Annotated in this window: 89 protein-coding genes and 1 pseudogene (2 of these 90 only partly in view); 47 read left to right on the forward strand and 43 right to left on the reverse strand. The window is 65.5% G+C overall.

The genetic code is table 11. The features are described from left to right. From ARADN35_RS0116385 to ARADN35_RS0116410, 6 genes are all read right to left on the reverse strand, one after another. On the reverse strand, positions 1 to 374 hold the start of the coding sequence (locus tag ARADN35_RS0116385; protein WP_010464013.1) for an MBL fold metallo-hydrolase. It extends 409 nt beyond the left edge of the window; only the first 374 of its 783 coding nucleotides appear in the window; it begins with the start codon at positions 372 to 374; its stop codon lies off the left edge, out of view. Between the two features lie 88 nt (positions 375 to 462). Continuing rightward, on the reverse strand, positions 463 to 1,554 hold the full coding sequence (gene bamC / locus ARADN35_RS0116390) for an outer membrane protein assembly factor BamC (RefSeq protein ID WP_010464014.1): 1,092 nt from the start codon (positions 1,552 to 1,554) through the stop codon (positions 463 to 465). A 45-nt stretch (positions 1,555 to 1,599) separates the two neighbouring features. Continuing rightward, entirely contained in the window at positions 1,600 to 2,496 is an 897-nt protein-coding gene (gene dapA / locus ARADN35_RS0116395; RefSeq protein ID WP_010464015.1) for a 4-hydroxy-tetrahydrodipicolinate synthase, read from the reverse strand. Between the two features lie 30 nt (positions 2,497 to 2,526). After that, positions 2,527 to 3,081, reverse strand: a complete 555-nt coding sequence (locus tag ARADN35_RS0116400) for a class I SAM-dependent methyltransferase (RefSeq protein ID WP_029414092.1) — start codon at positions 3,079 to 3,081, stop codon at positions 2,527 to 2,529. An 86-nt stretch (positions 3,082 to 3,167) separates the two neighbouring features. After that, positions 3,168 to 3,335, reverse strand: a complete 168-nt coding sequence (locus tag ARADN35_RS28285) for a hypothetical protein (protein ID WP_010464017.1) — start codon at positions 3,333 to 3,335, stop codon at positions 3,168 to 3,170. A gap of 27 nt (positions 3,336 to 3,362) precedes the next feature. Next, positions 3,363 to 4,580, reverse strand: coding sequence for an MFS transporter (locus tag ARADN35_RS0116410; protein ID WP_010464018.1), 1,218 nt, complete (start codon positions 4,578 to 4,580; stop codon positions 3,363 to 3,365). Between the two features lie 144 nt (positions 4,581 to 4,724). Between ARADN35_RS0116410 and ARADN35_RS0116415 the strand changes: the two genes are divergently transcribed. From ARADN35_RS0116415 to ARADN35_RS0116430, 4 genes and pseudogenes are all read left to right on the forward strand, one after another. Beyond that, positions 4,725 to 6,707, forward strand: a complete 1,983-nt coding sequence (locus ARADN35_RS0116415; protein WP_010464019.1) for a DNA topoisomerase IV subunit B — start codon at positions 4,725 to 4,727, stop codon at positions 6,705 to 6,707. Positions 6,708 to 6,738: 31 nt separating this feature from the next. Continuing rightward, positions 6,739 to 7,587: a lytic transglycosylase domain-containing protein gene (locus ARADN35_RS0116420; RefSeq protein ID WP_035198204.1), complete on the forward strand. Its 849-nt coding sequence runs from the start codon at positions 6,739 to 6,741 to the stop codon at positions 7,585 to 7,587. Continuing rightward, positions 7,584 to 9,942: pseudogene (gene parC, locus ARADN35_RS26495) on the forward strand (DNA topoisomerase IV subunit A). Before ARADN35_RS0116420 ends, parC begins: the two are co-directional and overlap by 4 nt. 4 nt (positions 9,943 to 9,946) lie before the next feature. Next, complete coding sequence (locus ARADN35_RS0116430; protein WP_010464021.1) at positions 9,947 to 11,053, forward strand: DNA glycosylase AlkZ-like family protein; 1,107 nt, start codon at positions 9,947 to 9,949, stop codon at positions 11,051 to 11,053. 29 nt (positions 11,054 to 11,082) lie between these two features. Here ARADN35_RS0116430 and ARADN35_RS0116435 read toward each other — a convergent pair whose 3' ends face one another. After that, positions 11,083 to 11,463: a hypothetical protein gene (locus ARADN35_RS0116435; protein ID WP_010464022.1), complete on the reverse strand. Its 381-nt coding sequence runs from the start codon at positions 11,461 to 11,463 to the stop codon at positions 11,083 to 11,085. Positions 11,464 to 11,817: 354 nt separating this feature from the next. Between ARADN35_RS0116435 and ARADN35_RS0116440 the strand changes: the two genes are divergently transcribed. Continuing rightward, positions 11,818 to 13,638: a methyl-accepting chemotaxis protein gene (locus tag ARADN35_RS0116440; protein WP_010464023.1), complete on the forward strand. Its 1,821-nt coding sequence runs from the start codon at positions 11,818 to 11,820 to the stop codon at positions 13,636 to 13,638. Positions 13,639 to 13,754: 116 nt separating this feature from the next. Here ARADN35_RS0116440 and ARADN35_RS0116445 read toward each other — a convergent pair whose 3' ends face one another. Continuing rightward, positions 13,755 to 14,213, reverse strand: coding sequence for a RidA family protein (locus ARADN35_RS0116445; RefSeq protein WP_010464024.1), 459 nt, complete (start codon positions 14,211 to 14,213; stop codon positions 13,755 to 13,757). Between the two features lie 185 nt (positions 14,214 to 14,398). Here ARADN35_RS0116445 and ARADN35_RS0116450 point away from each other — a divergent pair, with 185 nt between their 5' ends. The 4 genes from ARADN35_RS0116450 (at position 14,399) to ARADN35_RS0116460 (ending at position 19,701) form a co-directional block, all read left to right on the forward strand. Further along, positions 14,399 to 16,969 carry a DNA internalization-related competence protein ComEC/Rec2 gene (locus tag ARADN35_RS0116450; protein ID WP_029414094.1) on the forward strand — a complete coding sequence of 857 codons (2,571 nt, stop codon included), beginning with the start codon at positions 14,399 to 14,401 and terminating at the stop codon, positions 16,967 to 16,969. A gap of 85 nt (positions 16,970 to 17,054) precedes the next feature. Continuing rightward, positions 17,055 to 18,590, forward strand: coding sequence for a circularly permuted type 2 ATP-grasp protein (locus tag ARADN35_RS0116455; protein WP_010464026.1), 1,536 nt, complete (start codon positions 17,055 to 17,057; stop codon positions 18,588 to 18,590). Positions 18,591 to 18,592: 2 nt separating this feature from the next. Further along, a complete protein-coding gene (locus tag ARADN35_RS28810; protein ID WP_010464027.1) occupies positions 18,593 to 18,748 on the forward strand; it encodes an alpha-E domain-containing protein in 156 nt (51 codons plus the stop codon). After that, positions 18,742 to 19,701, forward strand: a complete 960-nt coding sequence (locus ARADN35_RS0116460; RefSeq protein WP_010464028.1) for an alpha-E domain-containing protein — start codon at positions 18,742 to 18,744, stop codon at positions 19,699 to 19,701. The genes ARADN35_RS28810 and ARADN35_RS0116460 overlap by 7 nt, the downstream gene beginning before the upstream one ends. Before the next feature lie 43 nt (positions 19,702 to 19,744). Here the strand turns inward: ARADN35_RS0116460 and ARADN35_RS28385 are convergent, their stop codons facing one another. Beyond that, complete coding sequence (locus tag ARADN35_RS28385; RefSeq protein ID WP_010464029.1) at positions 19,745 to 20,083, reverse strand: VF530 family protein; 339 nt, start codon at positions 20,081 to 20,083, stop codon at positions 19,745 to 19,747. Positions 20,084 to 20,117: 34 nt separating this feature from the next. After that, complete coding sequence (locus ARADN35_RS0116470) at positions 20,118 to 21,035, reverse strand: LysR family transcriptional regulator (protein WP_010464030.1); 918 nt, start codon at positions 21,033 to 21,035, stop codon at positions 20,118 to 20,120. A 176-nt stretch (positions 21,036 to 21,211) separates the two neighbouring features. On the opposite strand from ARADN35_RS0116470, the gene ARADN35_RS0116475 reads away from it, so the two are divergent. From ARADN35_RS0116475 to ARADN35_RS0116490, 4 genes are all read left to right on the forward strand, one after another. After that, positions 21,212 to 22,090: an alpha/beta hydrolase gene (locus ARADN35_RS0116475; RefSeq protein ID WP_010464031.1), complete on the forward strand. Its 879-nt coding sequence runs from the start codon at positions 21,212 to 21,214 to the stop codon at positions 22,088 to 22,090. Positions 22,091 to 22,580: 490 nt separating this feature from the next. Continuing rightward, entirely contained in the window at positions 22,581 to 23,834 is a 1,254-nt protein-coding gene (locus ARADN35_RS0116480) for an efflux RND transporter periplasmic adaptor subunit (protein ID WP_010464032.1), read from the forward strand. Between the two features lie 28 nt (positions 23,835 to 23,862). Then, on the forward strand, positions 23,863 to 27,096 hold the full coding sequence (locus ARADN35_RS0116485) for an efflux RND transporter permease subunit (protein ID WP_010464033.1): 3,234 nt from the start codon (positions 23,863 to 23,865) through the stop codon (positions 27,094 to 27,096). A gap of 109 nt (positions 27,097 to 27,205) precedes the next feature. Further along, a complete protein-coding gene (locus ARADN35_RS0116490; RefSeq protein ID WP_010464034.1) occupies positions 27,206 to 28,702 on the forward strand; it encodes an efflux transporter outer membrane subunit in 1,497 nt (498 codons plus the stop codon). Positions 28,703 to 29,702: 1,000 nt separating this feature from the next. Here ARADN35_RS0116490 and ARADN35_RS0116495 read toward each other — a convergent pair. Beyond that, positions 29,703 to 30,875, reverse strand: coding sequence for a pyridoxal phosphate-dependent aminotransferase (locus ARADN35_RS0116495; protein WP_010464035.1), 1,173 nt, complete (start codon positions 30,873 to 30,875; stop codon positions 29,703 to 29,705). A 77-nt stretch (positions 30,876 to 30,952) separates the two neighbouring features. Here ARADN35_RS0116495 and ARADN35_RS0116500 point away from each other — a divergent pair, with 77 nt between their 5' ends. The 3 genes from ARADN35_RS0116500 to ARADN35_RS0116510 all read left to right on the forward strand — a co-directional run bounded on the left by ARADN35_RS0116500 (position 30,953) and on the right by ARADN35_RS0116510 (position 33,848). Beyond that, on the forward strand, positions 30,953 to 32,389 hold the full coding sequence (locus ARADN35_RS0116500; protein ID WP_010464036.1) for an NAD-dependent succinate-semialdehyde dehydrogenase: 1,437 nt from the start codon (positions 30,953 to 30,955) through the stop codon (positions 32,387 to 32,389). A gap of 227 nt (positions 32,390 to 32,616) precedes the next feature. After that, positions 32,617 to 33,171, forward strand: coding sequence for a MarR family winged helix-turn-helix transcriptional regulator (locus ARADN35_RS0116505; RefSeq protein ID WP_010464037.1), 555 nt, complete (start codon positions 32,617 to 32,619; stop codon positions 33,169 to 33,171). Then, on the forward strand, positions 33,168 to 33,848 hold the full coding sequence (locus tag ARADN35_RS0116510) for a GNAT family N-acetyltransferase (RefSeq protein WP_010464038.1): 681 nt from the start codon (positions 33,168 to 33,170) through the stop codon (positions 33,846 to 33,848). The genes ARADN35_RS0116505 and ARADN35_RS0116510 overlap by 4 nt, the downstream gene beginning before the upstream one ends. A gap of 309 nt (positions 33,849 to 34,157) precedes the next feature. Here ARADN35_RS0116510 and ARADN35_RS0116515 read toward each other — a convergent pair whose 3' ends face one another. The 4 genes from ARADN35_RS0116515 to ARADN35_RS28000 form a co-directional block, all read right to left on the reverse strand. Further along, positions 34,158 to 35,126: a porin gene (locus ARADN35_RS0116515; RefSeq protein ID WP_010464039.1), complete on the reverse strand. Its 969-nt coding sequence runs from the start codon at positions 35,124 to 35,126 to the stop codon at positions 34,158 to 34,160. Between the two features lie 283 nt (positions 35,127 to 35,409). Continuing rightward, the gene (locus ARADN35_RS0116520) at positions 35,410 to 36,117 is read right to left on the reverse strand and encodes an IPTL-CTERM sorting domain-containing protein (RefSeq protein WP_010464040.1); all 708 of its coding nucleotides are present in this window, start codon (positions 36,115 to 36,117) and stop codon (positions 35,410 to 35,412) included. A gap of 186 nt (positions 36,118 to 36,303) precedes the next feature. Beyond that, a complete protein-coding gene (locus tag ARADN35_RS27015; RefSeq protein ID WP_010464041.1) occupies positions 36,304 to 37,578 on the reverse strand; it encodes a helix-turn-helix transcriptional regulator in 1,275 nt (424 codons plus the stop codon). 108 nt (positions 37,579 to 37,686) lie between these two features. Then, the gene (locus ARADN35_RS28000; RefSeq protein ID WP_139019203.1) at positions 37,687 to 38,130 is read right to left on the reverse strand and encodes a hypothetical protein; all 444 of its coding nucleotides are present in this window, start codon (positions 38,128 to 38,130) and stop codon (positions 37,687 to 37,689) included. Positions 38,131 to 38,336: 206 nt separating this feature from the next. On the opposite strand from ARADN35_RS28000, the gene ARADN35_RS0116535 reads away from it, so the two are divergent. Further along, positions 38,337 to 42,260, forward strand: a complete 3,924-nt coding sequence (locus ARADN35_RS0116535) for an IPTL-CTERM sorting domain-containing protein (RefSeq protein WP_029414098.1) — start codon at positions 38,337 to 38,339, stop codon at positions 42,258 to 42,260. Positions 42,261 to 42,472: 212 nt separating this feature from the next. Here ARADN35_RS0116535 and ARADN35_RS27425 read toward each other — a convergent pair whose 3' ends face one another. From ARADN35_RS27425 to ARADN35_RS0116570, 9 genes are all read right to left on the reverse strand, one after another. Further along, positions 42,473 to 43,681 (reverse strand): FAD-dependent oxidoreductase, encoded by a 1,209-nt coding sequence (locus ARADN35_RS27425; protein WP_081474653.1) that lies wholly within the window; start codon positions 43,679 to 43,681, stop codon positions 42,473 to 42,475. A gap of 5 nt (positions 43,682 to 43,686) precedes the next feature. Beyond that, positions 43,687 to 44,100 carry a sugar 3,4-ketoisomerase gene (locus ARADN35_RS27430; protein WP_010464043.1) on the reverse strand — a complete coding sequence of 138 codons (414 nt, stop codon included), beginning with the start codon at positions 44,098 to 44,100 and terminating at the stop codon, positions 43,687 to 43,689. Further along, positions 44,100 to 44,936, reverse strand: coding sequence for a glycosyltransferase family 2 protein (locus ARADN35_RS0116540; RefSeq protein WP_181147569.1), 837 nt, complete (start codon positions 44,934 to 44,936; stop codon positions 44,100 to 44,102). Before ARADN35_RS0116540 ends, ARADN35_RS27430 begins: the two co-directional genes overlap by 1 nt. Before the next feature lie 210 nt (positions 44,937 to 45,146). Then, complete coding sequence (locus ARADN35_RS0116545) at positions 45,147 to 47,324, reverse strand: TonB-dependent siderophore receptor (RefSeq protein ID WP_010464045.1); 2,178 nt, start codon at positions 47,322 to 47,324, stop codon at positions 45,147 to 45,149. A gap of 124 nt (positions 47,325 to 47,448) precedes the next feature. Beyond that, positions 47,449 to 49,590 (reverse strand): TonB-dependent siderophore receptor, encoded by a 2,142-nt coding sequence (locus ARADN35_RS0116550; RefSeq protein WP_010464046.1) that lies wholly within the window; start codon positions 49,588 to 49,590, stop codon positions 47,449 to 47,451. Between the two features lie 163 nt (positions 49,591 to 49,753). Beyond that, positions 49,754 to 50,488 (reverse strand): TonB-dependent receptor, encoded by a 735-nt coding sequence (locus ARADN35_RS0116555; RefSeq protein ID WP_010464047.1) that lies wholly within the window; start codon positions 50,486 to 50,488, stop codon positions 49,754 to 49,756. A gap of 191 nt (positions 50,489 to 50,679) precedes the next feature. Continuing rightward, entirely contained in the window at positions 50,680 to 52,902 is a 2,223-nt protein-coding gene (locus tag ARADN35_RS0116560) for a TonB-dependent receptor (RefSeq protein WP_010464048.1), read from the reverse strand. Between the two features lie 25 nt (positions 52,903 to 52,927). Then, positions 52,928 to 53,182: a hypothetical protein gene (locus tag ARADN35_RS0116565; RefSeq protein WP_010464049.1), complete on the reverse strand. Its 255-nt coding sequence runs from the start codon at positions 53,180 to 53,182 to the stop codon at positions 52,928 to 52,930. Then, the gene (locus tag ARADN35_RS0116570; protein WP_010464050.1) at positions 53,179 to 54,408 is read right to left on the reverse strand and encodes a PepSY-associated TM helix domain-containing protein; all 1,230 of its coding nucleotides are present in this window, start codon (positions 54,406 to 54,408) and stop codon (positions 53,179 to 53,181) included. The genes ARADN35_RS0116565 and ARADN35_RS0116570 overlap by 4 nt, the downstream gene beginning before the upstream one ends. Positions 54,409 to 55,043: 635 nt before the next feature. On the opposite strand from ARADN35_RS0116570, the gene ARADN35_RS0116575 reads away from it, so the two are divergent. The 4 genes from ARADN35_RS0116575 (at position 55,044) to ARADN35_RS0116595 (ending at position 58,739) form a co-directional block, all read left to right on the forward strand. Next, positions 55,044 to 55,814 carry a hypothetical protein gene (locus tag ARADN35_RS0116575; protein ID WP_139019204.1) on the forward strand — a complete coding sequence of 257 codons (771 nt, stop codon included), beginning with the start codon at positions 55,044 to 55,046 and terminating at the stop codon, positions 55,812 to 55,814. A gap of 828 nt (positions 55,815 to 56,642) precedes the next feature. Then, complete coding sequence (locus ARADN35_RS0116585; RefSeq protein WP_010464053.1) at positions 56,643 to 57,176, forward strand: GNAT family N-acetyltransferase; 534 nt, start codon at positions 56,643 to 56,645, stop codon at positions 57,174 to 57,176. A gap of 66 nt (positions 57,177 to 57,242) precedes the next feature. Then, positions 57,243 to 57,809, forward strand: a complete 567-nt coding sequence (locus tag ARADN35_RS26505) for a GNAT family N-acetyltransferase (RefSeq protein WP_081474656.1) — start codon at positions 57,243 to 57,245, stop codon at positions 57,807 to 57,809. A 450-nt stretch (positions 57,810 to 58,259) separates the two neighbouring features. After that, entirely contained in the window at positions 58,260 to 58,739 is a 480-nt protein-coding gene (locus tag ARADN35_RS0116595; protein ID WP_010464055.1) for a MerR family transcriptional regulator, read from the forward strand. A gap of 234 nt (positions 58,740 to 58,973) precedes the next feature. On the opposite strand, the gene ARADN35_RS0116600 is transcribed toward ARADN35_RS0116595, so the two are convergent. The 9 genes from ARADN35_RS0116600 to ARADN35_RS0116640 all read right to left on the reverse strand — a co-directional run bounded on the left by ARADN35_RS0116600 (position 58,974) and on the right by ARADN35_RS0116640 (position 69,181). Further along, positions 58,974 to 61,133 carry a TonB-dependent receptor gene (locus tag ARADN35_RS0116600; protein WP_010464056.1) on the reverse strand — a complete coding sequence of 720 codons (2,160 nt, stop codon included), beginning with the start codon at positions 61,131 to 61,133 and terminating at the stop codon, positions 58,974 to 58,976. Between the two features lie 221 nt (positions 61,134 to 61,354). Next, positions 61,355 to 61,687, reverse strand: a complete 333-nt coding sequence (locus tag ARADN35_RS0116605) for a DUF3325 domain-containing protein (RefSeq protein WP_010464057.1) — start codon at positions 61,685 to 61,687, stop codon at positions 61,355 to 61,357. A 3-nt stretch (positions 61,688 to 61,690) separates the two neighbouring features. Further along, a complete protein-coding gene (locus tag ARADN35_RS0116610; RefSeq protein ID WP_010464058.1) occupies positions 61,691 to 63,457 on the reverse strand; it encodes a PepSY-associated TM helix domain-containing protein in 1,767 nt (588 codons plus the stop codon). After that, positions 63,454 to 63,762 (reverse strand): hypothetical protein, encoded by a 309-nt coding sequence (locus ARADN35_RS0116615; protein ID WP_029414101.1) that lies wholly within the window; start codon positions 63,760 to 63,762, stop codon positions 63,454 to 63,456. Before ARADN35_RS0116615 ends, ARADN35_RS0116610 begins: the two co-directional genes overlap by 4 nt. Before the next feature lie 425 nt (positions 63,763 to 64,187). Further along, entirely contained in the window at positions 64,188 to 64,721 is a 534-nt protein-coding gene (locus ARADN35_RS0116620) for an arsinothricin resistance N-acetyltransferase ArsN1 family B (protein WP_010464060.1), read from the reverse strand. After that, on the reverse strand, positions 64,718 to 65,176 hold the full coding sequence (locus ARADN35_RS0116625; RefSeq protein ID WP_010464061.1) for a MarR family winged helix-turn-helix transcriptional regulator: 459 nt from the start codon (positions 65,174 to 65,176) through the stop codon (positions 64,718 to 64,720). Before ARADN35_RS0116625 ends, ARADN35_RS0116620 begins: the two co-directional genes overlap by 4 nt. A gap of 217 nt (positions 65,177 to 65,393) precedes the next feature. Further along, positions 65,394 to 65,870, reverse strand: a complete 477-nt coding sequence (gene bfr, locus ARADN35_RS0116630; RefSeq protein ID WP_010464062.1) for a bacterioferritin — start codon at positions 65,868 to 65,870, stop codon at positions 65,394 to 65,396. A 190-nt stretch (positions 65,871 to 66,060) separates the two neighbouring features. Further along, entirely contained in the window at positions 66,061 to 68,109 is a 2,049-nt protein-coding gene (locus tag ARADN35_RS27020) for a carbohydrate-binding domain-containing protein (protein ID WP_159103199.1), read from the reverse strand. A 271-nt stretch (positions 68,110 to 68,380) separates the two neighbouring features. Then, on the reverse strand, positions 68,381 to 69,181 hold the full coding sequence (locus tag ARADN35_RS0116640) for an FTR1 family iron permease (RefSeq protein WP_010464064.1): 801 nt from the start codon (positions 69,179 to 69,181) through the stop codon (positions 68,381 to 68,383). Between the two features lie 414 nt (positions 69,182 to 69,595). On the opposite strand from ARADN35_RS0116640, the gene ahpC reads away from it, so the two are divergent. Together ahpC and ahpF are read left to right on the forward strand one after the other, a co-directional pair. Beyond that, a complete protein-coding gene (ahpC, locus tag ARADN35_RS0116645; protein ID WP_010464065.1) occupies positions 69,596 to 70,171 on the forward strand; it encodes an alkyl hydroperoxide reductase subunit C in 576 nt (191 codons plus the stop codon). Positions 70,172 to 70,329: 158 nt separating this feature from the next. Then, the gene (ahpF, locus tag ARADN35_RS0116650) at positions 70,330 to 71,946 is read left to right on the forward strand and encodes an alkyl hydroperoxide reductase subunit F (protein ID WP_010464066.1); all 1,617 of its coding nucleotides are present in this window, start codon (positions 70,330 to 70,332) and stop codon (positions 71,944 to 71,946) included. A gap of 319 nt (positions 71,947 to 72,265) precedes the next feature. Here the strand turns inward: ahpF and ARADN35_RS0116655 are convergent, their stop codons facing one another. Next, complete coding sequence (locus tag ARADN35_RS0116655) at positions 72,266 to 73,213, reverse strand: GlxA family transcriptional regulator (RefSeq protein WP_029414102.1); 948 nt, start codon at positions 73,211 to 73,213, stop codon at positions 72,266 to 72,268. A 106-nt stretch (positions 73,214 to 73,319) separates the two neighbouring features. On the opposite strand from ARADN35_RS0116655, the gene ARADN35_RS0116660 reads away from it, so the two are divergent. The 16 genes from ARADN35_RS0116660 to ARADN35_RS0116735 all read left to right on the forward strand — a co-directional run bounded on the left by ARADN35_RS0116660 (position 73,320) and on the right by ARADN35_RS0116735 (position 94,030). Further along, entirely contained in the window at positions 73,320 to 74,120 is an 801-nt protein-coding gene (locus ARADN35_RS0116660; RefSeq protein ID WP_010464068.1) for an SDR family NAD(P)-dependent oxidoreductase, read from the forward strand. 80 nt (positions 74,121 to 74,200) lie between these two features. After that, complete coding sequence (locus tag ARADN35_RS0116665; protein ID WP_010464069.1) at positions 74,201 to 75,115, forward strand: alpha/beta fold hydrolase; 915 nt, start codon at positions 74,201 to 74,203, stop codon at positions 75,113 to 75,115. A gap of 61 nt (positions 75,116 to 75,176) precedes the next feature. After that, entirely contained in the window at positions 75,177 to 76,361 is a 1,185-nt protein-coding gene (locus tag ARADN35_RS0116670; protein WP_010464070.1) for an acetyl-CoA C-acetyltransferase, read from the forward strand. Positions 76,362 to 76,593: 232 nt separating this feature from the next. After that, on the forward strand, positions 76,594 to 78,828 hold the full coding sequence (locus tag ARADN35_RS0116675; RefSeq protein WP_029414103.1) for a TonB-dependent hemoglobin/transferrin/lactoferrin family receptor: 2,235 nt from the start codon (positions 76,594 to 76,596) through the stop codon (positions 78,826 to 78,828). A 41-nt stretch (positions 78,829 to 78,869) separates the two neighbouring features. Continuing rightward, positions 78,870 to 79,217 carry a hypothetical protein gene (locus ARADN35_RS0116680; protein ID WP_010464072.1) on the forward strand — a complete coding sequence of 116 codons (348 nt, stop codon included), beginning with the start codon at positions 78,870 to 78,872 and terminating at the stop codon, positions 79,215 to 79,217. Then, complete coding sequence (locus ARADN35_RS0116685) at positions 79,214 to 80,350, forward strand: hemin-degrading factor (protein WP_010464073.1); 1,137 nt, start codon at positions 79,214 to 79,216, stop codon at positions 80,348 to 80,350. The genes ARADN35_RS0116680 and ARADN35_RS0116685 overlap by 4 nt, the downstream gene beginning before the upstream one ends. Continuing rightward, positions 80,340 to 81,224, forward strand: coding sequence for a heme/hemin ABC transporter substrate-binding protein (locus ARADN35_RS0116690; protein WP_010464074.1), 885 nt, complete (start codon positions 80,340 to 80,342; stop codon positions 81,222 to 81,224). The genes ARADN35_RS0116685 and ARADN35_RS0116690 overlap by 11 nt, the downstream gene beginning before the upstream one ends. Beyond that, positions 81,221 to 82,303, forward strand: a complete 1,083-nt coding sequence (locus ARADN35_RS0116695) for a FecCD family ABC transporter permease (protein ID WP_010464075.1) — start codon at positions 81,221 to 81,223, stop codon at positions 82,301 to 82,303. Before ARADN35_RS0116690 ends, ARADN35_RS0116695 begins: the two co-directional genes overlap by 4 nt. Beyond that, positions 82,300 to 83,112: a heme ABC transporter ATP-binding protein gene (locus ARADN35_RS0116700; protein WP_010464076.1), complete on the forward strand. Its 813-nt coding sequence runs from the start codon at positions 82,300 to 82,302 to the stop codon at positions 83,110 to 83,112. Before ARADN35_RS0116695 ends, ARADN35_RS0116700 begins: the two co-directional genes overlap by 4 nt. A gap of 112 nt (positions 83,113 to 83,224) precedes the next feature. Then, positions 83,225 to 83,605 (forward strand): hypothetical protein, encoded by a 381-nt coding sequence (locus ARADN35_RS0116705; RefSeq protein WP_035198253.1) that lies wholly within the window; start codon positions 83,225 to 83,227, stop codon positions 83,603 to 83,605. A gap of 186 nt (positions 83,606 to 83,791) precedes the next feature. Beyond that, positions 83,792 to 85,006: a TolC family protein gene (locus ARADN35_RS0116710; protein WP_010464078.1), complete on the forward strand. Its 1,215-nt coding sequence runs from the start codon at positions 83,792 to 83,794 to the stop codon at positions 85,004 to 85,006. Between the two features lie 43 nt (positions 85,007 to 85,049). Continuing rightward, positions 85,050 to 85,607 (forward strand): hypothetical protein, encoded by a 558-nt coding sequence (locus tag ARADN35_RS0116715; protein WP_029414106.1) that lies wholly within the window; start codon positions 85,050 to 85,052, stop codon positions 85,605 to 85,607. Continuing rightward, positions 85,604 to 86,725, forward strand: coding sequence for an efflux RND transporter periplasmic adaptor subunit (locus ARADN35_RS0116720; protein WP_010464080.1), 1,122 nt, complete (start codon positions 85,604 to 85,606; stop codon positions 86,723 to 86,725). Before ARADN35_RS0116715 ends, ARADN35_RS0116720 begins: the two co-directional genes overlap by 4 nt. A gap of 13 nt (positions 86,726 to 86,738) precedes the next feature. Further along, positions 86,739 to 89,858 (forward strand): efflux RND transporter permease subunit, encoded by a 3,120-nt coding sequence (locus ARADN35_RS0116725; protein WP_010464081.1) that lies wholly within the window; start codon positions 86,739 to 86,741, stop codon positions 89,856 to 89,858. Positions 89,859 to 89,905: 47 nt separating this feature from the next. Continuing rightward, positions 89,906 to 90,304: a hypothetical protein gene (locus ARADN35_RS0116730; protein WP_010464082.1), complete on the forward strand. Its 399-nt coding sequence runs from the start codon at positions 89,906 to 89,908 to the stop codon at positions 90,302 to 90,304. 522 nt (positions 90,305 to 90,826) lie between these two features. After that, complete coding sequence (locus ARADN35_RS0116735; RefSeq protein ID WP_035198192.1) at positions 90,827 to 94,030, forward strand: WD40 repeat domain-containing protein; 3,204 nt, start codon at positions 90,827 to 90,829, stop codon at positions 94,028 to 94,030. Positions 94,031 to 94,164: 134 nt separating this feature from the next. Here the strand turns inward: ARADN35_RS0116735 and ARADN35_RS0116740 are convergent, their stop codons facing one another. Together ARADN35_RS0116740 and ppsR are read right to left on the reverse strand one after the other, a co-directional pair. Then, complete coding sequence (locus ARADN35_RS0116740; protein WP_029414107.1) at positions 94,165 to 94,386, reverse strand: hypothetical protein; 222 nt, start codon at positions 94,384 to 94,386, stop codon at positions 94,165 to 94,167. A 582-nt stretch (positions 94,387 to 94,968) separates the two neighbouring features. Continuing rightward, entirely contained in the window at positions 94,969 to 95,790 is an 822-nt protein-coding gene (gene ppsR / locus ARADN35_RS0116745) for a posphoenolpyruvate synthetase regulatory kinase/phosphorylase PpsR (RefSeq protein ID WP_010464085.1), read from the reverse strand. Positions 95,791 to 96,054: 264 nt separating this feature from the next. On the opposite strand from ppsR, the gene ppsA reads away from it, so the two are divergent. The 4 genes from ppsA (at position 96,055) to ARADN35_RS0116765 (ending at position 101,636) form a co-directional block, all read left to right on the forward strand. Next, a complete protein-coding gene (gene ppsA, locus ARADN35_RS0116750; protein ID WP_010464086.1) occupies positions 96,055 to 98,445 on the forward strand; it encodes a phosphoenolpyruvate synthase in 2,391 nt (796 codons plus the stop codon). Between the two features lie 66 nt (positions 98,446 to 98,511). Beyond that, positions 98,512 to 98,865 carry a DUF4212 domain-containing protein gene (locus tag ARADN35_RS26515; protein WP_010464087.1) on the forward strand — a complete coding sequence of 118 codons (354 nt, stop codon included), beginning with the start codon at positions 98,512 to 98,514 and terminating at the stop codon, positions 98,863 to 98,865. After that, positions 98,858 to 100,948, forward strand: coding sequence for a VC_2705 family sodium/solute symporter (locus tag ARADN35_RS0116760; RefSeq protein ID WP_010464090.1), 2,091 nt, complete (start codon positions 98,858 to 98,860; stop codon positions 100,946 to 100,948). Before ARADN35_RS26515 ends, ARADN35_RS0116760 begins: the two co-directional genes overlap by 8 nt. A 175-nt stretch (positions 100,949 to 101,123) precedes the next feature. Continuing rightward, positions 101,124 to 101,636, forward strand: a complete 513-nt coding sequence (locus ARADN35_RS0116765) for a hypothetical protein (protein ID WP_010464092.1) — start codon at positions 101,124 to 101,126, stop codon at positions 101,634 to 101,636. A gap of 119 nt (positions 101,637 to 101,755) precedes the next feature. On the opposite strand, the gene ARADN35_RS0116770 is transcribed toward ARADN35_RS0116765, so the two are convergent. From ARADN35_RS0116770 to ARADN35_RS0116780, 3 genes are all read right to left on the reverse strand, one after another. Then, the gene (locus ARADN35_RS0116770; protein ID WP_010464094.1) at positions 101,756 to 102,115 is read right to left on the reverse strand and encodes an FKBP-type peptidyl-prolyl cis-trans isomerase; all 360 of its coding nucleotides are present in this window, start codon (positions 102,113 to 102,115) and stop codon (positions 101,756 to 101,758) included. 145 nt (positions 102,116 to 102,260) lie between these two features. Beyond that, positions 102,261 to 102,569, reverse strand: coding sequence for a winged helix-turn-helix transcriptional regulator (locus ARADN35_RS0116775; protein ID WP_010464095.1), 309 nt, complete (start codon positions 102,567 to 102,569; stop codon positions 102,261 to 102,263). 202 nt (positions 102,570 to 102,771) lie between these two features. Next, complete coding sequence (locus ARADN35_RS0116780) at positions 102,772 to 103,677, reverse strand: LysR family transcriptional regulator (protein WP_010464098.1); 906 nt, start codon at positions 103,675 to 103,677, stop codon at positions 102,772 to 102,774. A 127-nt stretch (positions 103,678 to 103,804) separates the two neighbouring features. Here ARADN35_RS0116780 and ARADN35_RS0116785 point away from each other — a divergent pair, with 127 nt between their 5' ends. From ARADN35_RS0116785 to ARADN35_RS0116795, 3 genes are all read left to right on the forward strand, one after another. Further along, positions 103,805 to 104,794, forward strand: a complete 990-nt coding sequence (locus ARADN35_RS0116785) for a hydroxymethylglutaryl-CoA lyase (protein WP_050812534.1) — start codon at positions 103,805 to 103,807, stop codon at positions 104,792 to 104,794. 22 nt (positions 104,795 to 104,816) lie between these two features. Beyond that, entirely contained in the window at positions 104,817 to 106,031 is a 1,215-nt protein-coding gene (locus ARADN35_RS0116790; RefSeq protein WP_010464101.1) for a CaiB/BaiF CoA transferase family protein, read from the forward strand. Positions 106,032 to 106,113: 82 nt separating this feature from the next. Continuing rightward, a complete protein-coding gene (locus ARADN35_RS0116795; RefSeq protein ID WP_010464102.1) occupies positions 106,114 to 107,148 on the forward strand; it encodes a tripartite tricarboxylate transporter substrate binding protein in 1,035 nt (344 codons plus the stop codon). Between the two features lie 244 nt (positions 107,149 to 107,392). Here ARADN35_RS0116795 and ARADN35_RS0116800 read toward each other — a convergent pair whose 3' ends face one another. From ARADN35_RS0116800 to dnaG, 4 genes are all read right to left on the reverse strand, one after another. Further along, positions 107,393 to 108,973, reverse strand: a complete 1,581-nt coding sequence (locus ARADN35_RS0116800) for a methyl-accepting chemotaxis protein (RefSeq protein ID WP_010464103.1) — start codon at positions 108,971 to 108,973, stop codon at positions 107,393 to 107,395. Between the two features lie 72 nt (positions 108,974 to 109,045). Further along, positions 109,046 to 110,065: a Bug family tripartite tricarboxylate transporter substrate binding protein gene (locus ARADN35_RS0116805; RefSeq protein ID WP_010464105.1), complete on the reverse strand. Its 1,020-nt coding sequence runs from the start codon at positions 110,063 to 110,065 to the stop codon at positions 109,046 to 109,048. Positions 110,066 to 110,557: 492 nt separating this feature from the next. Beyond that, positions 110,558 to 112,933, reverse strand: coding sequence for an RNA polymerase sigma factor RpoD (gene rpoD, locus ARADN35_RS0116810; protein ID WP_029414108.1), 2,376 nt, complete (start codon positions 112,931 to 112,933; stop codon positions 110,558 to 110,560). A 258-nt stretch (positions 112,934 to 113,191) separates the two neighbouring features. After that, the gene (dnaG, locus tag ARADN35_RS0116815; RefSeq protein ID WP_010464116.1) at positions 113,192 to 115,237 is read right to left on the reverse strand and encodes a DNA primase; all 2,046 of its coding nucleotides are present in this window, start codon (positions 115,235 to 115,237) and stop codon (positions 113,192 to 113,194) included. A gap of 60 nt (positions 115,238 to 115,297) precedes the next feature. Between dnaG and ARADN35_RS0116820 the strand changes: the two genes are divergently transcribed. After that, a protein-coding gene (locus ARADN35_RS0116820; protein WP_010464118.1) for an ABC transporter substrate-binding protein crosses the window boundary here: on the forward strand, positions 115,298 to 115,343 show its 5' portion. 1,058 nt of this gene lie beyond the right edge of the window; only the first 46 of its 1,104 coding nucleotides appear in the window; it begins with the start codon at positions 115,298 to 115,300; its stop codon lies beyond the right edge, outside the window.

Genomic DNA, 115,343 nt, shown 5'->3' on the forward strand with positions numbered 1-115,343 from the left:
GCATCGTGTGGCACGGTGAAGGGCAGGGCGCTGAAGGTGCCCAGGTCCAGGGCCTGCATGTCGTGCGCGATGCGCAGCATGCCATCAAAGTTGGGCGCGCCCAGGGCAGCGTAGGTGCCTTGGCTCATCCACACCGGAATACGGTGGCGCACCGCCACGGCCAGCGCACAGCCGATGTGGTCCGAGTGTTCGTGGGTGATGAATACGGCATCCAGGTCTTCCAGCTGCAGTTGCGCTTGCGCCAGGCGGGCCTGCAGTTGCCGGATGCCGAATCCACAATCAATGAGCAGGCGGCGGACCTGCGGGCCGCTGCTGCCTTCCACCACTGTGGCGTTGCCCGTGCTACCGCTGCCCAGGTTTTTGAAGCGCAGCATGTCGTGGTCGAAAGCGCTTCCCGTGCAGCGTACCCCCGCTCCACGGGCAGGCGGCCGGGGCAATGGAGGTGGCGCGCGCCGGGGGTGCTTATTTCAGATCGTCGGCAATCACGCGCACGATGCGCTCGGCATTGGCTGACGACTCGGGGACGCCAGCCTCATTGAGCACCGACACCGTGGTGGACTCGCCCTGGCTGCGCACCACGATGCGGTATTTCAGTGGAGGCGTGGCGTTGGACGAGCTGAAGAGTTTGCCGAAGAATCCTGGGTCCTTCTTTTCGGCATTGGGGGCCACATAGCGCACAAAGTAGGTACCTTCATTGCGATTGCGGTCTTCCACCGTGAAGCCTGTGCGGTCCAGGGCCAGGCCGATGCGGCGCCATGCGCGGTCAAAACCCTCGTCGAGCTGGACCACGGGCTTGTTGTCCACCGTGGCCATGCGGGCAGATTGAGCACGTGGTGCGGGAGCTGCGGCCACCGCCTTCGACTGCTCCTGGCTCACACCCAGCTTGACCATCAGGCGGCGCAGGAATTCGGTTTCCAGCTCGGGGTCGGAGGGGCGGGGCTGCCACACCGTGTTGTCCTTGGTGGTTGTGCCGTAGACCTCGATCATCCCGCGATGGGTGATGTAGACCTCGGTGCCGCCATTGGCGTTGCGCTCCAGGCGGGTGCGGAACTTGTCGCGCTCACCGGTGGAGTACAGCGAGTCCAGCAGCTTGCCCAGGGTTGAGCGGATGAAGTCCTGTGGCAGTTTGGCGCGATTTTCAGCCCAATCGGTTTCCATGATGCCCACGTTGGGCTCTGCCTGGGCCAGGTTGAAACCGCTTTCTTGCCAGAAGTCGCGCACGGGCTCCCAGAGCTTGTCGGCCGGGCGATTGACCACCAGCCAGCGCTGGTTGCCATCGCGCTCAATGCGGACGTCGCCCAGTTGCAGGGCGGCGGCGTTGGCAGTGCCCGATGGCTGCGCGGCCTGGCCGGCCTGCATGGCGGCAGCCGAGACAGCGCCGCCAGGGACGTTGTAGCGCGAATCGCGCGACAGCTGGGTCAGGTCTGGTGGGACTTCCAGGGTCGAGCCTTTGGTGGCGCTCTTGTAGTCGATCTTGTCGCCCTCCAGGGCGGCACAGGCGGACAGGGCCATGGCAAGGGTCAGCAGGCTCAGGCGGGTGGTAGCAGCTTTCACGCGGAAATCCTTGGAGAGTGTCTCGGGGAGCGGGCGCAGCCCGGATTAGATCAGGCCGCTGTTGCGCAGCGCAGATTCGACCACAGCCTCGTTGCTGGTGGTCAGCGGCGTCATGGGCAGGCGCATGGTGCCACCACACAGGCCCATGCGGGCCACGGCCCATTTGACCGGGATGGGGTTGGCTTCGACAAACAGGTTCTTGTGCACGGGCATGAGCTGGAACTGGATCTGCATGGCACGCTGGACATTGCCAGCCAATGCGGCCACGCACAGCTCGTGCATGAGGCGGGGCGCCACATTGGCCGTCACGCTGATGTTGCCATGGCCGCCGCACAGCATGAGCGCCACGGCGGTCGGGTCGTCGCCCGAGTACACACCAAAGCCTTTGGGCACATCGCGGATGAGCCACTGGGCGCGCTCGATGTTGCCGGTGGCTTCCTTGATGCCTATGATGCCGGGCACCTGGGCCAAGCGCAGCACGGTGTCGTGCTGCATATCGGCCACCGAGCGGCCGGGCACGTTGTACAGCACGACAGGCAGGTCGCCCGTGGCTTCGGCAATCGCCTTGAAATGCTGGAACTGGCCCTCTTGCGTGGGCTTGTTGTAGTACGGCACCACTTGCAACTGGCTGTCGGCCCCCACGCCACGCGCGAACTTGGCCAGCTCGATGGCTTCAGCGGTGGAGTTGGCTCCGCAGCCGGCCATGATGGGCACACGCTTGGCAGACTGCTCCACGGCCACGCGGATGATTTCGCAATGCTCTTCGACGTTGACGGTCGGCGATTCGCCCGTGGTGCCCACCACGCCGATGCAGTCGGTGCCTTCGGCAATGTGCCAGTCGATCAGTTTGCGCAGGGCCGGGTAGTCCACGCTGCCGTCCTCGTGCATGGGAGTGACGAGGGCGACGATGCTGCCGGTGAGGGCGACGGAAGAAGAGGTCATGTCCGCAGTGGTAAACGGTAAAAGGGCATTCTAACTAGCCCACATGGGCAAAAGATGTCGTGAGGGTCCACCAGACTGTGGGAGTTCCCGCACGGCCGTGATGCGTTGCACGAAACGGTCGGGGTTTTGTTGGAAGCCGTCTTCATAGGCCACGGTGCGCAGTCCGGTGCAGGCGGTTAGCAGTTCCCCGGGCTGCAGAAGAAATTCGGGCCGGGCCGGGCGGCCCACGGTGTCGTTGCCGTGGGCGAAGGTTTCGTAGATCAGCACGCCGCCCGGTGCCACGCTCTCCACCATGGTGGCCAGCAGGGGCCGCCACAGGTAGTTGGTGACCACCACTGCACCAAACTGACGGCCTGCAAAGGGCCATGGGCCCTTCTCGATGTCGGCCAGCACCAGCTCCCCCAGCCCCTCGCAGGCGGCCAGGGCCTCGGCAGAACGGTCGACCCCGACCACGGGGTGGCCCAAGCCGCGCAACCAACGCAGGTGGCGCCCTGCGCCGCAGGCCACGTCGAGCGCAGTGCTGCCCGGCGCGATCAAATGGGACCATCGGCGAACCCAGTCGGAAGCGGCTTCGTTACCGTGCATTGTGTTTTGCTACAAAAAATATAGCTAATAGCGCTTTATGGATAAGCGCTGGAGGCCAAAAATAGTTGAAATTTTGAGGTGCAGGCTCAGAAGCAAGCCCACATCTGGTCGGCCAGCATCACCATGAAGTCCGGCACCGTGTACATGCCAAACACCGCGAGGCACAGCAGCACGGCAACCGTCCAGGCCAGCCAGCGCCAAGCCCACGGCACGCTCCGGCCGAGCGGCGTGGGAGATGTGCTGGCGGTCGGCATGGTGGTGTCTGGATGGCGTTGCCGGGTTCAGGCGGGTTGGGCCGCGCCGCGCTGGATGGGGCTCTCCCGGACCGGCAGGTTCACCAGGCCGGCGAACACCCCAAGCCCAATGGCGATGTACCAGACGATATCGTAGCTGCCCGTAACGTCATACAGGTAGCCGCCCAGCCACACGCCCAGGAAGCTGCCGATCTGGTGGCTGAAGAACACAAAGCCGCCCAGCATCGACAGATGCTGCACGCCAAAGATCTGCGCAATGGTGGCGTTGGTGGGTGGAATGGTGGACAACCACAGCGTGCCCATGACCGCCGAGAACACATACACCGACAGCGGCGACAGCGGCACGAGCAGGAACACAGTGATCACCGCCGCGCGCGCGAAGTAAATGAAGGCCAGGATGAACCGCTTGGGCATGCGCTGGCCCAGGGTGCCGGCCACGTAGGTGCCCAGCACATTGAAGAGGCCGATCAGCGCCAGCGCATAGCTGGCCACCTGGGGCGACAGGCCGTGGTCCTTGAGGTAGCTGGGCATGTGGACCCCAATGAAGACCACCTGGAAGCCGCAGACGAAGTAGCCCGCCATCAGCAGGTTGAAGCTGGGATAGCGGAAGGCCTCGCCCAGCGCCTGCACGATGGTCTGCTCGCGTTTGACCGGGGCGGCTCCGGCAAAGCTGGGCTCGCGCAGGCCAAAAGCCAGGGGCACGATCAGCAGCACCATCAGCGACAGCGCCAGCAGCGCCTGTTGCCAGCCCAGGCCTGCGATCAGCCAGCCTTCCACCGGCACCATGAGGAACTGCCCGAACGAGCCTGCCGCAGCGGCCACGCCCATGGCCCATGAGCGGCGCTCTGGCGCAATCTGCCGCCCCAGCACGCCATAGATCACCGCATAGGTCGTGCCAGCCTGCGCTGCGCCGATGAGCACGCCAGCAGTCAGTGCAAACAGGGTGGGCGTGGGCGACAGCGCCATGCCCGCCAAGCCCAGGCCGTACAGCACGGCACCGCCCATGAGCACACGGAAGGCGCCAAACCGGTCGGCCACCATGCCGGCAAAAATCCCGATCAGGCCCCAGGACAGGTTCTGGATCGCAATCGCCAGCGCGAATGACTGGCGCGTCCAGCCCATTTCCTGGGTGATGGGCAAGAGCCACAGCCCGAACCCGTGGCGGATGCCCATCGACAGTGTCACGATGGCCGCGCCACAGGCGAGCACCTGGAACATGGACAGTTTGGGAGGATTCATATGCATGCGCAGGAATGTAGCGAGATTGGGCGAAACGCGCTGATACACCGGTGACCAATACAGTTGCAAGCAGGGTCAGGCTTTGCGAGCCTGCTGGAAGACTGGTTTTATATCCAGCTATTGCTGCGCTGCCGCACTACAATCCGCCCCATGTCTGCCAAACCGTCCCCCGTGTCCGCCAGTGAATATTCCGAAGGCTCGATCCGTGTGCTCAAGGGCCTGGAGCCCGTCAAGCAACGCCCGGGCATGTACACCCGCACCGACAACCCGCTGCACATCATTCAGGAAGTGCTGGACAACGCCGCCGATGAGGCGCTGGCTGGCCACGGCAAAAAGATCCGCGTCACGCTGCATGCCGATGGCTCGGTGAGTGTCGAAGACGATGGGCGGGGTATTCCCTTCGGCATGCACCCCGAGGAAAACGCCCCGGTGATCGAACTGGTGTTCACCCGCCTGCACGCGGGCGGCAAGTTCGATAAGGGCAAGGGCGGCGCCTACAGCTTCTCAGGCGGCCTGCACGGCGTGGGCGTGAGTGTGACCAACGCCCTGGCGACGCGGCTGGAGGCGACGAGCTACCGCGAAGGCAAGGCGGCGCGCCTGGTGTTTTCGGCCGGGGATGTGATTGAACCCCTGGTGGCCCGGCCGCTGGAGGCGGGCGAGCGCAAGCAGGGCACGTCGGTGCGCGTATGGCCTGATGCCAAGTATTTCGAGTCGAGCGCGTTGCCCATGGGCGAGCTCACCCACCTGTTGCGCAGCAAGGCCGTGCTGATGCCCGGCGTGACGGTGCAGCTCGTCAACGAGAAAACCCGCGACACGCAAACCTGGCAGTACAAAGGCGGCCTGCGCGACTACCTGATGCAGACGCTCAACGGCGACCCGGTGATCCCGCTGTTTGAAGGCGAGGGTTTTGCCGACCGCAACAACGAAAGTTTTGCCGAAGGCGAGGGCGCATCCTGGTGTGTGGCCTTCACCGAAGACGGCCAGCCCGTGCGCGAGAGCTACGTCAATTTGATTCCCACCAGCGCGGGCGGCACCCACGAAAGTGGCCTGCGCGACGGCCTGTTCAATGCCGTCAAGAGCTTCATCGAGCTGCACAGCCTGTTGCCCAAGGGCGTGAAGCTGCTGCCCGAGGACGTGTTTGCGCGCGCCAGCTATGTGCTCAGTGCCAAGGTGCTCGACCCGCAGTTCCAGGGCCAGATCAAGGAGCGCCTGAACTCGCGCGACGCGGTGCGCCTGGTCAGCGGCTTTGTGCGCCCCGCGCTCGAACTCTGGCTCAACCAGCATGTCGAATACGGTAAGAAGCTCGCCGAGCTGGCCATCAAGGCCGCGCAAACCCGCCAGAAGGCGGGCCAGAAGGTTGAAAAACGCAAGGGCTCGGGCGTGGCCGTGTTGCCCGGCAAGCTCACCGACTGCGAAAGCAAGGACATCGCCCACAACGAAGTTTTCCTGGTCGAGGGCGACTCGGCTGGCGGCAGCGCCAAGATGGGCCGCGACAAGGAAAGCCAGGCCATCCTGCCGCTGCGCGGCAAGGTGCTCAACACCTGGGAGGTCGAGCGCGACCGCCTGTTTGCCAACAACGAAATCCACGACATTTCGGTGGCGATTGGCGTGGACCCGCACGGCCCCAACGACACGCCGGATTTGAGCGGCCTGCGCTACGGCAAGGTCTGCATCCTGTCGGATGCCGACGTGGACGGCTCGCACATCCAGGTGCTGCTGCTCACGCTGTTCTTCCGCCACTTCCCCAAGCTCATCGAAACCGGTCACATCTACGTGGCGCGCCCGCCGCTGTTCCGCGTGGATGTACCCGCGCGCGGCAAGAAGCCCGCCGCCAAGATGTATGCGCTGGACGATGGCGAACTGACTGCCATCCTCGACAAGTGCGCCAAGGACGGCGTGCCGAAAGAGAAGTGCCAGATCAGCCGCTTCAAAGGCCTGGGCGAGATGAACGCCGAGCAGCTGTGGGAAACCACGCTCAACCCCGACACCCGCCGCCTGCTGCCCGTGCAACTGGGCGACATGGACTTTGCCGCCACCGAAGGCCTCATCACCAAGCTCATGGGCAAGGGCGAAGCCGCCGCGCGCCGCGAGCTGATGGAGCTGCATGGCGATGCGGTCGAGATCGATATCTGACCGCATCGACACGCTCCACCCGGTGTTTGTGATGAAAAATCCCCTTAAAAACAGTGCCCTGCGCTTGTCTGTATTGGGTATGTTGCTATGTTTTGTGCAGCAAGTGGCCCATGCGGACCTGTGGGCGCACGTGGACGAGCGCGGCGTGACGCACTTTGCCGCCGAGCAGATCGATGCGCGCTACCAGCTGTTTTTTCGTGGCAATGACTTTGACTCGACCCGGGATGTGCCCGCCAATGCGTCGCCCATGCCCTACGCGCTGCCTGCAGCGGGTGCGCGCCTGCTGGCTTTTTTTGACATCGCGCCCGACTACAAGCGGGTCAAACACCACCTGCGTGCTGCGTCCAGCAAACATGGCGTGGACTACGAATTGCTGCAGGCTGTGATCGCGACCGAGTCCGGTTTTGACGCCACCGCCGTGTCGCCCAAGGGCGCTGTGGGCCTGATGCAGGTGATGCCCGCCACGGCCAACCGGTTTGGCGTGAGCACGGACGCAAAACGCACGGTGGAGCAAAAGCTGGCCGACCCGGCCGTGAACGTGCCCACCGGCACGCGCTACCTGCGCCACCTGCTGGACCTGTTTCCAGGCCGCATGGACCTGGCTGTTGCCGCCTACAACGCTGGCGAAGGCGCCGTGCAGCGCGCGGGCAACCAGATTCCGGCCTTCAAGGAAACGCAGAACTATGTGCGCACGGTGCTGGGCCTGTATGCCCAGCTCAAGCCCCCAGCCCCGGTGCTGGCGCAACGCGCCGTGCCGGGCCGCGTGCGCATGGAGCTTTCGGGTGGCGCGCAGAACCGGGGCAACCTGCCGCCCACCCGCGTGGCGCAGACCCGCAGCGCCCCCCAGAACGTGAACCCAGAAACTGTATCCAACGAATGAGCGACCAACCCACTCTCGATTTCACCACCGCAGGCGACGACGGGGGCGACTCCCTGGGCCTGGCCGGCTACGCCCAGCGCGCCTACCTGGAGTACGCGCTGTCGGTCGTCAAGGGCCGTGCGCTGCCCGATGTGTGCGACGGCCTCAAGCCTGTGCAGCGGCGCATTCTGTATTCGATGGACCGCATGGGCCTGGGCTACAGCGGCCCCACGCGCAGCGCGGCGGCCAAGCCGGTCAAGAGCGCCCGTGTGGTGGGTGATGTGCTGGGCCGCTTCCACCCGCACGGCGACCAGTCGGCCTACGACGCGCTGGTGCGCATGGCGCAGGACTTTGCCCAGCGCTACCCGCTGATCGACGGCCAAGGCAACTTCGGCAGCCGCGACGGCGACGGCGCAGCGGCCATGCGCTACACCGAGGCCCGCCTGTCACGCATCACCAGCCTGCTGCTGGATGAGATCGACGAAGGCACAGTGGATTTCATGCCCAACTACGACGGCAGCACCGAGGAGCCGCGCCAGCTGCCCGCACGCCTGCCGTTCGCGCTGCTCAATGGCGCCAGCGGCATTGCCGTGGGCCTGGCCACCGAAATCCCGAGCCACAACCTGCGCGAAATTGCCGACGCCTGCGTTGCGCTCATCAAGACGCCGTCGCTCAGCCAGGAAGAACTGCTGGCCATCGTGCCCGGACCGGACTACCCCGGTGGCGGCCAGATCATCAGTGCTGCCTCCGACATTGCCGATGCCTACCGCACGGGCCGGGGCAGCCTTAAGGTGCGCGCGCGCTGGAAGATCGAAGACATGGCGCGTGGCCAGTGGCAGCTGGTGGTCAACGAGTTGCCACCCGGCGTGAGCACGCAAAAGGTGCTCGAAGAGATCGAGGAAATCACCAACCCCAAGGTGAAGGCGGGCAAGAAGACCCTGAGCCAGGACCAGACGCAACTGAAGGCCAGCATGCTGGCCGTGCTGGACGTGGTGCGTGACGAGTCGAGCAAAGACGCCCCCGTGCGTTTGGTGTTCGAGCCCAAGACGGGCAAGACCCCGCAGCAGGAACTGATCACCGCGCTGCTGGCCCACACCAGCCTCGAATCCTCTGCCCCCATCAACCTCACGATGGTGGGGCTCGATGGCCGACCCACCCAAAAAATCCCTGCGGCAGATGCTGGAGGAGTGGATTGCCTTCCGCCAGACCACCATCACCCGCCGCACGCAGCACCGTTTGAACAAGGTGCTGGAGCGCATTCACATCCTCGAAGGGCGGCAGATTGTCCTGCTCAACATCGATGAGGTGATTGCCATCATCCGCCAGGCCGACGAGCCCAAGGCGGCGCTGATCGCGCGCTTCAACCTCAGCGACCGGCAGGCCGAGGACATCCTTGAAATCCGCCTGCGCCAGCTCGCGCGGCTTGAAGCGATCAAGATCGAGCAGGAGCTGAAAGAACTGCGCGAAAGCCAGGGCAAGCTCGAAGACATCCTGAACAACCCCGGCTCGCTGCGCCGCACCATGGTCAAGGAGATCGAGCAGGATGCCAAGACCTTTGCCGACGCGCGCCGCACACTCATCCAGGCCGAGAAGAAGGCCGTGGCCGAAGTGAAGGTGGTGGACGAGCCCGTCACGGTGGTTGTTTCGGAAAAAGGCTGGGTGCGTGCACGCACCGGCCACGGGCACGAGGCCTCCAGTTTTGCCTTCAAGGCGGGCGACGGGCTGTATGGCACGTTCGAGTGCCGCACGGTCGATACCCTGCTGGCCTTTGGCAGCAACGGCCGCGTGTATTCGGTGGCCGTGTCGCTGCTGCCCGGCGCGCGTGGCGATGGCCAGCCCGTGACCACGCTCATCGAACTGGAAGCGGGCACGCAGCTGCTGCACTACTTTGCGGGGCCCGCCAACGCCACGCTGCTGTTATCCAACTCGGGCGGCTACGGCTTTCTGGCGGCGGTCGAGAACATGGTCTCGCGCCAGAAGGGCGGCAAGGCCTTCCTCACGCTGGGCGAGGGTGAAGCCGTGTGTGTGCCTTCGCACGCGGCGGGCACCACGGGCAGCAAGCCGGTGCTGCCTGCTACGCACGTGGCCTGTGCCTCCACGGGCGGGCGCATCCTCACGTTCGAGATCACCGAGCTGAAAACCATGGCCAACGGCGGCCGGGGCCTGATGCTGATCGACCTGGAAGACAAAGACCAGCTCGCAGGCGCTGCAGCCTACACGCGCAGCATTCGCCTCGATGGCATTGGCCGGGGCGGCAAGGTGCGCGATGAGACGCTGGAGATTCGCAGCCTGAACAACGCCCGTGCCGCGCGCGGCCGCAAGGGCAAGGCGGCAGACCTGGGCTTCAAACCCAACGCGGTGACGCGGGTGGAGTAAGGGTGTGGCGCGCAACTCACCCACGCTGGATGAGCTGCGCCGCTACGCGATTGCGCGCAGCCTGTTCAAACCACTGACGCTGCCCGGCGCGATTCGCAAGCTTGGTTTTGTGCAGGCCGACCCGATGCGGGCGCCCGCACGGGCACAGGATCTGATTTTGCGCATGCGGGTGCGCGGATACCGCGCAGGGGACCTGGAGCGCCGCTATGAGCGGTTGGGCATCGAGGAAGACGCTTTCGTCAACTATGGCTTCGTCTCGCGCGAGATGCTGGCGCTGCTGCATCCACGCACGCCGCGCCGGCCCTGGGATGCCGTGACCACCGAGCGTGCGCGCGAGGTGCTGGCGTTTGTGCAGGAGCGGGGCGTGGTGCACCCACGTGAGGTCAGCGAGGCGTTTGCACACCACGGCCGCGTGGCGGGCTACTGGGGCGGAGAGCTCAACGCGAGCACCCGCCTGCTGGATGCCATGCACCACCATGGCTGGCTGCGGGTGTGCCGCCGCGAATCGGGCACCCGGGTGTATGCGCCGATGGAGCACCCCGCGCAGGATGCCAGCCCCGCCGCGCGCCTGGCGCGCGCCGAAGCCCTGGTCGATCGCATCGTGGCACTGTACGCCCCGTTGCCCGCCTCCAGCCTGGGTTACCTGGTCACGCTGCTGCGCTACGGCGCGCCGCAACTGGCGGCCGAGGCGCGCGCGGTGGCCAAGGCCGCGCATTTGCGCTACGGTCATGCGGTGGTGGGCGGAACGACCTGGTTCTGGCCCGCCAACGAAAACCCGGTCTCACGCCGCCATCGGCCAGACCCGGGAGTGCGGCTGCTGGCACCGTTCGATCCCGTGGTCTGGGACCGCCGCCGTTTCGAGATGCTGTGGGGCTGGGTGTACCGGTTCGAAGCGTATGTGCCGGCCCCCAGGCGCACCATGGGCCACTATGCGTTGCCCGTGCTGTGGGGGGAACAGATGGTGGGTTGGGCGAACCTGCGCGTGGAGCGCGGGCAACTGCGGCACGAGTTGGGATTTGTGGCTGGCCGGCCTCCACGCGATGCGGGTTTTTGGCGCGCGCTGGACGAGGAGCTGGCGCTTTTCGAGGCCTTTCTGGGAACCGCGGCCTGACGGCCGGTTGCCCTGTCCGGATCAAGGCTTCAGCATTTGCCGGCGGCTTTGCTGAGCGCGTTGCAGGAGGCCGAGGCGGCCGCAGGTGCTGCCGCCTTGCCGGCCATCGGCGTGCAGATGGCATCCGAATTCGGAGTCTGCCCGAACGACATGGCTTTCTGGAACCCCGTGGCCGAGTACATGTAGCACTGGTAGGTGGCCCCGTCGGTGGTCTTGGCGGTGTAGTTGATGCGCCCGCCGGTTTCTTCGCTCTTGTGGGTGATGGTGAAGGCGCCCACCTGGCGGCCAATCGCCACGGAGGTGCGCTGCTCCAGGCCCTCCTGGCTGATGGTGGCGGCACATCCAGACAGGCCCAATGCGATCAGGAGGGTGGCGCCGAGGCACGTGCGGTGGAGCTTGCAGGAAGTCATGGAGTCATTGGCCTTTGAAAATGGATCAGGCCAGTTTGATGGCTTCGCCGCTGCACGGGAACCCGACCACGGTAGGGTGTTGTCGGCGCGCGAAATGTGGGCCAATGGGGGCCGTCGTGGACATCGACGCCCTGATCGGCACAGATTTTTTCGTGAGGCACTGCGCTGGTGATGGGGCTGGGTGCATTCGCCCCAGCCCAATGGTGGATGGATGTTGCCGCTGGCATGGCTCCACGCGTGGCCCCTGATGGGGCAGTGCAGGCAGGGCAGACCCTGATGTGTTGTGACAGAGTTTGTGCAATCGTGCAAAAGCGCGCAACATCTGTACGCAAACACACGCTTCAGGAGACAACCATGCCCACGAACTTTCGGATGGCTCACAAGCTCTGGCTGGCGGTGATTCTGATTGTGGTTCTGCTCGTCGCCGTGGTGGGGTTCTCAGGCTACCGGTCTGTCAAAGTGCAAGCCCAGGCCGATGCGGTAGCCCGGGACAGCGAGGCGCGCGTGCAGGCGGCGATCCGATGGTCGGGCCTCACCGAAACCAACGCCGCACGGACCCAGGCGCTCATCGTCAGCAGCGATGCGGCGGTGGAGGCCGAATTCAAGGACGTGATTGCCGCCACCAGCGCGCAGATCAGCGAGGTGCAGAAGTCGCTGGAGGCCATGGCGCTGTCCGATGCCGACAAGGCGCAGATGGCCAAGATCGCCGAAGCCCGCAAGGCCATGATCGACCTGCGCGGCCAGGCCCGCAAGCTCAAGGCGGACGGGCAACAGGACCAGGCCGTGGCCCTGGTCAAGCAGTCCTACAACCCGGCCGTGGCCACTTACCTGCAAACCCTGCGCGACTTTGTGCAGCAGCAGCAGCAGGGTGCGGTCGCCAAGCAGCAGGAGATGGCGGCATCGCGCATGCTTACCGTCAAGATTGCGGCTGTTGCCGTGGGCCTGCTGCTGCTGGCCATCATCGTGGGGGCCTACTACCTGATTGGCAGCATCCAGCGGCCGCTTGCGCAGGCGAACGGGCTGGCCGAACGTATTGCGGGCGGTGATCTGAGCATGCAGGAGTCTGTGACCCGGGGCGATGAATTTGGCGACCTGCTGCGCTCGCTCTACACCATGAGCAGCGCGCTGGGGCGCATGGTGCACCAGGTGCGCCAGAGCACGGACAGCATTGCCATCGCCAGCGCCGAGATCGCCACCGGCAACCATGACCTTTCGGCCCGCACCGAGCAGACCTCCAGCAACCTGCAGGAGACGGCTGCCGCCATGGAGCAGTTCACCAGCACCATCCAGCAAAGCGCAGGCAGTGCCCAGCAGGCCAGCAGCCTGGCGGCGGGGGCCACCGGCGTGGCGCGCCGGGGCGGCGAGGTGGTGACCCAGGTGGTGGCCACGATGGAGGACATCAACCACAGCAGCAAGAAGATTGCGGACATCATTGGCGTGATTGATGGCATTGCATTCCAGACCAACATCCTTGCGCTCAACGCCGCCGTGGAGGCCGCGCGTGCAGGCGAGCAGGGCCGGGGGTTCGCCGTGGTGGCCAGCGAGGTGCGCAGCCTCGCCCAGCGCAGCGCCGAGGCTGCCAAGGAGATCAAGCAGCTCATCAGCGCGTCAGTGGAAAAGGTGGAAACGGGGTCGAGGCTGGTGTCGGACGCTGGCACCACCATGACCGACATCGTTCAGTCGGTGCAGCGCGTGACCGACATGATTGGCGAGATCACGGCGGCATCGTCCGAGCAGAGTGCTGGCGTCTCCCAGGTCAACAAGGCGATCAGCAACCTCGACCAGATGACGCAGCAGAATGCGGCGCTGGTGGAAGAGAGCGCCGCCGCTGCCCAGAGCCTGCGCGAGCAGGCGGACCACCTTGCGCGCGAGGTGTCGATGTTCAAGGTGAATGCCGCCAGCTATGGGCCTGCGCAGGCGGCCATTGGTGCGGCGCGCGCCACGGCTGCCCAGCGGCCGCAGGTACCTGTCGCCGCCGCTCCAGCTGCCCCAGCTGCGTCCGCACGGCCCGCAACGGGTTCAGGCGCGAAGACGGCGGGGCACGGTGCCCGCCCCGCCGTGGCCAGGGCGCCCGTTTCCGCCACGGCGGTGGCCAAGGTATCTGCCGCACCTGTACCCGCCGGCCGCAAGCCGGTGGTGGCCCAGGGGGCGGAAGAGGATTGGGAATCCTTCTGACTTTTTGACGCGCGGTCTGCCAGGGGGCGGGAGGCTCCATCCACCGCCGCCTTGCGCGGAAAACAAAAACCCCATGGCAACCATGCCCTGGGGTTTTTTGTGGAGCGCGTGGTTTGTCAGGCCAGTTCGGCGATCAGCTCGATTTCCACGCAGGCGCCCATGGGGATCTGCGCCACGCCAAAAGCGCTGCGGGCGTGCACACCCTTTTCGCCAAAGACCTGGCCCAGCAGTTCGCTGGCGCCGTTGGTCACCAGGTGCTGCTCGGTGAAGTCACCCGTGGAGTTCACCAGGCTCATGACCTTGACGATGCGCTTGACGCGGTTCAGGTCGCCGCCACAGGCTGCCTGCAGCGTGCCCATGAGATCAATGGCCACCGCGCGTGCGGCTTCCTTGCCTTCTTCCGTGCCGATATCTCGACCGAACTGGGCGGCCCAGGGCTTGCCGTCCTTGCGTGCGATGTGGCCCGACAGGAACACCAGATTGCCCGTTTGCACATAGGGCACATAGGCGGCAGCGGGCACCGACACCGGCGGCAGGGTGATGTTGAGTTCTTTCAGCTTGTCGTAAACGCTCATGGTCTTCCTTGGTGTGACGTGAAGGTGAAGGGTGGGCACTGACCGATGTCCGCAATGCCGACAAGGCCCGCAGGGGTAGCTGGGTGGCTGGGTCGCCCGGCCGCGCCCGGATGGCCGCGAGTGTTACACAGCCCGGTGTGCAGAATCCAGCGGCCAGCCCCCTGGAGCCGCATTAGCATCAGCCCATGCCCGCCATAAGCGCCTCTAATGCCGTTTCTTCCGTCCACACGGGCCCGGACGGTAGCGTGGTCGATGCAAGCCCTGCGGTGGCCGCCGCCACGCCCTGGCGGTTGCCCGCGTGGCTGCTGGGCGCGGTTTTCGGGGCAGCGCTGCAGCTGCAGCAGCCGGCGTTGTGGCCAGGAGGGGCCTATGGGGTGATCCTGGTGGCCGCCTGTGTGGTGGGCTGGTGCGCGCGGGCAGCCTCCAGAAGCCGCCGTGCGGTAGCGACAGGGGCTGCTGCGCCGGCCGCAGCGCTGGCGCTGGGCGCGGGGGTGCTGGCGATGTTCGCCCTGTGTGGATTGCGCGCAGTGGACTATGCGGGCCACGGGCTCGCGCCCGCGCTGGAAGGCCAGGACATCCGCGTGACCGGGGTGGTGGCGGCCATGCCCCAGACCAACGAGGCTGGCACCCGCATCCGCGTGGACGTGGAGGCCGCGCGCCTGAGCGGTGCCCCGGTGCAGCTGCCGCCGCGCATCGACGTGGCCTGGTACGGTGGCCCGTTCCGCGATGCGGCAGGGGCGCTGGACCTGCAGCGCCCCCCGCCAGCCCTGAAAGCCGGTGACCGCTGGGCCCTGACAGTGCGCCTCAAAGCGCCGCACGGCCTGCGCAACCCGCATGGTTTTGATTACGAGCTGTGGATGTGGGAGCAGGGCGTGCAGGCCACGGGCTACGTGCGCGCGGGGCCCAAAGACGAGCCGCCAGAGCTTTTGGCCGCGACCTGGCGGCATCCGGTGGAGCGGGTGCGGCAGTCGGTGCGCGATGCGATCCTGGAGCGCCTGGCCCGCGATGTGAATGGCGACGACCCGGCCCGCGCGCGTATCGCGGGTGTGGTGGTGGCCCTGGTGACGGGTGACCAGCGCGCCATCGACCGCGCCGACTGGGATGTGTTCCGCGCCACGGGGGTGGCGCATTTGATGAGCATCTCGGGGCTTCACATCACCTTGTTTGCCTGGCTGGCTGCGCTGATGGTGGGGGTGCTGTGGCGGCGCTCCACCCGGCTGTGCCTGGCGGTGCCCGCGCCCTCGGCAGCACTGGCCGCCGGGGTGGTGCTGGCAGCGGCCTACGCGCTGTTCAGCGGCTGGGGTGTACCCGCGCAGCGCACCGTGATCATGCTGGCCGCCATTGCCGTGCTGCAACTCAGCGGCCGCCGCTGGCCGTGGCCGCAGGTGTGGTTGTGGGCATGTGCGGCCGTGGTGGTGGCAGACCCGTGGGCGCTGGCGCAGGCGGGCTTCTGGCTGAGCTTTGTCGCGGTGGGTATTTTGTTTGCTACAAATACGGTAGCTGTTAGCGCTTATCCATCAAGCGCCAGCAACCATTTTTATGCACTAATTCGGGAGCAGTGGGTGGTGACGCTGGCGCTTACGCCCCTGACCCTGTTGCTGTTTGGCCAGGTGTCCGTGGTGGGCTTTGCCGCCAACCTGGTGGCTATTCCCTGGGTCACCCTGGTGGTCACCCCGCTGGCTCTGGGTGGCGTGCTGTGGGCGCCCTTGTGGAATCTGGCCGCCCTCAGCCTGCAGCCGTTGGCAAGCTTGCTGCAATGGCTGGCGCAGTGGCCCTGGGCCGTGGTCTTCCTGCCTGCAGCGCCGTTGTGGGCGGGCATGCTGGCCGTGGCGGGGGGCGCGCTGCTGGCCACACGCCTGCCCTGGCGGTTGCGCCTGCTGGCACTTCCACTGCTGTGGCCCGCCCTGTGGTGGCAGCCGGTGCGCCCGGCGGCAGGGCAGTTTGAATTGCTGGCCGCCGACATCGGCCAAGGCAACGCGGTGCTGGTGCGCACCGCCACCCACACGCTGCTGTACGACGCGGGGCCGCGTTTCAGCCGCGAGAGCGACGCGGGCCACCGCGTGCTCGTGCCGCTGCTGCGGGCACTGGGGGAGCGCGTGGACATACTCATGCTCAGCCACCGCGATGCCGACCACACGGGCGGTGCGGCGGCGGTGCTGGCGCAGCAGCCGCATGCCGAGCTGGTGGGGTCGATCGAGGCCGAGCACACCTTGCAGGCTCTGCGCCCGGTTCGCCCCTGCCTGGTGGGCCAGCGCTGGGAGTGGGATGGTGTCGTTTTCGAGGTGCTGCACCCGCATCCGCAGCCGGACGACGCGGTGGCTGCGCGCACCTTGCGCCCCAATGCGTTGAGCTGTGTGCTGCGCATCGCGGCCAGCGGGGCGGTGGCGTCGGCGCCGGTGGCGTTGCTGGTGGGTGACATCGAAACCCCGCAGGAGCAGGCCCTGCTGGCGCACGGTGCGGCGCTGCGTGCCGACCTGCTGCTGGTGCCCCACCACGGCAGCAAAACATCGTCATCGCCGGCGTTTCTGGATGCTGTCCAGCCACGCACTGCTTTGGTGCAAGCCGGGTACCGCAACCGGTTTGGCCATCCGGCCCCCGAAGTGTTGCAGCGCTACCGTGCGCGCGGCGTTGAGGTGGTGGAGTCTTCACGCTGCGGCGCCGCGACGTGGGCGTCGTCAACGCCTGCAGCGGTGGGGTGCGAGCGCGATACGGGCCGACGGTATTGGCAACATCAGATGGCACCCCGGACGGAGTGATCGGACGGGATGGCGCAGCTCCATGGATGGCTGTTTCGGAAGTGTGGGCGCGCAACTTGCTATCCTGTTACCAGGAGGCCAGTTCATGCAGAAATTTGACGAGATGTACGCCATGCTGCCTTTTGATGGCAGCGATGTGCGGGAACACTACAAGCGCTATGCGCAGTGGTTGAGCAAACAGCCCCCTGATGTGATGCAGGCCCGCCGGGCCGAAGCCGAGATGATCTTCCGGCGTGTGGGCATCACCTTCGCCGTCTATGGCGCGAAGGACGAGGGCGGCGCGGGCAACGAGCGGTTGATTCCGTTTGACCTGATCCCGCGCATCATTCCAGCCCATGAGTGGAGCAGCATGCAGCAAGGGCTGGTGCAGCGGGTCACGGCGCTCAACCGCTTCATCCACGACGTGTACCACGGCCAGGACATCATCCGCGCCGGCATCGTGCCCGCCGACCTCATCCTCAACAACGCGCAGTACCGGCCCGAGATGGCCGGTGTGCAGGTGCCGCAGAACATCTACGCGCACATCGCGGGCATCGACATCGTTCGAGCGCCCAATGAAAAGGGCGAAGGCGAGTACTACGTGCTCGAAGACAACCTGCGCGTGCCCAGCGGCGTGAGCTACATGCTCGAAAACCGCAAGATGATGATGCGGCTGTTCCCCGACCTGTTCAGCTTGCACAAGGTGGCGCCCGTGGCCCACTACCCCGACATGCTGCTCGAGACCCTGCGCGCCAGTGCCCCCGCTGCGGCCGACGAGCCGACGGTAGTAGTGCTCACGCCTGGCATGCACAACAGCGCGTACTTTGAGCACGCCTTTCTTGCGCAGCAGATGGGTGTGGAGTTGGTCGAGGGGCAGGACCTGGTCGTCAAAGACAAGTTCGTCTACATGCGCACCACGCGCGGCCTGCAGCGGGTGGACGTGATCTACCGCCGCGTGGACGATGACTTCCTCGATCCGCAGGTGTTCCGCCGCAATTCCACGCTGGGCTGCCATGGCCTCATGGAGGCCTATCGCGCAGGCAACGTGGGCATCTGCAATGCAGTGGGCACCGGTGTCGCCGACGACAAGTCGGTCTACCCCTATGTGCCCGAGATGATTCGCTTCTACTTGGGGCAGGAACCCATCCTCAAGAACGTGCCCACCTGGATGTGCCGCAAGCAGGACGACCTGCAGCATGTGCTGGCGAACCTGAAGGACCTGGTCGTCAAGGAAGTGCACGGCGCGGGCGGCTACGGCATGCTGATCGGCCCGGCCGCCACGCAGGCCGAGATCGAGGACTTCCGCCGCGCGCTGCTGGCCAACCCGGCGGGCTACATCGCCCAGCCCACGCTCAGCCTGTCGAGCTGCCCCACGTATGTGGAAAGCGGCATCGCCCCGCGCCATATCGACCTGCGCCCCTTCGTGCTCAGCGGCCGCGAGGTGCAGATGGCCGCTGGGGGCCTCACGCGTGTGGCGCTGCAGGAAGGCTCGCTGGTGGTGAATTCGTCGCAGGGCGGGGGCACCAAAGACACCTGGGTGCTGGGCGAGGGTGCGCCTGCCGCGCAACCCAAGGCCGTGCAATCCCAGTCGCAGGGCCAGGGTCAGGGCCAGTCGCAAAGTCAATCGCAAGGGAGCATCTGAACATGCTGAGCCGCACCGCCGACCACTTGTTCTGGATGTCTCGCACCACGGAGCGGGCGGAAAAGCCCCATGCCATGGGGCTTTCGATACAACACCGCGTGCGTGCGCAGCACGTGCGGGGTTCTCTGCCCTGTTCGATGAAGGAGGCCGCATGCTGAGCCGCACTGCCGACCATTTGTTCTGGATGTCCCGCTATACCGAGCGGGCGGAGAACACTGCCAGAATGCTCAATGTGAGCTACGAAACATCGCTGCTGCCGCAGGCTGCCGATGTCGCGCAAAAAGGCTGGGAAGGGCTGCTGTCCATCAGTGAGCTGATCCCCGCCTATACCGCCAAGCACGGCGAGGTAACGCCTGCCCGTGTGCTGGAGTTCATGGTGCGCGACGGGACCAATCCCTCGTCCATCCTGTCCTGTCTGCGCGCAGCGCGCGAGAACGCACGGGCCGTGCGGGGCGCGTTGACCACCGAGGTGTGGGAGACGAAGAACCAGACCTGGCTGGAACTGCACCGGCAGCTTGAAGGCGATGCCTTCGAGCGTGACCCGGGCCAGTTTTTTGAATGGGTGAAGTACCGTTCGCACCTCTCACGGGGCGTGGTGCTGGGCACCATGCTGCAGGATGAGGCCTTTCACTTCCTGCGCATGGGCACGTTCCTGGAGCGCGCCGACAACACCGCGCGCCTGCTGGATGTGAAGTTCCATGCAGTCAAGAATGATTTTTTTGGCCGTGCCAGCGACCGCAACCAGGAGAGCGATTTCTACCATTGGAGCGCCATCCTGCGCAGCGTGTCGGCCTTCGAGGTGTACCGCAAGGTATACCGTGACGTGATCACGCCCGGCCGCGTGGCCGACCTGCTGATCCTGAGCCGCGACATGCCGCGCTCGCTGCACGCGTGCCTGCGCGAGGTGGTGGACAACCTGGCCGTGCTGGCCAACGGGCAGTCCGCCGAAACCAGCCGCAGGGCGGGGCGCCTGCTGGCCGACTTGCAGTACGGCCGCATCGACGAGATCCTGGCCACGGGCCTGCACGCTTTCCTCACGCAGTTCCTGGACCGGGTGAACGACCTCGGGGGCGGCATCAGCCGCGATTTCCTGGTGACCTCGGGCGACTGAGCCGGGGCAAGGTGACCGTGGCGCGGCGCAGGCACGCGGCCGGTCACTCCTGCGCGTTGCGCCTCTGGTCGCGCAGCATGAAGAGATACAGGCTTTCGACCTTCTCGCGCGCCCAGGGGGTCTTGCGCAAAAACTTGAGGCTGGAGCCCACGCTGGGGTCGATTTGAAAGCACCGGATGGGGATCTGCTGCCCCAGTTCGTCCCAGCCAAAGTAGTCTGCCAGTCCCACCACCATGGCTTCCAGCGTCACGCCGTGCAGCGGGTTGCGTGGCTGCTTGGCCGGGGCGCCAGCAGGGCTTGGGGGGGCTGGGGTGCCTGGAGCGGCGGGCGCGCCTTCGGTGACGGGTGAACCAGGTATGGGGGTGGGCTCGTTGGCGTTCATGGCCCCAAGCATAAAGCCGCAGGGCCGCAGCGTCTCACCCGGACCGCTGCAGATGGGCCTCGCTGCGGAACAGTTCAGCGGCCCAATCCACGAATGCCCGCACCTTGGCGCTCAGGTGGCGGTTGGGTGGGTAGACCACGTACACGGGCAGCACGGGCTGCGTCCATTGAGGCAGCAGTTGCACGAGTGCCCCGCTCTTCAGGTGCCGTTCGGCCTGGAAGCTCGTGATCTGGCCAATGCCCAGGCCTGCCACCAGGGAGGTCACGTACGCATTGGCCTCGTTGACGCTCAACTGGTAGGGCCCTGAAATATCGATGGACTCGGTGTCCTTGCGGAACTCCAGTGGGTAGTGCCGGCCCGAATGGGGCGAGAAATACAGCAGGCTGGTGTGCTTTTCCTCAATCTCCAGTGGATGCGCGGGTGTGCCCTTGCGGGCCAGGTAGTCTGGCGATGCGACGGTGATGAATTCCAGATTGCCGATGCGCCGCGCCACCAGCGACTGGTCGCTCAACTCGCCGCCCCGGATCACACAGTCCACGTTGTCGCCAATCAGGTCCACGATGCGGTCGCTCACGCCCAGGTCGAGCTGGATGTCCGGATAGCGCGCGTGGAAATCCGCCAGGTGCGGTATCAGCAGCAATTGCGCCACTGCCGTACCCACATCGATGCGCAGGCGCCCGCGCGGGTTCGCCCGCGCGTTGGTCATGCTGGCCTCGATGTCGTCCAGGTCGGTCAGCAGGCGCACGGTGCGGTCGTAGTAGGCCGCGCCGTCGGGCGTCACCGTCACACGGCGTGTGGTGCGGTTGAGCAGCTTCACGCGCAGGCGCTCCTCCAGCGCTTGCACGTGCTTGGTCACCGTGGCTTTGGGCAGCGAGAGTGAATCGGCCGCCCGGGTGAACGTGCCGGCCTCTACCACCCGCACGAATATGCGCATGGCCTGTATTTGGTCCATGGCTTCTCCTTGAATCTGGAACTACAGCACCCACCAGTGGGTGCTGAGGAATTCTCACATGCCCGCCACCCTGCGATTGTTGAGCTTTTGGAAACAGTGCGGTGGTGTTTGACCTGTTTATCTGAAAGACGCAAGCCACTACATTTCATCCATCGTCAATTTACTGGGTACATGCCATGCAGCCCGACCATCCTTCCTCGCCATCTTTCATTCTGCCGCCCGTTGCCAAGCCCTCCGAAGGGGGTAAGGCTGCTTCCGTGTGCTCCGACTCCACTATTGAAGTGACCAAGGGGCGGGATGTGGCCGTGCGCATGTATGGGCGCAAGAAGAGTGGCCAGGCGTCGCCGGTGGTGGTGCATTTTCATGGTGGCGCATTCACCTCGGGAGGCCTGGACACCGGCTGCACCGTGGCCTCGCTGCTGGAAGGCGTGGGGGCCGTGGTGGTGTCGGTGGCTTACCCGCTCACCCCGTTCCCGCAGCCGGTGGACACGGGCTATGACGTTCTCAAGTGGGTGCACCGCAACCGCACCAAGCTCGGCGGGCAAGGTGCGCTGGTCTACCTCGCCGGTGAGGAAGCTGGTGGCAACCTGGCCGCCGCCGTGGGTCTGATGGCGCGCGACCAGTCGCACCCGCCGCTGGCCGGGCAGATCCTGCTCTCGCCCATGCTGGACCCGTGTGTGGGCACGGCCTCACTGCGCGAAGCCACGGGCAATGCCACCGGCTGCAAATGGGCCGAAGGCTGGCGCAATTTTCTGCGCAGCCCGCGTGATGCAGACCATCCTTACGCCGTGCCCGGGGCTGCACATCGCCTGGCAGGTTTGCCACCCACGCTGGTGCTGGTGGGCGACACCGACCCGATGCACGACGAAGCGCTGGCCTACGCCACCCGGCTGGAGGCCGCAGGCCTGCAGGTCACCCGCCATGTTTTCTCCAAAACGGCGCAGTGGCCCGATGCCTTGTTGCAGACAGGGCAAAACGAATGCCCTTGCGCAGCGGGTGCGCAGGAGCAATTCCGCCTGTTTTTTGAAGCCACCCGATGTCCGGTGCCTTCCTGAGAGTTTGTTCCCAGCAACCCGGGCCGCAGAAAGTCGTTGACCTCAACTTTGGTTGAGGTTTGATACTGCGGCCTTCCCGCCAACCACCTGGTTTTCAACGCTGATTTTTCCGGCCTCACCGTGCCGGAGGGAGAAGCCTTGTCCACGCATTTCTGCAAGCCGTGCCCGCCTGGGCCCAGACGGCAGGCAGGGGCGATTGATGTCAACGATAGATACGGAGGAAATCACAGCATGAAAAAACCATGGGGCCACTCGCCGCTCCGCAACCACGGCTGTCACAACACGCAGTGCAGCCACGTCTTCTGACATCGGTATGGACATGGCCCGGTGGTGCGCTGCCGGGGCCTTGACTTTTCCACCGTGTCATTGCCGAGACTGCCCCTCCATCCACGGCCCTGACACCTGTCGGCACAACGCCCACGTACCGGGGTGTGGCAAAAAACCTCCACCGGCTCGCCCCACAAGGGAAGCCTTAACGATTGAAACGACCATGAACTCCAATCCTTTCTCAAAGAGCCGCCCGCTGGGCCTGGCCACCCTTGCCACCGCAGTGACGGCCACCGTGGCCGCCATCATCCTTGTGTTCCAGGCGCCTGTTGCCCAGGCCGATGGCACCCCTGCTGCGCCACCGGCCATGCCGGTGTCGGTGGCGGCCGTACTGCAAAAAGACATCGCCCTGTGGGACGAGTTCTCCGGCCGCCTCGAAGCCGTGCAGCGTGTGGATGTGCGACCCCGTGTCTCGGGCGCTGTGCAGGCCGTGCACTTTCGCGAAGGCTCGCTGGTCAAGCAGGGCGACCTGCTGGTCACGGTGGACCCCGCTCCTTACGCCGCCGAGGTGGACCGCGCCGAAGCCCAGGTGGTGGCCGCGCAAGCCCGTGTGTCGTACACGCGCAGCGAACTGGAGCGCGCCACACGCCTGCTCGAAGAAAAAGCCATTGCCCAGCGCGAGCACGACGAGCGCCTGAACGCACAGCGTGAGGCCGATGCCAACCTGCGCGCCGCCCAGGCCGCGCTGCAGACCGCCAAGCTCAACCTGGGCTACACCCAGGTGCGCGCCCCTGTCGCGGGCCGCGTAGGCCGCATCGAGGTCACCGTGGGCAACCTGGTAGCCGCTGGCGCGGGCGCACCCGTGCTGACCACGCTGGTGTCCGTGAGCCCTATCTACGCCAGCTTTGATACCGATGAGCAGATCGTGGTGAAGGCCCTGGCCGACCTGCAAAGCGGCCAGCGTGGCAATAGCGCGCGCCAGCTCATCGAGCGCATCCCCGTGCAGATGGGCACCGGCACCACGGGCGGTACGCCGCACGCCGGCCGCTTGCAGCTCATCGACAACCAGGTGGATGCCAAGAGCGGCACGGTGCGTGTGCGCGCCGTGTTCGACAACGAAGACGGTGTCCTGATGCCCGGCCAGTTCGCCCGCATCCGCATGGGCCAGGCCCGCAACACGCAAGCGCTGCTGATCAACGAGCGTGCCGTGGGCACCGACCAGAACAAGAAGTTCGTGATGGTGGTGGGCGAAGGCAACAAGGCCGAGTACCGCGAGGTCACCCTGGGCGCGCCGATTGACGGCCTGCGCGTGGTCACCTCAGGCCTCAAGGCTGGCGAGAACATCGTCGTCAACGGCCTGCAGCGCGTGCGCCCCGGTGCCGTGGTGGCGCCCCAGTCGGTTCCCATGACCGCCAAGGCCGAGATTGCGGGTGATCGCAAGGAAGCCAAGAACGCAGCCAAGTCGCCAGCGGCCTGAGCGCCACGGACCCAAGGAATTTGCATCCATGAATCTATCCCGCTTTTTCATCGACCGCCCCATCTTCGCCGGGGTGCTGTCGGTGCTCATCTTCCTCGGGGGGCTCATCGCATTGCGCGGTCTGCCCATCTCCGAATACCCTGAAGTCGCACCGCCCTCCGTGGTGGTGCGCGCACAGTACCCGGGCGCCAACCCCAAGGTGATCGCCGAGACCGTGGCCACGCCGCTGGAGGAATCCATCAACGGCGTGGAAGGCATGCTCTACATGGGCAGCCAGGCCACCACCGACGGCGTGATGACGCTGACCGTGACCTTTGCCCTGGGCACTGATCCCGACAAGGCCCAGCAGCTGGTGCAAAACCGCGTCTCGCAGGCCGAGCCGCGCCTGCCCGAGGAAGTGCGCCGCCTGGGCGTCACCACCGTCAAGAGCGCGCCCGACCTGACCATGGTGGTCCACCTGGTCTCGCCCAACAACCGCTACGACATCGACTACCTGCGCAACTACGCGGTGCTCAATGTGAAGGACCGCCTCGCCCGCATCGGCGGCGTGGGCCAGGTCCAGATCTTCGGCGGCGGCGACTACTCCATGCGTGTCTGGCTCGACCCGCAAAAGGTCGCGCAGCGCGGCCTCTCGGCCAGCGACGTGGTGACCGCCATCCGCGGCCAGAACGTGCAGGCCGCCGCTGGCGTCGTGGGCGCATCGCCCGGCCTGCCGGGCGTGGACCTGCAACTGTCCATCAACGCCCAGGGCCGTCTGCAGACCGAAGAAGAGTTCGGCGACATCATCGTCAAGACCGGTGCCGACGGTGCGGTGACGCGCCTGCGCGACATCGCCCGCCTGGAGCTGGGCGCGGCCGACTACTCGCTGCGCTCGCTGCTCAACAACGACCCCGCCGTGGGCATGGGCGTGTTCCAGGCGCCGGGCTCCAACGCGCTGGACATCTCGTCCAACGTGCGCAAGACCATGGACGAGATCCAGAAGAACATGCCCGAAGGTGTGGAGTACCGCATTGCGTACGACCCCACGCAGTTCGTGCGTGCGTCCATCAAGTCTGTGATCCACACGCTGCTCGAAGCCATCGCCCTCGTGGTGCTGGTGGTGATTTTGTTCCTGCAGACCTGGCGCGCGTCCATCATCCCGCTGCTGGCCGTGCCGGTGTCGGTGGTGGGCACGTTCGCGGTGCTGCACCTGCTGGGCTTTTCAATCAACGCTCTGAGCCTGTTCGGCTTGGTGCTGGCCATCGGCATCGTGGTGGACGATGCCATCGTGGTGGTGGAGAACGTCGAGCGCAACATCGAGGCGGGCCTGACCCCGCGCGAGGCCACCTACCGCGCCATGCGTGAAGTGTCCGGCCCCATCATCGCGATTGCGCTGGTGCTGGTGGCCGTGTTCGTGCCGCTGGCGTTCATCAGCGGCCTCACGGGGCAGTTTTACAAGCAGTTCGCGGTCACGATTGCGATCTCCACGGTGATCTCGGCGATCAACTCGCTGACCCTGTCGCCTGCGCTCAGCGCACTGCTTCTCAAGGGCCACAACGAGCCCAAGGACGCGCTCACGCGTGGCATGGACAAGGTGTTCGGTGGCCTGTTCCGCGGCTTCAACCGCCTGTTCCACCGCGGCTCCGAGGCCTACAGCGGCGGCGTCAAGCGCGTCATCGGCCGCAAGGCACTGATGTTCGTGATCTACCTCGCGCTGGTGGGGGCCACGGTGGGCCTGTTCAAGATCGTGCCCGGCGGCTTCGTGCCCGCACAGGACAAGCAGTACCTGATCGGCTTTGCCCAGCTGCCCGACGGCGCCACGCTGGACCGCACCGAGAACGTGATCCGCCGCATGGGCGAGATCATGAAGGCGAACCCGAACGTCGAAGACGCGATTGCGTTCCCGGGCCTGTCGATCAACGGCTTTACCAACAGCTCCAACTCCGGCATCGTGTTCGCCACGCTCAAGCCCTTTGCCGAGCGCACCCGCGCGGACCAGAGCGGCGGCGCCGTGGCAGGGCAGCTGAACCAGTCGTTCGGCAGCATCCAGGATGCGTTCATCGCCATGTTCCCGCCGCCACCCGTGGCGGGCCTGGGTACCACTGGCGGCTTCAAGCTGCAGATCGAAGACCGCGCGTCGCTGGGCTTTCAGGCCATGGACGGCGCCGTGAAGGCCTTCATGGCCAAGGCCTACCAGACGCCCGAGCTGGCCGGCATCTTCAGCAGCTGGCAGGTCAACGTCCCGCAGCTGTACGCCAACATCGACCGCACCAAGGCGCGCCAGCTGGGTGTGCCGGTGACGGACATCTTCGACACGCTGCAGATCTACCTGGGCAGCCTGTACGCCAACGACTTCAACCAGTTCGGCCGCACGTACAGCGTGCGTGTGCAGGCCGATGCGGCCTACCGCGCGCGGGCTGAAGACGTGGGCCTGCTCAAGGTGCGCTCTGCCACCGGCGAGATGGTGCCCTTGTCGGCGCTGATGAAGATGGAGCCGAGCTTCGGCCCCGAGCGTGCCATGCGCTACAACGGCTACCTGGCCGCGGACATCAACGGCGGCCCTGCACCCGGCTACTCGTCGGGGCAGGCCCAGGCCGCCATCGAGCGCATTGCCGCAGAGACGCTGCCCCAGGGCATCACCTTCGAGTGGACCGAGCTCACCTACCAGGAAATCCTGGCCGGCAACTCCGCCGTGCTGGTGTTCCCGCTGGCCATCCTGCTGGTGTTCCTGGTGCTGGCCGCGCAGTACGAAAGCCTGACGCTGCCCATTGCCATCATCCTGATCGTGCCCATGGGCATCCTGGCGGCCATGACCGGGGTGTGGCTGAGCAAGGGCGACAACAACGTGTTCACGCAGATCGGGCTCATCGTGCTGGTGGGGCTGTCGGCCAAGAATGCCATCCTGATCGTGGAGTTTGCGCGAGAGCTGGAGTTTGCCGGGCGCACCCCCGTGCAGGCCGCCATCGAAGCCAGCCGCCTGCGGCTGCGCCCCATCCTGATGACCTCGCTGGCCTTCGTGATGGGTGTGCTGCCCCTGGTGCTGTCCACCGGTGCCGGTGCCGAAATGCGCAGCGCCATGGGCGTGGCGGTGTTCTCCGGAATGATCGGGGTGACGGCCTTCGGCCTGTTCCTCACGCCCGTGTTCTACGTGCTGCTGCGCAAGCTGGCCGGCAACCGCCCGCTGGTGGAGCACGGCACACATGTGGCGCCCATCTCGCACGCCCCCGGCAGCGGTGGCACCGCCCACCCTGTGCTGGCCGCGCCGCGCAAGGAGCACGAATGATGCCCCTCACCACGGTGACGACAACGACCTTTGTGGCCTTAGACGCTCGCTCCACGATGTCCACGCCGCTGAATGCGGCGGGTGCATCGGCCGGGGCAGGAGACCAACCATGACCGATTTGCTATTGAAGAAAAACTCCACCGATGGTGCCCGCGCAACGCGCAAGCGCAGCCTGCTGGCGCCCCTGGCCGCCGCCCTGGTGCTGGCTGGTTGCATGACGCAGCCCGTGGCCCCCGCGCCGCATGCGGGTGTGCCCGTGCCCACCAGCTTCACCGCAGGCGGCGACGCATTGCCCACGGCGCCCTGGACAGTCGCTGCCCCCGCCGAAGCGCAGCCGCGCGGCGAGTGGTGGCTCGGTTTTCAAGACCCGGTGCTGGCCGATTTGATCCAGCGCTCGGGCAACGCCAACACCAGCATCCAGCAGGCCGCAGCGCGATTGGCCGAAGCGCGCACGCTGCTGCGCTCGGCAGACGCCGCGCGCTCCGTCCAGGTCGGTGCCTCGGCAGGTGTTTCTCGCCAGGGGGGGGCCAACACCACCGGCAGCGCGGCACCCGCCACGCTGGGTACGGCGGGGCTCAATGCCTCGTACGAGCTGGACCTGTTTGGCCGCCTCTCGCAAACCAGCGACGCCGCACGTCTGGACGCCGACACGCGCGAAGCCTTGCTGCAAAGCACGCGCCTGATGGTGCAGGCCGACGTGGCGCAAACCTATCTGCAGCTGCGCGCCGTGCAGGCCGAGCAGGTGCTGGTGCAAGAGAGCTTGTCTGCCTACGAAGGCACGCTGCGCCTCACGCAGCGCCGCCTGCAGGCGGGCGACGTGGCCGAGCTGGATGTGGCCCGCGTGCAGACGGAAGTGGCGGCCACCGAATCCGAAGCATTGGCCCTGCAACGCCAGCAAGCGTTGTTGACCAACGCGCTGGCCGTGCTGGCGGGCGAGGTGGCCAGCGGCTTTGTGTTGCCAGCCGCGACGGGCGACGCCGCGCTGCCCGTGATCCCGCCGGGCGTGCCTGGCACGGTGCTGGCGCGCCGGCCCGATGTGTCGGCCGCCCAGACGGCCGTGCTGGCTGCGCAGGCTCGTGTGGGCGTGGCGCAGAAAGCGTGGTTCCCGGCCGTCACGCTCACGGGCAACGCGGGGCATGCATCGCCGGAGCTGGGTGATTTGTTCAAGTGGTCGGCCCGCGCCTGGGGTGTGAGTGCGCTGCTGTCGCTGCCGATCTTTGACGGCGGCCAGCGCGATGCGCAGATCGAGGGGGCGAAGGCCCGCATGGAGGCCGCGCTGGCCGACCACCGTGGACAGGTGCTCAATGCGTTTCGTGACGTGGAGGATCAGCTGACCTCGCTGCGTTTGCTGTCCGGCCAGGCCGAGGCGCAAGGGCGTGCGGTGACTGCCGCGCGGCGGGCGACGCAGTTGTCGGATGCGCGGTATCGCAACGGCTTGGTGAGCCAGCTGGAGTTGCTGGACGCGCGGCGCAGCGAGTTGCGCAATCGGCGGCAGGAGTTGCAGGTGCGGACGGCGCAGTATGTGGCGACGGTGGGGTTGATTCGGGCGCTGGGTGGAGGGTGGGGGGATCAGCCTGCTGTGAAGTTGGCGCAGGTGACTCAGTAGTTGTCTTTGGGTAATTTTTCGAGTGTTTTTGGCTGCTAGCGCTTGTGAAATAAGCGCTAGCGGCTATTGTTTTTATAGTGTCTGAGTTTCTCGCGGCCGTTCTGGCTGAGCTTGTCGAAGCCGTGAGCTGAACGTGCCGTGTGCCTTGGTTGAGGGCGGAGGCCGGGAGTCGCCCGGCATGCGAGTAACTTTCTTTTGGGTCGCCAAAAGAAAGTCACCAAAGAAAAGGCGACCCCCAGTCTGCGACCCCTTCGCTTCGCTGCGGGGCAAACCTGCGTCGGGGCGGTTGCGGGGTGCGCCGTGGAACTCGCTTTGCTGCTGCGCAGCGCCGCTCGGACAACCACGGCGAGCTAGAGCACGAAGCATGGGCGCTGCGACGCCCATGCTCACCCCGCAACCGCCCCGCCGCAGGCGCAGCCAGCAGGGGGTGGACAGCCGAACCTCCAACAGCCGAACAGCCACACGGGCCATCGCTTCGCTCGGCCGCGTTTCGCGGGCGCAAGCGCCACGCGCTGCGCAGGTGGGGCCGAGCGCAGCGACGGCCCGAATGGATGTCCGATCCCGGTGGGTTCCCTTCTGGATGCGCCTGGGGCGCGCAGGGCGCGGGGTGGCATGTGTGCCGAAGGACACACATGCGTCGTGAACTGACTCACCGCAGTTGTCCGAGCGGAGCGCCGCAGGCGCGCAGTGAGTTCTGCGGTGCACCCCGTGACCGAGCACCCCAGGTTGCCCCGCAGCGCAGCGAAGGGGTCGCAGACAGCAGGGTCGCCCTTTCTTTGGTGACTTTCTTTCGGCGACGCGAAAGAAAGTTACTCGCATGCCGGGCGACTCCCGGCCTCCGCCCTTTGCAAAGGCACGGGGCCAGATCAGCACACGAGCCCAGGCTTCGACAGGCTCAACCCGAACGGCAGAAGCAAGAACCAATAGCTATAAAAATAATAGCTAATACCGCTCATCCCACAAGCGCTAGCGGCAAAAATCGTTCAAAAATCTCTCTCCATCACCCCTTCAACCACCCCCTCAACCTCCCCACCCCTTCCTCCAACCTCCCCACATCCCGACTCGCAAAACACCACCGCAGCCACCCCGCTGCCTCACCTCCGAACGCACTGCCCGGCGCCAATCCCAACCCCGCCTCCCGCACCAACCGCTTAGCCAGCGTCAAACACTCGTCATGCCCGTCGATGTGAAAGAACGCATACATGCCCCCCAGCGGCTTGGCCAACGACACCCCCGGTACATCGGCCAGCAGCGGCACCAGCGTGTCGCGGCAGGTACGCAAATGCGCGACCAGCGCAGGCGTTACCTCCTCCGCGCGCTGCAGCGCCACCGTGGCTCCGCGCTGCACAAACACCGGCGCGCACGAGGTGTTGAATTCGATCAATTTGCCCACGGCGGGCGTCATTGACGGCGGCAGCACCAGCCAGCCCAGTCGCCAGCCGGTCATCAAGAAGCTCTTGGAAAAACTGTGCGTCACCACCAGGCGGTCCTCGGGTTCGGCCACGTCCAGAAAGCTGGGGGCCGCGCTGTTGGACGTGTCGCCCGCGTAGTACAGCCGTTCGTACACCTCGTCCGCCAGGATCCAGGTGCCTGTGCGGCGGCAGTGCGCCAGGATGGTGGCCTGTTCCTCGCGCGTCAGCGTCCAGCCCGTGGGGTTGTTGGGCGCATTGACGACGAGGAGGCGCGTGCCGGGTGTGATGGCCGCCAGCAGCGCATCCATGTCCAGCCGCCACGCGCCGTCTGCATCCGCCACCAGCGGCACGGTGCGCACCTGTGCGCCCAGAATGCGCGGCTGCGCCACCAGGTTGGGCCACACGGGGGTCACCAGCACCACCTCGTCGCCCGCGTCCACCAGCGCCTGCACGGCCACCATCAGGCCGTTGACGCCGCCCGAGGTGACCGCAATGCGGTCAAACCACGCATCGGTGTGCTGCTGCGGGTGCAGGCCGTGCATGTAGCCCGCAATCGCGTGGCGCAGTTCGGGCAGCCCCAGGTTGTGGGCATAAAAGGTCTCGCCCTTTTGCAGCGACGCAATGGCCGCGTCGCGGATGAAATCGGGCGTCACCTCGTCGCTCTCGCCAAACCAGAACTTCAGCACATCGCTGCGTCCCAGGCCCTCGTTGGCCACCTCGCGGATGCGCGACTCTTCGAGGCTTTGGACTACTTCTCGCATGCAATCTCCTTGAAATACACAGCCATCATCGCAGGCGTATAGTTGTTTTTTTGATTTTTTGGCTGACCCCAACGCTCATGACCTATCCCAACACCCAGCTCTTCATCGCAGGCCAGTGGCAAGACGCCGCCGAAGGCAAAACCATTGCCGTGTTCAACCCCTCCACCGGCAAAGAAATCGGCCGCGTGGCCTATGCCACCAAGGGGGATCTGGACCGCGCATTGGACGCAGCACAAAAGGGCTTTGAAGCCTGGCGCGACATCCCCGCCGCCGAGCGCGCCAAGACCATGCGGCGCGCCGCTGCACTGATGCGCGAACGCGCCGATGCGATTGCCGCCATCATGGTGCAAGAGCAGGGCAAACCCCTGGCCGAGGCCAAGGTCGAAACCATGGCCTCGGCCGACATCATCGAATGGTTCGCCGACGAATCACTGCGGGTTTATGGCCGCATCGTGCCTTCGCGCAACCTCAAGGCCACCCAGATGGTGCTCAAGGACCCCGTGGGCCCCGTCGCCGCGTTCACGCCGTGGAATTTTCCTATCAACCAGGTGGTGCGCAAGCTGGCCGCCGCGCTGGGCGCGGGCTGCTCCATCCTGGTGAAGGCACCCGAAGAAACCCCCGCCAGCCCCGCCGAGTTGATCCGCGCATTTGCCGATGCCGGCGTGCCCGCCGGCACCGTGGGCCTGGTCTATGGCGACCCGGCTGAAATCTCCAGCTACCTGATCCCGCACCCCATCATCCGCAAGGTCACGTTCACCGGCTCCACGCCCGTGGGCAAGCAGCTGGCGGCGCTGGCGGGCAAGCACATGAAGCGCGTGACGATGGAGCTGGGCGGCCACGCGCCGGTGATCGTGGCGGAGGACGCTGACCTCGAGCTGGCCATCAAGATCTCCAGCGGTTCCAAGTTCCGCAACGCAGGCCAGGTCTGCATCTCGCCCACGCGCTACCTGGTGCACGAAAGCATTCGCGCCGACTTCGTGGCCGCGTTTGCCAAGTACGCCCGGGGCCTGAAGGTGGGCGACGGCCTGACCGCAGGCACGCAGATGGGACCGCTGGCCAACCCCCGCCGCATCACCGCCATGGCCGACCTGATGGCCGACGCCGTGCAGCAGGGCGCCACGCTGGTAACGGGTGGCGAGCGCATTGGCAGCGAAGGCAACTTCTTCCAGCCCACCGTGCTGAACGACGTGCCCCTGTCGGCCCGCATCGTCAACGAAGAACCCTTTGGCCCAGTGGCCGCCGTGCGCGGGTTCACCAAGATCGAAGACGCCATTGCCGAGGCCAACCGCCTGCCGTTTGGCCTGGCTGGCTACGCCTTCACCACCTCGCTGAAAAATGCGCACCTGCTGGCCCAGCGTCTGGAAGTGGGCATGTTGTGGATCAACCAGGCCGCGGCACCAGCGGCCGAGCTGCCGTTTGGCGGGCTCAAGGATTCGGGCTATGGATCGGAAGGTGGCCCCGAGGCCATCGAGGCGCACCTGAACACGCGCCTGGTGTCGATCATGAACGTTTAAGGGGCTGGATGCCCGGCACGCCTGGGCTGCGCGGATCCCCGCAGCCTGGGTAATTCAGTCAGGGCCTGCGGGCGATCTTTTAGGAGCATTCCTGTGAGATCGTCTGCAGGCTTTTGTTTTTGTGCGTTGGAAATCATCCTGGCAGGAAGTGCCAAGGCAGCTGTAAAGAAATCCGTTGACGTAGGCTGTCAAATGCATATCATGATATATATCTAAGACAATAAACCATGATCGAAGACGTCGTCAAGGAACTCGGATTCCTCACTCTGGGCACGCGCTTCAAGCGCATAGGCGAGGCGCTTCAGGCGCAAACGCAGTCACTGCTGACTGAACATGGCATCGATATGCCCGCAGCGCATTTCCCGCTCTTGGCGGCACTGGACTGGCATGGCGCACTGGGCGTGGGCGAGCTGAGCCAGGCCGTCGGCGTCAGCCAGCCTGTGGTCACCCGCTCCTTGAAAGGGCTGGAAGACAGCGGGTTGGTGCAGTCGGAGGCGGTGGAAGGCGACCGGCGTGTGCGCCGCGTAGCGCTCAGCCCGCAAGGCCAGGCATTGGTCCAGCGGGCGCAGCGCGATGTCTGGCCCGTGCTGGAGGCCTCGGTCGCCCAGGTGTGTGCATCGCTTGAAGGGCCTTTGCTGGACCAGTTGGCTGCCCTGGAAGCGGGGCTTGCGCGCACGTCGCTCCTGCAGCGCTCGGCGGCCTCCATCGCCACGGAGCAAGCCACCCGCAAGCGCAAAGGCAAAAGCACTCCCCACTACCCAGGAAAGGAAAAAACACGATGACCACGATCAACCCTTTTGACCGCCCCGTCTGGGCATCGCTGACCTTTGCGCCCGATCTGGCCGAAGGCGGCGGACTAGCCAAACGCTACCGGCGCGATGTCAATTTGTTTGCATCGGCCCGAGATGACGATGGCGCCAGCCTAGCGGCGGTAGCCGACCTAGTGACCGAGGGGGAATCGGTCTTCGTGCTGCAAGCGCAACCCATCCCGGTACCCAAGGGGATGCAGGCCCTTCGCCGAGCCCAGGGCGTGCAGATGTTGGCCGGCCGGGCCATTGCTGCAGAGACTGGTGCCGAGGTGGTTGTGGCGCTTGGCGATGCCGACGCTGCCGAGATGCTGGCCTTGGCGCGGCTGACCGAGCCTGGTCCGTTCCTTGCGCGCACCCACACCATGGGCCGCTTCGTGGGTATCCGGTCTGACGGCGTTCTGGTGGCCATGGCGGGGGAACGCATGCGTTTTGAAGGCGGTACGGAGGTCAGCGGTGTGTGTGTCCATCCTGATTTTCGGGGGCGCGGCTTTGCCCGTCGGCTTTCATCGGTGGTCGCCCACGCCATTCAGCAACGCGGGGACCAGCCTTTTCTGCATGCCTGGGCTACCAACGAAGCGGCCATTGCCTTGTACGAAAGCCTGGGGTTTGAGATTCGCACCGAAATGCAGGTGGCCGTGCTGGGGCGGTGATCGCTTGATCCGCGAGGCATGTGGTCCATCGCGGGCGGACTGCGCCAAGTGGGGGCGTTTGGCGGGCATCGAGAGGTTTTTGGCACTTTATCGTGCAAGCTTGGCAGTCTGCCGGTTCCAGCGCAGTTCGCGTTGCACGGTGTGAGAGGGGGTGGGTGCACAAGGCAATCCCCCACATTCCCCGTGGCAACTGTCCGTCCATGCACTTTCGCTGGGCGCAAAAAAACCCCGCACTCCCAAAAGAAGTGCGGGGTAAATAGCTGTGTCTCTGCCCTCCCACCAGTTAGGGCAGCAGCGGGTGTGGGGCCATCAGAAGTTGTGGCGCACGCCCATGGCGAAGGAGCTGAAGTCGTTGCCCGCAGTGGCCACGCCGTAGCTGGCGTTGTGGTTGTTGTTGATGCGGGTGTAGTAGGTGTAGATCTTGGTGCGCTTGCTCAGGTTGTAGTTGTAGCCCACCGTGTATTGGGTGGCAGCGCTGTCGGCCACGTGGGAGTACTTGCCGGCACGGCCCACGTTCAGGTGGAACTCGGACACGCCCATGATGTAGGCGCCCGACAGGCGCACGTTGGTGCGGTTGCCGCCGTTGGCGATGAACACGTTCTTGTCGCGTTGCACGTAGGCGCCGACCACGAAGGGACCGGTCGAGTACGAAGCACGCACTGCGAACTGGTTCTGGTCGTCCAGCTTGGAGTAGCCAGCGCCCAAGCCCAGTTTGCCGATTTCGTAGTTGGCGGCCAGGTCGAGGCTGTTCTTGCCGCCGGTGCCGTTGGCTTGCTCGTGCATGGCCCAGCCGGCTTCTACCGTTGCGCCGCCAAAGCTGGGGGTGCGGTAGGCGATCTTGTTCACGTCGCGTGCAGGGTAGGCGTACAGCGCATCCGACGACGAACCGGTGTCGTGGTTGTGGTTGCTGATGAAGTCAGCGGTGGCGTAGTAGGACTCCGAAGTGAAGTTGCCCAGACGCACCATGCCGAAGCCGCCAGCCAGGTTCACTTCGCTCTGGCGCGCGAAGATGCCGCGGGAGTCCGAAGCGCCGCTGCTGGAGTCAAAGCCGCTTTCCAGCTGGAAGCCTGCCATCAAACCGCCGCCCAGATCTTCCTGGCCCTTGAAGCCGAAGCGGGAGGAGTTGTTGAACAGGCCGGTCTTGGAGACATTGCCTTCTTTTTGGTGCTCGAACGTGGTGTTGATCCGGCCGTACAGGGTGACGCTGCTCTGGGCAAGCGCAGCAGATGTCCCAACCAAGGCCAGCGCGGCCACGGCGCAGCGGTTAATCGTTTTCATTAGCAAGGTTTCCTTTATCAAATTTTGTTTGATGACAAATCATCACGGGCCAAAACACATGGGGTACATGCCTTCGGGCCGTCGCTACAAGCAAGCTTTATGCCTGTGGTGATGTGAGTTGCACATTGCAACGGAGAAGGATGCTACTGGGCGGAAATAGGCGGCGCCACAGGGGTAAACACCTTTTGGCCTGCGGATGTGGGTGGCAAACAACAAGCCGCGCCGGAAACAGGGGCTCCGCGGGCTTCACAACACAGGAGCACGCTGCAAAAGTATGTTCGAGCTAGCCGCGAATTTGCTTCGGATGCCCAGTTCCACCAGTTTGCCGGGAATGGCGGCGCAGGCGGCGAGCGCCGACGACTGCTGTCGCTAAACCCAGCAGCACCATGGTCCACTCGCCCAGGGTGGGAACAGCAGTTGCAGCTTCGGGGCTGGCGAACGCGGAACACGGCCCACTGAACGGCTGGGGGGCGCTCCAGTTGGCGATGTTCATCAGTACGCCGGGTCCTGAGTCTCGGAAGGTGCGATAGCCGCTCGTGCTATCTGCAAAAACGGCGTTGCCGCCATTGGCGAACCAATGCACCGGTGCTGTCAAGGCAACGCCGCTGGCGGTGTAAGCACCGGCGGGAATCATGGTGTCGCGTACCTCGGTAAAGATCGAGGTCAACGCACCCACTGCGTTGGTCGTAGTGGTGCCCACGACCGTGGGTGGCCGAGCCACGAGGTCTTGCGCGAACACCACATTGCCCGTGTTGTTCATGCGCCAGATGGTGCAAGTCAGGTGCGCGCCTATCCAGAGCTGGTTGATGGCCGTGTTGTCGTCGCGGTTGTCGAAAACGAGGGTGACGGTGTAGTTTTGGCCGTTGATGATTTCCGGCATCAAAGAGTCGCTGATGGTGCCGGTGTAGGTGATGGCAAAAGGCGTGGCTCCCGCGCAGGCGCAGGCGCTTGCGAGCGCCACGGCGGTAGCGTATTGGCGGAGGCGGCGCAAGGGAGCTCCGGGAGCGGTGGATGTTCGTGTAAGAGATGGCATGGAGCACGCAAAAAATGCTGGAAGGAATTCCCGTCACACAATGTGCCCGGGGCTCCAGCGATTCTTGGGAACACGCCATGCCGCGTCATGGACGGCAGCGACAATCGTTGTGCCCAATGCGACATGGGCACTGCGTAGAGCTGCTCAGCCCGTCAGTCCGCGCGCCTCGCTCGGTGTCATGCCGAAGTGGCGGCGAAACGCCCGACTGAAGGCGGAGAAGTCGTCAAAACCGCTATCCAGCGCAATCTCCAGCACGCGGCGGTGGCGCTGCGCGGGGTCGCTCAGCATGTCCCGCGCCCGCTGTAGTCGCGCCTGCCGCACGAAATCGGAAAAGCAAGTGTCCTCGCGCGCAAACAGGCGCTGCACCTGGCGCGGCGTGAGATGGTGCTGGCGCGCGATCTGTTCCAGGCTCAGTTCGGGCCGGTCGATGCGGGCCAGGATGTCACGCCGGATCAGCGCCAGGCGCGGCACATCGATCGCATCATGCTGGCGCGGTTGTATGCCTCGGGCCATAGGCACAAGCATGTCCACGATCAGCATGGCACGCGGCGTATCGCCAAAAGCGCCCATTGTTTCCGCAGGCCGCAGCGCCCATGTGCACGCGGGAATCGGGCGACCTTGCACACCCTGCAGTGCAAAGGACCGGCGGTCCACGCGCTCTGGGGTTTGCGGATACTCCCCCTCCGCCAGTTTCAGCCCGTGGAGAGCCCGCAAAAGCGCCTCTTCCGCTTGCGCACTGGGGCAACCGATATAGCCGCTACGCGCAACGATCACCTCAGCTTCACTCAACAACTGCTGCGCGGCAGCATTGGCATGCACCACAAAGCGATCCGATCCCAGAAGCAAAATGGGGCGCTCTGCCTGCTCAATCATCAGCTGGCCAGTGCTCGCTCGGCGCCCGTTGGCTGAGCGCCGGTATTCTGCAAAAGCTTTCTTGATATGCACGAACAGGCTTGCCAGGCTCGCATCTGCCCCGGCGTCGAACCGCCCCTGCGCAGGGCTGCGGAGCAACCCGAAAAAGACGACAAAATCCTCGTCCTCCGCCACCTTTCCGCCCGACATGTAGCGCACACCGTAAACCGACCAGAAGTTTCGGTAGTACGGATGAACCTGCGCCTCTCGGGCTGGAATTAAGTCGTCAGAGTTGAACACGGTGCCCGGAGGTTGCACCGCGACATGGGCCAAGTGTGGATCCAGGCGGTGGTATTCGCACATGTAATCCAGCACGCCCTCCATGGGTGAGCCGGATGAGTGCAGCGTCAACGCCATGCGGCCCGTGCGGCGATCCACTGCCACCAGTTGGCAAAAGCGTCCCTTGAACTGATCGACCAACACTTGCAGCACTTCGTGCCAAGGCCGCGTGCCCGTGGCTGCTTGGTACAGGTTGTGGACCAGTCCCTCATATTGTTCAGATGTCACAAAGCCCCTCTACTCTTTTGCAGTCCGATAGCTCACAAACCCACATCGGCATGCCCTGCGTGTGTGTGCCAAAAAGGGTTCGCGGCCGAAAGGGCGCGGTTCACAGGATTATTCTCCGGCCTTGAATGCAAATTCTTCCGCTTCGTCAGATTGGCTTTGTGCTGCTTCCAGCAGCCGCCGCACCATCCCATGCACTCTCGTCACCTCGGTTGCCAAAGCCGACGCCGGACGAGGCCTGAGCCTCGGGCGGCGGCAGGTGCGAGAAATTCCGCGAAGCGATGGTGTGAAAAGGCCGAGAACCTGTTCAAGGCCTTTCACCGCATCTGCTTTGCAGCAAGTCAGCACGGGAAGACGATTTTGAACAGGCTCTTGAGGCCCGCGCCGAAGAACATCGGCGTTGGGCTTTTTTACTTGTGCTCCCAATATCTCGGAGAGACCAGCGTCTTGATCGGGCAGCTGTTCGCTATTGGTGTGAATCCTGAGCCGACCTCGCAGCGAAACAGCGCACCCGGGTTGGTGGTGCCGCAGCGCGGGAAAAAAAGAGCGGCGCATCGCACCCACTCGCTTTCATTGAAGCGATCAATTAAAAGATAGTTGTTTATTGAAAATCATGATTAACTGCGTGCACTTATAAATATCAGGGAGTGGGCGCAGTGAAGAAACTAACCAGAAAATTCGCCTTTTTGCAGGCGCTTTGTTGCATCGGCCTGGCGTGGATTTTTCTCACTGCGGCTTCCTCGGCCCTCGCTGGGGCTCCCTTGGCACCCGCCTTCCAGCCCCCCGGTATCTTGTTCATCGAGAGCAATGTGGCCGACTACCAGCAGTTGATGGCTGAGGCCGGGGCGGATTTCGAGGTTGTGTTGCTGGATGCCCAGGCTGACGGCTTGCGCCAGATGGCCGATGTGTTGGCCGAGCGAAAGAATCTTGCAGCTGTGCATTTGATTTCGCACGGCACCAAGGGTGCATTGGGTTTGGGCTCCCTGACACTTGACCGCCAGGCGCTGCGGGAGCGGGGAGCGGACTTGGCGCGCATTCGTGCGGCCTTTGGGAGCGGGGCCGATCTGCTGTTGTACGGTTGTGAGGTAGCCCATGGCGCTGAGGGCCAGGAGTTCATAGCCATGTTGGCCGATGCCACCGGTGCGCGGGTGGCGGCGTCTACCAATTTCACTGGGGATGCCGCGCAAGGCGGCGACTGGCTGCTGGAGCGGCGTACTGGTCCGCTGCGCAGTGCGGTGCTGGCCTTTCCCTCCTATCGCCACGTGCTGCCTGCCGTAGCCGGCACCTTGTCGATCAATCCGACCCTCGCGGACAACACCTTCACGGTACCCAAGTTCCTCGACAGCAACCTGTCAGCCCAGATCCATTTCCCCAACATCGAATACGAGATTTACTTTGCTAACGTTGGCAACACACGCACTGGCGATGTCACAAACTACGACCTGACCGGTAGCGGCAGCAATTCCATGCTGGTCTTCGACACGTTCCTCCCAGTCGGAAGCCTGATTGTCAAAAGCCAGTTGCAACGTCTGTTCGGCATTGCGAGTTTCGTCATTCAGGATGCGCAGGTCATGGGAGCTACCTATACCGCGACCGGCTACATCGACGGTGTGGGCACGGGCGCTACGCATCCCTTCATGGCTCATCCCGGCGGAATCAGTAGCACCGTCAATCTGCCGCCGGCATTCAGGAATGTGGACGAAATCCGGATTACAAGCACCGGACACCCCAGTCAGCCTAATAAGTTGTGGCAGGAAGGTTTCAACAACTTCGTGTTCACAGAGCCCACCGGCAATGCCGACTTGAGTGCCCTGTCGGCGTCGTCCGGCGGCTTTTCATTCTTGGCCGCCACAACCAGCTACGGCTTTGCGGTCACCAACGCAGTGACCAGCACCACTGTCACGCCCACCATAGACACGCCCGGCGCGACCATCACGGTGAACGGCGTATCTGTGACCAGCGGCGCTGCTTCGGGTGCGATCGCGTTGAACGTCGGCTCCAACACCATCACCACGGTCGTCACAGCCCTCGACGGAAGCACTACCAAGACCTACACCATCACCGTCACGCGCGCGGCACCGCCCTCGAGCAATGCCAACCTGAGCAACCTAGCGCTCTCGGTAGGTACTTTGAACCCCGTGTTCGCTTCGGGTACCACCTCCTACACGGCCAGCGTGCCCTTCACTACAACGTCGCTCACCGCCACGCCCACCGTGGCCGACGCCACTGCCAGCGTCACCGTCAACGGGGTCGCTGTCACCAGCGGCAATGCGTCGGGGGCCATTGCGTTGGCAGTGGGCTCCAACACGATTACCACCGTCGTGACCGCCCAGGACGGCACCACGACCAGCACCTACACCGCCACGGTCACCCGCAGTGCTGCGTCGGGCAACAACCAGCTGGGCGCGCTGTCGCTTTCAAGCGGCACCCTGGCCCCGGTGTTTGCCTCGGGCACCATCAGCTATACGGCCAGCGTGGGCAATGCCACCACGTCGCTGACCGTCACTCCGACCGTGGCCGACGCCACTGCGAGCGTTACCGTCAATAGCGTGGCCACCACCAGCGGCAACGCCTCGGGCGCGATTGCGCTGAACGTCGGCAGCAACACCATCACCGTCGCCGTCACCGCGCAGAACGGCACGCCGCTGAGCTACACCGTGACCGTGACCCGGGCCGGGTCGTCCAATGCCGACTTGTCTGCGCTGTCGCTGTCCAGCGGCACCTTGGCGCCTGTGTTTGCAGCTGGCACCACCAGCTACACGGCCAGCGTCAGCAACGCCACCACCTCGCTCACCGTGACCCCGACCGTGGCCGCCGGTACCGCTAGCGTCACCGTGAACGGTGTGGCCACGACCAGCGGCAATGCCTCTGGCGCGATTGCGCTCAATGTGGGCAGCAACACCCTGACCACGGTCGTTACGGCCCAGGATGGCACCACGACCAAGACGTATACCGTCACCGTGACCCGTGCCGCGTCGTCCAACGCTGACTTGTCTGCGCTGAGCCTCTCTAACGGCACCCTGAGCCCGGTGTTCGCGTCGGGCACGACGGGCTATGTCGCCTCCATCGCGGCCGGCACCTCCAGCCTTACCGTCACCCCCACCGCGGCCGCGGGCACCTCCAGCATCACCGTCAACGGGGTGGCTGTCACCAGCGGGGCCGCCTCGGGTGCCATCGCGATGAACCCGGGCAGTAACACGGTCACCATCGTCGTCACCGCCCAGAACAGCGCGACCAAAAGCTACACCGTGACCATCACGCGTGCGCTGCCTTCGAGTGACGCTGATCTGTCTGCGCTGTCCCTGTCCAGTGGCACCTTGGCGCCTGCCTTTGCCGCTGGCACCATCAGCTACACGGCCAGTGTCGGCAACGCCACCACCTCACTCACCGTGACGCCCACCGTGGCCGATGCCACTGCCAGCGTCACAGTGAACGGGGTGGCCACCACCAGCGGCAATGCCTCGGGCGCGATTGCGCTGGCGGTGGGTGCCAACACCATTGCCACCGTCGTGACAGCGCAGGATGGCACCACCACCAAGACCTACACCGTGACGGTGACGCGGGCGGGATCGGGCGACGCCAACCTGTCGGCCCTGGCGTTGCTGGGCGGCAGCATCAGCCCGGCGTTTGCGCCGAGCACCACGGGCTACACGATGTCGATCGCGGCCGCGACCACCAGCATCACCGTCACGCCGACGGTCAATGAACCGAACGCCGCGGTGACGGTCAACGGCGTTGCCGTGGCCAGCGGCAATGCCTCCGACGCCATCGCCATGAACACCGGTGCGAACACCGTCACGGTCGTGGTCACCGCGCAGAATGGCACCACCAAGACCTACACGGTCACCGTGACGCGTGCGGTCTCGTCGAATAACGACCTGGGCGCATTGTTGTTGTCGAGCGGCACCCTGAGCCCGGTATTCAGCGCGGCCCAGCAGAACTACACCGCTACCGTGCCCGACAGCTCCATCACCGTCACCCCGACCGTGGCCGATGGCAGTGCGAGTGTCATGGTCAACGGCGTTGCCACGCCCAGCGGCAACGCGTCGGCCCCCATTGCGCTGAACGTCGGCAACAACGTGGTCACTGTGCAAGTGACCGCCCAGAGCGGCTCCACCAAAAACTACACGGTCACCGTGACGCGTTCGCGACCCACCACGGCGACGGGCATCAGCCCCACCGGGGGGGGCACGGTGAATGCCAGCCTGTCGGGGCCGGCGGGCTGCGGGTTTGACCAGGCGAATTTCATCCCTCGCACCGGAGGCGTGGGCTCGCCGCCTTCCGGGGGCACGGCCGGGTATGTGTTTCCCCAGGGCTTGTTCGATGTGATCGTCGGAGGTTGCCCCAATGGTGCCGCCGTGACCATCACGCTGACCTATCCACAGCCGTTCCCATCCGGTGCCGTGTACATGAAATACGGCCCTACGCTGAGCCAGGGCGCTTCCCACTGGTACCCATTCCCCGGAGCGACGATCACCGGCAACACAGTCACGCTGGTACTTACGGATGGCGGCTTGGGGGATGATGATCTAGTGCTGAATGGCGCTATCCCGGATCCGGGCGGTGTGGCATTGGCCGCGGCCTCTACAGGGATTCCAACGCTTTCCCAGTGGGGTGTGCTGTTGTTGTCCTTGATGCTGGCTGCAATTGCCGTTCTGTGGACTGGTGCCCCGTCTCGTAAATAACTGGTACTTATCGCGCGTACCAGTGAGGTATCTTTGAAACGGAGATACCGCGATGAGGGCAGGCAGACCGAAGACTGAACTGGTGCCGTCGGAGGAGGAGCGTTCGCAGCGGCTGTCGTTTGCTCGACGCCGCTCGCTGCCTGCGGTGGTAAGCAATCAAGGAGATTTTGAGAAACTATCAATCACACCGAAATGTGATAGTTATTCCACGTTCATATGATATTTTCTACCAGTGCCTGAGCCAGTGCGGGCGCCGTTGAGTATTTTCCGGTGTCGATGGAAATATAGTTTCCCAATTTTGTGGTTCCATAATCAGAACGGCGGTGCAGCGTTGATTTTCGATCCGAAAGTGCTCCTTGGCCGGCGGCAAAAACCCATCCGCCTTCAAGGGTGGAACGCTCTGCTTGCTCGCGAATTTGCGCTACCCATGGCAATAAGGCTTGAAGATGGTTGAGAATGGAGTTCGATATGTCTTCAGCATTTTTGGAAGCTAAATGAGGCTCCGGTGGTGAAATGTCAGGGCTGTCTACACGCAAACCATCGGGATACCAGGAGAGGTAAAAATCACGCCCGTTGTAGTTTTTTATGTCTCCGAATGGCCCGGTGGCGATGACAGCGCAAGGGGTATGAACCGGTTCTGCAGTGCGCAAGAAAAGCGATTGACGGTATCTGTTCGACCAAACTCCTGTCGGCTCTAGTCCCGCAGTTCGATCTATCGCCAAACGGCCTTGCCAGAGCGAGTTTATTACGTAATCGTATGGGCCAAATATGCCTGCGGAAGTCTCTATTTTCCACGTGCCGTTGATGCCCATCTCTGCGGGCCGTGCAGCCATGACACGGGTTCCCAAAAATTGTTGAATCAATTTTTCAGCGCCCATCGCGGGTATAAACCGCTCGGCGACCCAATTGGTATCAACGGATCTTTCTGGAACCCGAAAGCCTGCAACAATATCTGGCGATGATGTGAAGCCAGCCAGTTCGGAAGAGCTCAGCTGGTGAACCCGACTTTCAGACGCATCTGCTAGATATCGCGCTGCATCCGGGTGAGATCGCACGCGCTCAACGACTTTCTCCATGTACGTCTTCATTTCCGATGCAGAAGTCACGGATTTGCGATGGCAAAAAAACAGGTCGTCTTCGGAGGTAATGGCTGGAGCGAGGGACGTGCCGATCAATTCCTCTATCAATGGACGAAATCTGAGACCGCCGGGAATGACGTGATCCGCCGTGCTTAGTGACGGATCTGCGCTGTAGAGGCATCCTAAGTGGATTTTTCCTTCGTTCCATCGGCTCGCCGCACTGAACGGTTGTTCCGCCATATCGAAGATGGATACTTCGATCCCTTTGCGTGCAAAAAAAAGCGCTGCAGAGCAGCCCATGATTCCAGCGCCAAGGATGGCAATTCGGGGGGGATTTCGCATATGTATTAATTCCAGGTCGAGACATATGATCCGGGATCATAAGGTTCGCTGGCCAATACCAAAAGCGCGGAATTCGAGACCAAATAAGTCTGGCGGCACCACACGCCAGCACCTAACAGGAGGCCTGGTCCCGCCGCCGTCAGCACAGTATCAACTTCTTCGTGCCCCTTTCTTAGCAAGAGGCCGATCTTTCCATGCAAGCAAATGAGCAGTTGTTCCCCGCTGCGGTGGCCATGCTCCCCCCGAATGGACCCGGTTGGGGCGTCTGTCACCGTGAATGCTCGGCGTGGCTTGAAGGGTAGGCTATCAAAATCGAGCGGCAGCAGATTGCCTCGCTCATCAGTGTGGGTGGGGAGATCAATGAAGCGGACTCGCCCTTCAAACCAGGTGGAACAGAGGGGTGAAGCGATGGTGTTCATCACTTTTCCTCTTTTTTCAGATCTGGATTGTTTTGGTAGAGCCATCTCGCCAAAGGGCTGGCGAGCGTCATTTTTTGCTCAGTAGTGAGGTTGGAAATCCAAATTTCGCGCATTATGGCGGCGTAGACTTCATACAGTTGGCGTTTGGAAAATTCCCAGCCGCGGGATAAACTGCCCGGCTTATAATACTTATAACACAGGGTTTGAGGAACGCGTGCGAATTCTCCCAGCAAGCTCATATGGAACAGCCAAGGCCAATCTGCGGAAAACTCTCCTGCGCGATGGGTTTTAAGGCCGTTGATTTGTCGCGCTTGTTTGAGGCGAAATAGCCCTCGATTGGGCACCCACCATTTGTTATTTCCACTCATCATGAGTGCACCCCGTTGGACCGGGTCACGAACACCCTCAAGCTCAGTGAATACCCAGTGCTCTTGAGTTCCGTTGGTATTTGTAAGATGCACGTCCGAATAACTCATGACAACCTCTGGCCGCATGTCCAGCACTTCTGCCAGCAGTCTGATGTATTCGGGTTTTAGGATGTCATCGTGAAACGCAAACAGTACATAATCCGCGTCGGTCTGATCCAACAAAAAGTTGCAGTTGCCCACGTACCCTAGCCGATGCGGTTGCAAGATCACCCTGAAGCGTGAGTCTTTCTGAGCATGCGCCATGCAAATCTCATAAGTTGAATCACTGCATTCATCGACAGAGACGACAACTTCCAGGTGAGGGTAAGTCTGCGCGGAGAGACAGTCGAGGGTTGCTTGGATGAATGCCGCAGATTGCCACGCCGGGACAAGCGCGGCCACTTTCGAGGGCTTTGGACTAGGTTGCATGGGCTTGGTAAAGTGAACTCCAATTCCCAGTGTAGTAGACCTAGATGGGGTCGTTGAGGGGTCGGCAAGCCCACGTCGCGCTGGCCGCTTGCGTGCATGCCACGGCAGAGTCGGGTGGGCAAATTCGGGATGTAGCGCGATATGCCAACAGCCTGAATACCTCCCGGAAACCGCTTGCATCCGCTGCTAGCGGTCTCCCCTTCATGGCCATCAAAACCGGTACGTCGAAGTCAACGTATACGTCCGCGCCTGCCCGTAGAAGCAATCGCCCCGTGCCAGGCACTGGGTGATGTGCACCTTGTCCGCCAGGTTGACTACGTTGAAGGCCACGCGCCAGTCGCCGGCGTCGTACGCCACCATGGCATCGGCTAGCGTGGCGGCCGGGGTGCTGATGGCGCTGGTGCCGCTCCACTGCGAGCCGGTGTAGCGCACGCCGGCGCCCACTGTCCAGCCGCCGCGGCCTTCGCTGGCGAAGCGGTGGCTCAGCCAGGTCGAAGCCGTGTGGCGAGGGGTGCTCGCCACGGGCAGGCCCTGGTCGCCGGTGTTGCTGCGGCTGATCTTGGCATCAGTGAAGGCATAGCCCACGGTCCAGTCCCAGTTGCGGGCGAGGCTGGCGGTCATCTCGGCCTCGAAGCCCTTGACCTTCACTTCGCCGATCTGCAGGCTGTTGAGCGGGTTGGTCGGGTCGGTGGTCTTGCGGTTCTTCTCCCGCAACTGGTAGACGGCGGCAAAGGCGCTGATGCCCTGGCCCGGGGGCTGCCATTTCACGCCGGCCTCCCATTGTTCGCCGCGCTGGGGCTTGAAGGGGACGCCGAAAAGGTTGGCGCCACCCAGGGGCTGGAAGGATTCGGAATAGCCCGCATAGGGTGCCCATCCGCCATCCATCTGGTAGGTCACGCCAGCGCGCTTGGTCCAGGCATTGTCGTCTGCCGCTGCTGCGGGGCGGCCTTCGGTGTCGCTCTTGGCGTTGTCGTGGCGCAGGCCCAGCGTGGCCGTGAAGCGGCCCCACTTGATCTGGTCCTGGGCGTAGAAGCCCAGCTGGCGCTGCTCCACGCTGGGCACGCGTGCCAGGGCCGATGCCGATGGCGCCGTGAAGTTGCCGTAGACGGGGTTGTACACGTCGATGGCGGGCGCCACAGACCTCCAGCTTTGCTGGCCCCAGTGGTTGCGCTGCACGTCCAGGCCGCCCAGCACGGTGTGCTCGGTGTCACCCCAGCGCAGCTTGCCTTCGACCTGGGTATCGACCAGCAGCATGCGTGCGGTGCCCAGTGTCCACGATGCGTCGCGCAGCACGGTGCGGTTGTCCGCGTTGAACACGGGGCGCGCGGGGCGGCCCAGCGCGGCGTTGGCGGCAAAGCTGGTGTACAGCGTGCGGTAGTCCACCTCGCTCACGCTGCGGCGCAGGTTCTGGCGCACGGTCCAGGCGCTGTCGATTTGGTGGCTGAACAGGTAGCCCCAGGAGGTGCTTTCGGAGTTGTAGCGGTCCCAGCCCGGCTCGCTGATGAAGGTGGAGGTGGGGATCTGGCCGTAACGGTTGGGCAACTGCGTGCCCTGCCAGGGGAAGAAGCCGATCAGCGATCCGCTCTTGTCCTTCTGGTGCGTGAACTGTAGCGTGAGCGAGGTGGCGGCGCTGGGCTTCCAGGTCACGGTGGGGGCGATCACCAGGCGGTCATCGCGCACGTGGTCCACCTGTGTGTCGCTGTCGCGGCCCACGGCCACCAGGCGGTAGAGCCACTGGCCGTCTTCGGTGAGTTTGCCAGTCATGTCTGCGGCGATCTGCTTGCGCGCATGGTTGCCCAGCTGCACCTGCACCTCGCGCAGCGGCTCGGCCTGCGGGCGTTTGCTGGTGAGGTTGAGTACGCCACCCACACTGCCCTGGCCGTACAGCACCGACGAGGGGCCGCGCAAGAACTCCACGCGCTCCAGCGTGTATGGATCGGGCCGCGTGTCGTTCCAGTAGCCGATGAAGCGCACCATGCCGTCCAGGTACTGCGTCACGTCGCCGCCGCGCGCCTTGAAGGTGTCCTGGCGGCTGTCGAAGTAGTTGGACACGGCACCTGCCGTGTAAGCCGTCACCTGGCGCAGCGTTTGCACACCCTGGGCCTCCATTTGGTCGCGGGTGATCACGCTGATGGCCTGCGGCGTTTCGATGAGCGGCGTGTCGGTCTTGGTGGCGCTGAGCGCACGTTTTGCCACAAAGCCCGTGACGGGCGCCGTGGGGTTTTTCTGTTCAGTGCCCGCATTGACGGTGACAGGGGCGAGCGCCTTTTCCGCAGTGGGTTCGGTGGTGCCAGGGGCTGTGGCCTGCTGCGCGTGGGCGGCGCCACACAGGGCCAGCAAGGCCGCATGTGCGATGGCGGTGCGGTAGACGGTGATGCCAGGTGTCATGGTGCTGTTTCTCTGATCATTGAAAAAGGGTGTCAGTCCCGAAGGCGCCAGGTCGTGTCATCGCGCACCTCGCTTCGGGCTATCCACTGAAGTGGTCAGGCTGTGGGGTGGAGGCGCTTGGCCCTCAGAACGTGTAGTCCAGCGACACCTGCAAGCTGCGTGGCGTGCCCGGCACGACGGAGCCAAAGCCCGCTGCGGTGGTCGTTCCGTCCAGGTAGTAGCGGCGGTTGCCCGCGTTCTTCAGGTTGGCCTGCAGCCGCACGCCACCCGCAAACTGGTAGCCCACGGCCAGGTCGACCACGGTGTAGCCCGGCAGGCGCCACTTGTTGTCGTTGGCGATGAACTTGTCGCCCTGGTGCACCAGGCCGCCACCCACCCACAGGCCGGGCAGTTGCGGCAGGCGGTACTGCGTCCACAGCGATGCGTTGCGGCGCGTGGCCAGCGCGACGCGGTTGCCCACGTTGGCCCCGGCGGTGGTGTCGGCCAGCACCTTGGGGTTTTGGAAGCTCGCATTGGCCGTCACCGTCCAGCCAGGGGTGATGCGGCCTTGCAGCTCCAGCTCCACGCCCTTGATGCGCTGGCGCGCGGTCAGCACCGAGTAGCCGGGGTGTTGCGGGTCGGTGGCGGGCGCGTTGGTCAGCTCCAGGTCGAAGGCCGACACCGTGGTCATCAGGCGCTTGTCCAGCCATTCCTGCTTCCAGCCCACTTCCAGCTGCTTGCCTTCGGAGGGCGGCGCGGCGCGGTCGCCCCAGATCAGCGTGCCCGAGTTGGCCTGGAACGAGCGTGCGTAGCTGGTGTACACCATGCTGCCCGGGCGCAGTTCCCAGCTCAGGGCGGCGCTGGGCTGGGTCTGGCTCAGGTCGGTGACGGGCGCGGTGTAGGCGTCCTTGAACTTGTCATGGCGCAGGCCCAGCAGCAGGCCGAAGTCGCCCAGCACCATGCGGTCCTGCACGAACACGCCGGTGTTGCGGGCGTCGGAGGAGAGCTTGCCCACCCCGGTGGAGGCCACGGGTGGCACCAGGCCTGCGACGGGGTTGTAGAGATCGATGGCGCCCAGGTTGCCTGTGGTGCGCGCGCCGTAGAAGCCCGCAATGGCGCGCCAGTCCAACCCCGCCAGCATCGTGTGTTTTACCGCGCCGGTTTGCAGCTGCGCGCGCAGTTCGGCCAGCGCGGTGTCCGACGTGTATTTTTGTCCCGGCGCCATCCAGTAGGTGCGTGGCACGCGGCCGTTGGCCGCCGGGCCCATGGGCGACACGATGTTCACGTTGCGAAAGGTCTCGTTGCGCGACAGGTGCACGCGGGCTTCCAGCTGGTCAGTCAAACGGTGCTGCAGCTCGGTGGAGTAAAAGCGCAGATGGCCGTCGGTCTTCAACCAGGGCTCGCCGTAGAACGCGCCCACCGGCAGCACGTCGGCGCTGCGTGGATTCTTGGGGTCTGGCACCGCCAGACCGGAGGTGGAGGTGCCGTCGATGCTTTGGGTCTCCGCCTGCGCGCGCCAGACGGTGTCGGGCGTGACCTGCCACTCCAGGCTGCCTGCAATGCCTTGCTTGCGCGGGGTGTTGCCATCCACAAAACTGCCGCCCCGGCTGGCGCCGCCGTCGAGCCGGTAGCGCAGCGTTCCATCGGCGTTGAGCGGGCCGGTCAGGTCGAACTCGGCGCTGCGCCAGCCGTGGCTGCCGGCGCCGATCTTGATGGTGCGCAGCGGGTCGGCCTGGGGACGCTTGCTCACGTAGTTGACCAGGCCGCCAGGCGCGACCTGGCCGAACTCCAGCGCGGCGGGGCCCTTGATGACTTCGACCCGTTCGATGTTGAACAGCGGTGGGTCCAGCAGGTGGACGAACTTGGCGCCGTCGCGCAGGAAGTTGTAGGTGTTGTTGGCCCACAGCCCGCGGATGGAGAACTGCGAGTACGAGCCGTAGTACTCGCTGCGCGTGGCCACGCCCGAGGCATTGCGCAGCACGTCGCGCTCGGTGGTGGCCATCTGCTGCTCCAGCAGCGCGTTGTCGATCACGCTGACCGAGCGCGGTGTCTCCAGCACCGACAGGCCCAGGCGCGAACTGCTTTGCGCGCGCCGCGCGGGCGTGGCCGCCTCGCCTGCGGTGGAGTCGATGACGTCGACCTGGCGCAGGGAGGGAGCGGCTGTTGGAGCGTCGGCGGGTATGGGGGCCGGTGCGGGTGCTGTGCTGTTCTGCGCGAACGCGGTGCCGCACACAGCCAGCAGCGCGGCGTGCGCTATAGCGGTGCGCAAGAGATTGGGGTGAATCATGGCGCTATCGGATTAGTAGCTGTCAGCGCTTTTACATAAAGCGCTACAGCCCATTTTTAGTGATATGAATGCCAGCCGCCCGAGTGTGCCAAGGCAGTACCACGCGCCGCGAGAGGGCGGTGGTTTGTGCGGCTAGCGAATCGGCGGTGGCGTCAGCCGGGGCTCAGTGGGCCTTGGGCGGCTCGGGCAGGGCGGGCGACGCCATACCATCGGCCAGCACAAAGGTCAGCGTGGTCACGTAGCTGGCTTCGCCGTACTGCCCGCCCTGGGCTTCGCCGGGGGTCTTGTCGCTGTGCTTCACCTCGGCCACGTACTGGCCCTTCCAGGGGGTGACGAAGGTCACGGTGCCGTCTTCACCCGCCTCGGCTTCGCGCGTCCAGCCGGAGGGTGCTGCCAACTGCACCTTGGCCTTGGGCAGCGGCGCACCCTTGTAGACAACCTTCAGCTGACCGGGCTTGCCGGTGGGCACCAGGTCGAGCGGGGCGGTGGGCGCCACGGGCTGTGCCAGGCCGGCCACCCAGCGGGCCGAGGGCTGCCAGAACATCGCGGGCAGGTTGCGCTTGCTGCGGTCGATCAGCGGGTAGGTGGCGGCGGCGAACAGCGTGTCTGGCGTGCCGGTGGTGGTGTAGACAAAAGCGTCCTTGCCCAGCTGGCCTTCCGCGCGCTGGGTCGTGCTACCCGTGCGTTGTTCCAGTGCGGGCACGCCCTTGAACTGGTCCAGCCGGCCGGGCGAGGTCTCGCGCAGGTTCTCGTTGAACTCGCCAAAGTGCAGGCGCGCCTGGCCCCCGGCGTTTTCGAGCCAGACCTGGTGAGCATGGGCGGTGCTCACCGCAGTGAGGGCGGCGCAGGCCAGCAGGGCGGCCAGCAGCGGGGCTTGGAGGCGTTGGTTCGAGGACATGGACGATTTCCTTTCGGTGGTTTCAGTAACAACAAAAACAGCGGAGCGCAGGGCACCACGCCCCTGCGATGCAGGGGTGATAAACACTCATTTTTTGATAGCTGCCTGCGCTTGTTGGATAAGCGCTGGGTGGCTTTTTGACCCTAAATTTGGTCTGAACAGGGCCTGGGCGGCGTGGCGGCGGTGCCGCTTTAGAAGTCCACGCCTACGCTCAGCGACAACGTGCGCGGTGCACCCACCACCAGATAGCCCGAGCCGGGGTAGCCGCCCACCGAGGCCCAGTGGTTGCGGTTGGTCAGGTTGTCGATGCGGGCGCGCAGCGTGACGAGGCGGCCCTGCACTTCGGTGAGGTAGCGGGCACCCACGTCAAGCCGGTTCCAGCCAGGCACGCGCAGGGTGTTCGTGGCGTTGGCATAGCTGGCGCCGGTGTGCACCCAGCGGCCATCCACGGCCAGGCCCGGCACGCCGGGCACGTCCCACTCTGCACCCAGGTTGGCCTGCAGCTTGGGCACACCGATGACGCGCTGGCCGTCGGTGGCGGCAGCGCCGGTGGTCAGCTGCTTGGCGTCCAGCCAAGTCAGCCCGCCCAGCACGCGCAGGCCCTTGGTGGCCTCGCCCTGCAGTGCCAATTCCACGCCCTGGTGGCGGTCTTTGCCGCTGGTGCTGAAGAGGTTGGCCGCGCTCAAAAACGCGCGGGGCTTGGTGGTGGAAAACAGCGCCACGCTGCCGCCCACGCGGCCCGCGTCAAACTTCACGCCCACTTCCTTTTGTTTGGAGACATAGGGCGCCAGCATCTCGCCCCGGTTGGCCGCCGTGCTGGGCGCGGTCTGGCCCTGGCTCAGGCCTTCCACATAGTTGGCATACACCGACAGGCCCTTGTCCACCTTGTAGATGGCCGCGAGCAGCGGGCTGGTGCGGCTCTGGTCATAGCGGTCGGTCTGCACGGCGGTGCCGTAGGCGTAGTTGGCGATTTCGATTTTCTGGTGGCGCAGGCCGGCCGTGAGCAGCAGGCGGCTGTCCAGCAGCTGCACCGTGTCGCCCAGCGCAAAGCTGGTCAGGCGGGTGCTGCCCGTGCGTTGCGGGTGGGCCAGGTCGCCGCCGAAGAGGGTGTCGGCGCTAAAAGCCGGCAGGCCGGTGGCCACGGGGTTGTAGAGGTTGGTCGCCTGGGTGTTGCGCCAGTCCATGGCATAGGCGTTTTTCTTGTCGGCGCTGAAGTGCGACGCCACCGCCACCCATTCGTGGCCCACGCTGCCGGTCTGCAGCTTGCCACGCAGGCCCAGCTCGCCGGTGTTCACGCTGTCCTTGCGGGTGTTGTCAAAGCGGTAGGTGGTGGCGGCGCCGCTGGCGGCGTTGGTCACCGTGAGGTTGGCCAGTGAATTGGCTTCTTCGCCACGGCGCGCGCCCGCCGCGGCCCAGGCCGTGGTGGTGGGCGACAGGTCCCACTCGCCGCGCAGCGTGCCGAAGGTGTCGCGTTCGTTCGAATAGCTCCAGGGCTGAGCAAAGTTGGCCTGGTTGTCGGGGGCACCCGGCACCGCCGTGACCGCAGCACCCAGCGTGACATTGGTGCGGGTGTTCTTGAGCTTGTGGTCTTGCCAGCCTATGTCGCCGGACAGGCGCACGTCGCGGCTGCGCCAGTCCAGGCCCACGGCCAGCAGGCCGAGCTGGACGTCTTCGCCATCGACCGCCGTCCCGCCGTTGCGGGCCGCCGCATTCACGCGGATGCCGGTGTTGCCATCCGGCCCAAAGCGGCGGGCAATGTCGGCCGCGATCTGTGTCTGGCCGCCGCTGGCCACGCCAAAGGTCACGCGGTTCAAGGGCTCGTTGGGCGCCCGCTTGGGCAGCAGGTTGATGCTGCCGCCCAGACCGCCGCCATTGGGGCTGGCGCCGTTCAAAAAGGCCGATGCGCCGCGCAGCACCTCCACGCGCTCGAACAGCTCGGTGGCAATGTATTGGCGCGGCAGCAGGCTGTACAGGCCGTTGTAGGCCGTGTCGTCCGAATCGAGGATGAAGCCCCGGATGAAGAACGCTTCCTGAAAATTGCCAAAGCCGCGTGCCACGCGCACCGTGGGGTCGTTTTGCAGTACATCGCCTACGCTGCGGGCATGGCGGTCCTGGATCAGTTCGTTGGTGTAGCTGGTGATGGAAAACGGCGTGTCCATCGCGTCCTTGGTGCCCAGGATGCCGGCACGCCCACCGCGCGCCACCTGGCCACCGGGGTAGGCGGGCGACAGGCCCTGCGCCGATGCATCGGCGCTGGCGTTGACCGTGACGGTGGACAGGGCCTTGCCCTCTGGCTCGGTGCCACTGGCCGCCGCTTGCGCCCAAGCGGCAGGCGCGGCCAGTGCGAAGAGCAACGCGGCGGCCAGGGCGGCCGGGGTCAGGGCAGGGGGGCGTGGGGAATGGGTGTTGCGCATGGCGTGGTGAAGGTGCTGGCGGTGTTCAGGGTGGCGTGGCTCTGGTGCCCGTTTCGGTTGTTTCGGTGTGGGGTTGGCCGTGGGCTCCCTGGGCGGCGGCCGCAGGCTGTGTGTGGGGCCAGCAGTGCCAGCCCATCACCGCCACCGGAATGCCCAGGCCCACCCACGACCACCAGTCGCCCCAGGTGTCGGACACGAGGGCGGTGATCAGGCCCGTGGTGGTGAGCACGCCCATCACGATGGGCCCGCCCCACAGCGACCAGAACGGGCTCGGCTTCATGCGCGGCCCTCCGTGTGGGGCAGCGGGCTGCCGGTGCGCGCTGCAGCTGTTGTCGGCAGGCTGGTGTGGCCTTGCACGGTGGCGGCCGCGGTGGTGGTGCTGGTAGTGGCGTTGCTGGTGCTGCCCGCCTGCACGCCCTTGCGCAGCCACAGGTACAGCCCGCTGCCCAGCACCACGATGGTGGCAATGTCGAGCAGCGCCCACAGGATCTTCATCGGCATGCCACCGTAGTCGCCAAAGTGCAGCGGCTGCGACACCAGCAGCGCCGTCAGGTACCACGGCAGCTGGGGCGACGCGGTGACCTGCGCTGTGCGCGCATCCATCAGCACGGGCTTGAGCAGGCGGGAGGTGAGCGGCTCGTTGCCGCGCATGAAAAACGTGTTGTGGTGCGGGCTGGAGAACGCCGTGCCCGGGAACGCAATGAACGACAGCTTGGTGCCCGGCGCCTGCGCCTGTGCGGCCTCCAGCGCCTGCTGCAGCGGGCCGCGCTCTGTGGCGGGCACGATGGGCTGGCCTTCATAGGGTTTGAGCAGCACCGAGAGCTGGTCGTACTGCCAGTACTTGATGAGCAGGTCCGCCCACGTGTTGATCATGCCCGTGCCGCCCACCACAAACGCCCACACCAGCGTGACGATGCCCAGCAGGTTGTGCAGGTCCAGCCACTTCACGCGCGTGGATCGGTCACGCCGCACCTCGCCAAACGCGAGCTTGCGCATGAACGGCGCATACAACACCACCCCGGTGACGATGGCCACCAGCAGCAGCAAGCCCATGAAGCCCAGAAACAGCTTGCCCGGCAGGCCCGCGAACAGGTCCACATGCAGCTTGAACATCACGTACATGAAGCCCTCGTCAAAACGCGGCTGCGCCAGCACCTGGGCCGTGCGCGCATCCACCGCCACGGATCGGAAATCATCGGTGGGCGCCGGTGTGGGTGTGAGCGTGACGAACCAGACGTTGTCATCGTCCTCCGCATGCGATGCGAACTGCACCACGCGCTCGGGGTGCAATGCGTGCGCAGTGGCCAGCACCTTGTCGAGGCTGGCGCGCGGTGTGCTGGCGGGCATGGCGGGCGCCTCGACCTCGGTACCCAGCAGGTGGCCTATTTCGTGGTGAAAGATCAGCGGCAGGCCCGTGAGGCACAACAGCAGCATGAAGACGGTGCACACCAGGCTGGACCACTTGTGGGTCCAGCTCCAGCGGCGCAGGGCGGTGGGGCTCAGCATGGTCCGGGGGTGGGGCGGCAGGGGCTGGGCTGGCACACATCCACACGGCCGGCCCACAGCGCGGGGGCAGCGATGACAGCAGCAGGAGGAGTGAAAAGGTGGTTCAAGCCAGACAACCCGAAAACATCGAAGGACGGTGGGTGCTGGCTGCAGCCTTAGAGCAGGTCTAAGGGGGAGGCTGTGGCTTGCGTATACCTAATTTTACATTGCAAATAGGAATTGTTTGTATTCGTAATGGTGGCGGGGCTGGGTGTGTTGGGAAAAAGCCCGATCCCGTGGTGCGGGGAATGGTCTTTTTTGGGGCCGGGCATCGCGCGGAGAACGCGCAGGGTTCAGGGCAGGGGGCTTGTGGAAGAAGCCCTTGGCAGTGGCGGCCGCCGGTATCGTGTGTGCAGATTCGGGCGCTGCATGGGGCCACAGGCGGCGATGGCCATCGCATTCCCAGGCCGTATCGGTTCCATTCGTTCGGCCGGCGGGCAGCCCGCAAGTGGGCCCTCCAGCGCGCAACCTGCGCCCGCTTGCAGGCTATAGTCCCTTGGACCCAGCGTGCCGGTTTTGCAGGATCTTTGTGCCTGGGCATTGAACCAGTGCATTGGCTGCGAAGCCAGGCTGCGAGCCGCTTTCAGGAGAGTTCCGTGTCCACGATATCCCGCGCCGTTGAGCCTGTCGCGCACGCATCTGCGGTATGCATGGGTGCCTTGCGTCAAGCGCTGCACATGGCTGCCTTGCCAGGGCTCGCTGTTCTGGCCATTCTGTGTATGGGCAATGCATATGCCGCAGACGGAAATACATCTGCAGAGCAGAAGGCCAGGCTCGCAATAGTCCCCGAGTTTCGGCATCTCGACTTTGTCTTGGCCGCCGCAGAAGGCGACTTGAACGGCGACGGCGTTCCCGACCGGGCCATGCTGCTGATGGGGCGCAAAGGAGAAGGCCCGAAAGAGGAGCGGCTGTTCGTCCTGACCGGAAGGGCAGATGGCAGCTATCAGGTGCTCTCGATGTCCGGCGAGTTCTGCCACCCCAGCAAGTTCTACAACCTGGACATTAAAAACAACGCGTTGTTCGTTCAGGCGGTCTACTACGCAGACGCCGCCCGGTTCTCGGGCTTCACGCTGCAGTTCCGCTACAACGCCAAGACCAAAGACCTGGAACACATCGGCGAGCAGCAGGACGACGAAGACTACTCCAGCAACTCCTCCTACCGAGTGAGCCTCAACTACCTGACCAACGCCGCCATTCATTCGCGGCGTGTTGGAAAGAAGTACAAGGAGGCGAGAGGCCGGATCACCGATGCTCCGGGCGTGCTGCCTTTGAACGGGTTTGTCTGCGAAGGCTATGGCATGACGAGTTCTTCTGTCTACCTTGATGACAGTTTCAAGGTGCACAAGAAGGGCGGTACGCCGCCATGATGCGAAGCGGGTTTGTCATACGGACCCGCAATGGCGGTCAGCATGATCGCGGCTCTTCAATGACGAGTGCGCTGCCGCAGCCCATTCATGGCCAACGTCAGACACCTACAGTTCCAGCTCCCATGCTTGCCTCCGCTCGCTTCCAGCTCCGCCCCTTCGTTGAATCCGATCTCCCTGCCTTCGTCGAGGCCGTTCTGGAGTCCACCGCCACCGTCGGGAAGTGGATGTCCTGGGCCCATGCCGACTACACAACCGCCGATGCTGCATCCTGGTTTGCGCATTGCAAGGCCGAGCGGGAGACTCACTCAACCAATCCAGTCTGAGCGCATATCAATGTCGAAACCACGCTTACTACTCGTTCTTTGGCTAGGTCTCTCGGTGTGTGCCGGAGTTTTCCTGTGGCTAGGGCATCCCGAGGGTCTACTCCGCTGGCTACTCCTTGCAATGTTTGCTCCACCGGCCTATCTCCTGCTTAGCGCGGCCGGAGAGCTCCTAGGACTTGCCTACTCCCGTTTGCCAGGTATCCGCCATGGGAACGAGTTTGTTGAGCAAAGAACCAGACAGCGTTCGATCTCGGGGCTTCGTGTGTTGTGGTATTCCGTTTCTACGCTTGTTTTCATTGCATTGGTTGCCGCAGTCACATGGGTTGTCCGCGCGCATTCCTAGCCAAAAGTGAATGCCACACAACAATCCATCTGTCGGTAAAGAGCGGCTTTTCCCCTTCAAGGCCAGGGGTCGCCCAGAAGCGCCGCCTCTCCCCTCCTTCAAGCCGAAGCGACTTCGCGGCTTGGCTTAATTGACGCGATAGACACCTACAGCTTCAGCCCTATGCTTGCTTCCGGTCGCTTCCAGCTACGCCCCTTCGTTGAACCCGATCTCCCTACCTTCGTCGAGGCCGTTCTGGAGTCCACCGCCACCGTCGGGAAGTGGATGCCCTGGGCCCATGCCAACTACACAACCGCCGATGCTGCATCCTGGTTTGCGCATTGCGAGGCTGAGCGGGAGAGCGGTTCCAGCTACGAGTTCGGGATTTTCGACGCCGGGTCCAATACCCTTGTGGGTGGCTGTGGCCTCAATCAATTCAACCCGGTCAACGGTTTCTGCAACCTGGGCTACTGGGTCCGCCAGTCCTGGCAGCGCCAAGGCGCAGCGCTCGCCGCCGTTCAGGCACTCAGTCAGTTCGCCTTTGCTGAGCTCAAGCTGGGCCGCGTTGAAATCGTCGTGGCCCAACACAACACACCCAGTCTCGGCGTGGCCGAGCGGTCGGGCGCGGTGCGAGAGTGCCTCGCGCGAAATCGGCTCAAGGTGCATGGCTGCTTTACGGATGCCTATGTCTTTTCCCTCGTCCCTCCAGGCGTCTGACACCGCCGTCAAAGGAAGGTCTTGCGCCAAAGCGCAGGCCACCCTGTCCGTAGAACGCTTTGCCCTATGAGCCAAATTGCACAGCCAGTGGAGGTCCGCCGTCTTGGTGCCGATGACGCTGCGGCGTTTTCGGCTTTGCGACGAGAGGTCACACGAGCAGACCCCGTGCCCATGGGTTTGACGTTCGAGGAAGAACTCACGCGCACGTTGGAAGGCTTTCGAGCGCAGCTCTCTGCACCTCTTCCAAACGCTGTGTTCGGTTGTTTTATTCAGGGTGAGCTTGCCGCGACAGCTGCCGTCAGCCGCACAGGCCAATTTCCGTCCTCGCACCACAAAATGGTGATGTGGGGCGTGTTTACGTCCCCTCGGCACCGTCGCCGGGGACTAAGCCGGCAGGTCGTGGAAACCGCCCTTCAACACGCCTTCGACAACGGTGTGCATCGTGTGAACCTGCAGGTGTACGTGCCCAACGAACCGGCCATCGTGCTTTACAAATCAATGGGCTTTGTAGAGTACGGCGTCGAGTCTGAAGCAGTGTGCCTCGATGGCCAGTATCACAATGGCGTTCACATGACGCTTGTGAAAGACCGGCATGACAAGCCGCTGCATCCGACCGCCTTCGGCGTCAGCTGAGCGGCGGTTTTCTCCTGCAGGACCGTCGTTGTGGACCGGTACGCGCCCGCCATGCCAACTAACTTGTCGCGCAGCCGCACCCCTGCGCCTCAGCAGTCACAACGCAGCTACTTGCGCTGGACGACTCACTGGCGCATGGCTTTGCGCGGTGGTGATGTGTCCACGCTCTTGCGCTCCACACGAGCACTGCGATGGACGCGATCCTCAGCAGAACCATCAGTTCCAGACTGATCCCGAGTGTCGCCACCAGCCAGGAGTTCACTCCAAGCGCCGCAGCCCCACCCAGCAAGGGGATCGCCAAGGGGATGGTGCAGCACGCCACGCAGGCTCCCGCTACGCCCAGTGCGGCCAATACAGGTTTTTTCACGAATTTTCTCCAGTGGGTCCATGCGGGTCGATTCCCGTACGCCCACTTTAAAATCTCAAGTTACTTGAGATGCAAGGACTATTGTGAAAAAGCAGACCAACCCCGCTGACCCCACACCAGAGTTCCTCTCCATTGGCGCCCTGGCCAAGCGGGTTGGCTTTGCGGTATCTGCCCTGAGGTACTACGAAGAAGTGGGCTTGATACCCGCCGCGATGCGGCGCGACAGCGGCCATCGTGTCTATCCAGATTCGGTGCAAGACGTGCTCATCCTCATCCGGCACTGCCGCGATCTGGGGTTTTCGATTGATGAGACGCGCGAGCTGCTCGCGTTGTCGACCAGCGCCGAGCGCGACTGCGTGGAGGCGCGCGCAATAGCCCAGGCGCACCTCACCGCCGTGCGGGCCAAGATGGCGGAGCTGCGTCGCTTGGACCGCAGCCTGTCGCGTTTTGTCCAGGCTTGCAGCGCGGGCTGCGCTGGTGGCCCTGCGCCGGATTGCACCATCCTGGCCGACCTGCGCCAAGGCGAGCTGAAAGCCACGGTGGGCTCTGGATGCTGCTCATGAACAGCCCGCGTGCCCTCTTGCGATCAGCGTGACAGCGGCCCCGCGATCCGGTGCCATTTTCAACCGCACATGTGCGCAGCGGCTGCGCGCACCGGTTTCGCCGTGGCGCGTGGCCATGGTGAGCCACGCGTTAAATGATCTTTGCTATCACTTCAGTAGCTGCTAGCGCTTATCCAGAAAGCGCTAGCAGCCTGAGGGGCTATGAATCTGTACGCCGCGCCTGCATGCGTTGCATCAGAACCGTGTGCGCAGCGTCACCTGCACCGCACGCGGCGATCCCGGCAGGATCAGGTTGTCGTTGCTGCCGTGGGCGGACACGTAGTACTTGCGGTTGGCCAGGTTCTTGATGTTCACGTCCAGGTCCCACTGGCCCAGTGTGTACTGCAGCGCCGCATCGAGCGTGGTGTAGCCGGGCAAGGTCACCAGGTTGGTCAGCGAGGTGAAGCGCGCGCCCACGTAGTTCACGCCGCCGCCCACGCGCAGGCCGTGGCCCAGGTCCTTCATGGCCCACAGGAAGGCCGAGTTGCGCGGCGTGAGCGCAGCCACCTTGCCCTGCGCCGCGATGGCCGCCGTGGGCAGCTGCAGCGAGCCGGTGGTGGCCAGCGACTTGGTCATGCGGCCATCAAGCCACGCGTAGCCGGCGCTCACGTCCCAGCGGTCGGGCAGGCGGCCATTGGCGGTCAGCTCCAGGCCGTTGGTGCGCTGCGTGCCCACGTTGATCTGGCGCGACGGGTTGGTCGGGTCGGTGTTCTTGATGTTGGTGCGCTCCAGGTTGAAGAGCGCACCGGTGAAGTTCAGGCGGCCGTCCAGCACGTCGAGCTTCACGCCGATTTCCTTGTTCTCGGTGATCTCGGGCTCGGCGCCGGTGTTGTTGGCGGCCAGTGCAAAGGTCTCGGCCGAGGGCTGGAACGACTTGCTGTACGACACGTAGTACGACAGCGCATCGCTGGGCTGCCACACCAGGCCCGCGCGGGGGCTGAACTTCTTGTCGGTGCGCGACAGGCCCGCGAGCTTGCGGTCGAACGTGGTCTCCTGCCCGAACACGTCGTAGCGCGCACCCACCAGTGCCTTCCATTGCGGCGCCAGCGTGATCTGGTTTTGCCAGTACAGCGCGGCGGTGTCCTGCGTGGTGTGGCTGGGGATGGCGCCGTCGACCGCAAAGCTGGCGGCCGGGATGGCGGGGGCGGGGCGGTTGCCGGGGTTGAAGATCGGCACCCGGTCAGCGCCGCCCGAGACGGACTCGGCGCGCTTCTTTTGCTGGCCCAGCTCCACGCCCATCAGCCATTCCTGCTGGAAGCCGCCCAGCTGGTTGCGCCAGGTGACGTCGGTCTGGTTGAAGAAGCCTTTTTCGTCGCGCAGGATGAACGAGCGCGTACGGCCCACGGTCAGGTTCACCGGGTCGGTGGTGCCGCCGGGCAGGGTGTTGTAGCGGTCGAGCGCGTAGTCGTACAGACGCGTGACGTTGCGCACCGACCAGTCGTCGTTGAAACGGTGGTTCAGCGTGGCCGCGAACGACTGCATGGTGCTGGTGGTGGTGTCGTCCTGCGCCGCGTTGCTGGAGCCGTAGTAGGTGCTGGCGGGCACGTTGACGGGGCGGCCGTTGAGCGCCGGAATGCCGAAGTCCGTCAGGCGCTTGTCGCGGGCGTTGGTGTACTGCAGCAGCAGGTCGGTCTGCGCGGCGAGCTTGAGCGCGAGCGACGGCGCGAAGTTGTGGCGCTTGACGAACTGCTGGTCGCGGTAGCTGCCCGAGTCCTCCACGGCGGCGTTGATGCGAAAGGCCGCGGTGTCGCTGATGCCCACATTCACATCGGCCGTGGCGCGGCGGTAGTCGAAATTGCCCAGGCCCAAGCTGGCCTCGCCCGAGGTCTCGCCGAACTTGGGCTTCTTGGTCACGCGGTTGATCAGGCCGCCCGACGAGCCGCGCCCGTACAACACGGCGGCGGGGCCCTTGAGGACTTCCACCCGCTCGATGTCGGCCAGGTCGCGGAAGTACAGCGCATCGTCGCGCACACCGTCGACAAACTGGTCGGCAATGGCCGTGAAGCCGCGGATCACCACCTGGTCGCGCTGGCCGTCGCCGTGGCTCATGGCCACGCCGGGCACGTTGCGCAGCACGTCTTCCATCGACCGCGCACCCTGGTCACGCATGAGCTGCTCGGGCACCACGTTCACGGCCTGGGGCACGTCGCGCAGCGGCGCGCTGCCCTTGGTGGCCGAGGTGCTGGCGGCGGGGGAGTAGCCGTCGTCGCCCGTGGTGGATTGCACCGTGACCTCGCCCAGGGTCTGCGCGGCGGCGGCGGGCGGCGCGCTCTGGGCCCACGCAGCGCTGCAGAGCGCAGCGAGCAGGGCGGCCGACAGGGGCCTGAGCGTGAGAGATGGCTGAAATGCGTGCATGATTTTTCCGTTGGTTGTGTGCGCAGCGCAGGTGAAGACAAGCTCGCGCCCCGTGCCTGGCTGGGGCCGGTGGTCGGCCTTGGCTGGGAGGTGTGCGAAGCGGTGAAGAGAAACGAATGCGGTAAGGCGGGACGGGAACAGGAGGCGGTGTGGCCCGGGTGTGCGCAGGGCTACCGTTACGGCGCGGCCCCTTCAGGCCGCCAGCACGGCGCTTGGCGCCATCACCAGCCGCCAGCCCATGCCAGCAGGCCGGCAGCCAGCGCGACGCCGGCCGCGACCGGCGCGCGCCGTGGCTGCCAGGTCACCATGGCCGTCACCGCCAAGGCCGCGACCGACAGGGCGACCGTCCAGGCCGTCACGCCCAGCGATGCGGGCACCTCGCCCGACGGCCGCGCCGCCAGCCACAGCGAGAGCGCCAGCACCAGCCAGCCGGCGCGGCGCAGGTGCATCTGGCGCCGCGCCGTGCCCTCGCGGCCCAGCGCGTCTTCGTGGTGGCGGTCCATGCCCAGCGCAATGGCCGACCATGCGGCAAAACACAGCAGAAAAGCGGACATGGATCAGGCTCCCGAAGTGGAGACGTCGGGCGTGGCCGACAGCGCCGGGGCAGCGGGCTGGGGGGCGGATGCGTTGGCGGCGGCGTGGCGCAGCGCCTGGGACACCGCGGCCTTGCCCTTGGGTATGCGCCCCGGGCGCAGCCGCCAGGAGAGCCAGCACAGCAACAGACCCGTGGCCAGGAACGACAAGTCCATGCTGGCCCAGATCCATTCGCCCGCGGGCAGCGTGACGCCCAGGTGGGTGGGGGTGGTCAGCGCATTGATCAGAGGCAGGGCCGTCCACATGGCGCCCGCAGCGCCCAGCGGCACCGACCAGCCCATGCGGCTCGGTCGCACCACGGCACACGCCAGCGCCCACACCAGCGCGATGCCCCAGGCGCTGAAGAACCAGCCCAGCTCGGTATCGGCCCGGCCCTCGATGCCTACCGGGATCAGGCGGTTGGAGGCCACATACACGCCACAGGCCAGCGGCAGGCCCGCCAGCGTGGCGATGTTGATGGCGGCCACCAGGCGCTCGCCAAAGGGCGCCTTGGTGCGCGCTGCAGCGGCGGCAGCGCCCTGGCGGCCGGCTTTGGTTTGCGACAGGGCGCTGCGCTTGACCGTCCACAGCACCATGCCCGTGGCGATCATCAAGCTGCCCAGCACGCCAAAGCCGAAGAGGGCCCAGCGCATGCCTACGTCGGCAAAGCGCGCCAGGTGCAGGCCGTACAGCACGCCATAGGTCTTGGCGGCCGGGCCGGTGGGGTCGGCCTGGTCCAGCCATTGGCCGGTGGTCGCGTCGAACAGCAGGCGCGGCGGGCGGTACTGCAGGCGGTCGCCTTCGTGGCGCGTGACCTCGACCACGGCGCGGCCCTTGGCATCGCGGCGCGCCTGTAGGCTGCCGATGCGCCCGCCGTCCCAGCGGGTGCGTGCTTCGTTCAGGATGGGCTCCAGCGCGATGGCGGGCAGGGGCTCCACCTTGTCGTTTGCGCCGCGGCGGGGACGGCTCTCGGCCTTCTCGCCCTGCAGGTCGGCAAAGTACGCGTTGGAGTCCACGCCTTTTTCATTCTTGTACGTGGTGGCGATGCCGGCGGGCATATACAGCGTGTGGAAGATCATCAGCCCGCTGAAGGTGATCATCAAATAGAACGGCAGCACCAGCACGCCGGTGACGTTGTGCGCATCCAGCCAGGCGCGCTGCCCGCCCTTGGTGGGGCGGAAGGTAAAGAAGTCCTTGAAGATGCGGCGGTGCGTGATCACACCGGTGATCAGCGCCACAAACATCAGCATCGTCGCCACGCCCACCACCCAGCGGCCTTCGATGGTCCAGCGGCCCTTCTGGGCGGTACGCAGCTCGAAGTGAAAGCGGTAGAAGAAGTCGCCACCCATGGTCTGGCGTGCCTCGATGGGCTCTCCGGTCTGCGGGTTCATGCGTAGGGTTTCAAACCGGCCGTTGCCGGTGCCGCGCCACAGCAGGTTGACAGCAGGGTCGCGCTCGTCGGGCAGGTGCAGGATCCACTGCGTGACCTCGGGCGACTTGCGCACCAGGGCGTCCAGCGACTTCTGGGCCACCTGCGCATCCGCCACTTCGATGCTTGGCAGGCCGTGCATCTCGGGGCGCATCCACAGGTTGAACTCGTTCCTGAAGAACGACAGCGTGCCGGTGAGAAAGATCGCGAACAGCAGCCAGCCCAGGATCAGCCCGGCCCAGGTGTGCAGCCACGACATCGCCTGGCGGAAGCCCTCGCGGTCGGCGCTCTTGCGGGCGGTGGTGGTGTGTGCGGCGGTCATGGCGTGGCTCCCATCCATTGCGGCGCCATGGCGCAGGCGCCCAGCGCCAGGGCGGGCAGCAGCGTGCCACCCCAGGCGCCCCAGGCCGTGCGCGCATAAAACGCCCAGCCAGCGGCGATGGCATAGGCCAGCCAGGCCAGCATGGTGGCGGTCAGCACGGCCTCCACACGGGGCATGAACTGCGCCAGGCCCAGCGAAAAAGCCGCCGTGAACCCGGCGGCCAGCGCATAGCCGCCCGCGATGGCCGCCACGGAACGGGAGGTGACGCCCAAGCGGTAGCGCCAGTCCAAGCGAACTGCCTTCATGGCTGGGCTGTGGCGGCGCGAGAGGCGGCGCAGCAGTGAGAAAACGAGAGGAACAGAGACCCCGCAATGCAGGGGCTGGCGGTGCTGCGCAGCATCAGAGAGGCTCCAGGCAGGGTTGTAGTACGGCAAACGTACAAACGCTGGCTGCAGCGGCGGCGAGGCCCGGCTGACTGGCTGGCTAGGTGTGGAAGGGAATCAACGGACCGGGCAATGCAGGCGCGGCTGCAAAAGGAATGGCGCGGTCATAAGAACGCATTTTACTTTTATTGAGATGTATTCGCATTCATGAGATTGCAATTTTGCTGTTGTGATGTGCGGTTGCAACAGCTTGTGACGGGGTGGTGGCCGAGGTTCGCTTCATAGACGTGCCAAGTTCTGGTTCGTTGATGGACGCGCTCTGAGAAGTGAGCACCCTTCAACGACGGCTATAGTCCCTGAAACTTCGAGGGCACCACGGGCGCATCTGGCGACTGCAGGTTGCACTGCCACCAGCCCACGTCGTGCCATTGGCCGTTTTTGAAACCGACCTTGCGATAGACGCCCAGCGCCTCGAATCCCACCGATTCGTGCAACGCCACGCTGGCAGCGTTGGGCAGGGCGATGCCGGCAAATGCCTGGCAGTACCCCAGCTTGATGAGCTCCCTTTTCAGCTCGTGGTACATCCGCTTTCCAAGACCTTGTCCGCGAGCGTCCTCCCGCAGGTAAGCCGTGGTGTCCACCGACCACTGGTAGGCAGCCCGCTCGCGGTGCTTGCTGGCATACACATACCCGTTGACCCGGCCTTGTTCATCTTCGCTGACCAGCCACGGCAGCTCGGGCAGCGTCTTGGAAATCCGTTCCCGCATCTGGTCAACCGTCGGAGCCTCAAGCTCGAACGAAATGCTGGTTTGCTGGACGATGGGCGCGTAGATCGCAGTGATCTCTTCGGCGTCGGTTTCGGTGGCGGTGCGCAGGGTCATGGTTGTGAACGTTCAGGTGGGTTGGGAAGTTTGAGTGGACGGGCGCCGCAGTGGGCGGGTTGTTCCTGTTCCAGAACCTGCATGAGCAGGGCGAGCGACTTGCTGATGGCGGCGCGGTCTCGTTCGGTCAGCGAGGCCATCAACCGAGTCGCATGGGCGTCCAACGCAGCGTTCAACTCATCGACGGAACGCGTGCCGTAGGCAGTCAGCGTGACGAGCCAACTTCTTGCATCCGCGGGGTTGGGTTCCTTGGTCACCAGGCCGCGGGCCACCAGGGTGTCAACCGCGCGCGATATCCAGCTCTTCTCCAGGCGGACTCTCGCGCCAAGTTCAGACAAGCTCAAAGGCCCCGACCGCCCCAACTCGGTCAGCAGGTGGCATTGGGTGTTCGAGGTCTGGCTGCAGTCGGCCACCACACGCTGCGCCCGGGTGTAGAGGCGGGCAACTTCGCGCAATAGATTTTCAGCGTGTAGGCGGGGCATTTAGGTGTGCAAAGCAACCAACTGCCGACAAGATACTTGTCGAAATTTTAGTTGTCAATAGCAACAAAATGGTGCATGAGGGTGCGGTGCGCCTCCCGCACATAAAAAAACGGGCCGAAGCCCGTCTGTGCGATCCCGCTGGCGAAAAGGTTCCAAGAACCTCATCGTGCCGCGCGGCCGTTGTGGAGGACTACTCCACTTCGCCCATCTGCGACTGCAGGTAGTTCTGCAGGCCGACCTTGTCGATCAGGTCGATCTGGGTTTCGAGGAAGTCGATGTGCTCTTCGGTGTCGTCCAGGATCTTTTGCAGCAGATCCCGCGAGACATAGTCGCGCACCGTTTCGCAGTGGGCAATGCCTTCCTTGATGGTCGCCTGGGCACCTTGTTCGGAGCTCAGGTCGCAGGCCAGGATCTCTGGCACGTCTTCGCCGACCTGGAGCTTGGCCAGGTCCTGCAGGTTGGGCAGGCCGTCGAGCGTGAAGATGCGGTCCATGAGCCAGTCGGCATGCTTCATCTCGCCGATGGATTCCGAATACTCCTTCTTGGCCAGCTTGTCGAAGCCCCAGTGCTTGAGCATGCGGTAGTGCAGGAAGTACTGGTTGATGGCCGTGAGTTCGTTCTTGAGCTGGGCCTGCAGATGGCCAATGACTTGTGCGTCGCCTTTCATGGGGACTCCTTGTTTGTTCTGTGGATTCGGGCCCGATTGTCGTGACCTCGATCAATCACCGCAAGCCAAACCCCTGTTGAGTCGCTCTGTCTGCGTGTGATCCTGAGTTGTGTTCGCATCTGGACCTGCAAAAAAGGGGCTGGCCGCCCATTGGCTGCCAGCCCCTTTTGGGTGCGCGGTCAACGCAGGGTCAGGGGAGCAGGATCGCGACTTCCTTCTCGGCCCCGGTGGCTGTGGCCTTGCACACGGCATACACCGTCTGCGGACCGGTGCTGCCCAGCGACAGCGATTTGGTGTGAGTGAGGCCGTTGGCGCTGGCCGCAATGTCGTCATACAGAGCGCCGTAGGCATTGCCTGTGCTCCACGATGCCCGGCAAGCCGCTGCCTGGTTGGTGGTCAGCACGTAGCTGGCGTTGTAGCCGGCGTGGGTGACCGAACCCACGGCAACCGTCAGGGGCTCGGTGGGTGGGGGCGTGCCCGGGGTGCCGGGCAGGCCGGTGGACTTGAGCGCGCCTGCCGGGATCTGCACCATGTACGCATCCACGTCGGTCGCGCTGCCCGTGTTCCAGTTGGAGTTGAACAGCACCTTGGTGAAGTCGCGGTTGACGGATGCGTGTGGTTCCGACCAGTACTCGTTGGAGGTCACGCGCGTGAACGCCAGGGTGTGGACCTGCGGGTTGGCCTTGAGCTCCACGGCCATGAGCTTGCGGTGGAACCACTGGCGGTTCACGGTGTCGGCGTAGGTGCTCAACAGTACCCACCCCGGCTTGTTGAAGCCCTTGCCCGACAGGTGCAGCGCCGTGGTCGATCCGTTCAGGTAGCTGGGCAGCAGGAAGGTGCGCACGCCGGTGCGCAGGTTGACCAGGAAGATGTCGCCCACGTTGGCCTGGTAGTCCACCGACACATACACATCGTCGCCATTGGCATCGATCGCCAGGTCCGAGTGCTCGGACTTGTGCAGCAGCTTCTTGGACTGGCTGAAGTCGCGCGAGTACGCCACGGTGCCGCTGGCATCGTCACCCGAGACCACGCAGTAGTTGCCGCTCGGGCTCATGCTCACGTGGTCGGGGCGCACGCCGTTGGTGTTCTTGGTGCCGACGATGGTGTCGGTGTCGCGGTCCCAGGTGATCACGCCCAGGCTGTTCCAGTTGGCGTCGTCCACCATCAGGCACCAGTAGCGGCCGTCCTTGGACGGTGAGCCTTCAGAGCGGGTCCATGCCGCGTTGGCGCCGGGCCAGCGGGTTTTCAGGCGCGCCGACAGGTTGGTGACCACGCGCGTGGCACCGGTGGCGGTGTTGAGCTCGTGAATCTGCATGCCCACGCCGTTGGTGGGCAGGTAGTACAGCAGATCGGGGTTGCTCGCGTGCCACTGTGGCTCGGCATCGGCGGCCAGGTACGGCAAAACCTTCAGCCGCGCGTGCGTGTGTGCGTCGTACAGATGCCAGTGGCCGTCGAGCGCATAGATCAGGTGGCGGGTGCTGTCTGCGTTGAAGGCCTGGCGGCGCGCGTAGTCGTTGCGCGCAAAGGTCGCCACGCCGTCGGCCGCGTGGTTGGTGGCGCGCGTAAAGCAGGTCCCGTAGTCGGGTTCTGCCAGCACGGCGCCCTTGGCAGGCTTGGCCAGCGTGGCCGCGGTCACCAGGGTGCGTGCGGTGCTCAATGCAAAGCCGGGGCGCGCTTCGTAAAAGGCCTGGCAACCGGGGCTCAGGGTCGACGCGATCACGGTGCTGCCAGGGGCGGTAAAGCGCAGTGCGCCGTTCCACAGCACGGAGCGTTGGCCGGGGATCACGTCCAGCCCGTCAAACGCCTTGTCGCCGATGCCACGGTCCAGGGTCACGCCCTCGGCGGTGGCGGCGACGGTGGTGCCGTTTACGGTGATGGACTCCACGTACAGGTTGCGGTCTTCGCCGTTGGCGTTGGCGTCATTGGTGAACACCACGTCCACCTTGTCGCCGCCCGCAATCGAAGGCACCGAAAAACTGTAGTTCTGGTAGCTGGTCTCGCGCACCTCGGTGTCTGCCACGGCAATGCCGTTGACGCGCAACTGCATGAGCGCGCCCGCATTGGCCAACAGGCTGGCGCGGGCACGCACCACCAGGTTCGCGGCGTCGGCCTTGCTTGTATTGGTGGATTCTTTGCTGGCGGCTGTGGTCGCCGTTTCACTGCCTCCGCCCCCGCAGGCGGTCAGTGCCAGTACGGCCATCCCGCTGGCAACCGCATGGGTTAAAGATCTGGTGCTCATGGAAACTACCCTCTCGTTCAGTTGATGACATCTGCAGCCATGGCGACGCCTGTGGGTCAGGTTACCGGCATGGTTCTGTAAAAAGCGGAAAGGGCGGCACCCACGGCTCATTTGGTTTCAATCAGAAACACAATGGTGGATTGGCGGGGGGGCGTGGCCGTTGGCGGTGCCCCACCCTGGGCACTGAGCGGGCGACAAAAAAGAAAGCCCTGGGTATTGCTACCCAGGGCCTGGAAAAACTGCGGCCTGCGCCGCACGGCGGATTTCGGTTTTACAGCGCCTTGGCCGATGCACCTGGCTGGGCGGCGTGGGCAGTCATGGTTTGCTGGTCACGCCAGTGCGCCACGCCCAGCCATACGGTGGGCACCAGCACCAGGGCCAGCGAGATGGCCTGGGCAATGGTTCCTTCGGCCAGGTCTTCCGTGGCCGCATGCCAGTAGGCGTTGTCGATGCCGGGCAGTACGCCGCCTTCCGTGAACTCGTGGAACGCGTAGACCACCAGCTGCACGGCAAACACCGCCATGAACCATGAGGTGACGCGGAAGAACCGCGAGAGGTTCACTGCGCGGCCGTAGCGCGTCCAGGCCCAGGCAATGGCAATGGCCAGCGCCAGGCCTGCCAGGCCGCCCCAGGCCATGTAAGCCAGCTCCGCGCTGCGTGCCAGGGCGGCGAGCATGGTGGCGGTTTCCACGCCTTCGCGGCCCACCATGAACAGGGCAAACAAGAACACGGCCATCCAGGCGCGCGGGCCCTCCAGCACGCTGGCGTGGTCCATGCGCTGGGCGATCTCCTGGCCCATGCCTTTTCCCGCGCTGCGCATGTGCACCACACACCAGGCCACGGTGGCAGCCGCCACCAGCGCCATGCAGCCCTCGGCTGCGGGCGACAACGCGCCCACCTGCGACAGCACCCAGCCCAGCACCAGCGAGAGCAGGGCGGCCACGCCCACGCCTGCGCGCAGCGGCAGCAGCAGGTGCAAGCGCCCGGTCTTGCGCAGGTACAAGGTGGCAATCGCCACCACCAGCAGGGCTTCCAGCCCTTCGCGGAAACAGATCAGCAGTGTTTGGAACATGGTGAAGTCAGGTCTTGCTATAAATTAATGAGCTGCTTGCGCTTATTTTTAAAGCGCTACAGGCCTTGTTGACCAATATTTTGAGAATGGCGTAAGTGCACGGCCTTCCCGCTGCAATGCGCCGCCCGAGCGGCTTTGCTGCAGTGCGGCAGATGATATGACTAAATACGAATCAGTTGTATTTGAATGTTTGACATGCCACAAGGGTTGGCTGTATCGGCGTGCTTGCCTTGCAGGCTGCCAACGCTGGTTTCTGGGGTTGAAAGGGGCAAAATGCCGATCCCCGGACCGAGGGCAGGGTGTCAATGTATAGTCACAGGCAATTGATTCAATCAAATCAATTAATTGGATTGATGGCCGTGAACGGCCTAGACTTCAGTCCTGTTCAGTCAACCAACCACTAAGGAAACAGCAATGTCCCTGATCAATACGCAAGTTCAGCCCTTCAAGACCACCGCTTTCGTCAACCGCGCTGGCAAGGGTGAATTCATCGAAGTGACCGAACAGTCCCTCAAGGGCAAGTGGTCCGTGCTGATCTTCATGCCCGCCGCTTTCACCTTCAACTGCCCCACCGAAATCGAAGACGCTGCCGACAACTACGCCGAGTTCCAGAAGGCTGGCGCCGAGGTCTACATCGTGACCACCGACACGCACTTCTCGCACAAGGTCTGGCACGAAACATCGGACGCTGTGGGCAAGGCCAAATTCCCCCTGGTCGGCGACCCAACGCACCAGCTGACCAACGCTTTCGGCGTGCACATCGCTGAAGAAGGCCTGGCACTGCGCGGCACGTTCGTGATCAACCCTGATGGCGTGATCAAGACCCTGGAAATCCATTCCAACGAAATCGCCCGCGACGTGTCGGAAACCCTGCGCAAGCTCAAGGCTGCCCAGTTCACCGCCGCCAACCCTGGCCAAGTCTGCCCCGCCAAGTGGAAGGAAGGCGCCAAGACGCTGACGCCTTCGCTGGACCTGGTTGGCAAGATTTAAGTTTTCTTATCTCGGCCCCTAAAGCCGGACAGCGTCATGGCGCCTGTGCGCCATGCCGTCCGGCTTTTTTACGCCCGGAGTTTGACCCGCAGGCTTGATACAAACCACGCTTGCCATCACGCTCCCCACATACAACTCCAAATTCAAAGGACACCACCATGCTCGACGAACAACTCAAGACCCAACTCGCCGCCTACCTGGAGCGCGTGCAGCAGCCGTTTGAGCTGGTGGCTTCCCTGGACGACAGCGAGACGGCGCGCGACATGCGCGAGCTGCTGACGACCATTCAATCGCTGCGCAGCGACAAGATCACCCTGCGCACCGATGGCAACGATGCGCGCAAGCCTTCGTTCAGCCTGCAGCGCGTCGGCGCTACCAACTCCTTGCGCTTTGCGGGCCTGCCTCTGGGCCACGAGTTCACCTCGCTGGTGCTGGCCCTGCTGTGGACCGGCGGCCACCCGCCCAAGGTCGAGCAGGACGTGATCGATTCGATCAAGGCGCTGGACGGAGACTTCAACTTCGAGGTCTACATGAGCCTGACCTGCCACAACTGCCCGGACGTGGTGCAGGCGCTGTCGCTCATGGCCATCGTCAACCCCCACATCAAGACCACTGTGATCGAAGGCGGCGCCTTCCAGCAGGAAGTGACCGACCGGGAAATCATGGCCGTGCCCATGGTGTTTTTGAACGGCCAGGTCTTCGGCTCGGGCCGCATGACCATCGAAGAAATCGTGGCCAAGCTCGATACCGGCGCCGCCGCCCGTGACGCGGCCAAGCTGTCGGCCAAGGCACCTTACGACGTGCTCATCGTCGGCGGTGGCCCCGCTGGCGCCGCAGCCGCCGTGTACGCTGCCCGCAAAGGCATCCGCACCGGCGTGGCGGCCGAGCGTTTTGGCGGCCAGGTCAACGACACGCTCGCCATCGAGAACTACATCTCCGTGCTCGAAACCGACGGACCCAAGTTCGCCGCAGCGCTCGAAGCCCACACCCGCGCCTACGACGTGGACATCATGAACCTGCAGCGCGCCGACCGGCTGATCCCAGCAGCCCAGCCCGGCGGCCTGATCGGGGTGCAACTGGCCAACGGCGCCACGCTGCAGTCCAAGACCGTCATCCTGTCCACCGGCGCGCGCTGGCGCAACGTCAACGTGCCCGGCGAAGCCGAGTACAAGAACAAGGGCGTGGCCTATTGCCCGCACTGCGATGGCCCGCTGTTCAAGGGCAAGCGCACGGCGGTGATCGGTGGCGGCAACTCGGGTGTCGAGGCCGCCATCGACCTGGCCGGCATCGTGGCCCATGTCACGCTGGTGGAGTTTGCCGACCAGCTCAAGGCCGACGCCGTGCTGGTCAACAAGCTGAAAAGCCTGCCCAACGTGACCATCCACACCAACGCGCAGACCACCGAGATCACCGGTGCTGACGGCAAGGTCAACGGCCTCAAGTACAAGGACCGCGCCACCAACGTGGAGCACCTCGTGCCGCTTGAAGGCGTGTTTGTGCAGATCGGGCTCGTGCCCAACACCGAATGGCTCAAGGGCACGGTGGAGCTGTCGAAGTTCGGCGAGGTCATCGTCGACTCGCACGGCCGCACCAACATCCCCGGCGTGTTCGCGGCGGGCGACTGCACCACCGTGCCGTTCAAGCAGATCGTGATCGCGGCGGGCGACGGATCGAAGGCCGCGCTGAGCGCGTTTGACCACCTGATCCGCATGCCCGTGGTGGCGGCTGCACCTGCGGGGGCTCCGGCCGCCGAGCCTGTGGCAGAAGTTGCCTAATTTTTAGGTGAAAATGGCCGCTATCGCCTGATGGTAAAGCGCTGGTAGCTATCAAAATAAGAGCGACTGGTTGTCTTGTGCAGCCGGTCGCTTTTGTTTGGACCGTAGGGCGCCACCGAGCTTGTGCTCTATTGCGATTTGCTCGACGGTTGAGATTCCGTTCTGGGCACTCCGCAGTCCTTCATTCGTGCGAGAAGCCGTCGCCCTTGGCCCGTGGCCAACGCGCGACCGCTTGAGGTGTCGCGCTTCCTAGAACGCACATGTCCAACGCCAATCCAGACGTCGCATGGCAAGACTTTCACCGTCATCTCGGCACGCTTCAGGACCCCGGGCGGGCGTCGCGCCGGAGTGACTGAGGCGGCTTGCCGAAGCCCCGCATGAACGCCTCGCGAAGATGGCGCCGATCGCGAAAGCCCGTTTCGCGTGCAACCACCTCCAGCGGATGGCGGCTGCGCTCGATCATCAAGCGCGCTGCCTCCACGCGCAGACGCTCTACCGCCCTGGCTGGCGACTGGCCGGTCTCGGCCGTGAACACACGGCTGAACTGGCGCGGGCTGAGGTTCGCGGCGGCCGCGAGTTCTTCCACGCTCAGCGGCTGCGCCAAGTGGCTGCGGGCATGCTCCAGCGCCCGCGCGATGCGGTCAGAGCGCGGTGCGAGATTCAGAATTTCCGAATGCTGCGACTGGCCGCCCGAACGGCGCTGGTGCATGACCAGCCGGTGCGCCACCGATCGCGCCACCTCGTCGCCCAGGTCCTTCTCGACGAGGCCCAGCGCCAGATCCAGCTCCGCCGTCATGCCGGCCGAGGTCCAGATCGGGTCATCGGCGATGAAGATGCGGTCCGGCTCGACCTGGATATCGGGATGGCGCTGCTGCAGTGCGTCTGCATAAGCCCAGTGTGTCGTGGCGCGTCGCCCTGTTAGCAAGCCCGCCTCGGCCAGCACGAAGGCTCCGGTGCACAGCCCCACGGTCCGACGCGCCCGAGCGCTGCACTTTCGCAGCGCATGCAGGAGGTCGGACGGCGAGGGCGTGGCCAACGGGTCGAGCACGCCGACCACCATCCAGGTGTCGGCCGTGCTGCGTGCGGTGAAGGGACGCGTCTGCAGGGCCATGCCCAGCGATGCCTTCACGCTGCCGCCGGGCATCGAGTGACAAGCCAGCTCGTAGAAGGGTTCGCCCGCCACAACGTTGGCGAACTCGAACACCGCCTGCGTGGCCAGCGCCATCACCTGAAAGCCGGCCGGCAGGACGTAGCCGATTTTGTGCATTTTTTCTCCGAAGCTGATGGCATAAAACGTGACTATAAGCGTCATTTACGCCAGACGCCAGACGGCACAAAATTCACTCCATCGCAACCACAAACGGAACACCACCATGACGCAGACGAACCTGGGCACCGCCCTCATCACCGGAGCCTCCTCCGGCATCGGAGCCCTCTACGCCGACCGCCTGGCGCAGCGCGGCTACGACCTCATCCTTGTCGCCCGCAACCGCGAGCGTTTGAACCCGCTGGCTGCGCAGATCAGCAGCCGCCACGGCCGCGCAGTGGAAGTCTTCCCCGCCGACCTGAACAACCCGACGGCGCTGCGCAGCGTGGAAGACAAGCTCAAACGCGACGCCAGCATCACCCTGCTGGTCAACAACGCCGGCATCGGCACGCACACGTCGCTTCTGGAGAGCGACGTGGACCAGATGGCGCGCATGATCGACCTCAACATCACGGCGCTGACCCGGCTGAGCTACGCGGCGGTGCCCGGCTTCGTGGCACGCGGCAACGGTGCGTTGATCAACATCGCCTCTGTCGCGGCCGTCTCGCCAGAAGCCTTGAATGGCGTGTATGGCGGCAGCAAGGCTTTCGTGTTGGCCTTCAGCCAATCGCTGCAGCACGAGCTGGCCGGCAAGGGTGTGCGGGTGCAAGCCGTGCTGCCGGGTGCGACGGCCACCGAGTTCTGGGCACGCGGCGGCCTTCCGGTGGAGCACCTGCCGGCGCAGATCGTGATGCGTGCCGAAGACCTGGTGGATGCCGCCTTGCAGGGCTTCGAGCGCGGCGAGTCGGTGACGCTTCCTGCGCTGCAGGATGGTGCCCTCTGGGATGCCTTTGAGGGCGCGCGCAAGGCGATGGCGCCCCACCTGTCAAGCAACGAAGTGGCGCCGCGCTACCAGCCCTTGCGCTGAGTGAAGGCGCATTGATTGCGCCAGTAAGTATCCATCCATGGCCCCTGGGCCACGTCCCCCCAAATTCAAGGAAACCCACCGTGCCAACAACCCGCAATGATCCACTGTCCGACATCAAGATCCCCGGGACCGAGGAACACTTTCTCGATCCGCTCAGCTCAAAGAAGGGAGGCCTGGGGCGATTGCGCTATCTCTCGGGCGGAAAGGGGCCAGCGTTGGTCCTGCTGCACACCGTGCGTACCCAGGCCGAGCACTTCCGTCACCTCATCCCGCTGGTCCAGGAGCGGTACACGGTATACGCCCTTGATCTCCCTGGAATGGGCTACTCGCAGATCGTGCCGGGCGCCTCCTATGAGGAGCCGGCCATGCGCGAGGCGGTCAAGAGCCTCATCACCCGACTCGACTTGCGCGACGTCACGCTGCTTGGCGAATCGATGGGCGCCACGCTCGCCCTCACCACCGCGGCCGATCTGCCCGAGAGAGTGCGGCGGGTCGTGGCGATCAATGCCTATGACTACGCGGGCGGCATCAAGCGGTCCAGCCTGCTGGCCCGGTTCGTCGTGACCGGCGCGCTTGCGCCGGGTATCGGCGAGACCATTGCGAGCGTCCAACCCAAGCCGATCGTGCGCGCCGTGCTCCGTGGGGGTCTTGGCAACACGGCCGCCCTGCGCGATGACTACCTTGATGAACTGTTGAAGGTTGGAAGTCGGCCCGGCTATCCGGTCGTCGCCCGCGCGGTGTACGGGAACCTGCCCAGCCTCATCGCGGCACGCGCCCGCTACCCCGAGGTCAAGGCACCCGTTCATCTCATCTACGGAGAGACGGATTGGTCAAGACTCTCGGACCGGCAAGCCAACAAGCAGCTCCTTCCCGCGGCCGAGTTTGTCCAGGTGCCTGGCGCCGGTCACTTCATCGTCCTCGAGCGGCCGGACGTGGCTGCCAAGGTGTTGAACGACGTGATGCGAATCGCGAGCGTTCCGAAAGCCGCGGCCTGATGCCGCTCGACGCGAATCCCCTCTGATCTTCGATCAACCTGCAACAACCTGAGGAGCTCTTATGCCTACCCCTGACATCGTTCTCTGCTCGCCGGTCCGAACACCCATCGGAAGCTATGGCGGCTCGCTCAAGGAAACGCCCGCGTCCGCACTGGGTGCCGCGGTGATTCGCGAGGCAATTCATCGCTCCGGTCTGGCCGCGGAAGCGGTCGACACCGTAGTGATGGGACACGTGATCCAGGCCGGCACCCGGATGAATCCAGCGCGACAAGCTGCCATCGGCGGCGGGCTGCCTGTTCAGGTGCCTGCCCTGACGGTGAACCGGGTCTGCGGATCGGGTGCACAAGCGATCGCCACGGCGGCACTCGAGATCGCGGCGGGATATGCCTCGGCTGCGGTTGCCGGCGGCATGGAGAACATGGACCAGGCGCCCTATCTGGTGCCGGGCGCGCGCTGGGGACAACGCATGGGGGACGCCCCGATGCTGGACAGCATGCTGCGGGATGGTCTCCATGATGCGTTCAGCGGTCAACACTCTGGCTGGCATACCGAGGATCTCGTCGCTCGGTACGGCATCACGCGCGAGGACCAGGATCGCTGGGCCGCGCGTTCACAGCAACGGTTCAGTGCGGCTCAGGCTGCCGGCAAGTTCGCGGAAGAGATCGTCGCCATCGAACTCTCCAGCCGCAAGGGACCGGTGAGCTTCTCCAGGGACGAAGCCCATCGGCCCGACACCACGGTCGAATCACTGGCCAAGCTCAAGCCAGCGTTTCGAAAGGACGGCACGATCACTGCCGGCAACGCGCCAGGGCTTAATAGCGGCGCAGCGGCGATGATCGTTGCGGAGCGAGGTTTTGCGGAGAAGCACGGGCTGCAGCCATGGGCGCGCCTCGTCTCTCACGGCGTCGCGGCGGTTGAGCCGGGAATGTTCGGTATCGGGCCGGTGCCAGCGGTCAAACTGGCTCTGGAGCGCGCCGGCTGGAAGCATACGGACATCCAACGCATCGAGATCAACGAGGCATTCGCTGCGATCACGCTGGCCTGCCTGCGTGAGCTGGACCTGCCGGAAGACATCGTCAACGTCGAGGGCGGCGCCATCGCCCACGGCCACGCCATCGGCGCAACGGGCGCCGTGCTGACCACGCGCTTGCTGCATTCGATGCGACGCGACGGCCTGAGGCGGGGCATCGTGACCTTGTGCATCGGCGGCGGTCAGGGCATCGCGCTGGCGCTCGAAATGCTCTGATGGAAAGATTGGCAATAGGCCTGTACTACCTGGGCCCTTGCAAATTAGTTACGTATTGAGAACTATTCTCATATAATTGACCGCATCAGCCAGCCACAACGGCCCTTTCTTCTGCCCGCAGAAGCCAGGGCCGTCTGCATGGAGCCAGCTCTGTATTCGTTGTCGTTTCAGAGAAGGATCTCCGTCCGTGGCGCAGCCATTCCATTCCCCTCCGTTTTCCTCCCGGCGCGCCCTGGCGCAGCCATCCAATCCTTCGCCGCAAAGCCACCTGCGGCCTTTGGCCTGGCTGGTGGCCTGTGCATGCGCTGCCATCGGCAGCGCGCATGCGCAGGATGTGGCGCAGCTCGTGGCCGCCGGCCCGGCGCTCAAGGAGGTCGTCATCAGCGGCTCGCGCAGCGAGCAGGACCGCGACGAGTTGCCCATGAGCATCGACGTGATCAACGCCCAGGCCATCGAAGAAGGCCAGGTGCGCGACATCCGCGATGTGGCGCGCGAGCTGCCCAACGTGTCCGTCACCCGCTCGCCCGCGCGCTTCACGCTGGCCAGCGGCTCCACGGGGCGCGAGCAGAACGCCGGCTTCAACATCCGCGGCCTGGACGGCAACCGCGTGCTGATGATGGTGGACGGCATCCGCCTGCCGCGCAGCTACGTCTTCAGCGCCAATGCGTTCGGGCGCGACTACCTGGACATCGGCCTGCTGCAGCGCATCGAGGTCGTGCGCGGCGCCACGTCGGCGCTGTACGGCTCCGACGGCATGGCGGGCCTGGTCAACTTCATCACGGCGGACCCATCGGCATTTCTGGACGGCGACAAGCGCATCGGTGGCCGGGTCAGCCTGGGCTACGACGGCGACGACCACGGCAAGCGCGTGGGGGCCACGCTGGCAGGCAAGGCGGGCGACACGGTGCAGTGGCTGCTGGGCGGCAACGTCACGCGTGCCAGCGAGCTCGACAACATGGGCACCAACAGCGCGGCCAATGCCGACCGCACCCGCCCCAATCCGCAAAAGGACAAGAGCGGCGCGCTGCTGGGCAAGGTCATCCTCACGCCCGGCGGCGGCCAGCGCCATGTGTTCACGCTGGAGCATGTGGACAAGACCTCCGACTACGAGCTGCTGACCGCGCGCTCCAAGCCGCCGCTGGTCGCCACGTCCGTGCTGGCCTCCACCTCGTTCACCGACATGCAGCGCAGCCGCGCGACATGGGAGGGCTCGTGGCGCGTGAACTCGGCGTTGGCCGACGACGTGAAGGCGACGCTGAGCTTTCAGGATTCCCACTCGCGCGAGTACGTCACCGAAGACCGCAACACCGCTGCCGACCGCGTGCGCGACGTGACCTACGACGAGCGCACCTGGCAGGCCAACCTGCAGGGCAGCAAGGTGCTGCGCTCGGGCCCGGGCGGCCTGGTGCAGAAGATCACCTACGGTTTTGACTACACGTCCGCCAAGGTCGATAACCTGCAGACCGGCGTGACCCCGCCCGTGGGCGAGACCTTCCCGCTCAAGCGCTTTCCGGACACCACCGAGACCAGCGCCGCCCTGTACGTGCAGGACGAGTTCGTGACCGGCCCCTGGAGCATCACGCCCGGCGTGCGCTTCGACACCTTCCGCATCAAGGCCGACCAGGCGGGCTTCGGCGCGCAGGCCGTGTCCCTGTCGGGCAACGCCACCTCGCCCAAGCTCGGTGTGCTGTACCGCGCCAGCGAGCAGTGGAGCGTATTCGGCAACTACGCGGCGGGCTTCCGGGCGCCCAACGCGGGGCAGGTGAATGCCTTCTTCGAGAACCCGGTCAGCAACTACCGCACGGTGCCCAACGCCAACCTCAAGCCCGAAAAGAGCCAGAACTTCGAGCTGGGCGTGCGCGGCCGGCTGGACGCACTGTCGGTCGAAGCTGCAGCGTTCACGGGCCGCTACAAGGACTTCATCGAAGACCTGCGCCAGGTGGGTGGCACCGGTGCGCCGGGCAACCCGCTGGTGTTCCAGTCGGTCAACATCGGCCGCGTCAAGCTCAACGGCTTCGAGGTCAAGGGCGACATGCGCTGGGGCCAGTGGGCCGGTGGGCAATGGACATCGCCGTTCAGCTACGGCCAGACGCGCGGCCGTGACACCGCCACCGGCAGGCCGGTGAACACGGTGGACCCATCGCGCCTGTCGGCCGGCCTGCGCTACGACACCGGCAGCTGGATGGCGCGCCTGGATGCCACCCACGCTGCCGCCAAGAAGCCCAGCGACGTGGCTTTGGCCACGGGCAGCACGCAGTACCTCACGCCGTCGTACACGGTGCTCGACCTGTCGGGCCAGTGGCGCATCCGCAAGGACCTGCGCCTGAACCTCGGCATCTACAACCTGACCGACAAGAAGCACTGGCGCTGGGCCGACGTGCGCGGCCTGGCCGCCAACGCCAACTTCATCGACGCCTACAGCCAGCCCGGCCGCTCCGTGCGGGTGTCGCTGGTGGCCGATTTCTGAGTTCCGCTTTCATCCCCAGGCACCCACCCCAGGAGACCACCATGAGCCACGCTCCCGACCGGCCCGATGCCGGCAGCCACACCGATGAGGAATACAGCCTGCCCTGCGCCGAGGCGCTGCTGGCCGGCACGCTCGCCCTGATGACGGGCTACGTGCAGGCCTGTTGCGACAGCCACCGCGACGCCATGGGCCGCAAGATATCGGCCAACCTGCAGCTGCTGGCCGACGCCGACGGCTTCACCGCCCACTTCCGCACGGTGGTCTGGAGCCTGCAAGGCCGTTGGGAAGAGCAGTGCAAGGCCCGCCAGGACACCGCTGCCAGCGCCGCCATGGTGGCTGCCGAGCAGCGCCGCGTGCTGTGGCACACCGCGCCGGAGGCCATGCAATGATCGCCGCCGTGACGACCACGCAAGGCGTTGGGGCAGCCGCTGCGCCGATTGCTGCGCCGGACATTCGCACGCAGTTTGCTGCCGCACGCGCAGCGGGTAAACGCGCCAAGGACGCGGCTGAGAGCCTGGGGCTGTCGGAAGGCGCCGCAGTGGCAGCCCACGCGGGTGAGCACGCGCACCCGCTCAAAGCCGTGCCGCTGCAGGGCTCGTGGTTGCACCTTCTGCAGGCGCTCGAGGCCTGCGGCCCGCTGATGGCGCTGACGCGCAACGAAGGCACGGTGCACGAGAAGACCGGCGTGTACGCGCATGTGTCGGCTACCGGACCAGTGGGCATCGCGTTGGGTGAAGACATCGACCTGCGCCTTTTCTTTGCACAGTGGCACGCGGGCTTTGCGGTGACCGAGCTGGCCAACGACCCCGCCAAGCCGCCATCGCGCAGCCTGCAGTTCTACAACGCGCAGGGCCGTGCGGTGCACAAGATTTTTACGCGCGACGCGACCGACCTGGACGCGTTCGACGCGGTGGTGAGCCGCTTCGCGCAGCCGAGTGCGGGCTACGTGTTCGGCACAGCGCCAACGCCTGCGGCCGTGCTGCCTGACGCAGACATCGACGCCGACGGCCTGCGCGCGGCCTGGGCCGCTATGAAGGACACGCACGAGTTCTTCGGCATCACCAAGAAGTTCGGCGTGGAGCGCCAGCAGAGCTTTCGGCTGGTCGAAGGCCAGTTCGCCTGGCGTGCCATGCCCCAGGCCGTGCCGCGCCTGCTGGACGAGGCCGCGGTGGACGGCCTGCCCATCATGGTGTTCGTGGGCAGCGGCGGCTGCATCCAGATCCACACCGGGCCGGTGCGAAACATCCAGCCGCTCGATACGCCGAACGCGCAGTGGATCAACGTGCTGGACGCGGGCTTCAACCTGCACCTGCGCACCGACATGGTGGCCAGCGTGTGGGTGGTTGAAAAACCCACGGCCGATGGCGTCGTCACCTCGGTCGAGGCGTTCGACCATGCGGGCGAGCTGATGGCCATGTTCTTCGGTGCGCGCAAGCCCGGCAAGCCCGAGCTGCAAGGCTGGCGCGACCTGGTGGCGCGGCTGCCGCAGGCGCAGCAGGACGAGGTGGCGCATGCTGCGTGATGGCCTGACCGACAGCGAGCGCAGGCAGTTGCTGCGCGGCATGGGCGCGCTGCCACTGCTGTCTGCCCTGGGCGCCGAGCGCGCACTGGCAGCCGGCCCGGCGCGCATCGTGTCGCTGGGCGGCGCGCTGACCGAGGTGGTCTACCTGCTGGGCGCACAGGGCCAGCTGGTGGGCACCGACACCACCAGCCTGTTCCCCGAAGCCGCACTCAAGACCGCCAAGGTCGGCTACATGCGCCAGCTGTCGGCCGAGGGGCTGTTGTCCCTCAAGCCCGATGCGGTGGTGGGTACCACCGAGGCCGGGCCACCCGTGGTGCTGGACCAGGTGCGCAGCGCCGGTGTGCGGGTGGAACTGGTCAAGGCCGACCACACGTGGGACGAAGTGCAGCGCAAGGTCGCGACCGTGGGCCGCGTGGCAGGCCGCGAACGCGAGGCCACGGCCCTGCAGGCGGACCTGGATGCGCAGTGGGCAGCGGTGCAAAAGCTGGTGGCCGCATCCACGCGCCGCCCGCGCGCCATCTTCATCCTGTCGCACGGCGGCAGCCCCATGGTGGCGGGCACCGGCACGGCGGCCGATGCGCTGATCCGATTTGCGGGCGCGACCAACGCCATCACGCAGTTCGCAGGCTACCGGCCGCTGACGGCCGAAGCCATGGCCAGCGCCGCGCCGGAGGTGCTGCTCAACAGCACGCAGGGCATCGAAGCGCTGGGTGGTGATGCAGCCTTCTGGCAGCGGCCTGAACTGGCGCTTACACCCGCGTTCCGCCGCAAGGCGCTGGTGGCCATGGAGGCCAGCCACCTGCTGGGCTTTGGCCCGCGCCTGCCCGGGGCCGTGCGCGAGCTGCACACCCGCACGCAGGCGATCACGGCGTGAGCGGCGTGGCCGTGGCGCAGTCGGTTGCGCGCTGGTCTTTGCGGCGCCTGTCGCCGCGCGCAGCGCTGCTGTGGGGCGTTGCGCTGGTGGGCCTCGCGTTCGTTTGGGCCAGCACGCAAGGCGCGTACGCCATTGCGCCAGCCCAGCTGTGGCAGGTGTTGCTGCAGGCCGTGGGCGCGGCGCCGTCGGCCGAGCAGGCGCCCGAATATCTGGTGTTCATCAACATCCGGCTGCCCCGGTTGTTGATGGGCGTGGCCGCTGGGGCAGGCCTGGGGCTGGCCGGCGCGCTGATGCAGGGCCTGTTCCGCAACCCGCTGGCCGACCCGGGCCTGATCGGCGTGAGCAGCGGGGCCGCGCTGGCCGCTGCGCTCACCATCGTGCTGGGCAGCCACTGGCTGCCCGACCTGCCGCGCACGCTGGGCAGCTGGACGCTGGTGGGCATGGCGTTTGGCGGCGGCGTGCTGGTCACCGCACTCATCTACGGGCTGGCTCAGGCCGATGGCGGCACGCGCATGGGGCTGATGCTGCTGGCCGGTGTGGCCGTCAATGCACTGGCGCTGGCGGGGCTGGGCTACCTGAATTTCATCTCCACCGACGAACAGCTGCGCAACATCCAGATGTGGCTGCTGGGCAGCCTGGGCGGTGCGCGCTGGAGCGCCGTGGCGCTGGTGGGCTCCATCGTCGCCGTCGCTTGCGGGCTGGGCCTGGCGCTCGCTCGCCCGCTCAATGCGATTGCCCTGGGTGAGGCGCAGGCCGCGTTGCTGGGCGTGCCGGTGGAGCGCACCAAGCGCCTGGCGGTGCTGGTCACCGCGCTGGCGGTGGGCGCGGTGACGGCCGCTACCGGCATCATCGGTTTCATCGGCCTGGTGGCGCCGCACTGGGTGCGCCTGGTGGCCGGGCCCGACCACCGCGTGGTGCTGCCGGGCTCGGCCCTGCTGGGCGCGGCGCTGGTGCTGGCGGCCGACGTGGTGGCGCGCACCGTCGTCAAGCCGGCGGAGCTGCCGTTGGGGGTGCTCACCGCCTTCATCGGTGTGCCGCTGTTCCTGGCCATGCTGCGCCAGTTCAGGAGAAAGGTATGAACGCGGCCTCGCTCCATGCCGGCGATCCGCTGGTGTGCGATCAGTTGGGGGTGGGCCTGTCGGGCCGCCCATTGCTGGCCACCGTGCATGCACGCCTGGCCCCGGGGCGTTTCACCGCGATCCTGGGGCCCAACGGGGCGGGCAAGTCCACGCTGCTGTCCATGCTCTCGGGCCAGCGCGCGCCGCGCTCGGGGGCGGTGAGCCTGGGGGGCCGGGCGCTCTCGGTCATTGCCGCGCTGGAACTGGCGCGCCTGCGCGCCGTGCTGCCGCAAGAGACTGCGGTGGCCTTCGACTTCACGGTGCAGGAGGTCGTGGAGATGGGGCGCTTTCCGCATCGCCAGTCGCCCAGCCAGCACGAGGCGCGCATCGCCCGCGATGCGATGGAGGCCACCGGTGTGGCCCACCTGGCGCAGCGCGGCGTCAACACCCTGTCGGGCGGCGAGCGGGCCCGCGCCCACCTGGCCCGTGCCCTGGCGCAGATCTGGGAGCCCCGGCCCGACGGCGCTACGCGCTGGCTGCTGCTGGACGAGCCCACCGCCGCCCTCGACCTGGCCCACCAGCACCAGGCCATGGCCCTGGCGCGCCGCTGGGCGGTGGAGCAGGGCATTGGCGTGGTGGCGGTGCTGCACGACCTGAACCTGGCGCTGCGCTACGCGCACGATGTGGTGCTGATGGGGGCAGGGCGCTGCGACGTGGGGCCCGTGGGGCAAACGCTGGACGCTGCCGCCATCGCGCGCGTATGGGGCGTGCAATGCTCCGAGGTGTGCGCCAACGACGGCACGCCGCAGTTCCTGGTGGCGGCTGGATGAAGCGCAGATGACGATTCGGTCATCTGCCGGAGCCTTGCCCTTGGGCGCATGGGGATATGCGCAGTGGCGCATGCTGCGCCGCGCCATCTTGTCACTAGAATGCGCGCACACCATGCGCCGCCTGCTTCTCGTCTTCCTGCTGCTGTTCATGCCGCTCCAGTCCATCTGGGCCGCGGCATCGCCGTACTGCGGGCACGAGGCAGCGCCGCAGGCATCGCACTTCGGCCACCACGTGCACGAGCACCAGGCCGATGGTGCGCATGCGGCGCCTTCCCTGGCGAGCGAGACACCGGACCACATGGGCCTCGCCACCTCCGGCACGGCGGACATGGACTGCCATGCCTGCCACGGCGTGGGCAGCGGCATGGCCTTGAGCGCGAGCGCCCAGGCCATCGTGGTCTCGGTGAGCCGTCCTGCGCCCCAAATGGCTCCGGCCTGGGTGCATCCCCCGCTTTCCCGCCCCGAACGCCCCAACTGGTCCGTCCTCGCCTGAGCGGCGAGGCGGGCTGCGGGTAGCCCCTTCCTGACGATTCCACGCTGCCCTGGCGGGCAGCAGCGGTGCGCGCGTGCATGCGTGCCGGGTGTCGTGCCTTGCCGATTTCAACCCCGTGGCCTCCGGCCACTGCAGAGGAATCGGATGCAACGAAAGAGAAGAACCAAGCACACACCGCGGCTGCGCATGGCCGCTATAGCCCTGGCATGGGCGCTGGCCGGCAGTGCCGCGCTGGCCCAGTCGCCGCCGCCGCCGCTCACGCTCAAAGCCTTGTTCGACAGGGCCTGGGAGCGCCAGCCCGAGGCGCAGTCGGCCGCCCTGCGACGCGAGTCCGCACAGGCTGCACGCAGCGGTGCCGACACCTGGACGGCCGAGCCCGCCGCGCTGGAACTGTCGCGCAAGAGCGACCGCCCCGGCAGCAACCAGGGCAGCCGCGAGTACGAGGTGGGCGTGGCCCTGCCGCTGTGGCTGCCCGGCGAGCGAGCGCGCAAGGCCGCACTGGGCGACGCCGAGATCAAGGCCGTGGAAAGCCGCCGCCTGGCCGCGCAGCTGCAGCTTGCCGCCACTGTGCGCGAAGCCTGGTGGGCCTTGCAGCGCGCGCAGGCAGAACTGGGCCTGGCGCAGGACCGGCTGCAGAACGCACAGCGCCTGGCGGCCGATGTGGCACGCCGCTTCAAGGCGGGCGACATGTCCCGTGCCGACCAGACCCAGGCCGACGGCGCCGTGGCCCAGGCCGAGGCCGCTGTGGCCGAAGCCATGGGCGCGCGCGATGTGGCGCAGGCAGCCCTGGCGGCCTGGGGCGGCAACGTGGTGCTGGCCGACGGCGCAGACCCCGAGGCCGAAGCCCTGCCAGCGCCCGGCCTGCCCGCCGACCACCCGGCGGTGGCCGACTGGCAGGACCAGGCCGCAGTGGCGCGCCGCGCCGCCGACCTGGCCGCCGTGCAGACGCGCGCCAACCCCGAGCTGACGGTGGCCGCCACGCGCGGGCGCGAGCAGGCCGGCGACCGCTATCTGCAAAGCTTCACCGTCGGCGTGCGCGTGCCCCTGGGCGGTGGCGACCGTGCGCGCGCCAAAGAGACAGCGGCCCGAGCCGACGCACTCGATGCCGAGGTGCGCGCCCGCGCCGAGCAGGACCGCCTCGCGGCCGACGTGGCCGCCGCTGCGGCGCGTGTGAAGGCTACCCAGGCCCAGCGCGAGGCCATGGCCCGCCATGCAGCCCTGGCGCGCGACACGCGCGACTTCATCGACAAGGCCTTCCGCCTGGGCGAGGCAGACTGGCCCACGCGCCTGCGCGTGGAGCTCGAAGCCGTGCAGGCCGAGCGCCAGTGGGCACGCGCCCGCATCGATGCCGCCGCCGCCGTCTCAACCCTGCGCCAGGCCCTGGGCCTGTTGCCGCAGTGAGCGCAAAGCCTCCATTCACCCCCCCCCCATTTTTGTGATCACCATGCAACTCCTCTCTCTCTTTTCCACACTGGGCCTGGCCCTGGTGTTGGGCCTCGTGCCGCCGGCAGCCTTGGCCGATGCGGGGCATGACCATGGCGAAGCCCCCGCCACTGCAGCCGGCCCTGCGATGCCGCGCTTTGCCGCCACCTCCGACCTGTTCGAGCTGGTGGGAGTGCTCGATGGGCAAAAGCTGGCGCTCTACCTCGACCATGCGGGCGACAACAGCCCGGTGAAGGAGGCGCAGCTCGAGCTCGACATTGCCGGCACGCGCGTGCCCGTGACCCGCGTGGCGGACGGCGAGTTCCAGGCTGCGTTGGCCGCTCCGCTGGCCGAGGGCGCAAGCCCCGTCACCGCCACCGTGGTGGCCGGCACCGACACCGACCTGCTGGCCGGCGAGATCGACGTGCATGCTGCGGCGCATGCCCACGCCGAGCCCACGGGCCGGCGCAATGCGCTGGTAGCCGGCGCCGTGGCTGTCGTGTTGCTGGCCCTGGCAGCGGTATGGGGCTTGCGGCGTGGCCGCACCGCGCGCACTCAGCGCCTGGGAGGTGCAGCATGAAGCGGCTGACCGCTCTCCATTCCGTCGCAGCCCTGTTGGTGGCCGCTGTGCTGTGCGCCCCGTTGCTGGCGCGCGCTGGCGAAGGCCATGACCATGGCGATGCCCCACCTGCTGCCGACGGCAATGGTCCCAAGCGCCAGCCCGATGGCAGCGTGTTCCTGCCCAAGCCCGCGCAGCGCCAGCTGGGCGTGCGCACGCTGGTGGCCGCCGAAGGCCAGCACCCCAAGGCCTTCGAGCTGGCTGGCACGGTGGTGATGGACCCCAACGCCGGCGGCAAGGTGCAGGCCGCGCTGGCCGGCCGGCTGGAGGCGGGCCCCAAAGGCCTGCCCGGCGTGGGCCAGGCAGTGCGCAAGGGCGAGGTTCTGGCCTATGTGGTGCCGACGGCGGGTGCCATCGAGCGCTCCAACCAACTGGCCCAGCAGGCCGAGCTGCGCGCGGGGCGCGACCTGGCGGCACGGCGCGTGGCGCGTTTGAAGGACCTGGCCGACACCGTGCCGCGCAAGGACATCGAGGCGGCCGAGAGCGAGCTGCATAGCTTCACCCAGCGCCTGGGCGCGGTGGGTGCCGGCCTGTCCACGCGCGATGCGCTGGTGGCACCGGTCTCGGGTGTGATCGCCTCGGCCAATGCCGTGGCGGGCCAGGTGGTGGATGCGCGCGAGCTGCTGTTCGAGGTGGTCGACCCGGCGCGCCTGCGCGTGGAGGCCCTGGCCTACGACACGGCCCAGGCCCACAGCGTGGCCGGTGCCGCGCTGGCCGTGGGCGGGCAGCGCGTGCCGCTGCGCTTCCTCGGGGCAGCGCGCAGCCTGCGCGAGCAGGCGCTGCCGCTGCAGTTTGCCGGCGATTCGGCGGTGCTTGGCACCCTGGCCCTGGGCCAGCCGGTGCGCGTGTTCGTGCAATCCACCGAGCAGGCCGCGGGCGTGCAGGTGCCGGTGGCCTCGCTGCTGCGCAACCCCGCCAACCAGACCATCGTCTGGGTCAAGGAGTCGCCCGAGCGCTTTGTGCCGCGCGTGGTCACGTATGTGCCGCTCGACGGTGCCTCGGTGGCCGTGACCTCGGGCCTCCAGGCCGGTGACCGCGTGGCCACGCAGGGCGCCACGCTGATCAACCAGGTCCGCTGAAGGGAACCACGCAATGTTCAAGTGGCTCCTCGAAAACAGCCTGACCAACCGGCTGCTGGTGCTCATCGCGGCCGGCGTGCTCATGGCCTATGGCGCCTTCACGCTCTCGCGCACGCCGGTGGACGTGTTCCCCGACCTCAACAAGCCCACGGTCACGCTGATGACCGAGGCCGGCGGCATGGCCGCCGAAGAGGTGGAGCAGCTCATCACCTTCCCGCTGGAGACGACCATGAACGGCCTGCCCGGTGTGGAGAGCGTGCGCTCCACCTCGAGCGCGGGGCTGTCCTTCATCTACGTCACCTTCGACTGGAGCACGGACATCTTCCGCGCCCGGCAGATGGTGTCCGAGCGCCTGGCGTCCATGGAGGAGGGGTTGCCCGCGGGCGTCACGCCGCGCATGGGGCCCATCAGCTCCATCATGGGCGAGATCATGCAGGTGGCGATCCCCATCGACGTGCAGCGCACCACGCCCATGGCCGTGCGCGAGTATGCCGACTGGGTGCTGCGACCGCGCCTGCTGGCGATTGCCGGCGTGGCGCAGGTGATCCCCATCGGCGGCGAGGTGCGGCAGTTCCAGGTGCAGCCGCAGACGGCGCGCATGGCCGAACTGGGCATCACGCACGACCAGCTCACGGGGGCGCTCAAGGGCTTCTCCAGCAACACCTCGGGGGGCTTTCTGGAGCTCAACGGGCGCGAGTACCTGATCCGCCACCTGGGCCGCACCTCGCGTCTGGAAGATCTGCAGAACCTGGCCCTTACCGCGAAGAACGGCCAGCCGGTGCTGCTGCGCCAGGTGGCCGAGGTGACCTTTGCCGCCGCCCTCAAGCGCGGGGACGCGGGCTTCGAGGGCAAGCCGGCCGTGATCCTGGGCATTCAGAAGCAGCCCACGGCGGACACCATCGCGCTCACGCGCAGCATCGAGTCGGCGCTGGGTGATTTGAAGAAGTCGCTGCCCGAAGGCATGGAGGCGCCGCGCGTCACCTTCCGCCAGGCGAGCTTCATCGAGGCCTCGGTCACCACGCTGCAGGGCAAGCTTATGGGCGCCTCGGTGTTCGTGGCAGTGATTTTGTTCGTGTTCCTGGGCACGCTCAGGCCCACGGTGATCGCGCTCACGGCCATCCCGGTGTCGATCTTCATCACGGCGCTGGTGTTCAAGTACTTCGGCCTGTCGATCAACACCATGACGCTGGGCGGCCTGGCGATTGCCATCGGCGGCCTGGTGGACGATGCGGTGGTGGACGTGGAGAACGTGCTGCGCCGCCTGAAGATGGACCGGGCCAAGCACCCGAACCACCGGCTGCACCCCATCGAGGTGGTCAAGCTCGCGTCGATGGAGGTGCGCTCGGGCATCCTCTACGCCACGGCCATCATCGTCCTGGTGTTCCTGCCGCTGTTCGCCCTGCCGGGCATCGAGGGGCGGCTGTTCGTGCCACTGGGCATCGCCTTCATCGTCTCCACCGTGGCATCGCTGCTGGTGTCGGTCACGGTCACGCCGGTGCTGGCGTTCTACCTGCTGCCGCGCATGAAGAACCTGGACCATGGCGACACGCGCGTGGTGGCCTGGCTCAAGGCGCGCTACCGCGGCGGGCTCACTCGGGTGCTCGCGCACCCGCGCGTCGCCATGGCGGTGAGTGCGGTGGCGGTGGTGCTGTCGGTCGCGGCGGTGCCGTTCTTTCCGACCACATTTTTACCACCGTTCAACGAGGGCACGCTGCTCATCGGCATGCGCCTGAACCCGGGCGTGACGTTGGCCGAATCGGCCCAGCTGGCCAGCCAGGCCGAGGTGCTGGTGCGCCAGGTGCCCGAGGTCACGCACGTGGGCCGGCGCAGCGGCCGGGCCGAGCTGGACGAACATGCCGAGGGCGTGCACGTGAGCGAGCTCGACGTGGGCCTGCTGCCCGCGGCCGAGCTCACGCGCAGCATGGCCGAAGTGCAGGCCGACATCCGCAGCCGCCTGGCGCAGATGCCGGCGGCCATCGCCATCGGCCAGCCCATCTCGCACCGCATCGACCACATGCTCTCGGGCGTGCGCTCGCAGATCGCGATCAAGCTCTTCGGCGAGGATCTGGACACCCTGCGCGGCCAGGCCGATGCGCTGCGCGCGCGCCTGGCCAGCATCGACGGCCTGGCCGACCTGGAGGTGGAAAAGCAGGTGCTGGCGCCGCAGATCACCGTGCGCGTGGACCATGCCGCAGCCGCCCAGTACGGCGTGCCGGCCGCGCAGGTGCTAGCCACGCTGCAGGGCCTGGTGGAGGGCGAAAAGGTCACGCAGATCGTGGAAGGCAGCCGGCGCTTCGCGCTGGTGGTGCGCCTGCCCGAGAGCGCGCGCTCGCTCGAGGGCCTGGCGCAGATCATGATCGAGACGCCGCGCGGGCGGGTGCCGCTGTCGCGCCTGGCCAGCATCGAAGACGGCGACGGCCCCAACCAGATCAGCCGCGACGATGGCAAGCGGCGCATCGTGCTGTCGGCCAACGCGCAGGGCCGGGCGCTGTCCGACGTGGTGGCCGACATCCGCAAGGTGGTGGGCGATACGCGCCTGCCGGATGGCTACTTCATCACCCTGGGCGGCCAGTTCCAGGCGCAGGAGGAGGCCAGCCGCCTGGTGGGCATGCTGGCCGTGGTCTCGCTGGTGCTGATGTTCGTGGTGCTGTACACGCGCTACCGCTCGGCCACGCTGTCGGCGCTGATCATGGCCAACATCCCGCTGGCGCTGGTGGGCGCCGTGCTGGGGCTGTGGATATCGGGCCAGCCGCTGTCGGTGGCGGCGCTGATCGGCTTCATCACGCTGGCGGGCGTCTCGGTGCGCAACGGCATCCTGAAGGTGAGCCACTACCTGAACCTGATGCGTGTGGAGGGCGAGAACTTCGACACCGCGATGATCGTGCGCGGCTCGCTCGAACGCCTGTCCCCCGTGCTCATGACCGCCCTGGTCACCGCCTTCGCGCTGGCACCGCTGCTGCTGGAGGCCGAGCGCCCCGGCACCGAGATATTGCACCCGGTGGCGGTGGTGATCTTCTCGGGCCTGATCAGTTCGACCCTGCTCGACACCTTCCTGACCCCGGCCCTGTTCTGGCTGTTCGGCCGTCGCGACGCCGAGCGGCTGCTCGACGAGAAGAACGCCGAGGCGTTCTGATGTTTCGATTCCTCCATGTTTTCCATCCACCCTTTGAAAGGTTCACCATGCAGACCACAACCCGTCTTTGCGCCGCCCTGGCGCTCACGGTTTCTCTTTCCAGCACCGCCTTCGCCGCAGGCGACCACGCCCATGGCCACGAACACAAGCCGCTGCACGGCGGCATCGTGGTCGAAGCCAATGACATGGACTACGAACTGGTGGCCAAGCCGGACGTGATCACGCTGCACCTGCGCGACCACGGAAAGCCGGCCAAGACCGAAGGCGTGAGTGCCAAGCTCACCTTGCTCAACGGCACCGAAAAATCCGAAGCCATGCTGGTGTCCACAGGCGAGGGCAAACTGGAAGGCAAGGGCGCGTTCAAGGTGGCGGCGGGCACGAAGGTGGTGGCGCTGGTCACACTGCCGGGCAAGAAGGCGGCCAACGTGCGGTTTGTGGTGAAGTAAGCGGAACGGATGAAAAGGGGCCTGCCAGCGGCGGTGTGTGTCTGTTTTTGCTGCTGCGCTGGGCGCCTCGCACCGTAGTCCTTAAATTTTTTAGAAGAAATACGACCCTGGCGCTTATCAGGAATGCGATAGCAGCTATCAAAATTGAAGCAAATGCTATTTTGAAAGGAGCCTGCAGGGCCACCGTCTTGAAAGGCTCGACCCCCGGCTTCGGCGGTTGAGGCGCGCAGTGGGGGCAACCGCCGGACGATCCAGCGCTGGACGGCGGACTGAGAGCATTCTCCCCATGTGCGTCGGTCGCTGAAATAACAACAGGTGAGACACACGGTCGCTGTTAGGCTAAGCCAAGCCAGGTCATTCGCCCCAGAGACCACACAACCGACCGCGGGCCTGTGCGGGCGGTTGCGGGTGACAAAAACTCTGTGGGCTCCATCCATTCATCAGCGCCTGGCGCCAACGAAGGCCTTCCTCCTGTGAAGGCCTTTTCAACGATTGTTCGGCGCACAACGCCTTCTCTGCACCATGCCCATCCTGCGTTTTGTCACTTTGGCCGATGTGGCCCATCTGCTCCCCGTTGACGGTCCGATGGCCGAGCTCCTGGGTTCGGAGCCAGATGCCTGGGCCGATGCCACCGTGGCCTGGGTCGCGGGCGACGTGCACTGGTCCGAGCTGTCGCTGGACACCCCCTTGCAAATCGGCGGTGCCATGCGGACCCTGGCGCAGGCCACCTCCGGCGCAAAAGGACCACCCCCCGGTGGTGTGCGCCTGATCCTCATCGAGGGCAACCTGCAGATCGATGGTGCGCTGACCTCCAGCGACACCTACAGGTCCAGCCACCTCGTCGTGCTCGGCAACGTGCAGGTGGCGCACGCCGTGGTGGGGGGACAGCTGCTGCACGTGCAGGGTGCGTTGCAGGTCCACGGGTTGCTATGGGGCGATGGCGAGCCGGGGGAGTTGCGGGTGAACGGTGGGTTGTCGGCGCGTGTGGCGCTTTTCACCGAAGCCTATGCCTTGCACCTTGCTGGCGGGGAAGACGTGGAGTTTTTGCTCGATGAGGTGCGGGGTGTGCCCAGCCTCGTGGAGTTTTCGAGCGAGGCTGCGGGCCTGGTGTTTGCGCCAGGGTTTTTCAACGGCATCGACGATGGAGAGGACGGCTTGGCAGACCTGTTCGATCGTGATCGTGTGGTGGCCGCCGTGCGCAGCGGCGAGAGCCCTGTGCGCAGCAGCAGTGATATCCACAACGACCTGCCCCTGGCTTCCGATCTGTTTGCGGACGAGGCCATCAGCGTGGCCAACATCCTGGCTGCGGTGAACTCTGACGCGCTGGCGCCCGAGGAACACCATGTCCGCGATTGGTTTGGGCAGACCCATTTTTCACTGTGCCGCCGCCACGTGGATGGGGATGGAAACCCGCACGACGACAGGGTGTACATGACGGTGTGGAAGACCTGGGACTTCTACATGGGGGTCGTTCAAGAACCTGCGCCCCCAACCCGGCGGCCAGGGCGGGTGGCTGGCAAGCTGCAGCGCCCCGCGCCAGTGGTGCCAGCGGTGCCAGTGGCCGAGCGACTGTCTGTGCTGTACCGCCCCTACGACGATGGCGTGGCCGGCGACTGGAGGGGGCTGGACGAAGCCGCCGATCCAGAGGCGCACGAGGCCTGCACCCAGGCCTGGCGCGGCGTGATCGACTATGTGCGCCGGGCCGTGGGCCAGTCGCGCGCGGGCTACCCGCTGTACCGGCGATTGAAGGCAGAGATCACAACAAAGCGCATTGAGCGCTTCACCCAGCTGCCCGTATTCACGGAGGAGTACAACGACTGGTGGGATGCCGACAAGCGCGGCACCTGGTTTGACGACGTGTGGGTGGGCGCGCGCCAGCCTGGCATGCATGAAGGTGAGTTCTGGTGCCGCGCGCTCGATGTGAGCTGGGCGAACGGCCAGGACGCCCCCGGCGACGCGGAGCACGACGCCCATGGCGCTTACCAGATTGATATTGACAGGCCGGGCGAGGGCCGGGAGCCGGTGGAGTTCACCTACAGCCAGCGGCAAAGCGAAAACCGCCCGCCGTTGCCGTGTGGCGCCGCCGACCACATTGCGCGATTGCTGCGCCTGTATGGCATGGTGGAGGCGTCCTTGCTGCAGGCGCATGCCGAAAAACTGGCCGAGCAGGCCCAGGAGCGCGCCGCGCAAGCCGAGGCCCGGCGCATAGAGGCTGCGGTGCACCTGCTGGCTACGCCGCCACTGGTCCATGGCTTGCCGGATACGGCCGTGTTCCCGCCCGAATTGCTGGCACTGTCCGAGCAGTGGCAGGCCGGCGGCCAAGCCTATGTGGCGGCCATCCGCGCCTACCAGCTCGCGGAGCAGGCAGCCGCCGCTGCAGCCGAAGCGGCTGGCTACCAGGCACCAGGTTGGGACAACGATGAAGGCGCCGGGCGGAACGGCCCGAACGACACACTGCCCGACGACCCGCGCAAGGCCAGCGCCGCCACAGTGCTGCAGCTGGCCCGGGTGGTGAACCGCCATGCGGACGAGGCCCTCACTGAACGGTTTCGCCAGCGCTTTGCCTTTGCCCCCGATGCCTATGTGCACCTGGAGGCAGACCAGGGGCAGTCCATCGGCCCGGTGTTCTGGCTGCCCGATGGCGATGGTGTGGTGGCGCGCATCGGAGCGGAACACAGCGATGACGCGCGCTGGGTGCGGTTGCAGGGCCCGGCGCTCACGCCGCTGCCCGCGCTCAAGGGCCTGGGCCGCTCGCACGACGGGCGCTGTTTTGCGCTGAGCGACGGCACCCATATCACCACGCACCAGGGCTTTGGCGGGCCACAGATCGCGCAATTGCCGCTGCCGCAAGGCAACGAAGGGCTGCCCGCATCGCTGGGCCTCGCCGCAGGCGAGCTGGGCCAGCGCTGCGATGAAGTCATCCCCTTCAACGACGGCCAGCGCGCTCTGCTGCGCAACCCCACGGGGGTGTACCTGCTCACGCCCGCCGGCGTGCAGCGCATCCACCCGCAGGAGTTCGACGAGGACGGCCCTTACAGCTGGCCCAAGAACCAGATGCAGGAGGTGGGGGAGCGCGACGACAACGAAGATGAGAACGGGGACGGAGACGACGATGGGGACGGCGGCGAGGACGAAAGGGAGAACACCGGCCCCCGCCAGCTGGCGCTGTGCATGCTGCACATGGCGCTCTCGCCCGACGAACGGCACATTGCCCTGGGCGACCAGGACAGCAGGCACATCCTGCTCGACGCCCAGGGCAAGGTGCTGCGCACGCTGCTGACCGACGACTACCCGCACCACACTCGCTTCTCGCACGACAGCGCGCTGCTGTGGGCCAACTCCTGCCATTTCTACAACGGCTGCACCGTGGCGAGCCGCGTGGACGATGCGCAGGACAGCGAGGGCACGCTGATCGACTCAGAATGGCGCGTCTACGCATCGGCCACACTGCCGGGCATGGTGATCGTGGGCGATGCCCATGGCTACCTGCATGCCCGCGACGACGCCGGCAAGGCGCTGTGGCGCCACCACATCGGCAGCACGATCAGCGCGGTAGAGGTATCGCCGGATGGCAGCCTGCTGCTCGTGGGAAGTTACGGCGGCTACCTGGTGCTGTTGCAGCGGTCAGAGACGGAAATGGATCGGTATTCCGTCGGCAACTCGCCTTATGTGGAGCTGCGCCGATGGATCTTCTGGGACGCCGAAGCCGCGCCGCTGCGCTGGTGATCTGCGGGCAGGCGGTGGCCCGCTGGGCCTCACCAAGCAAGTCTTGGTGAGGCCATACGCGGGCACGCCACGGATGGTGTTCAATGTCTTTGGATCAGGCTTTTTTACCTGCCTGTGCTTGCTGCGACTTTGCCCTATTTCCACTGGCGGCCGTTGCCGGTAGCGCACCCGTAGGGCGGTACCGCGCTGGCAAAGCGTTCTTGCAACTGGGCGCAGCCCCAGCGGTTGAGTGGTTCCGGTGCTCTGGAGTTGAGTTCGATGCCCACCTCGTCGTAGGGCGACTTCGCTTTGCTCACATAGTCATACCAGCGCTTGCCGACATACAGGGTCACTACCGTGGCGGCTATCAAGGTCACTAAAACAACTTTGAGTGCTGGCGATTTTTTCAAAAGAAAACTCCGGGTGGGATGAGCGATGGGCGGTGGCCCGATCAAAAGGGGGTGGTGTGCCGTGCCGCCATGTGGCGCGGCCGAGGTGCGGGTGGGAGCCTACGGTGGAGCCTGTTCAAAGACTCGCTCGGCCGCGAAAAGCCCCATGGGCCAGAAACGTCCATGGTCCTGCGGGGCACGCAGTGTCGCACGTGTTGGGGGTTGCCACGCTTCCAGGGCTGGCGATAGGGGATACGCCGGCAGGCGGCTGTGGCGCCCGCCGCGGGCCGCAGGTCGCGAGCGCCACCGGCGATGGTTCCCCTGGGGGTGACCACCTGCGCGTCGAATCGGCCCGCGCAGCACACATGCGCTTCCTTGGCTTGTGCTCGGGGCCATGATGACGAACTGCGGGCGGTCAGCCTCCGCCCTTCATCAGTCATCTTGGATGCAGCGAATACGGAGTGATTTTGCTCTGCTATTGATAGCAATAAATGCTCGTAGATAGAGCGCAAGGGGCGATTTTCCTGAAAATACCGGTCACCTCGCTGCAGGCACCGACCGTCACCGCCCTCAATACACCAGCCGCTCCGGCCGGATCTCCTGGAGGATGGTCGTGGCAATCTCTTCGATGGACTTGGTGGTGGTGGACAACCACCGGATGCCCGCCCGCCGCATCATGGCCTCTGCTTCGGAGACTTCCATGCGGCAGTTCTCCAGGCTGGCGTAGCGGGAGTTGGGGCGGCGCTCGGCGCGGATTTCGGCCAGGCGGTCGGGGCTGATGGTCAGGCCAAAGATCTTGCTGCGGAACGGCACCAGCGCAGGCGGCAACTGGCGGCGCTCGAAATCCTCGGGGATCAGCGGGTAGTTGGCGGCCTTGAGGCCACATTGCATGGCCAGGTACAGACTGGTGGGCGTCTTGCCGCTGCGGCTCACCCCCACCAGGATCACGTCGGCACCGGCCAGGTCGCGGTTGCTCTGGCCGTCGTCGTGGGCCAGGCTGAAGTTGATGGCCTCGATGCGGTCGGTGTATTCCTTGCTGCGGCTCACATCGCTGAAGCGGCCCACGCGGTGGTGCGATTTGATACCCAGTTCTTCCTCCAGCGGGTGGACGAAGGTGCCGAACATGTCCAGCAGCATGCCCTTGCAGCCTTCCTGGATGACCTTGAGCACCTCCATATTGACCAGGGTGGTGAAGACCACGGGCTTTTTGCCCTCGACCTCGCCGGTGTGGTTGATCTGCCGCACGGCTTGGTGGGCCTTGTCCACGGTGTCGATGAAGGGCAGGCGCACATGGCGCGGCTTCATTTCGAACTGGGCCAGGATGGCGTTGCCGAAGGTTTCGGCAGTGATGCCGGTGCCGTCAGAGACGAAAAATACGGTGCGCGAGTGCATGGAGCCCCTTTTTTTGGATGTGGCTTGCGCCAGCAGGGTTGCCACCACAAAGAAGTGGTGATGGCCCCATTTGCGTAAGTCGCGTGAAAGCGTCAGCCCGTTGCCAGATGCGCGGGCCTACAATTGTCACAATTATCCAATTCTCACCATGCACACCGTCGGCCTACAACCACAACGACAAAGCTGCAGCCTGTGCATGGCCGCTCGCCCATCGCTCCAAGGGGGCGGGCGCGCAGACCCGGTTTCAACTTCTGGAGCTTTCCCATGTCTGCACTTTTCAGCCCGACCGCCCTGGTCGTACCGTTTGAAAACCTGAGAATGACCGATGTCGAGGCCGTAGGCGGTAAAAACGCCTCCCTCGGCGAGATGATCTCCCAGCTGCCGCAGGGCGTGCGCGTGCCCACGGGCTTTGCCACCACCGCCCACGCGTTCCGCGAGTTCCTGGCCTACGACGGCCTGGCTGACAAGATCAGCGCCAAGCTCAAGAGCCTGGACACCGAAGACGTGCGTGCGCTTGCCGCCGTGGGCGCAGAAATCCGCGCCATGGTCGAGGCCCAGCCTTTCCCGGCCGACCTGCAAAAAGCCATTGCCGACGAATTTGCCAAGTTGAGCGCTGGCAACCCCGCTGCCTCGTTTGCCGTGCGCTCGTCCGCCACGGCCGAGGATTTGCCCGATGCATCGTTCGCTGGCCAGCAGGAGACTTTCCTGAACGTGGTGGGCATCGACGAAGTCATGCACAAGATGAAGGAAGTGTTCGCGTCGCTGTACAACGACCGCGCCATTTCCTACCGCGTGCACAAGGGTTTTGAACACGATGTGGTGGCCCTGTCGGCCGGCGTGCAGCGCATGGTCCGCTCTGACCTGGGCGCTGCGGGCGTGATGTTCACCATCGACACCGAGTCCGGCTTCGAAGACGTCGTCTTCATCACCAGCAGCTATGGCCTGGGCGAGACGGTGGTGCAGGGCGCCGTGAACCCCGACGAGTTCTATGTGCACAAGCCCATGCTCCAGGCGGGCAAGAAGGCGTTGATCCGCCGGAATCTGGGTAGCAAGCTGATCCAGATGGTGTTCTCCACGCCCGAAGAAAAGGCCGCCAGCGGCAAGCTCGTCAAGACGGTGGACGTGCCCACTGAACAGCGCAACCGCTACTCGCTGACCGATGCCGACGTGGAGCAGCTGGCGCGCTATGCCCTGGTGATCGAGCAGCACTACGCCCGCCCCATGGACATCGAGTGGGGCAAGGACGGCACCGACGGCCAGCTCTACATCCTGCAGGCCCGCCCTGAAACCGTGAAGAGCCAGGCCAAGGGCCAGGCCGAGCTGCGCTACAAGCTCAAGGGCCAGGGCGCCGTGCTGGCCGAAGGCCGCGCCATTGGCCAGAAGATTGGCACCGGCCCGGTGCGCCTGGTGCACAACATTTCGGAGATGGACAAGGTCCAGCCCGGCGATGTGCTGGTGACCGACATGACCGACCCCAACTGGGAACCCGTGATGAAGCGCGCCAGCGCCATCGTCACCAACCGCGGCGGCCGCACCTGCCACGCCGCCATCATTGCGCGCGAACTGGGCATTCCGGCCGTGGTGGGCTGTGGTGACGCGACCGAGCTGCTCAAGGACGGCACGCTGGTCACAGTGAGCTGCTCCGAGGGCGACACGGGTCGCATCTATGACGGCCTGCTCGAGACCGAAGTGACGGAAGTGCAGCGCGGCGCCATGCCTCCCATCAAGACCAAGATCATGATGAACGTGGGCAACCCGCAGCTGGCCTTCGACTTCTGCCAGCTGCCCAACGAAGGCGTGGGCCTGGCGCGGCTGGAGTTCATCATCAACAACAACATTGGTGTGCACCCCAAGGCCATCCTCGACTATCCCCAGATCGACGCCGATCTGAAAAAGGCCGTCGAATCCGTGGCCCGTGGCCACGCCAGCCCCCGCGCTTTTTACGTGGACAAGGTGGCCGAAGGTGTGGCCACCATTGCTGCCGCCTTCTGGCCCAAGCCGGTTATCGTGCGCCTCTCGGACTTCAAGTCCAACGAGTACCGCAAGCTGATTGGCGGCAGCCGCTACGAGCCCGAGGAAGAGAACCCGATGCTGGGCTTTCGCGGCGCGGCGCGCTACATCAGCGAAGACTTCGGCGAAGCCTTTGCGATGGAATGCGAGGCCTTGAAGCGCGTGCGCAACGACATGGGCCTGACCAACGTGCAGGTGATGGTGCCCTTCGTGCGCACGCTGGGCCAGGCCGAGCGCGTGACCAAGCTGCTGGCCACCCATGGCCTCTCGCGTGGCAAGGACGACCTCAAGGTCATCATGATGTGCGAGGTGCCGAGCAACGCCATCCTGGCGGATCGCTTCCTGGAGTTCTTCGATGGCTTCTCCATCGGCTCCAACGACCTGACCCAGCTCACCCTGGGCCTGGACCGCGATTCGGGCCTGGAGCTGCTGGCGCAAGACTTCGACGAGCGCGACCCCGCCGTGCAGGCGCTGATCCACCAGGCCATCAAGGCCTGCCTGGCCCAGGGCAAGTACATCGGCATCTGCGGCCAGGGCCCCAGCGACCACCCTGACTTTGCACAGTGGCTGGCCACGGAGGGGATCTCTTCGATCTCGCTCAACCCGGACAGCGTGATCGCGACCTGGCAGCAACTGGCAGGTTGATGCCCTCGGGGGCTGCCATGCGCCATCCGCACCACTTCCCACAGCGTCCGTGATGCCGTGCCCGTGATGCAAGCGCCGACGCAGCAGCCCCCACGTTCTGCAGATGCCGAAATGGCGGGCCCGTTCCCGCCCGATCTGCACGATGTGCGGCACCTGAAGCTCAAGGCCGGCTTGCTGCTGTTGTGGGCGCTGGTATCGTTTGGTGCCACCTATTTCGCCAGAGACCTGCAGGTGCTGGTTTTTGGGGGCTGGCCTTTGGGCTACTGGATCGCGGCCCAGGGGGCAGTGCTGGTGTTCATCGGTATCGTGGTGGCTTATGGCTGGGCCATGAACCGGTTCGAGCGCCAGGACGCAGAGCACCGTGCAGCCACGGCCGCTGCTGAAGTGGTCCCGGGCGATGCGTCTCGCTCCCATGGCTGACCACATTTCTTCTGGCGCAGACCGGGCCTATCTGTGGCGGCTGCACCGCATCTTTGCGCTGTACGTAGCGGGGGTGCTGGCCTTCCTGGCACTGATGACCTGGGCGGAGCACCAGGGGCTCTCGCGGCACTGGATCGGCCCTATTTTCCTGTTCCTCACGGTGATGGTCTACGCGGGTATCGGCGTTTATGGCCGCACCACCGACCCGGAGGAATACTACGTGGCTGGCCGGCGCATTCCGCCCATGTACAACGGTATGGCGGCGGCGGCAGACTGGATGAGTGCCGCGTCGTTCATCAGCCTGTCGGGGGCGCTCTACCTGCAGGGCTTTTCGGGCACGCCGGGGCAGGCCGGAGGGCTGGCCTATCTGCTGGGGTGGACGGGTGGTTTCTGCCTGGTGGCGATGCTGATTGCACCGCACTTGCGCGCCATGGGCCTGTACACCGTGCCCGATTTTTTCCATGTGCGCTTTGGCGGCCGGTGGCCGCGCATGATTGCTGCGCTGGCCGCCGTGCTGTGTTCTTTCACGTATGTGGTGGCGCAGATCTATGGCGTTGGGCTGATTGCCTCGCGCCTGACTGGCGTGCAGTTCGAGATCGGCATCATGCTCGGCCTGGGCGGGGTCCTGCTGTGCTCGTTTCTGGGGGGCATGCGCGCCATCACCTGGACACAGGTGGCGCAGTATGTGGTGCTGCTGCTGGCCTTCCTGATCCCGGTGTCCTGGCTGGCCTACAAGCAGCTTGGCAACCCGCTGGCACCGCTGGTTTATGGCGAGCAGATCAGCAAGATCGCTGATCTGGAGGCGCAGTTGCTCGACTCCCCTGCAGAGCACCAGGTGGTGCAGACCTACCTGCGGCGCGCCCAGGATTTCGAGGCCCGGCTGCGTGATGTGGAGGGCGCCCTGGAGCGTGAGCGCGAGAAAGGGCGCGAGCGCATTCGTGCGCTGCGCACCCAGAACGCCGATGTGGGCCTGATCGTCTCGGCCAGCCGCGAGCTGGCGGCCCTGCCGCGCGATGCCGCAGCGGCCCGCGAACGCTGGACCCGCGAGATGCGCGAGAACTACGAACGCGCCCGTCCCCTGGGCGGCTTGCCCTTGCACAGCCAGGCGTATGTGGGCGACCCGCAAGGCACGCCCGAGGAACAGCGCGAATACGAGCTGACGCGCCGCAATTTCCTGGCGCTCATGTTCTGCCTGATGGTGGGCACGGCGGGCCTGCCGCACCTGCTCACCCGCTACTACACATCGCCCACGGTGTCGGCGGCGCGTGCTTCGGTGGCATGGTCGCTGTTCTTCATCGCCTTGTTGTACCTGAGCGCGCCGGCGCTGGCGGTGCTGGTGAAGTTCGAGGTCATGCAGAACCTCGTGGGCAGCAGTTTCGAGGCCTTGCCCAACTGGATGGCCCAGTGGGCGCGTGTCGATGCCTCGCTGCTGTCGGTGGAAGATGTGAATGGCGACGGAATCGTGCAGTTTGGCGAGATCCGGCTGGGGGCCGACCTCATCATGCTGGCCACGCCAGAACTGGGGGGGCTGCCCTATGTGGTCTCCGGCCTGGTGGCGGCGGGTGGGTTGGCGGCGGCGCTGTCTACCGCCGATGGGCTTTTGCTCACCATCAGCAATGCCCTGGTCCGCGATCTGTATTTTCAGGATGCCAAACGCGAGGCCTCGCCCGAGCAGCGTGTGATTCTGAGCAAGTTCGCCTTGCTGGCGGTGGCCTTGTCGGCGGCTTTTGTCGCGGCGCTCAAACCCTCCGAGATTCTGCCCATGGTGTCGGCGTCGTTCTCGCTGGCCGCATCGGCTTTTGTGCCGGTGATGGTGCTGGGCATCTTCTGGCGCGGCACCACGCGGCAGGGCGCGGTGGCCGGCATGGTGGCGGGGCTTGGCGTGGCCGTGTACTACATGCTTTCGCATGTGTCCGCCATGCGCGCGCTGCCCAGTTGGATGCTGGCGGACGGGCTCTGGCTTGGCATCCAGCCCATCTCGGCCGGCGTGTTTGGCGTGCCGACCGGGCTGGCGGTGGCGGTGGTGGTGAGCTGGTTGACGCGGCCCGCACCGGATCTGCCGCGCATCCGGTCCGAGATGTAGCGGGCACAAGATCGCGTGATAAACGTGCGCCTTGCGCGCGAGGTCGCCGTGGTTGTGCGTAAACCCTGATGACCAATGGTGTACAAACGTGAGAATCTGGGCTTCCAGGGGCTCGTTGGCCGTAGGGTTGTCCTGCTGCATTCCCCTGTTGTTCCGTTTCAGTTCAAGGAGATTCATGGTTCTCGTCAAAACGCCGGCAGGGCAAGAAGCGCTCAAGGATCGGCGCGGCAGCCTCAGTTCGCGCCAGCGCTCGGCTTTCATTCTTTTTGACGGAAAACGTTCCACGGGCGAGATTCTGGCGGCCACGGCCGCCATGGGCATCACGCAGGACGATGTTCAGGCCATGATTGCCCAGGGGTTGCTGGCGCCACTGGCGGGGCACTCCTTGCCTGCGTCTGCGGCCAGCCAGCCCGTTTCAGAGGCAGATGCATCGGCAGCGGCTGCCATGGATCTGGGCACGGTGGCATCTCCCGTGGAGGGTTCCGGGCGCACACCGAAAGAGCGTTATGAAGCGGCCTATCCGATTGCCACTGAATTGACGGCGGGCATGGGCTTGCGGGGATTCCGGTTGAATCTGGCCGTGGAAGGGGCGGGTAGCTTCGAGGACCTGGCGACGCTGGCCCCGAAGATCCGGGAGGCCGTGGGGGATGCGAAGTTCGCACGGCTCGACAAGGCGCTTTTTGATTGATGCGTGGGAGCCGATTGCTGGCGAGGAGGAGGCTTCCCTCCGCCGCGCAGCAATGAAAAAGGCGGCTTGGTAGCCGCCTTTTTTGATCCCCTGGCCCAAACTGGCCGGAGCTGCAGGCCTTAGCGGCCGACCTTCAGCAGTTCCACATCGAACTTCAGCGTGGCATTCGGCGGGATCACGCCGCCTGCGCCGCGGGCGCCATAGCCCAGGGCGGCAGGAATGATCAAGGTGCGCTGGCCACCGATCTTCATGCCCTGCACGCCTTCGTCCCAGCCCTTGATGACCATGCCGCCGCCCAGCGAGAACTCGAAGGGGTCGTTGCGGTCGCGGCTGGAGTCGAACTTGGCACCTTGCTCGCCGTTGTTGTACAGCCAGCCGGTGTAGTGCACCGACACGTTCTGGCCCTTGGTGGCTTCGGCGCCTTCGCCCACGGTGGTGTCTTCGTATTGCAGGCCGGATGCGGTGGTGGTCAATGCCATGGATGAAATTCCTTGTTTGCTATTAAAAATATAGCTATCTGCGCTTGATAGACAAGCGTCAGAAGCATTTTTGACCCCTATTTTAACGAAAGCCCTGCTCGGAGGTCCGGCGGGGCTTTTCCCAGGGTGGAGCAGCGGTGTGGCTTCAGGCCTTTTTGGCGCGACCAGCGACCCAGCGGGTGGCGAAGGCTTGCACGTCCGACAGGCGCTTGAGCAGGTCGGCGCCCGAAGGGGTGACGGTGTAACCATCGCTGCCGTGGTCTACAAAACCGGCTTCGCGCAGTTCCTTGATGCGGGTGTTGAGCGTGTTGGGGGTGATGCCCCCCACGCTGTCCTGCAGCAGGCGGAACGTCTGGGGGTGGCCGTCCTTCAGGGCCCACAGCACGCGCAGTGCGTAACGGCATTCGAGCCGCTCGAACAACTGGTTGATGGCGGCATTTTCTTTGGAGCTCATGGACGCTTCTCCTCGCGCAAGTGTTGGATCAAATTTTCATTCGGGTGGGCGAATGCCGGGCCCGCTGATGCGCTGAGACTATAGCGCGGAACCCATTTTGCTACAAGTTTAGTAGCTCAGAACGCACACCACACATGCGCTACGCCCCGAAAAACCCGTGTTACAAGTCAAACTGTTGCAGCAGGGCCACGGTTGGAGTCAGTCATTCCTGGCGGCCCAGCCCCGCCAGGTGGCTGACCAGCAACTGTGCGGCGGGGGCCAGCATCTGGGCGCTGCGGTAGCAGATGGCAAAACGCCGCTGGGCCCATGGATCGCTCAGCGGAATCACCCGAACGGGGGCGGTTTGCGCAAAGGGAAGGGCCACTTCGCGCGGCACGACGCTGATGGCCAGGTTGGCGCGCACCACCCGCAGGGCCGCGTCGAAGTTGGACACCAGCACCCGGTGCGCCAGCATTTTTCCCTCCACGGCTGCAGCACGCGCCAGCAGCACCTGCACCGCGCTCAGCGCGGGCATGCTGACGAACTCATGGTCCAGCACGTCGGCAAAACGCACGCTCTGGTGCTGGGCCGCCGGGTGCAGCGCATGGGCCACCACGGCCAGGTGGTCGGTGCGGTAGGCGCAGGTTTCCAGGCCCGTGAGGTCGGCCGCGTCCCAGCAGATGCCGATGGAGGCGCTGCCGTCGCGGATGCCCTGCACCACGTCCGGGCTCACGCGCTCCTCCAGGCTCACCTGGATGTCGCGGTGCGCCGGGTCTTGCAGAAAGGCTGCCACATCGTCGGCCAGCGATTCGGCCATGACCGACGCGGTGACCAGCATGCGCACATGGCCCCGCGTGCCGGTGGCATAGGCGGCCATGTCGCGCTCGATCTGGCCCACGCTGGCCAGCATGGTGCGCGCGTGCTCCAGGAGCGTTTCCCCCGCCGGGGTCGGAACCACGCCGCGCCGTTTGCGCACCAGCAGAGCTGTGCCCACCGTGTCCTCCAGCTGGGCCAGCCGCTTGCTGATGGCCGAGCCAACGATCGATTCCTGCTCGGCCACGCGCGCAATGCTGCGCTGCTCGCACACGGCGGCAAAAAGCCGCAGGGTTTGCAGGTCGAGATCGCGCATGACATCCCTTTCGACGGAATGGGTGTGATATTCCGTTTGGGAATCATATGGCTTCCGAGATGTATTTTCTGATTCTTTCTGGAATTTCTAGAATGACCCCAAGAACACACCCAGCCGGAGACGACCTGTGAGCACACTCTCTGTTTTTCCCGCGACCCACGCCGCGCCCGATGGCGCCTCCGCTCGGGCCGTGGTGCGCGAAGTGGGCTTGCGCGATGGCCTGCAGAGCATCGCCACCCTGGTGTCCACCGCGCACAAGATCGAATGGATCAACGCTGCCTACGCTGCAGGCCAGCGCGAGATCGAAGTGGGCTCCTTCGTGCCCGCCCGCCTGTTGCCCCAGCTGGCGGACACCGCCGAAGTGCTGGCGCATGCCAAAACCCTGCCGGGCCTGCTGGCCTCAGTGCTGGTGCCCAACTACAAAGGCGCCGAGCGCGCGCTCGAATGTGGTGCTGGCCTGATGGTGGTGCCCTTGTCTGCCAGCCATGCCCACAGCCTGGCCAACCTGCGCAAGACACCCGATGCGGTGGTGGCCGAGGTGGCCCGCATCCGTGCGCTGCGCGACGCCAGCGGCAGCCGCTGCCTGATCGAGGGGGGCGTGGGCACGGCCTTTGGCTGCACGCTGCAGGGCGAGGTGCCCGAGAGTGAGGTGCTGCGCCTGATGCAGGCCCTGCTGGATGCCGGGGCCGACCGCGTGAGCCTGGCCGACACCGTGGGCTATGCCGACCCGGCCTGGGTGGCCCGCCTGTTCGAGAAGGCCCGCGCGCTGGTGGGCGACCGCCTGTGGTGCGCGCATTTCCACGACACCCGTGGCATGGGGCTGGCCAACGCCTACGCCGCGTGGCAGGTGGGCATCACGCGTTTTGACGCCTGCCTGGCCGGCATTGGCGGCTGCCCGCATGCGCCGGGCGCCAGCGGCAATGTCACCACCGAGGACCTGGTGTTCATGCTGGAGCGCATGGGCGTTGCCACCGGCATCGACGTGACCGCGTTGCTGGCGCTGCGCCAGCGCGTGGCCGGCTGGCTGGAAGGCGAGACCCTGCACGGAACGCTGTGGCAGGCCGGGCTGCCGCAGAATGCCGCACGCACCGTGCTGCGAGAGGCAGCAACGGCCTGATCTTCTTATCCATTCTCCGAACATGAACGACACACCACCCGCACCCTCGTCCCCCCGCCTGCCGCTCGAAGGCCTGCGTGTGGTGGAGTTCACCCACATGGTCATGGGCCCCACCTGCGGCATGGTGCTGGCCGACCTGGGCGCCGAGGTCATCAAGGTCGAGCCCGTGGACGGCGACCGCACGCGCCACCTGCTGGGCGCGGGCGCGGGCTTTTTCCCCATGTTCAACCGCAACAAGAAGAGCATCGCACTCGACCTGCGCAGCCCCGAGGGGCTGGAGGTGGCGCGCAAGCTGGCCGCCTCGGCCGACGTGGTGGCGCAGAACTTCAAACCCGGCGTGATGACCAAGTACGGGCTGGACTACGCGGCCCTGAGCCCGCTGAACCCGCGCCTCATCTATGTGAACCACACTGGTTTTCTGCCTGGCCCGTACGAGCACCGCACGGCGCTCGACGAGGTGGTGCAGATGATGGGAGGCCTGGCCTACATGACGGGGCGGCCGGGCGATCCGTTGCGCGCCGGCAGCAGCGTGAACGACATCATGGGCGGCATGTTCGGTGCCATCGGTGCCATGGCGGCCCTCATGCAGCGTGGCATCACGGGGCGCGGGCAGGAGGTGGACTCCGCCCTGTTCGAGAACAACGTGTTCCTGGTCGGCCAGCACATGATGCAGTACGCAGTCACCGGCAAACCGGCGGCCCCCATGCCCGACCGCATTTCGTCGTGGGCGCTGTACGACGTGTTCAGCGTGAAGGATGGCGAGCAGATTTTCCTGGCTGCGGTGAGCGATGCGCAATGGACCACTTTTTGCGACGCCATGGGGTTTTCCGACCTCAAGGCCCACCCGCTACTGGCCACGAACAACGACCGCGTGCGCGCCCGTGCCACGCTGATGCCCGACCTGCGCCAGCGCCTGGCTGCCTACAGCGCTGCCGAGCTGGCGGCGGTCTTTGAGAAACACGGGCTGCCCTTTGCACCTATTTCACGGCCCGAGCAGCTGTTTGACGACCCGCACCTGAACGCCACGGGGGGCCTGGCCGACATCACCCTGCCCGATGGCGAACGGGCCGGGCAGACCGCACGCACCACGCTGTTCCCGCTGCGCATGGATGGCAAGCGGCTGGGCGTGCGCCTGCAGCCGCCGGTGCTGGGGCAGCACACCGCAGCGCTGATGGAAGAGCTGGGCTACACACCCGAAGAGGTGCGGGCCCTGCAACAAAAGCATGCCGTGGCCTGAGCGGGTTGAAGAACCCGGCATCTCCCTGTGGAGATCTGCGCCTGGCATTCGATGAATGAATACAACGACGGAGACAAACGCCATGCACCACGACAGCCCACTCCCTGCCTTCCTCCCTGCAAGCCCGTTGCAACCCCCGGGTCTGCGGCGGCGCAGCGCGCTGCTGGCTGCCCTGGCCAGCCTCGCCGGTAGCGCAACAGTGCCCTCGGCTGCCTGGGCCCAGGCAGCCGACCGTCCGGTCCGCATGATCCTGCCTGTGAGCGCAGGCTCGGGGGTGGACGGCGTGGCCCGCGCCTTGGGGCCCAGCCTGGGCAAGGCGCTGGGGCGCCCGGTGGTGGTGGAGAACTTTCCCGGCGCGGGGGGCATCACTGGTACGTCGATGATCGTCAAGGGCACCAAGGACGGGTCGGCGCTGGGCATGGTGTCCAACAACCACGTGGTCAACCCCAGCGTGTTCAAGAACATTCCCTACGACGCGGTGGACGACATCACGCCCATCACGGTGATTGGCGCCACGCCCTTCGTGCTGGTGGCACATCCCTCGGTGGCCGCGAGGAACGTGCGCGAACTCATCGCGCTGGCCAAGGCGCAGCCCGGGGCGCTCAACTATGGATCGTCCGGCAACGGGACCATCCTGCACCTTGCTGCGGAAATGTTCGTGCACGAAGCGCAGGTGGACATCAAGCACATTCCCTACCGGGGCATGGGGCCGCTGACGGCCGATGTGCTGGGCGGGCAGATCCAGCTGGCGTTCATCGCGGTGGCCGTGGCCGTGCCGCATGTGAAGGCTGGGACGCTGAAGGCCATCGGGCTGTCGTCCACCACGCGCTCAGCGCTGTTGCCCGACCTGCCCACCATCGCCGAACAGGGGCTGGCGCAGTACGCATTGGACGGCTGGGTGGCCGTGGTGGGGCCGGCGGGCTTGCCCAAGGCGGAAACGGAACGGGTGTACCAGGCGGTGCGTGCCACCCTGGCGGTGCCGGAGGCACGAGATGCCTTGCTGGCGCAGGGCTACCAGCTGCAAGGCACCACCCCTGAGGCGACCACGGCCTTCTTTCGGACCGAAGTGGCGCGCATGGCCAAGCTGGTCAAGCAGTCCGGGCTCAAGATAGATTAGAGAACATCCCCATATCTGGGGCGCTGCGCGCCTTTCCCCGCTCTCGCTTCGCTGCGGGGGCCCTGGCCGGGCGTCCTGCGCCTGGGCTGCGCCAGTTTCGTCGGCGGTGCCCAGGTCCATGGATGGGAGAGATCCTCCGTTTCAGCACTGGAAAACTAAAAAAATTGGTGCCTAGCGCTTTTTGGGTATCGTTTTGTTGCTATATAAAATGTAGCAACCAGGTTTGTACATCCCTGGTACGCATTCAATGTGCCGCAGGTGGCAGTGCCAGGGTGCGGTGGCTGCCGCGCAGGCGGAACACCTCCACGGCCTCCACCAGTTGGCGGGCCTGGCCGCTCAGGCTGCCGGCTGCGGCAGCACTTTCTTCCACCAGCGCGGCGTTTTGCTGGGTGGTTTCGTCCATGCGCACAATGGCCTGGGTGACGCGCAGCATGTCGGAGGTCTGAGCGGCGCTGGCCTGGCTGATCTCGTCCATGAGCGTGCTCACGCCCTGGATCGAGGAAACGACTTCGCCCATGGTGCTGCCCGCATTGCGGGCGAGGTCGGAGCCGGCCTGCACGCGCTCCACGCTCGTCTGGATCAGTGCCTTGATCTCGCGCGCGGCGCTGGCGCTGCGGGTGGCCAGGTTGCGCACCTCGCTGGCCACCACGGCAAAGCCGCGCCCCTGCTCGCCTGCGCGCGCAGCCTCTACGGCGGCGTTGAGCGCCAGGATGTTGGTCTGAAAAGCGATGCTGTCGATAACGCCAATGATGTCGGAAATGCGGCGCGAGCTGTCCTGGATACCCTGGACCACCGTCACCATCTGCGTCACCACGTCGCCCCCGCGCTGGGCCACCGATGCGCCATTGCGGGCCAGCTCGCTGGCGCGTTGGGCGTTGGATGCGTTCTGCTGCACGGTGGCCTGCAGCTGCTGCATCGAAGACGTGGTTTCGTCCAGCGACGATGCCTGCTCTTCGGTGCGCATGCTCAGGTCCACGTTCCCTTGGGCAATTTCGGCGCTGGCACTGGCCACGCCCTCGGCGTTGCTGCGCACGCCCGACACCACGTTTTCCAGGTTTTCCTGCATGGTGCGCAGGGCTTCCAGCAGCCGCGCGGGTTCGTCCTTGCCGTCGACCAGAATGGTCGTGGTCAGATCGCCCGCCGCCACCTTGTTCGCCACCGAGACCGCTACCCGCAGCGGGCGCACCACCGACCGCGTGAGCAGCCAGCCCGCGCAGCCGCCCAGGGCGGTGACCAGTGCCAGTGCCACCAGGCTGCTGATGAGTGCACGCCGCGCATTCAGCGCCGCCTGTTCGGCAATGGCCGCACTGCTGGCGGCCACCTGCTCGCTCAGTGCGGTGAGCAGCTTGGCAGGGCCCTGGTCGATGTCGGCCACGTCCGCGTCACCCGCAGAGGGCACGAAGCCGAGCGACTGGAACACTTCAAAACCCTTGCGGTAGCCCTGCGCCATCTGGGCGTGGGCCTGGGTGAATTTCTGCAGCGCCGCCTTTTCCTGGGCGTCGGTCAGTTGGGGTTCCAGCGCCTTGGCGGCGTCGGCCACGCGCTTCTCACTGGCCTGGAACGCCGCCCAGTGCAGCTCGCGCTTGCGCGAATCCTCACCCCGCAGCAGGGTGTTTTTCCACTCCTGCACCTGGGTCTTGAACTCATTTTCCATACGGCTCACCGCGCGTTCCTGGGCTACGCGCTCCTGCACCGTGGTCTCGTAGGTCCCCAGGCTGCGGTACAGGGCCGCGATGCCGAACAGCGCGGCGCCCAGCAGCAGCGCAAGCACCAGGCCCAGCGCGGTCGCCATGCGTGCGCCGATGGAGTGGTTGGACATTTTCATCAGCGGCTCCTTAGAGGCGGAATTCCCCTGGAGTGAACAAGCGCAGCAGCGCGAAGCGACTCAGGGAGTGGTTCAAGCCTTCAGCTTGAGCAGGTACACCATGACGCGCGCCGTGGTGAGGTCCAGTTCCATGAACTCTGCCAAATCCTTGCCCGTCAGCCAAGAGGGTTCCCAACGATTGCTTTTGAGCGTGCGCAGCCAGGATTCATGGGCGGTGGCGGCCTCCACGGCGGCCAGCATCTCGGCCATGCGGGAGGCTGGCACCCCCTTGCCGGTGAACACGCCCCGCCAGTTGGCCATGGTGGCGTCCAGCCCCTGCTCGCGAAAGGAGGGCAGGCCGAAGGCGCTGCGGCGGGACGACACCCCGATGGCGCGCAGCTTGCCCGCCGCAATCGCATCGCTGAATTCGCTGTAGCCCGACAGCCCCATGGCCGCACTGCCAGACACCAGGGCATCCACCACTTCGGAGCCGCCGGGGAAAGGCTTGTAGACCAGGTCTTCTGGCTTGGCCTTGGATGCTCGGGCCAGCACCCCGGCGAAGATGTGGTCCACCCCGCCAGCCGAGCCGCCGGCCACCGGCAGGGCGCGCAGGTCGGCGCGCATGGCGTCGGCCAGATCCTTGGTGTTCTTGATGGGGGACTTGGCTGCCACGGCTGCCACCAGGTAGTCACTGGTGAGCCGTGCCAGGGGTTGTATGTGGGTCATGTCCACAGCGGGCTTTTGCAGCGCCACTGCGCCCACCATCACCATGCCGCCCATCAGCAGGGTGTTGGCATCGTTGCCGTATTTCTCGGCGTACTTGGCCAGGCCAATGGTTCCGCCCTTGCCGCCGATGTTTTCGTACTCAATCTGGTCCGCCGCACCCACGGCGGCGAGGGCTGCGCCCAGCGCCCGGCCCGTCTGGTCCCAGCCACCGCCCGGGTTGGCGGGGATCACGATGCGCAGGGTGCCCGCCAGTTTGGGGAGCTTGGCTGGAGCGGCACGGCCTGCCGTGGGGTTGGCTTGTGACCAGGCGGCCGGGGTGAATGTGGTCCACGCCGTTGCTGCGAGCACAGCGTGGGCGAGTGCCTTGCGGCGGTCAATGGGGGTCATGGTGTACCTCGTGAAAACACAGGGATGGGAAGCATGTCCTTCACGCAACCGGACAGCACGGCCGACTTCGTTGCGCAACCGTTTCCAGGAGCCTGTCGGACTTAGAAATCGTCGGCTGAAAATTGACCGCAGCGGTCCATTTTTCCATCGTCTTTTTGCCCCATAGCCGGGCTATGGGGATGCAAATCCGGCAAAAAACTGTCCTCGCTGTGGCCAATTTTGGTGAAACCTACGGTTTTCGCGTTCGACACTCCAAGTCCGACAGACTCCCAGAAGGGGCGGTGGATACTGCTGCATGGAAGTCTCCCCATTCTTGATGGAATGTGATGGCAATGGTCACCATCCAAGCTGTCAGTCTGCTGTCGAGAGTATCAGGGTAAACACGCCCGGCCCGCGTGGCCCGCCATGAAAAACGCCCTGCTCCGCAATGGCGGGGCAGGACGTCGGGCTGAACGGCTGTATGGATTCAGCGTGTCGTGGGCAGCGCCGGAATTACAGCGAGTCGATGAAGCTGCGCAGCTTGTCCGAGCGCGAGGGGTGCTTCAATTTGCGCAGCGCCTTGGCTTCAATCTGGCGGATGCGTTCGCGGGTCACGTCAAACTGCTTGCCCACTTCTTCCAGCGTGTGGTCGCTGGTCATCTCGATACCGAAGCGCATGCGCAGCACCTTGGCTTCGCGGGGCGTGAGGCCATCCAGGATGTCCTTGACCACGTCGCGCAGGCCGGCCTGCATCGCGGCTTCGATGGGGGCGGTGTTGGCACCGTCCTCGATGAAATCGCCCAGGTGGCTGTCGTCGTCGTCGCCGATCGGCGTTTCCATGGAGATCGGCTCCTTGGCGATCTTCATGATCTTGCGGATCTTGTCTTCCGGGATCTCCATCTTGGCCGCCAGGATGGACGCATCGGGCTCGAAGCCGAACTCTTGCAAGTGCTGGCGGCTGATGCGGTTCATCTTGTTGATCGTCTCGATCATGTGCACCGGGATGCGGATGGTGCGCGCCTGGTCGGCGATCGAGCGGGTGATGGCCTGGCGGATCCACCACGTGGCGTAGGTCGAGAACTTGTAGCCGCGGCGGTATTCGAACTTGTCCACCGCCTTCATCAGGCCGATGTTGCCTTCCTGGATCAGATCGAGGAACTGCAGGCCGCGGTTCGTGTACTTCTTGGCGATGGAGATCACGAGGCGCAGGTTGGCCTCGATCATTTCCTTCTTGGCATCGCGCGAGGTGGCTTCACCCTCGTTCATGCGCTTGTTGATGCCCTTGAGCTCGGTCAGCGGCACCACCACGCGCGACTGCAGGTCCATCAGCTTTTGCTGCAGGTCCTGGATGGGCGGGATGTTGCGCGCAATGATGGACGACCAGGGCTTGCCGGCGTTGGCCTGCTTCTCGACCCACTGCAGGTTCAAGAGGTTGGGCGGGAAGTCCTTGATGAAGGTTTCCTGCGGCATGCCGCACTTGTCCACGATGATGCGGCGCAGCTCGCGCTCCTTCTTGCGCACGTCGTCCACCTGACCGCGCACCATGTCGCACAGCTTCTCGATGGTCTTGGCGGTGAAGCGGATGGTCATCAGCTCGGCCGACAAAGCGGCTTGCGCCTTGACGTAGGCGGGCGTGCCGTAGCCTTCCTTGTCGTACACCTTGTGCACTTTTTCGAACAGCTCGCGCAGCTTGTCAAAGCGCTCCAGCGCCTGCTTCTTGAGTTCTTCGAGCTTCTTGGTCAGCGCCTTGGAGCCGCCTTTGCCGTCGTCGTCATCGGCTTCGTCGAATTCGTCGAAGTCTTCTTCGGCCACATAGTCGTCGGCCTCGTTGGGGTTGGAGAAGCCGTCCACGATGGTCGAGATGACGACCTTTCCCTCGCGGATGTCTTCGCCCATGTTCAGGATCTCGGCGATGGTGGCGGGCGATGCGCTGATCGCCTCCATCATGGCCATCAGCCCGCCTTCGATGCGCTTGGCGATCTCGATTTCGCCTTCGCGGGTCAGCAGCTCCACGGTGCCCATTTCACGCATGTACATGCGAACCGGGTCGGTGGTACGGCCGAATTCCGAGTCCACGGTGGACAGGGCGGCTTCGGCGGCTTCTTCGGCTTCTTCTTCGGTGGCGCCGGCGGGGGCGTTGTCCGTGATGATCAGCGCTTCGGCGTCGGGCGTCTGCTCGTACACCGCCACGCCCAGGTCGTTCAGCGTGGTGATGACGGCTTCGAGGGTTTCGGCGTCGACCAGCTTGTCGGGCAAGTGGTCGTTGATTTCAACGTGCGTGAGGTAGCCGCGGGTCTTGCCCAGCTTGATCAGTGCCTTCAGGCGCGCACGGCGCTTGGCCATGTCTTCTTCGGACAGGACGGTCTCGTCCAGGCCGAATTCCTTCATCAAGGCGCGTTCCTTCGCCTTGCTGATCTTCATGCGCAGGGGCTTGACCTTCTCGACCGTGGCTGCGGTTTCGGTGGTCTCTTCGACTTCACCTTCCAGGTCGGCTTCGATGTCGGACAGGTCGGTATCGTCGCCGCCTTCGTCACCACCAGCAGCCGCAGCCTTGGGCTTGCGGCCACGTTTGGCGGGGGCAGCCTTGGCGTCTGCGGCACCTGCGGCCTTGGCAGGACGGCCGGGGCGCTTCTTGGGGGTCTCGTCGTCGTCCGATGCGGCCGCCTTGGCGGTTGCGGGCTTCTTCTTCAGCAATTCATCAGCAGCTTTTGTCAGCTCGGCAGAACTTTTCACAGGCACAGTTTTCACTTTCTTGGCAACCGGGGCGGGCGCGGCGGCGGCTTTTTTCGGAGCAGCCTTGGCCGGGGCTTTGGCAGCGGTTTTGGAGACAGCCTTTGCGGCAGGGCCTGGAGCAGACTTGGATGGCTTCGCGGACTTTTGAGCGGGCATGGAACAACCTCAGGATCAAAAACGGACACAAAGAAAACGCAAGCGCCTCAGGTCCCGGCGCGGGTGGCAACGCAAAGCTACAAGGGCTTCGCGCTTTGAGGGGAGGCCCTCAGGGGCAAGATGTCTGGGCGATCATTTGGTGTGCAGTCCTTGCGATGGTTGGGCTGGTTGTGCGCGTTTGTCACGGTGGCCCGGTTCGGAGGTGCTGCTGTCGCTCTTGCCGCTAACTAACCCTACATTATACCGCTTGATGGGATTTCAAGCGGCCTTGACAGCCACTCCCAGCAAAACCCTGCGTTTTTGTTCCAGCGCACGGTAGCGCTCCAGGGCGGTCGGGTCCGTGGCGGCTTGCAGCATCAGCAGTTTTTGCTGCTCCTCGATGTCTTCGATCTGCATGCGGCTGAGCAGGTCCCGCAGTTCCGTGCGCAGCTCCTGCAGGTCGCCTTCGGTTTGGGCGTGCGAGCCCGTCATCACCTTCACGGCCAGCGCCTCGCACTCGTGCTCGCGCAGGCTCTCGCGCAGCACGGCCCAGGCCAGGGGGCCGTGTTCGTGAAACTGCGCCTCCAGCCAGCCAAAAAGCGGGCCGTGGGGTGGTTGCAGCGCACACAGGGTTGCGTGGTCGTCGTGGGTCAGCTCTTCCAGAAAGGCCATATGCGACAGCAGCAGGCGCGCGGCATGGTCGGTGCGACTGGCGGTGGGCGTGCGTGGCAGGCGGGGCTGGGGTGGCCAGGGGGCGTCCTTGTCCCTTTTTTTCCAGTTGCTCTTCCAGTCGCCGCCCTTGCGGAACGGGGGCTTGTTGCCGTAGCTGCTGCCATGGCCACCGCTCCCGTTGCCACCGCCGTCATATCCTCCGCCCGGTTCCCCCTGCGGCGGCCATGTGCCGGCGTCGGGCGGGGCGTCCCAGGACGGCGGCTCGTGATCATAGGCAGCGGGGGCCTGCCGGGCTGGCGCACTACCTGCGCTGGTGTGGCCGGAGTAGGAGGACCGCGGTGCCTCGCGCGCCGTGGCCTGGCCCCACAGGTCTGCCAGGTCCTGCGCCTTGAGCTGGGTCAGGTCCGCCAGCTCGCCCAGCACCTGGCGCTTGAGCACGCCGTCGGGCAGGGCTGACCACAACGGGCGCGCGTTGCTGGCCATGTGGGCGCGGCCCTCGGCCGTGGCCAGGTCGCAGCCGTCGCTGGCCGATTCGACCAGGAAGCGGCTGAGCGGCACAGCCTCGCTCACGTGCCGGGCAAAGGCATCGGTGCCGTGCTCGCGGATGAAGCTGTCCGGGTCGTGCTCGGCCGGCAGAAACAGAAACTTGATGCTGCGCGTGTCGGTGGCGTGGGGCAGGGCGCCGTCCAGCGCCTTGCGCGCGGCGCGCCGGCCGGCGGCGTCTCCGTCGAAGCTGAACACCACCGATTCGGTAAAGCGCAGCAGTTTTTGTACATGCTCGGGCGTGCAGGCCGTGCCCAGCGTGGCCACCGCGTTCGGAAAGCCCAGCTGCGCCAGCGCCACCACATCCATGTAGCCTTCGGTGACCAGCGCGTAGCCATGCTCGCGGATGGGGGTACGGGCCTCGAACAGGCCGTACAGCTCGCGGCCCTTGTGGAACACAGGGGTTTCGGGAGAGTTCAGGTATTTGGGCTTGTCGTCGCCCAGCACGCGGCCGCCAAAGCCGATGCATTCGCCCTTGACGTTGCGGATGGGGAACATCACCCGGTCGCGAAAGCGGTCATAGCGCTTGTCCTGCCCGTCTTCGCCCACGATGACCAGGCCGCTTTCTTCCAGCAGCGGGTCGTCGTAGTGCGGGAACACGCTGGCCAGGCTGCGCCAGCCTTCGGGGGCATAGCCCAGGCCGTAGCGCTTGGCCACCGCACCCGAAACGCCCCGGGCCTTGAAATAGGCAATGGCGCGCTGCGACTCGCGCAACTGGCGGCGGTAGGCATCGCCCGCCTTCTCCAGCACATCGGTCAGCGTGGCCTGCTTCTGGCGCGCGGCGGCGGCGCGCTCTTTCTCCTGGGGAGAGATGTCGTCGTCGGGCACCTGCAGGCCCACCTGCTGGGCCAGGTCCTGCACCGCCTCGACGAAGCCCATGCCCGCGTGCTCCATCAAGAAGCTGATGGCGTTGCCGTTTTGGCCGCAGCCAAAGCAGTGATAGAACTGCTTGGCGGGGCTGACGCTGAAAGACGGAGATTTTTCGCCGTGGAAGGGGCATAGCCCCATGAAATTGGCGCCGCCTTTCTTCAGCTGCACGTAGCGGCCCACGATGTCGACCACGTCGACGCGGGCGAGCAGTTCCTGAATGAAAGACTGTGGGATCGTCACACCGCCTATTGTCCGCGTAAACTATTTGTTACCAGATATTGCAGAAGCGGGGCTTTCGGTATGGCAGTCACGTGGCGGCAGCAGGCGGTGGGTGGGACGGGCACTT

Origin of the sequence: Acidovorax radicis N35 (assembly GCF_000204195.1) — a bacterium.
Lineage (GTDB): Bacteria > Pseudomonadota > Gammaproteobacteria > Burkholderiales > Burkholderiaceae_C > Acidovorax > Acidovorax radicis.

Excerpts from the sequence above, each read along its gene's own strand:
- dapA (WP_010464015.1), bottom strand. The coding sequence starts at position 2,496 with ATGACCTCTTCTTCCGTCGCCCTCACCGGCAGCATCGTCGCCCTCGTC.
- ARADN35_RS0116400 (WP_029414092.1), bottom strand. The coding sequence starts at position 3,081 with ATGCACGGTAACGAAGCCGCTTCCGACTGGGTTCGCCGATGGTCCCAT.
- ARADN35_RS28285 (WP_010464017.1), bottom strand. The coding sequence starts at position 3,335 with ATGCCGACCGCCAGCACATCTCCCACGCCGCTCGGCCGGAGCGTGCCG.
- ARADN35_RS0116410 (WP_010464018.1), bottom strand. The coding sequence starts at position 4,580 with ATGCATATGAATCCTCCCAAACTGTCCATGTTCCAGGTGCTCGCCTGT.
- ARADN35_RS0116415 (WP_010464019.1), top strand. The coding sequence starts at position 4,725 with ATGTCTGCCAAACCGTCCCCCGTGTCCGCCAGTGAATATTCCGAAGGC.
- ARADN35_RS0116420 (WP_035198204.1), top strand. The coding sequence starts at position 6,739 with ATGAAAAATCCCCTTAAAAACAGTGCCCTGCGCTTGTCTGTATTGGGT.
- ARADN35_RS0116435 (WP_010464022.1), bottom strand. The coding sequence starts at position 11,463 with ATGACTTCCTGCAAGCTCCACCGCACGTGCCTCGGCGCCACCCTCCTG.
- ARADN35_RS0116440 (WP_010464023.1), top strand. The coding sequence starts at position 11,818 with ATGCCCACGAACTTTCGGATGGCTCACAAGCTCTGGCTGGCGGTGATT.
- ARADN35_RS0116445 (WP_010464024.1), bottom strand. The coding sequence starts at position 14,213 with ATGAGCGTTTACGACAAGCTGAAAGAACTCAACATCACCCTGCCGCCG.
- ARADN35_RS0116450 (WP_029414094.1), top strand. The coding sequence starts at position 14,399 with ATGCCCGCCATAAGCGCCTCTAATGCCGTTTCTTCCGTCCACACGGGC.
- ARADN35_RS0116455 (WP_010464026.1), top strand. The coding sequence starts at position 17,055 with ATGCAGAAATTTGACGAGATGTACGCCATGCTGCCTTTTGATGGCAGC.
- ARADN35_RS28810 (WP_010464027.1), top strand. The coding sequence starts at position 18,593 with ATGCTGAGCCGCACCGCCGACCACTTGTTCTGGATGTCTCGCACCACG.
- ARADN35_RS0116460 (WP_010464028.1), top strand. The coding sequence starts at position 18,742 with ATGCTGAGCCGCACTGCCGACCATTTGTTCTGGATGTCCCGCTATACC.
- ARADN35_RS28385 (WP_010464029.1), bottom strand. The coding sequence starts at position 20,083 with ATGAACGCCAACGAGCCCACCCCCATACCTGGTTCACCCGTCACCGAA.
- ARADN35_RS0116470 (WP_010464030.1), bottom strand. The coding sequence starts at position 21,035 with ATGGACCAAATACAGGCCATGCGCATATTCGTGCGGGTGGTAGAGGCC.
- ARADN35_RS0116475 (WP_010464031.1), top strand. The coding sequence starts at position 21,212 with ATGCAGCCCGACCATCCTTCCTCGCCATCTTTCATTCTGCCGCCCGTT.
- ARADN35_RS0116480 (WP_010464032.1), top strand. The coding sequence starts at position 22,581 with ATGAACTCCAATCCTTTCTCAAAGAGCCGCCCGCTGGGCCTGGCCACC.
- ARADN35_RS0116485 (WP_010464033.1), top strand. The coding sequence starts at position 23,863 with ATGAATCTATCCCGCTTTTTCATCGACCGCCCCATCTTCGCCGGGGTG.
- ARADN35_RS0116490 (WP_010464034.1), top strand. The coding sequence starts at position 27,206 with ATGACCGATTTGCTATTGAAGAAAAACTCCACCGATGGTGCCCGCGCA.
- ARADN35_RS0116495 (WP_010464035.1), bottom strand. The coding sequence starts at position 30,875 with ATGCGAGAAGTAGTCCAAAGCCTCGAAGAGTCGCGCATCCGCGAGGTG.
- ARADN35_RS0116500 (WP_010464036.1), top strand. The coding sequence starts at position 30,953 with ATGACCTATCCCAACACCCAGCTCTTCATCGCAGGCCAGTGGCAAGAC.
- ARADN35_RS0116505 (WP_010464037.1), top strand. The coding sequence starts at position 32,617 with ATGATCGAAGACGTCGTCAAGGAACTCGGATTCCTCACTCTGGGCACG.
- ARADN35_RS0116510 (WP_010464038.1), top strand. The coding sequence starts at position 33,168 with ATGACCACGATCAACCCTTTTGACCGCCCCGTCTGGGCATCGCTGACC.
- ARADN35_RS0116515 (WP_010464039.1), bottom strand. The coding sequence starts at position 35,126 with ATGAAAACGATTAACCGCTGCGCCGTGGCCGCGCTGGCCTTGGTTGGG.
- ARADN35_RS28000 (WP_139019203.1), bottom strand. The coding sequence starts at position 38,130 with ATGCGCCGCTCTTTTTTTCCCGCGCTGCGGCACCACCAACCCGGGTGC.
- ARADN35_RS27425 (WP_081474653.1), bottom strand. The coding sequence starts at position 43,681 with ATGCGAAATCCCCCCCGAATTGCCATCCTTGGCGCTGGAATCATGGGC.
- ARADN35_RS27430 (WP_010464043.1), bottom strand. The coding sequence starts at position 44,100 with ATGAACACCATCGCTTCACCCCTCTGTTCCACCTGGTTTGAAGGGCGA.
- ARADN35_RS0116540 (WP_181147569.1), bottom strand. The coding sequence starts at position 44,936 with ATGCAACCTAGTCCAAAGCCCTCGAAAGTGGCCGCGCTTGTCCCGGCG.
- ARADN35_RS0116545 (WP_010464045.1), bottom strand. The coding sequence starts at position 47,324 with ATGACACCTGGCATCACCGTCTACCGCACCGCCATCGCACATGCGGCC.
- ARADN35_RS0116550 (WP_010464046.1), bottom strand. The coding sequence starts at position 49,590 with ATGATTCACCCCAATCTCTTGCGCACCGCTATAGCGCACGCCGCGCTG.
- ARADN35_RS0116555 (WP_010464047.1), bottom strand. The coding sequence starts at position 50,488 with ATGTCCTCGAACCAACGCCTCCAAGCCCCGCTGCTGGCCGCCCTGCTG.
- ARADN35_RS0116560 (WP_010464048.1), bottom strand. The coding sequence starts at position 52,902 with ATGCGCAACACCCATTCCCCACGCCCCCCTGCCCTGACCCCGGCCGCC.
- ARADN35_RS0116565 (WP_010464049.1), bottom strand. The coding sequence starts at position 53,182 with ATGAAGCCGAGCCCGTTCTGGTCGCTGTGGGGCGGGCCCATCGTGATG.
- ARADN35_RS0116570 (WP_010464050.1), bottom strand. The coding sequence starts at position 54,408 with ATGCTGAGCCCCACCGCCCTGCGCCGCTGGAGCTGGACCCACAAGTGG.
- ARADN35_RS0116585 (WP_010464053.1), top strand. The coding sequence starts at position 56,643 with ATGCTTGCTTCCGGTCGCTTCCAGCTACGCCCCTTCGTTGAACCCGAT.
- ARADN35_RS26505 (WP_081474656.1), top strand. The coding sequence starts at position 57,243 with ATGAGCCAAATTGCACAGCCAGTGGAGGTCCGCCGTCTTGGTGCCGAT.
- ARADN35_RS0116600 (WP_010464056.1), bottom strand. The coding sequence starts at position 61,133 with ATGCACGCATTTCAGCCATCTCTCACGCTCAGGCCCCTGTCGGCCGCC.
- ARADN35_RS0116605 (WP_010464057.1), bottom strand. The coding sequence starts at position 61,687 with ATGTCCGCTTTTCTGCTGTGTTTTGCCGCATGGTCGGCCATTGCGCTG.
- ARADN35_RS0116610 (WP_010464058.1), bottom strand. The coding sequence starts at position 63,457 with ATGACCGCCGCACACACCACCACCGCCCGCAAGAGCGCCGACCGCGAG.
- ARADN35_RS0116615 (WP_029414101.1), bottom strand. The coding sequence starts at position 63,762 with ATGAAGGCAGTTCGCTTGGACTGGCGCTACCGCTTGGGCGTCACCTCC.
- ARADN35_RS0116620 (WP_010464060.1), bottom strand. The coding sequence starts at position 64,721 with ATGACCCTGCGCACCGCCACCGAAACCGACGCCGAAGAGATCACTGCG.
- bfr (WP_010464062.1), bottom strand. The coding sequence starts at position 65,870 with ATGAAAGGCGACGCACAAGTCATTGGCCATCTGCAGGCCCAGCTCAAG.
- ARADN35_RS27020 (WP_159103199.1), bottom strand. The coding sequence starts at position 68,109 with ATGAGCACCAGATCTTTAACCCATGCGGTTGCCAGCGGGATGGCCGTA.
- ARADN35_RS0116640 (WP_010464064.1), bottom strand. The coding sequence starts at position 69,181 with ATGTTCCAAACACTGCTGATCTGTTTCCGCGAAGGGCTGGAAGCCCTG.
- ahpC (WP_010464065.1), top strand. The coding sequence starts at position 69,596 with ATGTCCCTGATCAATACGCAAGTTCAGCCCTTCAAGACCACCGCTTTC.
- ahpF (WP_010464066.1), top strand. The coding sequence starts at position 70,330 with ATGCTCGACGAACAACTCAAGACCCAACTCGCCGCCTACCTGGAGCGC.
- ARADN35_RS0116655 (WP_029414102.1), bottom strand. The coding sequence starts at position 73,213 with ATGCACAAAATCGGCTACGTCCTGCCGGCCGGCTTTCAGGTGATGGCG.
- ARADN35_RS0116660 (WP_010464068.1), top strand. The coding sequence starts at position 73,320 with ATGACGCAGACGAACCTGGGCACCGCCCTCATCACCGGAGCCTCCTCC.
- ARADN35_RS0116670 (WP_010464070.1), top strand. The coding sequence starts at position 75,177 with ATGCCTACCCCTGACATCGTTCTCTGCTCGCCGGTCCGAACACCCATC.
- ARADN35_RS0116680 (WP_010464072.1), top strand. The coding sequence starts at position 78,870 with ATGAGCCACGCTCCCGACCGGCCCGATGCCGGCAGCCACACCGATGAG.
- ARADN35_RS0116685 (WP_010464073.1), top strand. The coding sequence starts at position 79,214 with ATGATCGCCGCCGTGACGACCACGCAAGGCGTTGGGGCAGCCGCTGCG.
- ARADN35_RS0116690 (WP_010464074.1), top strand. The coding sequence starts at position 80,340 with ATGCTGCGTGATGGCCTGACCGACAGCGAGCGCAGGCAGTTGCTGCGC.
- ARADN35_RS0116700 (WP_010464076.1), top strand. The coding sequence starts at position 82,300 with ATGAACGCGGCCTCGCTCCATGCCGGCGATCCGCTGGTGTGCGATCAG.
- ARADN35_RS0116705 (WP_035198253.1), top strand. The coding sequence starts at position 83,225 with ATGCGCCGCCTGCTTCTCGTCTTCCTGCTGCTGTTCATGCCGCTCCAG.
- ARADN35_RS0116710 (WP_010464078.1), top strand. The coding sequence starts at position 83,792 with ATGGCCGCTATAGCCCTGGCATGGGCGCTGGCCGGCAGTGCCGCGCTG.
- ARADN35_RS0116715 (WP_029414106.1), top strand. The coding sequence starts at position 85,050 with ATGCAACTCCTCTCTCTCTTTTCCACACTGGGCCTGGCCCTGGTGTTG.
- ARADN35_RS0116720 (WP_010464080.1), top strand. The coding sequence starts at position 85,604 with ATGAAGCGGCTGACCGCTCTCCATTCCGTCGCAGCCCTGTTGGTGGCC.
- ARADN35_RS0116725 (WP_010464081.1), top strand. The coding sequence starts at position 86,739 with ATGTTCAAGTGGCTCCTCGAAAACAGCCTGACCAACCGGCTGCTGGTG.
- ARADN35_RS0116730 (WP_010464082.1), top strand. The coding sequence starts at position 89,906 with ATGCAGACCACAACCCGTCTTTGCGCCGCCCTGGCGCTCACGGTTTCT.
- ARADN35_RS0116735 (WP_035198192.1), top strand. The coding sequence starts at position 90,827 with ATGCCCATCCTGCGTTTTGTCACTTTGGCCGATGTGGCCCATCTGCTC.
- ppsR (WP_010464085.1), bottom strand. The coding sequence starts at position 95,790 with ATGCACTCGCGCACCGTATTTTTCGTCTCTGACGGCACCGGCATCACT.
- ppsA (WP_010464086.1), top strand. The coding sequence starts at position 96,055 with ATGTCTGCACTTTTCAGCCCGACCGCCCTGGTCGTACCGTTTGAAAAC.
- ARADN35_RS26515 (WP_010464087.1), top strand. The coding sequence starts at position 98,512 with ATGCAAGCGCCGACGCAGCAGCCCCCACGTTCTGCAGATGCCGAAATG.
- ARADN35_RS0116760 (WP_010464090.1), top strand. The coding sequence starts at position 98,858 with ATGGCTGACCACATTTCTTCTGGCGCAGACCGGGCCTATCTGTGGCGG.
- ARADN35_RS0116765 (WP_010464092.1), top strand. The coding sequence starts at position 101,124 with ATGGTTCTCGTCAAAACGCCGGCAGGGCAAGAAGCGCTCAAGGATCGG.
- ARADN35_RS0116770 (WP_010464094.1), bottom strand. The coding sequence starts at position 102,115 with ATGGCATTGACCACCACCGCATCCGGCCTGCAATACGAAGACACCACC.
- ARADN35_RS0116775 (WP_010464095.1), bottom strand. The coding sequence starts at position 102,569 with ATGAGCTCCAAAGAAAATGCCGCCATCAACCAGTTGTTCGAGCGGCTC.
- ARADN35_RS0116780 (WP_010464098.1), bottom strand. The coding sequence starts at position 103,677 with ATGCGCGATCTCGACCTGCAAACCCTGCGGCTTTTTGCCGCCGTGTGC.
- ARADN35_RS0116790 (WP_010464101.1), top strand. The coding sequence starts at position 104,817 with ATGAACGACACACCACCCGCACCCTCGTCCCCCCGCCTGCCGCTCGAA.
- ARADN35_RS0116795 (WP_010464102.1), top strand. The coding sequence starts at position 106,114 with ATGCACCACGACAGCCCACTCCCTGCCTTCCTCCCTGCAAGCCCGTTG.
- ARADN35_RS0116800 (WP_010464103.1), bottom strand. The coding sequence starts at position 108,973 with ATGAAAATGTCCAACCACTCCATCGGCGCACGCATGGCGACCGCGCTG.
- ARADN35_RS0116805 (WP_010464105.1), bottom strand. The coding sequence starts at position 110,065 with ATGACCCCCATTGACCGCCGCAAGGCACTCGCCCACGCTGTGCTCGCA.
- rpoD (WP_029414108.1), bottom strand. The coding sequence starts at position 112,933 with ATGCCCGCTCAAAAGTCCGCGAAGCCATCCAAGTCTGCTCCAGGCCCT.